This is a genomic window from Edaphobacter sp. FHG110511_03, assembly GCF_059115365.1.
The window spans coordinates 1,496,460-1,607,072 of the sequence record NZ_JBZYWL010000001.1 but is presented as its reverse complement, the minus strand read 5'-3'; the positions used below and the strand labels follow the sequence as shown (position 1 = coordinate 1,607,072).

Annotated in this window: 120 protein-coding genes and 2 tRNA genes (2 of these 122 running past the window's edge); 59 read left to right on the top strand and 63 right to left on the bottom strand. The window is 57.6% G+C overall.

The window, feature by feature from the left end; translation table 11 throughout:
• Positions 1 to 627, bottom strand: partial view of a hypothetical protein gene (locus tag AC5S26_RS06600; protein ID WP_494184056.1) — the 5' portion only. The gene continues 1,038 nt to the left of window position 1, outside the view; 627 of the gene's 1,665 nt are visible here — the first part of the coding sequence; its start codon is at positions 625 to 627; its stop codon lies off the left edge, out of view.
• Between the two features lie 158 nt (positions 628 to 785).
• Positions 786 to 1,316, bottom strand: a complete 531-nt coding sequence (locus AC5S26_RS06595; RefSeq protein WP_494184055.1) for a hypothetical protein — start codon at positions 1,314 to 1,316, stop codon at positions 786 to 788.
• A 316-nt stretch (positions 1,317 to 1,632) separates the two neighbouring features.
• Here AC5S26_RS06595 and AC5S26_RS06590 point away from each other — a divergent pair, with 316 nt between their 5' ends.
• Positions 1,633 to 1,986 (top strand): STAS domain-containing protein, encoded by a 354-nt coding sequence (locus tag AC5S26_RS06590; RefSeq protein WP_494184054.1) that lies wholly within the window; start codon positions 1,633 to 1,635, stop codon positions 1,984 to 1,986.
• A gap of 202 nt (positions 1,987 to 2,188) precedes the next feature.
• Here the strand turns inward: AC5S26_RS06590 and AC5S26_RS06585 are convergent, their stop codons facing one another.
• From AC5S26_RS06585 to AC5S26_RS06575, 3 genes are all read right to left on the bottom strand, one after another.
• Positions 2,189 to 3,208: a proline iminopeptidase-family hydrolase gene (locus AC5S26_RS06585; RefSeq protein WP_494184053.1), complete on the bottom strand. Its 1,020-nt coding sequence runs from the start codon at positions 3,206 to 3,208 to the stop codon at positions 2,189 to 2,191.
• Between the two features lie 214 nt (positions 3,209 to 3,422).
• On the bottom strand, positions 3,423 to 3,932 hold the full coding sequence (locus tag AC5S26_RS06580) for a lipocalin-like domain-containing protein (protein ID WP_494184052.1): 510 nt from the start codon (positions 3,930 to 3,932) through the stop codon (positions 3,423 to 3,425).
• Between the two features lie 68 nt (positions 3,933 to 4,000).
• Positions 4,001 to 4,903 carry a LysR substrate-binding domain-containing protein gene (locus tag AC5S26_RS06575; protein ID WP_494184051.1) on the bottom strand — a complete coding sequence of 301 codons (903 nt, stop codon included), beginning with the start codon at positions 4,901 to 4,903 and terminating at the stop codon, positions 4,001 to 4,003.
• Between the two features lie 565 nt (positions 4,904 to 5,468).
• On the opposite strand from AC5S26_RS06575, the gene AC5S26_RS06570 reads away from it, so the two are divergent.
• Positions 5,469 to 5,810, top strand: coding sequence for a hypothetical protein (locus tag AC5S26_RS06570; protein ID WP_494184050.1), 342 nt, complete (start codon positions 5,469 to 5,471; stop codon positions 5,808 to 5,810).
• A gap of 189 nt (positions 5,811 to 5,999) precedes the next feature.
• On the opposite strand, the gene AC5S26_RS06565 is transcribed toward AC5S26_RS06570, so the two are convergent.
• Entirely contained in the window at positions 6,000 to 6,209 is a 210-nt protein-coding gene (locus tag AC5S26_RS06565) for a DUF1059 domain-containing protein (RefSeq protein ID WP_494184049.1), read from the bottom strand.
• A gap of 188 nt (positions 6,210 to 6,397) precedes the next feature.
• On the opposite strand from AC5S26_RS06565, the gene AC5S26_RS06560 reads away from it, so the two are divergent.
• Complete coding sequence (locus AC5S26_RS06560; protein WP_494184048.1) at positions 6,398 to 7,009, top strand: HD domain-containing protein; 612 nt, start codon at positions 6,398 to 6,400, stop codon at positions 7,007 to 7,009.
• A gap of 113 nt (positions 7,010 to 7,122) precedes the next feature.
• The gene (locus AC5S26_RS06555; RefSeq protein WP_494184047.1) at positions 7,123 to 7,536 is read left to right on the top strand and encodes a CRISPR-associated protein Cas5; all 414 of its coding nucleotides are present in this window, start codon (positions 7,123 to 7,125) and stop codon (positions 7,534 to 7,536) included.
• 170 nt (positions 7,537 to 7,706) lie between these two features.
• On the opposite strand, the gene AC5S26_RS06550 is transcribed toward AC5S26_RS06555, so the two are convergent.
• The 6 genes from AC5S26_RS06550 to AC5S26_RS06525 form a co-directional block, all read right to left on the bottom strand.
• On the bottom strand, positions 7,707 to 8,144 hold the full coding sequence (locus AC5S26_RS06550; RefSeq protein ID WP_494184046.1) for a hypothetical protein: 438 nt from the start codon (positions 8,142 to 8,144) through the stop codon (positions 7,707 to 7,709).
• A 214-nt stretch (positions 8,145 to 8,358) separates the two neighbouring features.
• Complete coding sequence (locus tag AC5S26_RS06545) at positions 8,359 to 8,745, bottom strand: VOC family protein (protein WP_494184045.1); 387 nt, start codon at positions 8,743 to 8,745, stop codon at positions 8,359 to 8,361.
• Positions 8,746 to 8,827: 82 nt separating this feature from the next.
• Positions 8,828 to 9,133 carry a panthothenate synthetase gene (locus AC5S26_RS06540; protein ID WP_494184044.1) on the bottom strand — a complete coding sequence of 102 codons (306 nt, stop codon included), beginning with the start codon at positions 9,131 to 9,133 and terminating at the stop codon, positions 8,828 to 8,830.
• Between the two features lie 130 nt (positions 9,134 to 9,263).
• Complete coding sequence (locus tag AC5S26_RS06535; RefSeq protein ID WP_494184043.1) at positions 9,264 to 9,497, bottom strand: hypothetical protein; 234 nt, start codon at positions 9,495 to 9,497, stop codon at positions 9,264 to 9,266.
• A gap of 409 nt (positions 9,498 to 9,906) precedes the next feature.
• Positions 9,907 to 10,491 (bottom strand): YceI family protein, encoded by a 585-nt coding sequence (locus tag AC5S26_RS06530; protein ID WP_494184042.1) that lies wholly within the window; start codon positions 10,489 to 10,491, stop codon positions 9,907 to 9,909.
• Between the two features lie 262 nt (positions 10,492 to 10,753).
• On the bottom strand, positions 10,754 to 11,089 hold the full coding sequence (locus AC5S26_RS06525) for a nuclear transport factor 2 family protein (protein ID WP_494184041.1): 336 nt from the start codon (positions 11,087 to 11,089) through the stop codon (positions 10,754 to 10,756).
• A 136-nt stretch (positions 11,090 to 11,225) separates the two neighbouring features.
• Between AC5S26_RS06525 and AC5S26_RS06520 the strand changes: the two genes are divergently transcribed.
• From AC5S26_RS06520 to AC5S26_RS06490, 7 genes are all read left to right on the top strand, one after another.
• On the top strand, positions 11,226 to 12,383 hold the full coding sequence (locus AC5S26_RS06520) for an acyltransferase family protein (protein ID WP_494184040.1): 1,158 nt from the start codon (positions 11,226 to 11,228) through the stop codon (positions 12,381 to 12,383).
• A 283-nt stretch (positions 12,384 to 12,666) separates the two neighbouring features.
• Entirely contained in the window at positions 12,667 to 12,846 is a 180-nt protein-coding gene (locus tag AC5S26_RS06515) for a hypothetical protein (RefSeq protein WP_494184039.1), read from the top strand.
• A gap of 391 nt (positions 12,847 to 13,237) precedes the next feature.
• Positions 13,238 to 13,972, top strand: a complete 735-nt coding sequence (locus AC5S26_RS06510; protein ID WP_494184038.1) for a hypothetical protein — start codon at positions 13,238 to 13,240, stop codon at positions 13,970 to 13,972.
• Between the two features lie 84 nt (positions 13,973 to 14,056).
• Positions 14,057 to 14,404 (top strand): hypothetical protein, encoded by a 348-nt coding sequence (locus tag AC5S26_RS06505; protein WP_494184037.1) that lies wholly within the window; start codon positions 14,057 to 14,059, stop codon positions 14,402 to 14,404.
• A 107-nt stretch (positions 14,405 to 14,511) separates the two neighbouring features.
• A complete protein-coding gene (locus AC5S26_RS06500) occupies positions 14,512 to 16,062 on the top strand; it encodes a GMC oxidoreductase (protein ID WP_494184036.1) in 1,551 nt (516 codons plus the stop codon).
• A gap of 32 nt (positions 16,063 to 16,094) precedes the next feature.
• Positions 16,095 to 17,084: an aldo/keto reductase gene (locus AC5S26_RS06495; RefSeq protein ID WP_494184035.1), complete on the top strand. Its 990-nt coding sequence runs from the start codon at positions 16,095 to 16,097 to the stop codon at positions 17,082 to 17,084.
• A 240-nt stretch (positions 17,085 to 17,324) separates the two neighbouring features.
• Positions 17,325 to 18,566 (top strand): acyltransferase family protein, encoded by a 1,242-nt coding sequence (locus AC5S26_RS06490; RefSeq protein WP_494184034.1) that lies wholly within the window; start codon positions 17,325 to 17,327, stop codon positions 18,564 to 18,566.
• Positions 18,567 to 18,619: 53 nt separating this feature from the next.
• Here the strand turns inward: AC5S26_RS06490 and AC5S26_RS06485 are convergent, their stop codons facing one another.
• Positions 18,620 to 18,985, bottom strand: a complete 366-nt coding sequence (locus AC5S26_RS06485; protein WP_494184033.1) for an MliC family protein — start codon at positions 18,983 to 18,985, stop codon at positions 18,620 to 18,622.
• A 110-nt stretch (positions 18,986 to 19,095) separates the two neighbouring features.
• Here AC5S26_RS06485 and AC5S26_RS06480 point away from each other — a divergent pair, with 110 nt between their 5' ends.
• Entirely contained in the window at positions 19,096 to 19,653 is a 558-nt protein-coding gene (locus tag AC5S26_RS06480) for a DinB family protein (protein WP_494184032.1), read from the top strand.
• Positions 19,654 to 19,917: 264 nt separating this feature from the next.
• A complete protein-coding gene (gene rpmB, locus AC5S26_RS06475; protein ID WP_494184031.1) occupies positions 19,918 to 20,109 on the top strand; it encodes a 50S ribosomal protein L28 in 192 nt (63 codons plus the stop codon).
• 114 nt (positions 20,110 to 20,223) lie between these two features.
• On the opposite strand, the gene msrB is transcribed toward rpmB, so the two are convergent.
• Together msrB and AC5S26_RS06465 are read right to left on the bottom strand one after the other, a co-directional pair.
• Complete coding sequence (gene msrB / locus AC5S26_RS06470; RefSeq protein ID WP_494184030.1) at positions 20,224 to 20,634, bottom strand: peptide-methionine (R)-S-oxide reductase MsrB; 411 nt, start codon at positions 20,632 to 20,634, stop codon at positions 20,224 to 20,226.
• 61 nt (positions 20,635 to 20,695) lie between these two features.
• Positions 20,696 to 21,094 carry a RidA family protein gene (locus tag AC5S26_RS06465; RefSeq protein ID WP_494184029.1) on the bottom strand — a complete coding sequence of 133 codons (399 nt, stop codon included), beginning with the start codon at positions 21,092 to 21,094 and terminating at the stop codon, positions 20,696 to 20,698.
• A 194-nt stretch (positions 21,095 to 21,288) separates the two neighbouring features.
• On the opposite strand from AC5S26_RS06465, the gene AC5S26_RS06460 reads away from it, so the two are divergent.
• The 3 genes from AC5S26_RS06460 (at position 21,289) to AC5S26_RS06450 (ending at position 22,781) form a co-directional block, all read left to right on the top strand.
• A complete protein-coding gene (locus AC5S26_RS06460) occupies positions 21,289 to 21,696 on the top strand; it encodes a YidB family protein (RefSeq protein ID WP_494184028.1) in 408 nt (135 codons plus the stop codon).
• A gap of 90 nt (positions 21,697 to 21,786) precedes the next feature.
• Positions 21,787 to 22,179: a LysM peptidoglycan-binding domain-containing protein gene (locus AC5S26_RS06455; RefSeq protein WP_494184027.1), complete on the top strand. Its 393-nt coding sequence runs from the start codon at positions 21,787 to 21,789 to the stop codon at positions 22,177 to 22,179.
• Between the two features lie 257 nt (positions 22,180 to 22,436).
• Complete coding sequence (locus AC5S26_RS06450; RefSeq protein WP_494184026.1) at positions 22,437 to 22,781, top strand: YXWGXW repeat-containing protein; 345 nt, start codon at positions 22,437 to 22,439, stop codon at positions 22,779 to 22,781.
• 65 nt (positions 22,782 to 22,846) lie between these two features.
• Here AC5S26_RS06450 and AC5S26_RS06445 read toward each other — a convergent pair whose 3' ends face one another.
• On the bottom strand, positions 22,847 to 23,869 hold the full coding sequence (locus AC5S26_RS06445; RefSeq protein ID WP_494184025.1) for a VWA domain-containing protein: 1,023 nt from the start codon (positions 23,867 to 23,869) through the stop codon (positions 22,847 to 22,849).
• Between the two features lie 270 nt (positions 23,870 to 24,139).
• Here AC5S26_RS06445 and AC5S26_RS06440 point away from each other — a divergent pair, with 270 nt between their 5' ends.
• Complete coding sequence (locus tag AC5S26_RS06440; RefSeq protein WP_494184024.1) at positions 24,140 to 26,248, top strand: prolyl oligopeptidase family serine peptidase; 2,109 nt, start codon at positions 24,140 to 24,142, stop codon at positions 26,246 to 26,248.
• A 323-nt stretch (positions 26,249 to 26,571) separates the two neighbouring features.
• On the opposite strand, the gene AC5S26_RS06435 is transcribed toward AC5S26_RS06440, so the two are convergent.
• From AC5S26_RS06435 to AC5S26_RS06425, 3 genes are all read right to left on the bottom strand, one after another.
• On the bottom strand, positions 26,572 to 27,240 hold the full coding sequence (locus AC5S26_RS06435; protein ID WP_494184023.1) for a phosphoribosylanthranilate isomerase: 669 nt from the start codon (positions 27,238 to 27,240) through the stop codon (positions 26,572 to 26,574).
• Positions 27,237 to 28,046 carry an indole-3-glycerol phosphate synthase TrpC gene (gene trpC, locus AC5S26_RS06430; protein WP_494184022.1) on the bottom strand — a complete coding sequence of 270 codons (810 nt, stop codon included), beginning with the start codon at positions 28,044 to 28,046 and terminating at the stop codon, positions 27,237 to 27,239. Before trpC ends, AC5S26_RS06435 begins: the two co-directional genes overlap by 4 nt.
• A gap of 105 nt (positions 28,047 to 28,151) precedes the next feature.
• A tRNA-Leu gene (locus AC5S26_RS06425) sits at positions 28,152 to 28,238 on the bottom strand.
• A 141-nt stretch (positions 28,239 to 28,379) separates the two neighbouring features.
• Between AC5S26_RS06425 and AC5S26_RS06420 the strand changes: the two genes are divergently transcribed.
• Complete coding sequence (locus tag AC5S26_RS06420) at positions 28,380 to 28,649, top strand: hypothetical protein (RefSeq protein ID WP_494184021.1); 270 nt, start codon at positions 28,380 to 28,382, stop codon at positions 28,647 to 28,649.
• A gap of 47 nt (positions 28,650 to 28,696) precedes the next feature.
• On the opposite strand, the gene AC5S26_RS06415 is transcribed toward AC5S26_RS06420, so the two are convergent.
• Positions 28,697 to 29,257: a response regulator gene (locus AC5S26_RS06415; protein ID WP_494184020.1), complete on the bottom strand. Its 561-nt coding sequence runs from the start codon at positions 29,255 to 29,257 to the stop codon at positions 28,697 to 28,699.
• A gap of 274 nt (positions 29,258 to 29,531) precedes the next feature.
• Here AC5S26_RS06415 and infC point away from each other — a divergent pair, with 274 nt between their 5' ends.
• The 6 genes from infC (at position 29,532) to AC5S26_RS06385 (ending at position 32,513) form a co-directional block, all read left to right on the top strand.
• Positions 29,532 to 30,185 (top strand): translation initiation factor IF-3, encoded by a 654-nt coding sequence (gene infC / locus AC5S26_RS06410; RefSeq protein ID WP_494184019.1) that lies wholly within the window; start codon positions 29,532 to 29,534, stop codon positions 30,183 to 30,185.
• Positions 30,186 to 30,622: 437 nt separating this feature from the next.
• A complete protein-coding gene (locus AC5S26_RS06405) occupies positions 30,623 to 30,799 on the top strand; it encodes a hypothetical protein (protein WP_494184018.1) in 177 nt (58 codons plus the stop codon).
• A 51-nt stretch (positions 30,800 to 30,850) separates the two neighbouring features.
• Positions 30,851 to 31,033, top strand: a complete 183-nt coding sequence (locus tag AC5S26_RS06400; protein ID WP_494184017.1) for a hypothetical protein — start codon at positions 30,851 to 30,853, stop codon at positions 31,031 to 31,033.
• 48 nt (positions 31,034 to 31,081) lie between these two features.
• Positions 31,082 to 31,264 (top strand): hypothetical protein, encoded by a 183-nt coding sequence (locus tag AC5S26_RS06395; RefSeq protein WP_494184017.1) that lies wholly within the window; start codon positions 31,082 to 31,084, stop codon positions 31,262 to 31,264.
• A gap of 51 nt (positions 31,265 to 31,315) precedes the next feature.
• Positions 31,316 to 31,498 (top strand): hypothetical protein, encoded by a 183-nt coding sequence (locus AC5S26_RS06390; protein ID WP_494184016.1) that lies wholly within the window; start codon positions 31,316 to 31,318, stop codon positions 31,496 to 31,498.
• Positions 31,499 to 31,589: 91 nt separating this feature from the next.
• Positions 31,590 to 32,513, top strand: coding sequence for a hypothetical protein (locus AC5S26_RS06385; protein WP_494184015.1), 924 nt, complete (start codon positions 31,590 to 31,592; stop codon positions 32,511 to 32,513).
• A 99-nt stretch (positions 32,514 to 32,612) separates the two neighbouring features.
• On the opposite strand, the gene AC5S26_RS06380 is transcribed toward AC5S26_RS06385, so the two are convergent.
• Complete coding sequence (locus AC5S26_RS06380) at positions 32,613 to 34,544, bottom strand: 30S ribosomal protein S1 (RefSeq protein ID WP_494184014.1); 1,932 nt, start codon at positions 34,542 to 34,544, stop codon at positions 32,613 to 32,615.
• Between the two features lie 276 nt (positions 34,545 to 34,820).
• On the opposite strand from AC5S26_RS06380, the gene AC5S26_RS06375 reads away from it, so the two are divergent.
• A complete protein-coding gene (locus AC5S26_RS06375) occupies positions 34,821 to 35,480 on the top strand; it encodes an HIT family protein (protein ID WP_494184013.1) in 660 nt (219 codons plus the stop codon).
• 33 nt (positions 35,481 to 35,513) lie between these two features.
• On the top strand, positions 35,514 to 35,807 hold the full coding sequence (locus AC5S26_RS06370) for a hypothetical protein (protein ID WP_494184012.1): 294 nt from the start codon (positions 35,514 to 35,516) through the stop codon (positions 35,805 to 35,807).
• Positions 35,808 to 35,890: 83 nt separating this feature from the next.
• Here AC5S26_RS06370 and AC5S26_RS06365 read toward each other — a convergent pair whose 3' ends face one another.
• From AC5S26_RS06365 to AC5S26_RS06350, 4 genes are all read right to left on the bottom strand, one after another.
• A complete protein-coding gene (locus AC5S26_RS06365) occupies positions 35,891 to 36,463 on the bottom strand; it encodes a nuclear transport factor 2 family protein (protein WP_494184011.1) in 573 nt (190 codons plus the stop codon).
• 100 nt (positions 36,464 to 36,563) lie between these two features.
• Positions 36,564 to 36,851 carry a putative quinol monooxygenase gene (locus AC5S26_RS06360; protein WP_494184010.1) on the bottom strand — a complete coding sequence of 96 codons (288 nt, stop codon included), beginning with the start codon at positions 36,849 to 36,851 and terminating at the stop codon, positions 36,564 to 36,566.
• A 10-nt stretch (positions 36,852 to 36,861) separates the two neighbouring features.
• Positions 36,862 to 38,172 carry an adenylosuccinate synthase gene (locus tag AC5S26_RS06355; RefSeq protein WP_494184009.1) on the bottom strand — a complete coding sequence of 437 codons (1,311 nt, stop codon included), beginning with the start codon at positions 38,170 to 38,172 and terminating at the stop codon, positions 36,862 to 36,864.
• A gap of 237 nt (positions 38,173 to 38,409) precedes the next feature.
• Positions 38,410 to 38,970, bottom strand: coding sequence for a dihydrofolate reductase family protein (locus AC5S26_RS06350; RefSeq protein WP_494184008.1), 561 nt, complete (start codon positions 38,968 to 38,970; stop codon positions 38,410 to 38,412).
• A 186-nt stretch (positions 38,971 to 39,156) separates the two neighbouring features.
• Between AC5S26_RS06350 and AC5S26_RS06345 the strand changes: the two genes are divergently transcribed.
• On the top strand, positions 39,157 to 41,238 hold the full coding sequence (locus tag AC5S26_RS06345) for a spermidine synthase (protein WP_494184007.1): 2,082 nt from the start codon (positions 39,157 to 39,159) through the stop codon (positions 41,236 to 41,238).
• A gap of 192 nt (positions 41,239 to 41,430) precedes the next feature.
• Here the strand turns inward: AC5S26_RS06345 and AC5S26_RS06340 are convergent, their stop codons facing one another.
• Complete coding sequence (locus AC5S26_RS06340; RefSeq protein WP_494184006.1) at positions 41,431 to 42,426, bottom strand: YVTN family beta-propeller repeat protein; 996 nt, start codon at positions 42,424 to 42,426, stop codon at positions 41,431 to 41,433.
• A 346-nt stretch (positions 42,427 to 42,772) separates the two neighbouring features.
• On the opposite strand from AC5S26_RS06340, the gene mutM reads away from it, so the two are divergent.
• The gene (gene mutM, locus AC5S26_RS06335) at positions 42,773 to 43,600 is read left to right on the top strand and encodes a bifunctional DNA-formamidopyrimidine glycosylase/DNA-(apurinic or apyrimidinic site) lyase (protein WP_494184005.1); all 828 of its coding nucleotides are present in this window, start codon (positions 42,773 to 42,775) and stop codon (positions 43,598 to 43,600) included.
• A 58-nt stretch (positions 43,601 to 43,658) separates the two neighbouring features.
• On the opposite strand, the gene AC5S26_RS06330 is transcribed toward mutM, so the two are convergent.
• The 7 genes from AC5S26_RS06330 to sthA all read right to left on the bottom strand — a co-directional run bounded on the left by AC5S26_RS06330 (position 43,659) and on the right by sthA (position 52,005).
• A complete protein-coding gene (locus AC5S26_RS06330; RefSeq protein ID WP_494184004.1) occupies positions 43,659 to 45,686 on the bottom strand; it encodes a DUF11 domain-containing protein in 2,028 nt (675 codons plus the stop codon).
• A complete protein-coding gene (locus AC5S26_RS06325) occupies positions 45,650 to 47,365 on the bottom strand; it encodes a YncE family protein (protein WP_494184003.1) in 1,716 nt (571 codons plus the stop codon). The genes AC5S26_RS06330 and AC5S26_RS06325 overlap by 37 nt, the downstream gene beginning before the upstream one ends.
• Complete coding sequence (locus AC5S26_RS06320; protein ID WP_494184002.1) at positions 47,362 to 47,751, bottom strand: choice-of-anchor Z repeating domain-containing protein; 390 nt, start codon at positions 47,749 to 47,751, stop codon at positions 47,362 to 47,364. The genes AC5S26_RS06325 and AC5S26_RS06320 overlap by 4 nt, the downstream gene beginning before the upstream one ends.
• Positions 47,752 to 47,959: 208 nt before the next feature.
• Complete coding sequence (locus AC5S26_RS06315; protein ID WP_494184001.1) at positions 47,960 to 48,841, bottom strand: Nif3-like dinuclear metal center hexameric protein; 882 nt, start codon at positions 48,839 to 48,841, stop codon at positions 47,960 to 47,962.
• A gap of 22 nt (positions 48,842 to 48,863) precedes the next feature.
• Complete coding sequence (locus AC5S26_RS06310) at positions 48,864 to 49,661, bottom strand: carbohydrate-binding family 9-like protein (RefSeq protein ID WP_494184000.1); 798 nt, start codon at positions 49,659 to 49,661, stop codon at positions 48,864 to 48,866.
• Positions 49,662 to 49,678: 17 nt separating this feature from the next.
• Positions 49,679 to 50,575, bottom strand: a complete 897-nt coding sequence (locus AC5S26_RS06305; protein ID WP_494183999.1) for an ROK family protein — start codon at positions 50,573 to 50,575, stop codon at positions 49,679 to 49,681.
• 32 nt (positions 50,576 to 50,607) lie between these two features.
• Entirely contained in the window at positions 50,608 to 52,005 is a 1,398-nt protein-coding gene (gene sthA / locus AC5S26_RS06300) for a Si-specific NAD(P)(+) transhydrogenase (protein ID WP_494183998.1), read from the bottom strand.
• 277 nt (positions 52,006 to 52,282) lie between these two features.
• On the opposite strand from sthA, the gene AC5S26_RS06295 reads away from it, so the two are divergent.
• Entirely contained in the window at positions 52,283 to 52,885 is a 603-nt protein-coding gene (locus AC5S26_RS06295) for a thiamine phosphate synthase (RefSeq protein WP_494183997.1), read from the top strand.
• A 23-nt stretch (positions 52,886 to 52,908) separates the two neighbouring features.
• Here the strand turns inward: AC5S26_RS06295 and AC5S26_RS06290 are convergent, their stop codons facing one another.
• Positions 52,909 to 53,130: a hypothetical protein gene (locus AC5S26_RS06290; protein ID WP_494183996.1), complete on the bottom strand. Its 222-nt coding sequence runs from the start codon at positions 53,128 to 53,130 to the stop codon at positions 52,909 to 52,911.
• Entirely contained in the window at positions 53,085 to 53,681 is a 597-nt protein-coding gene (locus AC5S26_RS06285) for a hypothetical protein (RefSeq protein WP_494183995.1), read from the bottom strand. Before AC5S26_RS06285 ends, AC5S26_RS06290 begins: the two co-directional genes overlap by 46 nt.
• Before the next feature lie 56 nt (positions 53,682 to 53,737).
• Here AC5S26_RS06285 and AC5S26_RS06280 point away from each other — a divergent pair, with 56 nt between their 5' ends.
• Positions 53,738 to 55,735: a tetratricopeptide repeat protein gene (locus AC5S26_RS06280; RefSeq protein WP_494183994.1), complete on the top strand. Its 1,998-nt coding sequence runs from the start codon at positions 53,738 to 53,740 to the stop codon at positions 55,733 to 55,735.
• Positions 55,736 to 55,821: 86 nt separating this feature from the next.
• On the opposite strand, the gene AC5S26_RS06275 is transcribed toward AC5S26_RS06280, so the two are convergent.
• The 6 genes from AC5S26_RS06275 to AC5S26_RS06250 all read right to left on the bottom strand — a co-directional run bounded on the left by AC5S26_RS06275 (position 55,822) and on the right by AC5S26_RS06250 (position 60,527).
• Entirely contained in the window at positions 55,822 to 56,340 is a 519-nt protein-coding gene (locus AC5S26_RS06275) for a DinB family protein (RefSeq protein WP_494183993.1), read from the bottom strand.
• A 65-nt stretch (positions 56,341 to 56,405) separates the two neighbouring features.
• Complete coding sequence (locus tag AC5S26_RS06270; RefSeq protein ID WP_494183992.1) at positions 56,406 to 56,588, bottom strand: hypothetical protein; 183 nt, start codon at positions 56,586 to 56,588, stop codon at positions 56,406 to 56,408.
• A complete protein-coding gene (locus AC5S26_RS06265; RefSeq protein ID WP_494183991.1) occupies positions 56,578 to 56,907 on the bottom strand; it encodes a hypothetical protein in 330 nt (109 codons plus the stop codon). Before AC5S26_RS06265 ends, AC5S26_RS06270 begins: the two co-directional genes overlap by 11 nt.
• A 91-nt stretch (positions 56,908 to 56,998) precedes the next feature.
• Positions 56,999 to 57,346, bottom strand: coding sequence for an L-rhamnose mutarotase (locus AC5S26_RS06260; protein WP_494183990.1), 348 nt, complete (start codon positions 57,344 to 57,346; stop codon positions 56,999 to 57,001).
• Positions 57,347 to 57,362: 16 nt separating this feature from the next.
• Positions 57,363 to 58,757, bottom strand: a complete 1,395-nt coding sequence (locus tag AC5S26_RS06255; protein ID WP_494183989.1) for an oligogalacturonate lyase family protein — start codon at positions 58,755 to 58,757, stop codon at positions 57,363 to 57,365.
• A 117-nt stretch (positions 58,758 to 58,874) separates the two neighbouring features.
• Positions 58,875 to 60,527, bottom strand: a complete 1,653-nt coding sequence (locus AC5S26_RS06250; RefSeq protein ID WP_494183988.1) for a DUF5597 domain-containing protein — start codon at positions 60,525 to 60,527, stop codon at positions 58,875 to 58,877.
• Between the two features lie 62 nt (positions 60,528 to 60,589).
• Here AC5S26_RS06250 and AC5S26_RS06245 point away from each other — a divergent pair, with 62 nt between their 5' ends.
• The 4 genes from AC5S26_RS06245 (at position 60,590) to AC5S26_RS06230 (ending at position 64,849) form a co-directional block, all read left to right on the top strand.
• On the top strand, positions 60,590 to 61,339 hold the full coding sequence (locus AC5S26_RS06245; protein WP_494183987.1) for a YceD family protein: 750 nt from the start codon (positions 60,590 to 60,592) through the stop codon (positions 61,337 to 61,339).
• A 62-nt stretch (positions 61,340 to 61,401) separates the two neighbouring features.
• A complete protein-coding gene (gene rpmF / locus AC5S26_RS06240) occupies positions 61,402 to 61,587 on the top strand; it encodes a 50S ribosomal protein L32 (protein WP_494183986.1) in 186 nt (61 codons plus the stop codon).
• Between the two features lie 39 nt (positions 61,588 to 61,626).
• Positions 61,627 to 62,700 (top strand): phosphate acyltransferase PlsX, encoded by a 1,074-nt coding sequence (plsX, locus tag AC5S26_RS06235; protein ID WP_494183985.1) that lies wholly within the window; start codon positions 61,627 to 61,629, stop codon positions 62,698 to 62,700.
• Positions 62,701 to 62,977: 277 nt separating this feature from the next.
• Positions 62,978 to 64,849 (top strand): COG1470 family protein, encoded by a 1,872-nt coding sequence (locus tag AC5S26_RS06230; RefSeq protein WP_494183984.1) that lies wholly within the window; start codon positions 62,978 to 62,980, stop codon positions 64,847 to 64,849.
• A 106-nt stretch (positions 64,850 to 64,955) separates the two neighbouring features.
• On the opposite strand, the gene pdxR is transcribed toward AC5S26_RS06230, so the two are convergent.
• Positions 64,956 to 66,476, bottom strand: a complete 1,521-nt coding sequence (gene pdxR, locus AC5S26_RS06225) for a MocR-like pyridoxine biosynthesis transcription factor PdxR (RefSeq protein WP_494183983.1) — start codon at positions 66,474 to 66,476, stop codon at positions 64,956 to 64,958.
• Positions 66,477 to 66,575: 99 nt separating this feature from the next.
• Here pdxR and AC5S26_RS06220 point away from each other — a divergent pair, with 99 nt between their 5' ends.
• The 7 genes from AC5S26_RS06220 to AC5S26_RS06190 all read left to right on the top strand — a co-directional run bounded on the left by AC5S26_RS06220 (position 66,576) and on the right by AC5S26_RS06190 (position 72,445).
• Entirely contained in the window at positions 66,576 to 67,037 is a 462-nt protein-coding gene (locus tag AC5S26_RS06220; protein ID WP_494183982.1) for a cupin domain-containing protein, read from the top strand.
• The gene (locus AC5S26_RS06215) at positions 67,034 to 67,522 is read left to right on the top strand and encodes a DoxX protein (protein WP_494183981.1); all 489 of its coding nucleotides are present in this window, start codon (positions 67,034 to 67,036) and stop codon (positions 67,520 to 67,522) included. The genes AC5S26_RS06220 and AC5S26_RS06215 overlap by 4 nt, the downstream gene beginning before the upstream one ends.
• Positions 67,523 to 67,543: 21 nt before the next feature.
• Positions 67,544 to 68,020 carry a carboxymuconolactone decarboxylase family protein gene (locus tag AC5S26_RS06210; protein WP_494183980.1) on the top strand — a complete coding sequence of 159 codons (477 nt, stop codon included), beginning with the start codon at positions 67,544 to 67,546 and terminating at the stop codon, positions 68,018 to 68,020.
• A gap of 341 nt (positions 68,021 to 68,361) precedes the next feature.
• Positions 68,362 to 69,216, top strand: a complete 855-nt coding sequence (locus tag AC5S26_RS06205) for a hypothetical protein (RefSeq protein WP_494183979.1) — start codon at positions 68,362 to 68,364, stop codon at positions 69,214 to 69,216.
• 41 nt (positions 69,217 to 69,257) lie between these two features.
• The gene (locus AC5S26_RS06200) at positions 69,258 to 71,945 is read left to right on the top strand and encodes a ribonuclease R family protein (protein WP_494183978.1); all 2,688 of its coding nucleotides are present in this window, start codon (positions 69,258 to 69,260) and stop codon (positions 71,943 to 71,945) included.
• 87 nt (positions 71,946 to 72,032) lie between these two features.
• The gene (locus tag AC5S26_RS06195) at positions 72,033 to 72,305 is read left to right on the top strand and encodes an oxidative damage protection protein (protein ID WP_494183977.1); all 273 of its coding nucleotides are present in this window, start codon (positions 72,033 to 72,035) and stop codon (positions 72,303 to 72,305) included.
• A 63-nt stretch (positions 72,306 to 72,368) separates the two neighbouring features.
• Positions 72,369 to 72,445 (top strand) — tRNA-Pro (locus tag AC5S26_RS06190).
• A gap of 270 nt (positions 72,446 to 72,715) precedes the next feature.
• Here the strand turns inward: AC5S26_RS06190 and AC5S26_RS06185 are convergent.
• The 4 genes from AC5S26_RS06185 to AC5S26_RS06170 all read right to left on the bottom strand — a co-directional run bounded on the left by AC5S26_RS06185 (position 72,716) and on the right by AC5S26_RS06170 (position 74,374).
• A complete protein-coding gene (locus AC5S26_RS06185) occupies positions 72,716 to 73,279 on the bottom strand; it encodes a DNA polymerase ligase N-terminal domain-containing protein (RefSeq protein ID WP_494183976.1) in 564 nt (187 codons plus the stop codon).
• A 257-nt stretch (positions 73,280 to 73,536) separates the two neighbouring features.
• Positions 73,537 to 73,782, bottom strand: a complete 246-nt coding sequence (locus AC5S26_RS06180) for an SDR family oxidoreductase (RefSeq protein WP_494183975.1) — start codon at positions 73,780 to 73,782, stop codon at positions 73,537 to 73,539.
• Positions 73,783 to 73,814: 32 nt separating this feature from the next.
• On the bottom strand, positions 73,815 to 74,021 hold the full coding sequence (locus AC5S26_RS06175; RefSeq protein WP_494183974.1) for an SDR family NAD(P)-dependent oxidoreductase: 207 nt from the start codon (positions 74,019 to 74,021) through the stop codon (positions 73,815 to 73,817).
• Positions 74,018 to 74,374 (bottom strand): SDR family NAD(P)-dependent oxidoreductase, encoded by a 357-nt coding sequence (locus AC5S26_RS06170; protein ID WP_494183973.1) that lies wholly within the window; start codon positions 74,372 to 74,374, stop codon positions 74,018 to 74,020. Before AC5S26_RS06170 ends, AC5S26_RS06175 begins: the two co-directional genes overlap by 4 nt.
• A 394-nt stretch (positions 74,375 to 74,768) precedes the next feature.
• Between AC5S26_RS06170 and AC5S26_RS06165 the strand changes: the two genes are divergently transcribed.
• From AC5S26_RS06165 to AC5S26_RS06155, 3 genes are all read left to right on the top strand, one after another.
• Entirely contained in the window at positions 74,769 to 75,752 is a 984-nt protein-coding gene (locus AC5S26_RS06165; protein WP_494183972.1) for an MBL fold metallo-hydrolase, read from the top strand.
• 60 nt (positions 75,753 to 75,812) lie between these two features.
• A complete protein-coding gene (locus AC5S26_RS06160) occupies positions 75,813 to 76,169 on the top strand; it encodes a rhodanese-like domain-containing protein (RefSeq protein WP_494183971.1) in 357 nt (118 codons plus the stop codon).
• Between the two features lie 355 nt (positions 76,170 to 76,524).
• Positions 76,525 to 77,688: a hypothetical protein gene (locus AC5S26_RS06155; RefSeq protein WP_494183970.1), complete on the top strand. Its 1,164-nt coding sequence runs from the start codon at positions 76,525 to 76,527 to the stop codon at positions 77,686 to 77,688.
• A 237-nt stretch (positions 77,689 to 77,925) separates the two neighbouring features.
• On the opposite strand, the gene AC5S26_RS06150 is transcribed toward AC5S26_RS06155, so the two are convergent.
• The 5 genes from AC5S26_RS06150 to AC5S26_RS06130 all read right to left on the bottom strand — a co-directional run bounded on the left by AC5S26_RS06150 (position 77,926) and on the right by AC5S26_RS06130 (position 81,730).
• Entirely contained in the window at positions 77,926 to 78,723 is a 798-nt protein-coding gene (locus AC5S26_RS06150) for a pyrroline-5-carboxylate reductase (protein ID WP_494183969.1), read from the bottom strand.
• A gap of 179 nt (positions 78,724 to 78,902) precedes the next feature.
• Positions 78,903 to 79,568: a PspA/IM30 family protein gene (locus AC5S26_RS06145; protein ID WP_494183968.1), complete on the bottom strand. Its 666-nt coding sequence runs from the start codon at positions 79,566 to 79,568 to the stop codon at positions 78,903 to 78,905.
• Between the two features lie 63 nt (positions 79,569 to 79,631).
• Positions 79,632 to 80,522 (bottom strand): flotillin domain-containing protein, encoded by an 891-nt coding sequence (locus AC5S26_RS06140; protein WP_494183967.1) that lies wholly within the window; start codon positions 80,520 to 80,522, stop codon positions 79,632 to 79,634.
• Positions 80,523 to 80,538: 16 nt separating this feature from the next.
• A complete protein-coding gene (locus AC5S26_RS06135; protein WP_494183966.1) occupies positions 80,539 to 81,126 on the bottom strand; it encodes an NfeD family membrane protein in 588 nt (195 codons plus the stop codon).
• Between the two features lies 1 nt (position 81,127).
• A complete protein-coding gene (locus tag AC5S26_RS06130; RefSeq protein ID WP_494183965.1) occupies positions 81,128 to 81,730 on the bottom strand; it encodes a helix-turn-helix domain-containing protein in 603 nt (200 codons plus the stop codon).
• 230 nt (positions 81,731 to 81,960) lie between these two features.
• Here AC5S26_RS06130 and AC5S26_RS06125 point away from each other — a divergent pair, with 230 nt between their 5' ends.
• The 3 genes from AC5S26_RS06125 to AC5S26_RS06115 all read left to right on the top strand — a co-directional run bounded on the left by AC5S26_RS06125 (position 81,961) and on the right by AC5S26_RS06115 (position 86,335).
• A complete protein-coding gene (locus AC5S26_RS06125) occupies positions 81,961 to 83,214 on the top strand; it encodes an FG-GAP repeat domain-containing protein (RefSeq protein WP_494183964.1) in 1,254 nt (417 codons plus the stop codon).
• Between the two features lie 177 nt (positions 83,215 to 83,391).
• On the top strand, positions 83,392 to 84,525 hold the full coding sequence (locus tag AC5S26_RS06120; RefSeq protein ID WP_494183963.1) for a tetratricopeptide repeat protein: 1,134 nt from the start codon (positions 83,392 to 83,394) through the stop codon (positions 84,523 to 84,525).
• 121 nt (positions 84,526 to 84,646) lie between these two features.
• Positions 84,647 to 86,335 carry a CRTAC1 family protein gene (locus tag AC5S26_RS06115; RefSeq protein ID WP_494183962.1) on the top strand — a complete coding sequence of 563 codons (1,689 nt, stop codon included), beginning with the start codon at positions 84,647 to 84,649 and terminating at the stop codon, positions 86,333 to 86,335.
• Between the two features lie 43 nt (positions 86,336 to 86,378).
• On the opposite strand, the gene AC5S26_RS06110 is transcribed toward AC5S26_RS06115, so the two are convergent.
• Positions 86,379 to 89,780, bottom strand: coding sequence for a carboxypeptidase-like regulatory domain-containing protein (locus tag AC5S26_RS06110; protein WP_494183961.1), 3,402 nt, complete (start codon positions 89,778 to 89,780; stop codon positions 86,379 to 86,381).
• A gap of 544 nt (positions 89,781 to 90,324) precedes the next feature.
• Here AC5S26_RS06110 and AC5S26_RS06105 point away from each other — a divergent pair.
• Entirely contained in the window at positions 90,325 to 92,247 is a 1,923-nt protein-coding gene (locus AC5S26_RS06105; protein ID WP_494183960.1) for an alpha-L-arabinofuranosidase family protein, read from the top strand.
• 56 nt (positions 92,248 to 92,303) lie between these two features.
• Here the strand turns inward: AC5S26_RS06105 and hscB are convergent, their stop codons facing one another.
• From hscB to AC5S26_RS06085, 4 genes are read right to left on the bottom strand one after another with little or no spacing between them, the layout of a single operon-like run.
• Entirely contained in the window at positions 92,304 to 92,912 is a 609-nt protein-coding gene (hscB, locus tag AC5S26_RS06100; protein ID WP_494183959.1) for a Fe-S protein assembly co-chaperone HscB, read from the bottom strand.
• Positions 92,909 to 93,934 (bottom strand): tRNA (adenosine(37)-N6)-dimethylallyltransferase MiaA, encoded by a 1,026-nt coding sequence (gene miaA, locus AC5S26_RS06095; protein ID WP_494183958.1) that lies wholly within the window; start codon positions 93,932 to 93,934, stop codon positions 92,909 to 92,911. Before miaA ends, hscB begins: the two co-directional genes overlap by 4 nt.
• On the bottom strand, positions 93,931 to 94,080 hold the full coding sequence (locus tag AC5S26_RS06090) for a hypothetical protein (protein WP_494183957.1): 150 nt from the start codon (positions 94,078 to 94,080) through the stop codon (positions 93,931 to 93,933). The genes miaA and AC5S26_RS06090 overlap by 4 nt, the downstream gene beginning before the upstream one ends.
• 10 nt (positions 94,081 to 94,090) lie before the next feature.
• Positions 94,091 to 95,140, bottom strand: coding sequence for a TonB family protein (locus AC5S26_RS06085; RefSeq protein WP_494183956.1), 1,050 nt, complete (start codon positions 95,138 to 95,140; stop codon positions 94,091 to 94,093).
• Positions 95,141 to 95,328: 188 nt separating this feature from the next.
• On the opposite strand from AC5S26_RS06085, the gene AC5S26_RS06080 reads away from it, so the two are divergent.
• A complete protein-coding gene (locus tag AC5S26_RS06080) occupies positions 95,329 to 95,862 on the top strand; it encodes a MogA/MoaB family molybdenum cofactor biosynthesis protein (protein WP_494183955.1) in 534 nt (177 codons plus the stop codon).
• Between the two features lie 9 nt (positions 95,863 to 95,871).
• The gene (locus AC5S26_RS06075; protein ID WP_494183954.1) at positions 95,872 to 96,537 is read left to right on the top strand and encodes a YqaA family protein; all 666 of its coding nucleotides are present in this window, start codon (positions 95,872 to 95,874) and stop codon (positions 96,535 to 96,537) included.
• Positions 96,538 to 96,611: 74 nt separating this feature from the next.
• Here the strand turns inward: AC5S26_RS06075 and AC5S26_RS06070 are convergent, their stop codons facing one another.
• The 3 genes from AC5S26_RS06070 to AC5S26_RS06060 form a co-directional block, all read right to left on the bottom strand.
• Entirely contained in the window at positions 96,612 to 97,163 is a 552-nt protein-coding gene (locus AC5S26_RS06070; RefSeq protein ID WP_494183953.1) for a DUF6580 family putative transport protein, read from the bottom strand.
• A 108-nt stretch (positions 97,164 to 97,271) separates the two neighbouring features.
• Positions 97,272 to 98,336, bottom strand: a complete 1,065-nt coding sequence (locus tag AC5S26_RS06065) for a metal-dependent hydrolase (protein WP_494183952.1) — start codon at positions 98,334 to 98,336, stop codon at positions 97,272 to 97,274.
• Positions 98,337 to 98,387: 51 nt separating this feature from the next.
• Entirely contained in the window at positions 98,388 to 98,834 is a 447-nt protein-coding gene (locus tag AC5S26_RS06060) for an anthrone oxygenase family protein (protein WP_494183951.1), read from the bottom strand.
• 114 nt (positions 98,835 to 98,948) lie between these two features.
• Here AC5S26_RS06060 and AC5S26_RS06055 point away from each other — a divergent pair, with 114 nt between their 5' ends.
• From AC5S26_RS06055 to ligA, 3 genes are read left to right on the top strand one after another with little or no spacing between them, the layout of a single operon-like run.
• The gene (locus tag AC5S26_RS06055; protein ID WP_494183950.1) at positions 98,949 to 99,290 is read left to right on the top strand and encodes a winged helix-turn-helix transcriptional regulator; all 342 of its coding nucleotides are present in this window, start codon (positions 98,949 to 98,951) and stop codon (positions 99,288 to 99,290) included.
• A gap of 26 nt (positions 99,291 to 99,316) precedes the next feature.
• A complete protein-coding gene (locus AC5S26_RS06050) occupies positions 99,317 to 99,748 on the top strand; it encodes a hypothetical protein (RefSeq protein ID WP_494183949.1) in 432 nt (143 codons plus the stop codon).
• A gap of 51 nt (positions 99,749 to 99,799) precedes the next feature.
• On the top strand, positions 99,800 to 101,905 hold the full coding sequence (gene ligA, locus AC5S26_RS06045) for an NAD-dependent DNA ligase LigA (RefSeq protein WP_494183948.1): 2,106 nt from the start codon (positions 99,800 to 99,802) through the stop codon (positions 101,903 to 101,905).
• A 38-nt stretch (positions 101,906 to 101,943) separates the two neighbouring features.
• Here the strand turns inward: ligA and AC5S26_RS06040 are convergent, their stop codons facing one another.
• Together AC5S26_RS06040 and AC5S26_RS06035 are read right to left on the bottom strand one after the other, a co-directional pair.
• Entirely contained in the window at positions 101,944 to 102,822 is an 879-nt protein-coding gene (locus AC5S26_RS06040; RefSeq protein WP_494183947.1) for an aldo/keto reductase, read from the bottom strand.
• Positions 102,823 to 102,902: 80 nt separating this feature from the next.
• Positions 102,903 to 103,757, bottom strand: coding sequence for an MBL fold metallo-hydrolase (locus AC5S26_RS06035; protein ID WP_494184611.1), 855 nt, complete (start codon positions 103,755 to 103,757; stop codon positions 102,903 to 102,905).
• 180 nt (positions 103,758 to 103,937) lie between these two features.
• Between AC5S26_RS06035 and AC5S26_RS06030 the strand changes: the two genes are divergently transcribed.
• A complete protein-coding gene (locus AC5S26_RS06030) occupies positions 103,938 to 105,038 on the top strand; it encodes a YihY/virulence factor BrkB family protein (protein ID WP_494183946.1) in 1,101 nt (366 codons plus the stop codon).
• On the opposite strand, the gene AC5S26_RS06025 is transcribed toward AC5S26_RS06030, so the two are convergent.
• Positions 104,920 to 106,260 carry an alpha/beta hydrolase family protein gene (locus tag AC5S26_RS06025; protein WP_494183945.1) on the bottom strand — a complete coding sequence of 447 codons (1,341 nt, stop codon included), beginning with the start codon at positions 106,258 to 106,260 and terminating at the stop codon, positions 104,920 to 104,922. The two genes, AC5S26_RS06030 and AC5S26_RS06025, sit on opposite strands and share 119 nt — an antisense overlap.
• A gap of 67 nt (positions 106,261 to 106,327) precedes the next feature.
• Between AC5S26_RS06025 and AC5S26_RS06020 the strand changes: the two genes are divergently transcribed.
• The 3 genes from AC5S26_RS06020 to AC5S26_RS06010 all read left to right on the top strand — a co-directional run bounded on the left by AC5S26_RS06020 (position 106,328) and on the right by AC5S26_RS06010 (position 109,214).
• Entirely contained in the window at positions 106,328 to 107,773 is a 1,446-nt protein-coding gene (locus AC5S26_RS06020) for a sodium:solute symporter family protein (protein WP_494183944.1), read from the top strand.
• 154 nt (positions 107,774 to 107,927) lie between these two features.
• On the top strand, positions 107,928 to 108,599 hold the full coding sequence (locus AC5S26_RS06015) for a hypothetical protein (protein WP_494183943.1): 672 nt from the start codon (positions 107,928 to 107,930) through the stop codon (positions 108,597 to 108,599).
• Positions 108,600 to 108,653: 54 nt separating this feature from the next.
• Positions 108,654 to 109,214 carry a diguanylate cyclase domain-containing protein gene (locus AC5S26_RS06010; RefSeq protein ID WP_494183942.1) on the top strand — a complete coding sequence of 187 codons (561 nt, stop codon included), beginning with the start codon at positions 108,654 to 108,656 and terminating at the stop codon, positions 109,212 to 109,214.
• Here AC5S26_RS06010 and AC5S26_RS06005 read toward each other — a convergent pair.
• Positions 109,211 to 109,411, bottom strand: coding sequence for an allantoinase (locus AC5S26_RS06005; RefSeq protein WP_494183941.1), 201 nt, complete (start codon positions 109,409 to 109,411; stop codon positions 109,211 to 109,213). The two genes, AC5S26_RS06010 and AC5S26_RS06005, sit on opposite strands and share 4 nt — an antisense overlap.
• An 89-nt stretch (positions 109,412 to 109,500) precedes the next feature.
• Here AC5S26_RS06005 and trxB point away from each other — a divergent pair, with 89 nt between their 5' ends.
• Positions 109,501 to 110,454 (top strand): thioredoxin-disulfide reductase, encoded by a 954-nt coding sequence (gene trxB / locus AC5S26_RS06000; RefSeq protein WP_494183940.1) that lies wholly within the window; start codon positions 109,501 to 109,503, stop codon positions 110,452 to 110,454.
• Between the two features lie 11 nt (positions 110,455 to 110,465).
• Positions 110,466 to 110,613: the 5' portion of an AAA family ATPase gene (locus AC5S26_RS05995; protein ID WP_494183939.1), read on the top strand. 683 nt of this gene lie beyond the right edge of the window; the window shows 148 of its 831 coding nt (coding positions 1–148); it begins with the start codon at positions 110,466 to 110,468; its stop codon lies off the right edge, out of view.

The window sequence follows — 110,613 nt, the reverse complement described above, 5'->3', positions numbered from 1 at the left end:
TGCTGTCTGGATCATGTCCGATGGCACGGAATCGCTTCTGAGAGCTCCGGCAGACGGCAGCGCGATCGTATTGCCAGCTCGATCCAGAAACGCCAGCTTGTGGTTCGAGGTTATAACCGCCTTGCTCACCTCCACCAGGTTGCCTGCGCTATTGACGACAATCTGCTGTCCTGAGTGATCGACAGGTGGCTTCATCACTTCGAACAATTGGCCCGATCTGCCCTCGATGATCGGCAAATCATGGGGACCACCTTTGTCGGCCCGCAGCATCATCGAGTGAACAAACGAACCGTTGCCGTGCGGCAGAAACGTCCTTTTGCCGCTGCTATCGGGAGGAGAAACATCATAGAAAGTCGCCGAGTCAAAGATGCGTGAGCCGCCCGATTCCGATGTCACCCAGAGGAACATTTGTTTTGCCCACGCATAGAAGTAACACACGCTTCCCTCTGTAAAACCAACGCTATTCGCGGGATTCACGACCCCGTTCACGACAGGCTTCCCCGATTGGAACCATTGGTCGAACGTCGTCGAAGCCACTGGGCAATTGGGAGCCGCGTCCTGAGGAATAGTCTGCGCCGGAAGCAAGGTTCCGGTCACCATCAGCGCAATCATGCAAAGGTATTTCATACTTGGTCTCCTGTTCTAAGGCAGAAACACATCTCGCACCGTGTGGGAGACCGAATTTCTTCGCCATCCCGCACAGTGACAAATCGATTCCTTAACACACGCAGGGCCCGATGCACGCGGGCCCTGCGTAGGTTGTTTGGCGATTATTTAAGCTGGCGCTAGCTATTATTCAGGATGGTTTGCACCGTGAGTGTGGGGTAGGCCGAGTAGAGATTGCTCTTTTCATTGTGAGCGTTAACCCACGCTCCGAAGGCCGCGACATTGTCTTTCACGGGCGTGGGGGGGGGATTGTCCACAAAACCGAGCAGTCCGTCGAAGATATCGCCCATCTGATTGACGAAGTCTTGAATGTACTGGTCGAAAGTGCCGTCGTACTCGGTCAAAACCCACAGAGTCTGCGAGAGAAAGAGGGCGAACCCAGCCTCTGGAAGGAAACGGGCAAAATGTACTGTTCCCACAGCATTCAGTCCGTCATTGATTGCTTTGGAATTTTTCGGGTCGGCCAAATAGGCAAAAATTTCCCAGTTCTTTCCTTTGGTGATGGGCAACCTCAAATTGAGGGGGCTTTGAACTTGGCCGGCTGCATCCCGCATGCGAGGAAGTTCTTCGGCATTGCTTGTGTGCAAGGCGGCAGGGGTAGTAGTTTTTTCGTCGGTGTGCAGGGCTTGAGGAACCAAAGTTTTTTCCATGACGGATCTCCATTGTGCGTCAATTTTGAATTGGGCAACGGATGCAGGCGGGAGGAAGGCGGATCGGCAAAGGTATCCGGTTGTAGACATCCCGGAATTTCGTCTGGTTACACCGCTATTGTTTGTACCTATCCCGCCTTCAAAAGTCCAATGACAATTGGATTTGGGGGGAACCGTCAGGCGGGGTGGCCCACATCTAAAATCGGGGGCCCCATCTTCGCAACGATCTTATCGTCCCTAAGGTGGGCATTCGAGCGGCACTCGAACCATCTTTAAATCCCACCCTGTAAAATAGGTCTCCCCAAAGGAGCCCCGCATGGAAGCTTCCGCCACTCCGCCGCCCTTCTACATCGAGATCGAAGAACACAGCGCCACTGCCCTCGTCCGCTGCCACGGAAAACTCACCGCCAACTACGCCGATCAGCTCTACACTCCCGTCTCCACGCTCCTGCCCGACCACAAGCATGTCATCCTCGACCTCGCCCACCTCACCCATATGGACTCCATGGGACTCGGCGCCGTCGTCCGCCTTTACGTTCACGCGAAAAGTCGCGGTACCACGGTCGAGCTCCGCAGCCTCAACCAGAAGATCCGCGACCTCCTCATCCTCACCAACCTGCTCCCCGTCTTCGCCTTCACCGGCGAACACCACATCCGCATTGGACCGTAATCTTGGACGGGTGGCCATACATCCAAACCCACCCATGACTGTTGGAGACGAACAACAACATCCCGAACTGGACACCTGTCGTCTCGGGGTGTTTATCCATTCCAGGCATCCTCGACGGCGAGCTATAAGGTCTCGGCTAGGACCTCGGTGATGGCACACAGCACTCCTACCAAGGCCGCTCTGTGCCATCACCGATAGAAGTCTACACATTGCCCAGGAAGGCGAGAAGGTGCCGGAAATAGATGGCCTGATCGTCCCACAAAGCCATATGACTGCCGTTGGGGCAGATGGCAGAGGTCGCGTTCGGCATCAGCGTCGCCATTTTACGCATGTCGGCAGGGTCCATCTCATCATGATTCGAACCCATGGTGAGAGCCTTCACCTTAATTTCGTGCAGGCGATCCCAGCGCTCCCAGTCCTTGAAATTTCCCGTCACTTCGAACTCGCTCTTGCCCTGCATCTGGTTGTAAATCTTCTCGTTCCCGAGGCGGAATGCACGCGTCACGGGCTCGGGCCAAGGCTTCAAACGGCAGATCATCTGCGGATACAGTTCCTCCATGACGATTCGGGTGTATGCAGGGTTTTCGTAGTCTTTCGCAGCCTCCATCGCATTGAACTTTGCCAGCGACTCAGTCGAGAGCAGTTGCGTCTTCAAGGAAGCCGTTCGCTTGAGGTAAGACTGTATGCCTGCCGTCATATTCGAGATCACCAGGCCGCGCAGGTGCTGCTGGTAGTTCAGCGCGTACTCGATCGCAAGCATGCCGCCCCAGGAGTGGCCGTAAAGTACAAAATGATCCAGGCCTAGTCCACGACGAACCTCCTCGACCTCGCTGAGATATCTAGGCAGAGTCCAGAGCGTCGGATCGTCGGGAACATCGGAGTTCCCAACACCGAGCTGGTCGTAGTAGTACATCTCAATCCCCGCCTGCGGTAAGAAGGACTCCATTGCTTCCAGATAGTCGTGCGGAAAGCCAGGTCCGCCATGGAGCAGAAGCACCTTCACAGAACCGGAACCAATCTGTTTGGTCCAGACCTTGTACTTGCCTCCGGCGACTGGAATCATGCGAATGCCCGCAACACGAATTCCGCTAGGGTTCAAAGCGTCTGCGATCTGTGTTGGCTCAAGATGGGTTGCCGCTTGTGCAGATTGCGACAGAGCCGACGTGGAGGCGGTTGTAGCGAAAGCAGCAGCAGAGTATTTTAGGAAGCTTCGGCGTTTCATATTCCATAGGATAATCGTCGTATCGGATTGCTGGCCTTCGCCATGACTTCCGGGTGGTCGACCACCCGGAACCTAATCCGAAACGGCCTTCCGGGAAAAGACGGTTACACGGCAACTTGCCGAAGGCACCGATCGATCTGAAATGGGTCAAGGAACGCTGAGGCCTGTTCTTACCAACGGAGACTCGAGCTCGACTCCTTCCACGCTTAGACTTCTAATCGCGTTTTCCTTGAACAACGATGCGGCGCACCACGGTAATGGGGATCGAGCCGTCGGGTCGAGGGCTGACGCGCCAACTCAAAGTGTCGCCCTTCAGTTCGTAGTCGCGGATCTGTGTCGTGTCGTCGTTGTTCGGAAACGTGCTGCGGTCGATATGGAGGGTGACTTTGCCGGTGGCGGAGTCGAAGCTATAGGTGCCGAAGCTGCAACTCGAGGTCAGTTGTGCATCTTTGTACTCCTCGAACGTGCCCTTCTCGCGGTCTTTTCCGGAGAATTTTGTGCGCACATCGCGAAATACATCAATCATGAAATGACCGTCGGCGGTAAAGATGGCCAGGCCGTGCGGCACTGCGCCATAATCGGCGACGCGCTTACCGTCGGGCAGGATCTTGTCCGCTGCAATGAGCTTCCATGTGCCGACATACGGGTTTTGGGCTGGCGTCTGGGCATCCGCGGAGGAGATAGCGAGTGCCACGGTAGCAACAACGGAAACGATGGCGATCATGGGTACACCGTACTAACCGCACGAACGCTGCACAATTTGATTCTTTTTACCGAACGATTGAATTTCGCTTACGTTTTCCGCAATACCCGGGAGCCTTGCGGCTGCGCAAGTTCGGCCAGAGCGGCTCGTGTTGCCGTGCCAAGCAAAGAATAAAAAGTATCAAGGGCAGGGTTCGTGGCATTCGGATCACGGTGCAGCGCCACGGGAAGAGATGGAAGAGCAGGCAGGCGATGCAACGACCTGCTTGCCACCAGATGAGCCGGCAGTTGCATGGCTGTGCGCGCGGTGATCCCAAGCCCTCCTTGAAGCGCGGCCCATAGGCCGTTCAGGCTTGGGCTGGTGGCCGCGATACGATGCGGGATACCGGCGGTTTCGAGCTGTTGCACGGCGGACTTGCGGAAGGCGCATTGCGGGCCGAGTACAGCGAGGGGGAGAGAAGTATCCTGTGTGCGGAACGCTCGGCTCGCAATCCAGAGCACAGGCAGTTCGCCCAGCATCAGAGCGTCCTTCCGGTCCGCGAATCCAACGGTCAGCGCGAGATCAAGCTGGCTCTTGTCGATGGCTTCAATGAGAGCGCCATTACCCTCAATACGCAGCTCTATTTGAGTTCGTGTATAAAGCGCCGTGAACTGCCGCAAAACATCAGGGAGCAGCGCGGCGAAATCCTGTGGAGCACCGATGCGAATGGTGCCGGCCAACGTCACGCCCTGCATGGTCTGCAGCAGATCGTCGTTGAGTGCAAGCATGCGCCGGGCATATCCGAGCGCTGTGTCTCCGGCTTCTGTCAGCTTCAGGCCCCGGCCGTGCTTACGAAAGAGCGGTGTTCCTAATTCCTCTTGCAGGCGCTTCATCTGCAGACTGATCGCCGACGGCGTCCGCCCCAGGCGGTCTGCCGCCTGCGCAAAGCCGCCCACATCATGGGCCGTGATGAGTGTCCGCAGGGTGTCGAGATCGAGATTATGCAGTGGCATTCTGCGTTTGAGATTACATGAGTTGCGGAGTACGGAGCAGGAACGCTGGCGTCATCAACCCATCTGCCTGCCGCGGGAAAGCATAATCCTGCTCAACAATGCGTTGAGAAAGATCAGCTTGTGAGGTGGCTTCCATAAGTCCGTGTACCGGCGGACGCGATATGGAAGCATTGTATTTACGGTGGCCACAATTTGTTTCAAGTGGCCAGATTATCGCTCAACGGATACTTACAACAACACGATGGGATAACGGTGGCACAGGTAGTTCCAACTTAGTTTGGAACTACCTGTCGGTAGAGTCGAGAGCGCCGTGCGGCCCATCTTTTCGAAGAAATTAGGCTTCGCATAAAAAAGCATTAATGCACTGAATTGTTCGTGCATACACGCCGAAGCATTTATCTCCTGACGAAGGTATAAGGTTGCGTTTCTCGGGAATAAACGCCAACCCCCTGCGTTCTTCTTACAACAACATCTGACGAGCGATCGAACGAAAGTCAGGTTATCGCTTTATGGAAATAAGTGTTCTTGAATTTACTCCACTCTGTTGTTGCAAGAAGAAAGGCATATGAAATACATCACATCAATCTCCCCAATATTGATTGCTCTCACACTGATGGCACCTCAAGCCGCACATGCCAAAGTAGGGCATCTTGATCTTCCCGTAAACGCTGCAATCGGTAGATCGAAGGTAGTTAAGCTTTCTCTGATCAATGAATCAGGTGCTCCAATGGTGCTTAAAGATGGAGACGAGATCATCAAGCTGGAACCTGGTAAGTCCATCGATGTTAAAGAACCGATAGGAAGCCGTATAGTCGTCGTCGACAGTCCCGTGCACTCACGGAAGCCGGGAGATGTGATTGTAGAAGTGTCAGGGACGCTGAGTGGTGCGATCGTGCACGTCAAATAGCTCCATCTTCCGATCAACTCCATAGACCGTCATACCATCGCCGGCGGGTGGCCCATATAGAAACCCACCATGACGGGGGTCCCATTCATGCAGCATCAGCGCATGAATGGGGCATTCGAGCGAAGCTCGAACCCTCATCTGGCATCGAAGGAAACCACTTCCGCCCGGCAACGCCGCCGTTGTACACGATCAGACCTCGGAAGCGGCATCCCATTTCGGCTTCGTCTCTCTGCCCCATCTCTTGGGGTCCTCGCTGTGCATCTTCTCCATCTGCTTGTACACATCCGGATGTTTCTCCGTGACGTGTTTCACCATGACGCTCACCATCTCGTCCCACGACGAAGCAGACAGCTTCTCGTCACAATTCCCTCCGAGTTCTTTACATGTCATTGTCTTCATCGAAAGATCACCTCACACGGCTTCGCTTGACTTCGACGGTCAGTCCTTCGCGATCGTTGGCTGGGTGGCCAATCAATTTATGCGCCTTCAGCGCATGAATGCTCATTCGCACGGAAGCGCGAACCGCTCTTCTCTATCCACCGATAGCGGTGGATGGCCCTCAATCATTATGAAAAGATTGAGGGAGTATGTCTAAGCTGACAGATTCCGTAAGAAGTGAAGTCGTCCGACGCGTAAGTAATTCCGGCCAATCCGTGGCACACCGCTTTGACCACATCGAGCGTGTCATGCAGAACGCACTTGCCATCGCCGCCACCATCGAGGAAGTCGATTACGAAATTTTGCAACTCGCAGTACTCCTGCACGATGTCGAGCAACCCGCTGGGAAAAAGGCCGAGCATGTGGAATTGAGTCTGCGAGCTGCAGAGGAAATTCTGAAGCAGGCGGCTTGCCCGGACGAGAAGGCCAGTAAGGTTCTCAGAGTGATTGGCGAACATTCCTCAGAACACGTCAGGACCATCCAACCATCCACCGACGAAGCAAAGATCCTGTTTGACGCAGACAAACTCGACGGTCTCTCGGCAGTGGGCATCGCTCGCGTCTTTGCACTCTTCGGACAAATGGACCTGCCCCCTCTTCAAGCGATCGAATGGTATAAGCAGAAAATTGATATCGCTTTGCAGTACATTCAGACCGCAGAGGGGCGCAGACTCTGCGACTCACGATTGCCCTACGTCCAACAATTTCTTTCTCAACTAGAATCAGAAGCCCGGATAAGCAAGGACATCTGGACCTCGTGACTTCAAGTCCTGAATCGTATGGGCGGGTGGCCCATACGCGATCGTAGACTCCTCTTTACGAATTACTTATGCCTTTCTCGATAACATCGATTCATGAAAGGGAGGCATATCCAATGCCGAATGTACATGGTCTCGAGTTCAACGCCAATCAGTCCGAACTGGTCAAGGATCTGATTCGCGAACTCTTGAAGGACGGCGACTGCGCCGTCTACGCATTACGCAACATGAAGCCGAACGGCGAACTGCGAATGGCTTCGACCCCGCCAATTCCCGGGCCCCGCAGAGCCCGCGGCGTCTTCCTGCGAGTCCGTCCCGGAGTCAAGGAAGCCATCATCGTGCGTCCGATGAACGCAAAGGCCGGTCAGCAAAACATGAAGGTGACAAAGCTTACTCAGGCCGAGAATCTCGAAATCATCCGAATCTGGCGTAAGCAAACGAAGCCTCGCGGAGTTCCCTCCGGAAAGACGGAACCTGGCAGCGAAATGACGCCTGCTGCTGAGATGGAGCTGGTTGGGGCCACTCTCTAACCGCGCTCCGCATACGCCTGAGTTTCGGTCGAGCTATTACATCTAAAGCCCATACGCACAAATCCGGCAACTCGTATCCATCCCCACCTGTGCCGCACACCTGAAATGAGGCGCCCATCCATGCGGTCTCACCCCATGGATGGGCCCGGGGAAATCCTACAGATGAATCGCTAGCTTTTCGACTTTCCAGAAACCTTATGCACCTCAGCTTTTTGACCGCCGACTGCCTCTAGCTCTGCTTTCGTCGGCTCAATCTTCATCCCGTATTTCTGTCCCCCGACCAAAACTGTGTCCAGATACTCAGCCTTCCCATATCGGCGAAAGGTCACATCTGAGGTGGCATGGGTCGTCTCCGCCTGCATCGGTGTGAACGACACCATCGCACTATGGTTTCCAGACGCAGCCGTAATCTTCATAATGCCCTGCATATCTTCAGATTGGGTGATAGTGTAAGCTCCGGCAGGCATCTTGGTAGAGCCCGCCGTGAAGGCAAAGTCCGTTGAAAAATCCAGACCGTCGGCAATCTGCGCAGCGCCAGGCACTGCAAGTAACAGGCACAAGAATCCACTCGCGCCCAGCATCTTCAGGATATTTAGGAGGTTCTTCATTGTTGTGTCCTCGCTCAAATTAGATTTTGCGGGGCCCGGAAAGACGATACTCGCAATCCACAGCGTCAGACAAACGAACATTCTCTCGATGAAGAGGCTCTCCCACTCATGCAACCTCATCGCATAAGCCAATCAGCCTTGAATCGCGTACACCAACGGGCCAGCGTAACCTCATCCCCTTCAATCGTTGGCTCCGACTCCTCCAAACTCGCCTTCAACGAGGACGCCCGAAAAACAACACATATCCATCCGCGTCTTCAAGCTCGAAGCCACGCAGACCGTCTTCGGTATCCCGCAGAGGTTTGGAAAAGGTAACTCCGCGCGTCGCAAATTCGGCAGCCAGTGCATCGGGGTCGGGCACTGACACATAAGCGTCCCATCGAGCCTCCCGTTCACGCTTGCAGTTGGGGAGCGGTTCCGCGCCGACATCCTTGACGAAGATCATCGCCCCTCCCCGCTTCACAATAGCGAAAAAGGGCTCGCCATTCGGCTCCTGGAAGACAACGTCAAACCCGAGTTTTTCTTGATAGAACGAAAGTGCCGTCGGGACGTTTCGCACAATAAAGAACGGGGAGACGCTGCCTATAGCTGTCTCTGTCACGCATGACCTCTCATCATCCACAGCTCTATCTCGATTCTGAAGATGTAAGTCAACTGGCATAACTACCTCCTGTCTCCGGAGGCTATGCCCACTGTTTACCCAGCCCTTCCAACCCCGCCGCAGCAAGATCCTGAGGCAGCATCACCGGATGCACCTCCACCCCCGCATTGAACAAAAGAAAGAACGGTTCTGCAAGCGTTGGGATCTTCGACGGATCCGCAAGATCCACAATCAGAACCCCGCTCCGCTGACCATTTCGGGCCGTAAAGTATGTTGCCTCGGGTTTCAACTGGTCAAGGATTCGCTTCATCTTGGTTCCGGCAGAACCATCTCGGACTGCAGCATTGAAAGTCTCAACAGGAAAAGTGACGTACATGATCATGCGCATGGAAACACTCCGGCCGCCATCGGCGAATATCTGAGGGCCCGTCAGGAGGAGGCTAAGCTACGCCTGCGATCGAAACCAAGTCAATAGAAGATTCCCCGGAATGGAACCTCACCATCTGAATTCGAAACCTTTACGCCGGATAACCCGCATCCATCCACGACTTGAAAAAGGCAATCCGATCCGCTGGCCATGCTTCGTCCGGAGGCATCGAGCCGTCCGCAACTCTTTCATACACACTCTGCGCATTGGCTGGAACACACATCCACGCAGAGTCACCAAGATCGACCCCCATCCCCTGCATGCACTCAACATCCTCATCCCGGAAGAGTGGTCGAATATCCGTCGCAAAACTGAGAGCCATCATGACCTCCTTTTTTCATGCTCCACAGAGCCCAGAGTAGACCTAAATTTCCCCATTGCCCACCCTCTACGAATGGCTATGCGGAGCAGCACCCGACCAGAGGAGGATTCAACACCGTCATACCTCTCCTCACTTGATGGACAGTCGACTCCTCAAGACCGTACAAGTCCGCCTTTATACATTACTTACGGCTTGCTCTGTAGTATCGATTTTATGAAGGGAGGCCTTTTCCGATGCCGAATGTACATGGCATCGAGTTCAGTGCAAATCAGTCTGAACTCGTTAAAGACTTGATTCGCGAACGATTGAAGGTAGCGGTCAACCTATACATCCAAGCCACCCGCCGAATGCCCATGCATGCAGTTCACCGCGTGGTGGGCATTCGGCGGGTGGCCCATACATCATCCAAGGTTCATTGCTTATAAACCAGAGAAGGCCCACTCACCTGCTTCACCTTCAGATCGACCTCAACCTCTACGCGATCGGCGATCTTCACGAACGGAATACCACTCGTCATTCCGTAGTCCTTTCGGTCAAACGCCATCTTCCCCTTAATCTCCCCGGCGCGGGTCCCCTTGCCTGAAATCGTCAGCTTCAACGTCTCGGGTTTAGACACTCCCCGGATCGTAAACGTGCCCGGGATATCGAACGTCACCGGACCGGTCTGGGTCACCCCCGTGGACCGAAACGTGATCGACGGATTCTCCTTCACGTCGAAGAAGTCTTTGCTCCGCAGCTTTCCGTCCTTCATGTCGCTCCCAGTATTCACTGTGGCCGCATCAATCTTGATGTTCAGGACTCCCGATGTGACATCCGCGGAAGTAAACTTCAGCGAAGCATCCCATCGCTCGAACTTCCCGGTCAGGGCAACCGAAGCCTTCACATAAAAATTGACGTTGCTCTCCTCCGGAGTCGTCGCGAATACCGGAGCCTGCGCCCGGACCGCCAACGGAAACAGCGCAAACGCCAGAAGACTGGCAAGTCCTGATCGCATCATCGCTGGTCGCATCGTAAAAGTGTCAGTCCCTCGTGCCGCCAAGTCAACATGACCCGCGCCAGAATCCTCCATGGCCTCGAAGTCCACCCTCCCGAAGATTAACTTGGAATGGCCTCGGCATCAGTTCGTTGCGACAGGTGCCAAAGCTCGACACGATTTCCGTCAAGCCGGCTCCCATGCCCTCCTGGAACTGGGGAGTCCCCGGCGGTCCTTATCTGCCCGATCAAAACACCTGGACCTTCCCCGGATAGATTCCAACGCCTCACACCGAGCCAAAGTAAACCTGAACCTCGCGCAACAACCCGTCCTCCACCCGAAACCACTCCACGTTCCGGAAGGTCTTCCCATCCATCGGAACCAGCTCGTAGCGCACAAACGCCTCGTTCCCATGTACGAAGATTCGCTCCAGACGGAACTCCTTAATTCGATCGCTGTTGGGCCAGCACCGCTCGAAGTAGGTCTTCCGGTCGATATGGTCGTCCCACGGAGAAGTAAAGGTGAAATCCTCCGCAACTAGGTTCTCCAGCAGCCCACGATCCTTGTCTACATACGCCCGGAAGCACTCCCGCACCACTCCTTCGACCGCTCGCTCCGCCATCGCTCACCTCACATCCATTGGATGCGTAAACTGCCTTTCCTCAACCCTTCCCACACCTGATAGCCTTTCCCACAGAAATCTCAGGTGCCCTATCGAGCCCTCTATCTCTACCCCGGTCCTCAAGCCCCAGCGCAACATGGCGGTCGACGCCTACCGCGGTCTCGTCATGTTCCTCATGATGGCCGAGGTCCTTCGCCTCTCCCATGTCTCCCGCGCCTGGCCCGGCAGCACTTTTTGGCGCATCCTCGCCTTCAACCAGACCCACGTCGAATGGACCTGGTTCAGTCTCCACGACCTCATCCAACCCTCCTTCACCTTTCTCGTCGGAGTCGCTCTCCCTTACTCCCTCCGTAGCCGTCAGCGTAAGGGCGAAGCTTTCTCCCGTAGCCTCGCCCACACCGTCCAGCGCAGCTTCATCCTCGTCGCCCTCGGAATCCTGCTTCGCTGCATTCACCGGCCCCCCATCTACGTCACCCTGGAAGACACCCTCACTCAGATCGGCCTCGGCTACACCTTCGCCTTCCTTCTCGCCTGCGTCCGGCCACGCTGGCAATGGACTGCGCTCGCCGTTATCCTCTTCGGCTACTGGCTCGCATGGGCGCTCTATCCCCTTCCGCCCACCGGCTTCAACTACGCGGCGGTCGGCGTCCCACTCAACTGGCACAGCCATCTCCTTCACGGATTCGCAGCGCACTGGAACAAGAACGCCAACCTCGGCCAGGCCTTCGACCTCTGGTTCCTCAACCTCTTTCCCCGCACCTCTCCCTTCCTCTACAACGGTGGCGGATACCTGACCCTCAGCTTCATCCCCACCCTCGGCACCATGATCCTCGGCCTCATCGCCGGTCGATGGCTCCTCACCGCAGCGCCCAGCCTTCCCATCCGCCGTCTCCTCCTCGCCGGTACCGCGCTGGTGGCCGCCGGAGTCGTCCTTCATCTCCTCGGCATCAACCCCATCGTCAAGCGCATCTGGACCCCGGCCTGGACCCTCTTCAGCGGCGGCCTCTGCTTCTATCTCCTGTCTGCCTTCCTCTGGATCGTCGAGCAGCGAGGCCACCGCACCCTCGCCTTCCCGCTCATCGTCATCGGCATGAACTCCATCGCCGCCTACCTCATCGCCAACCTGTGGGAGCACCTCATCGACTCCTCCTCCCTCTACTCCTCAATGGCCGATCGGCTCCGCAGCCATCTCGGCGAAGGCATCGAACTGCTTCTCCTCGGAAGCATCTCCCTGCTCCTCTACTGGTCCCTGCTCTACGCCCTGCACCGCAAAAAACTCTTCCTCCGCATCTGATGGAGTTCAAAGCGCGCAGCATCGCACACCACATAACTCAACCAACACGTCATCTCAACTCAGACACTCAACTTCATCGCACTACAGATCACTCAACCACCAACGTCATCTCGACCGGAGACGCGCAGTTTCATCGCGCGGCGCAGCGGAGAGATCCCTGTATTTCGCCTTTGTTCTTGCTGTTGCCTGTTTTCCAAAGCCTCCCATAAAGCTCTTGGAGCCTGAAACCTAACCCTCCGACCGACCGCGCCAGCCTCACCCCTAAAGTGATAGCCTTTTCTCCATGAGCGGTCCCACCCTCCAGCAAAAGCTCGACCACCTCCTCGACAATCTCGCCGAAGCCGAACGAGAGTACGCCGCCGGAATTCCCTATCCGGATCACACCGGAGGTTCCTGGCCCGAGAAGATCGAGGGCATTAAAAAGCGCATCGCCTCCGTTCGCGAGATGATCGCAGCCGAGTGACCCACAGAAGAACCGAAGCGAACCCACCGCTTTACTCTGTCAAGCCTGAAACCTCCTCATCTTACTGATTTCAGACATCATCCCAACTGCCGATGAGTTCAACCCGTTTCGGTAAGATTAAAGAAGAGCGGCAAAAAGAGCAGGGGGAGACCAGCACTAAACGCCTTCCCACATCTCCTTTTCTTGCAATACTTTGAAGGCAAGCCATTCCTTATCAAGACTTTGCCAGGCAAGCCCGGTCTTATCTGATGAAGAATGAAGACTTTGCAGAAAATACCCGGGGGACCGACCGCAACTGAAATCCCTCTGAAAATAGAATATGTCGCCAACAACTGCTGGTGATAGTCTTCTCCGGACGGGCCCCTCTCACTTTCTAAGAACGAGGCTTCCCATGTCCTATTCGTCCTCTCTGCCCCTCCGATCTGCAGGCGTCTTCTTCGCCTTCGCCCTCACCGCCTCATCTTCCCTGGCCTTCCAGGCGCCCGAAAAGGCAGCCCTCCAGGAGCGCGTCTCCGCCCTCAAGGAATCCGTAGCCGCCAACCACGCCAAGCTGGAAAAATACCAGTGGACCGAAACCACCACCATCATCCTCAAGGGCCAGACCCGAAAGACCGAGCAGAACACCTGCCGCTACGGCCCCGACGGCAAGGTCCAGAAGACTCCCATCGGCGCCCCTGCCGCCCAGCCTCAGGAGCAGCAGCGGGGAGGCCGCTTCAAAGCCCGCATCGTCGAAAAGAAGGTCGATGAGATGAAGGACTACGGAGCTCGCCTCAAGAGTCTCGTCGGAGAGTACGTCCCGCCGAATCGCGACAAGATCCAGGATGCCTTCCAGGCCGGGAACGCCAGCATGACCCCGTCCGGCGGAACGGTCTCCCTCGCCCTCAGCAACTACTACAAGCCCGGCGACAAGATGATCTTCGCCTTCGACACAGCTGCGAAGAAGATTCGCAACCTGACCGTCGATAGCTACCTCGACGATCCCAAAACCGACATCGTCACCCTCTCGGTGAACTTCGCCAGCCTTCCCGACGGAGCCAACTATGCGGCCAACACCGACCTCAAAGCTGCGAGCAAGGAAATGGAGATCAAGACTGTAAACTCCGATTACCAGAAGATCGCCCAGTAAGTCTGCGCCGCAGATTCGCTGGCTATCAGATTCGCTGGCTATCTTCGACACGGCCTTACAATATTTACCGAGGTGGGAAAATCCATGCGTAAAGTCATCATTACCGCGATCCTCGTCCCCGCTCTCGCGCTCCCGTCCCTGGCAGCCAAGTTCAAAGGCACGGCCACTCTCAAGGACACCCAGACCTCGGGCGTAAAGGACAAAGAGCACAAGCACCAGGCCTACGACCTCTTCTTCGACGCCGAGGGCAAGAACTACACCTGCCGCACCGACTCCAACAAATCCATGAACGCCACCGACTTCGTCGTCGGAACCCAGATGCGTTACGAGATCGACGGCGACAAGGCCAAAATCTGGTCCTCTGAAAACAAGAAGGTCGAGTGCAAGATCGTCCGCGTCGAGGCCACATCCAGTACGCTCAACGCAAAATAAGGCAACCTCGTCGCATGAATGGGCATTAACGTCGACTCGATATAATCCAGCAAGCCTCCTTTGGCCTTACTTATGACCAACGTTCTTACCCTGCTGGAGACTACGAATTGATCCGGGATCTGATTCAGGCACAGCCTGAGCCCTCTGCACAACCTGCCGATATCTGCATCGTCGGCGCTGGCGCCGCCGGCATCCTCCTCGCTCTTGAGCTCGCCCGTCAAGGCAAGCACGTCCTCGTTCTCGAAGGCGGCGGCCCCTCCGTCGAAGAAGACTCGCAGGAGCCGTACCGGAGCGAGATCGCAGGCCTTCCCCACAACGGCATCCACATCGGACGATTCCGAGCCAAGGGCGGCACGACCACCCGCTGGGGAGGCCAGATTCTCGAGCTCGACGACGCCGACTTCACGGTGCGCGACTGGGTTCCCGGCAGCGGCTGGCCCTTCCCCAAACAGGAGCTCGCTCCCTTCTACCAGCGCGCCCTCACTCTCGAAGGGCTCGGCAACGCTACTCTCTCCGACCCTGCCGTCTGGAGCGAAATCAAGCTGTCGCCTCCCAGCTTCCCCGACATGGAGACCTTCTTCTCACGCTGGTGCCCGGAACCGGACTTCAGCCGCCTGCACCGGGACGCTCTCCAGAATTCGCGGGACATCGATCTCTGGCTCCACGCCAACGTCGTCGCCCTGTTGCGCGAGGGCCCCAAAATCCTCGGCGTGCGCGCGCGAACGCTCTCAGGCAAAGAAGCCATCTTCCGCGCCAATCAATTCATCTTCGCTCTCGGCGGAATCGAATCCTGCCGTTTCTTTCTTCAGCCCGAGGAGGCGGAAAAGCCCTGGAATCGCTCCGGCCTGCTGGGTCGCCATTTTCAGGACCACATCATCGCGCCTGCCGCTACGCTCGAGCCGCACAACCCGGCTCAGTTCCACGCCGTCTTCGACAACGTCTTCAACCGCGGATTTAAATATCAGCCGAAACTTCGTCTCTCTCCCCAACGTCAGGCGGAGCAACGCACCCTCAACGTCGCTGCCATGATCCTCTACAGGAGCGATACCGAGGCGATCGCGGGACAGCTGAAGATCACCGCCCGCAAGCTCCTCGGAGGCAAATGGAGCCAGGCCAGCTCCTCCGAAATCTTCAATCTCCTGCGCTACTCGCCGTTGCTGGCCAGGCAGATCTATCGCTACAGCGTTCAGCATCGCGCCTACGTCGCTCCCGGCAGCCGCATCGAGCTTGGTGTTCACACCGAGCAGGACCCGCTCTCCCTGAGCAAGATCACCCTTGCCGACACCCGCGATTCTCTCGGGCTCCTGCGCACACGTCTTGACTGGCACGTCTCCGACAACGAAATCGACACCATACGCGCCTACGTCCGATTCGCACAATCGTCCCTTTCGTCCATTGCGCGCGTCACCCCCGATCCCGATCTCGAGTCCTACGATCGATTCCGCCTCAAATGTGGCGACAACTACCATCACATGGGGGGGATGCGCATCTCGGCTTCTCCCTCCGACGGAGTCGTCGACCTAAACCTGCGCCTTCATGGCATGGATAACGGTTATGTCTGCAGCGCTGCCGTCTATCCCAACTCCGGTTTCTCCAACCCGACCCACACGCTGCTGGCTCTTGCGATCCGGCTGGCGGACCATCTGGCAGCCCACTAAACACGCAACTGCCTTCTTCATTGGAGACGCGAATGCAAACCATTCCACTCGGATCTACCGGACGCACGACATCCCGGCTGGGCTTCGGCTGCTCCACCCTTATGGGTTCCATCGGCCGGCGCGCCTCACTGGCCGTGCTTGAAGCCGCTTACGACAACGGCATCCGTCATTTCGATGTCGCCCCCATGTATGGCTACGGAGAGGCAGAGAGCTGCCTCGGCGAATTTCTCGCCAGGCATTCTGCCGACGTCACCGTAACTACCAAGTACGGTATTGCGCCACCTAAGAATCGTTCGTTCTTCCGTGTGGCGCGAACGATCGCCGGACCAATCATTCGTCAGTTCCCCGCGGCAAAAAAAAGTCTTGCAGCTGCCGCAAAGGTATCGGTGCAGGCTTCGGCTCAACCTCCGCAGCGAAAGATCTTTACTGCCGACAGAGCCAGGACCTCGCTCGATTCCAGTCTCACTGCCCTGAAAACCGATCACATCGACATCTGGCTCCTCCACGAGGCCGCTGCCGAGGATCTCAGCGACACGGCCCTGCTCGGCTTTCTTCAGGACTGCGTTGCCCAAGGCAAGATAGGCGCCTTCGGTGTCGGCAGCGATAACTCGCGCATTCCCGCACTCCTTGCACAACGCCCGGAGTACTGTTCCACCCTTCAGTATGAGTGGTCCGTCTTCGATCCTGTTATTCCCACCGGCTCGCCCTTCCGCATCCATCATCGAGCCCTCAGTGCCCGCCTTCACTCTCTGCACGAAGACCTTCTCGCTCATCCGGATCAACTTCGCAGCTGGTCTAAGGCCACGGACTCGGACCTCGCCGACACAACCGTGCTTTCAAAGCTGATGCTGAAAGCAGCCCTGCTCATGAATCCGCAGAGCGTGATCCTGTTTTCTTCCAAGCAGGCGAAGAGGATTCAGGCCAACGCCTTCGTCAGCGAAGACCACGCTCTCGAGGGGCCTGCAAAGATTCTTTATGAACTTGTGCAGACTGACAAACATGAAACGACGCCCCGCTCGTAACTTCTCATGCGGTGAATACTTCTCTGCGGAACGTCGCATGAAAGCGCTCAGCTCTCTAACCCACCGCCAGGCGCGGATGTCATGACAAGACCGCGAAAATCGGGCAAAAAGATAACTGCTTTCCATCGAAAGACCTATGGGAACGTTTATCTAAATTAGCCAGAAATACTTCAAAGAATGTTACTGTCGAGTAGCAGAACTCCCCCTGCGATCCCCAAATGGCCTCAAATCAAGGATGACGTGTCCAGACCATCGGTTCAGCTTTCCTCCAGTACCATCGTCACACCAGAAGATTCTCCCTCCGGACTTCCATCCGCTTCACACGCCTCCGACAAGGAAAATCCTGGTGGCTTTGTCCACATCCCCGCTCTTGACGGCATTCGTGGACTCGCCATCCTTCTGGTTCTCGTTGACCATCTCTTTTGGGCGAATAACCGCACTGGTTCCCGTCTCTTCGATCTCCTGACGGAGGTCCGCGGATCCACTTACTGCGGAGTGAATCTCTTCTTCGCGCTCTCCGGCTTTCTTATTACCGGCATCCTCATCAAGACACTCAATATTCCCCATTACTTCAAGATCTTCTATTCCCGCCGCGCCTTGCGGATCTTTCCGCTCTATTACGGCTTTCTGTTCGTTCTGTTACTCCTCACACATCCGCTTCACATCGTCTGGTCGGGATGGCAGTATTACTACCTTACCTACACCGCCAACTTGGCCCTCTGGCGGACCCACATTCCCCTCGTTCTGCCCTACTTCAACATCAATCACTTCTGGTCTCTTCAAGTTGAAGAGCAGTTTTACCTGTTGTGGCCCTTTGTCGTGTACCGCGTACGACGCCCTGAAATCCTCGTCCGCATCTCGCTCATCGGCTGTGCCGTCATCTTCTGCCTCCGGGTCTTTCTGGTTGCCATGGAGAAGAATCCGCACTTCAGCTACATCTATCTCCCTTACTCTCCAACCTTCTCCTGTGCCGACAACCTCCTCTTCGGCTGCGGCCTCGCCGCTCTTATGCTCACCCGCTGGCGAGAAACCGTATTGCGTCTTGCACCACGCGTCTTCGCGGTCTGCGCTGCGATCCTGGTTCTGGTCTTCTTCGTAAATCATGGCCTGGAGTGGCAGGCAGGAGCTGGCCATCCGCTGCATCCCTTCATCCCCACCATCGGCTTCAGCCTCTTCGGCATAGGCTCCACGGCTCTCATCGCTACCGCCCTTCAGCCAGGACTGACACAGTCAATGTTCAGAAACGGCATCCTGCGCTTCTTCGGAAGATATAGCTATGGAATCTACGTCTTTCACTACTCCATCACGGGAGTTCTGCAGGGACCGCTACGCTTCTTCTTCAATACCCACTTTCACTCGAAGGCGCTGAGTGTGCTCCTCCAGGCAGGTGTTGCAGGGATCGCCTCGGTCCTGGTCGCAGTGCTGAGCTACCACCTGTATGAAAAGCACTTCCTGAGCCTCAAACGCTACTTCTCCTATTGATCGAAGCTTTACTGAAATAGGCTCGGCTGTCTCGATCGCTTAGACAGGACTCGTCACTTCACCTCGTGACATGTTGAGGATGCCTTCGGTCCGGGAAAATCGGACGAGAATGTCGTTCCGCGCCCGCCTGCCTCCCACCACGTAAACTCCGCCGCCGCATACTTCGCACCTGACCCTGAAGGGACGGTAACGAAAATCAACGAGTTCCCTTTCACCGGAACCACCGCCAGATGATTGCCTGCCCCATTCAGGTAGTCCACCGAGAAGACTCCCGCCGGAAGCCCCATCGTCTTCCCCTGCGCATCGCACTGGTACTTCACCGTATTCCGCTTGATCGCATCGGTGCCGTTCAGATGAATCGTCAGATCGCTCGCAGCCGCAAACCCGCTGAGCAGCAGCGTTCCCGACGCAACAGTCATTCGCATCCACATTGATTTCATAGCGCTTCGCCCCCTGCACGCCATTTATACTCCGACTTTCAGCGACCAAGGGAAGAAGCTGGCATCTGTCTTTCCGAGGACACATTGAAATGATCCACGATCTCCAACAGACCATCTCCCTCCTCACCCGCACGCCTGGCACACTGGACGCCCTGCTCCGCGATCTCCCCGAAGCGTGGACACAACGCAACGAAGGCGAGGGCACCTGGACCGCATACGACGTCATCGGCCATCTCGCATATGGCGAGCGCGCCGACTGGCCGGCCCGTGCGCGGCTGATCCTATCGAGTCGCGATGCTCCTGCCTCTGAGATTCCCGCCTTCCAGCCTTTCGATCGGTTAGGCCAGCAACGCGAGAGCCAGGGGAAGTCCCTCCCTCAGCTTCTCGACGATTTCTCCGGCCTGCGCTCCCGGAATCTTATCGAGCTCCGGCAATTCAACCTCACCGCGGCTGATCTTGAGCTCCGCGGACTTCATCCGGCGTTTGGCCCGGTCACCCTTTCGCAGCTGCTCGCCACCTGGGTAGCTCATGACCTTACCCATCTCCACCAGATCTCCCGGATCCTCGCAGGGCAGTATCGTGAGAAGGTGGGCCCTTGGAGCGCCTATCTTGGGGTGCTCCATTGCAACGGCCACAGCTCTTCCTGACAAAACCGCATCGAATCTCACGTTCTTTTGCTATAATGTATAGCAGCGTCTTCAGAGGCGGTCCGCTTCCTGCAAGCGCTTGAGCTACATAGATATACGCAGATTTAGATGGTCGCGGCCAACGGTTTTAAACCCGCCTGAGCGCGCCACTTCCGCAGCCGGAAGCGAAGAACTCCCGGATTCTCAGGAAAGATTCGACCCCTGACCGGGGAGATGAACGCCCTGCTCGCGGAAGAATTTGCGACTTAGAGATTGGAGTAAGTCATGGCACAAAAATGTGATCTTTGCGGCAAGGGCCCGCAGTTCGGCAATAACATCTCTCACGCTCACAACACGACCCGCCGTCGCTGGAACGTGAACCTGCAGTCGGTCAAAGCCGTCGTCGAGGGAGCCAGCAAGCGCGTCCGCGTCTGCACCAGCTGCATCAAGACCGGCAAGATCGTAAAGGCAGCGTAACTGTCCGGATCTTCCGGGCTGTATCAAAAAATTCGCCCCAGCCGCATGATTGCGGGCTGGGGCTTTTCCTGTTTTTCCCTGCATCCAGCTTCTTCTTGTTTTTCGAGTTCTTCCTTACTGCTTCTCGAAATTCAAGGACGCGCTGTTGATGCAGTACCGCATTCCGGTCGGCTTCGGACCATCCGGGAAGAGATGTCCGAGGTGAGCTCCGCAATTCGCGCAGGTCACCTCGATCCGCCGCATTCCGTGGGAGTCGTCCTCGTGCGCTTCGATAGCGTCAGGGGATACCGGAAGCCAGAAGCTCGGCCATCCGCTTCCCGACTCGAACTTCTTGTCCGACAGGAACAGGGGCGCATTGCAGGCACCGCACTGATAGACTCCCGTCTCGTGATTATTCAGGAGGGCGCCGGTGAAGGGACGCTCCGTTCCCTTCTCGCGCATGACATGAAACTGCTCCGGGGTCAGCAGCTCGCGCCACTCGGCCTCGGTTTTACGAACTTTTTCCGGCTTCACAGACTCTGGCATCGCGATCTTCCTTTCTTACTGATTGGATGCTTTCGCAAGGCGCAGGTCACAGTCTGCGGGCTTAGACGCCTCTCGCGACGATTTCGATCTCAACCAGGGCATCTTTAGGGAGCGCTGCAACTGCCACCGTCGAGCGCGCCGGCGGAACAACGCCCTCCGGCGCCAGGTATCTCTCGTAGATTGCATTCATTGCGGCGAAGTCGCCCATACTCTTCAAAAAGACGGTGGTCTTGACTACATCGGCAAAGCCAAGGCCGGCTGCCGCAAGGACTGCCTTGATGTTTTCGAGAACCCGAACCGTCTGCTCTGCCACTCCACCTTCCACAAGCTGGCCGGTCGCGGGATCGAGGGCTACCTGGCCGGAGGCGTAGAGGGTATCACCCACTCGAACTGCCTGCGAATAGGGGCCTATGGCTGCGGGGGCGGCTTGGGTCGTCACTGCGATCTTCTTTTCGCTCATAGAAGGCAGTCTAGCAGCCCTGCGGCAGGGATCGGAACTCCCGCCTATGCAAGTATTTGCGGCCAACCTATACCGCTCCGGACCTCTCTCATGGAGAGGATGAAAGTCCCGCGGAAATTCCTTTGCCGCTAACCCAAGGCCCCCTCGGACGGGACTATTATTCCCGCAAAGCATGATTTCGGAACGGAGATACTATGGGAATTCTTGACACGATTCAGCAGCTGGCAGGGCAGGCAGGAGCGGCTGCTCAGGGCGATCAGGCAAAGATCGCAGGCGGTTTCATCGAGGCTCTGACAGCGCACCCGGAAGGAATTGCGGGCGTTCTGAACAGTCTGAAAGCCAATGGCATGGCCGATCACGTTGGAGCATGGGCCACCGGGCAGGCGCAGACCGCCACGCCTGACCAGATCGAGCAGGGTCTTGGGCCAACGGGTCTGATTGAGAAGACCGCTCAGAGCGCGGGTGTCTCTTCATCGGTCGTCACATCGGCGCTGGCCATCGTTCTTCCTATGGTGATCCAGCACTTCGCGCCCAATGGCCAGCCGGCCGAGTCCAGCTCCATGAGTGGTCTCGCGCAGCAGGTATTGGGCAAGCTTCTCTAGCACCTCTGGAAATTTCGAAACGTGGAACCAAAACATCACTGCGCGTCCGCAAGCGAGTCGCGGTGAGAACAGCGAAAAGGAGAAAACAGCATGGCTGATCTTGAGCAGTTGAAGCAGAAGTACAATCCCGTCATCTCCACCATCAACAGCTTCTCCGAATTTGGCGCCAAGGTAGAGGCGGTTGACCTGGCTGGCGAGCAGCTTCATATCAAGGCGAGCGTTCCGTCCAAGGTCGTAGCGAACCGCGTTTGGGACTCGATCAAACAGGTCGATCCCAACTATGCCGATCTGAAGCACGAGATCGCCACCGCAGGCGGAGACACCCAGCCTTACACCATCAAGTCCGGCGACAGCTTGTCAAAGATAAGCAAGCTCTTCTACGGAAATGCGAACAAGTACAACGAGATTGCCAGCGCCAACGGAATCGATAATCCCGATCGCATCCAGGCTGGCCAGCAAATCAATGTTCCTGTCCTGAGCTAAATCCGACAAAGTAAATCGAAAAGCCGCGGCCTTCGGGTTCGCGGCTTTTTGTGTTCCTGAAGGGTAACCTGTGTTTGGCCAATGGCTTGCAGCTAAACAGGGTGCAGACGTGAATTTGGCGCCTTGCGAAGTGGAACAAGGAAAGTTTGGGTGTTTTTCCCGGAACTTCTTTCCCTCCTCGCCAAGGTCCAAAAATAACGTCCCTGGAGGCACATGCGTCTGCGCCAACGCCCGGGACCGAACAGGTAAGGAGCATCATGAAAGTGAAATGGTATCTCGGTGGCATCCTGGCCGCCTCAGTTCTGGCAGCACCTGCATTTGGACAGATCTCCATAATGATTGGAACTCCTCCACCACCAGTCCGCTACGAGGTTGCTCCTCCGATGCCACAACCCAATTACGTGTGGATGCCGGGATACTGGGCTCCAGCGCACGGACGCTACGTATGGTATTCCGGCCGATGGGCCCGCCCACCCTACCATGGAGCAGCATGGCGCGGCCCACGCTGGCAACATGAAGGCAATGGCTGGCGCTACCACGAAGGCGGCTGGAACCGACATGATCACCATGGCCATGGACACGCGTACGGACATTACAAATAGACACGCAGGTGCGTGATCACACGTAAAGGGCCCGGCCATTGGCAGGGCCCTTTTACTGACCGCGACTACTGAAGGTCAGCGGGAATACTGTCGAGCGATCCGCTAAAGTAGCTCTCCCGCGATCCGATCTTCGCATCCGGATAATCGGGCACCTTGACCCGAATGCTGTGAAGACCGTCCGCGGGCGCGCCGTTCGCACCCGCCTGCGGCTGGAAGCTCAGCAGGTAGTAGTTGTGAATGCGATTAGTGAGCTGGTGCAGTCCGTTATCGAAGCCCTTCTGAGTCGTGAAGTTGACGTATTCCCCACCGGATAGCTGCGCCAGCGTGCGCGGAGCGTTCTTCTTCGCTGCATTGACCGCCATCAGCAACAGACCGATGGGCCCAGACCCTCCACCGAATTTGAGGTCGCTGAGGATCTCCGTCTTGCCCGGAGAAAACGAAACCGAGTCAACCACAGTATTGGTTCGACCCAGCGAGGCAATCACATCGGCCGGCTTCTTCCGGCTGCCATGATCGCGGGTTTCACTGATCAGCAGGATCGCATGACGATTATGATCCTTGTGCTCGTCGAGCAGGCTGCTGGCCCATGCCACGGCGTCGAGGGTCGCGGCTTCGGAATCGTCGCAGGGCTGCACCTGTCCAAGAGCACTCACGGTGGCGCCGGGATCCGCAGAGAAGTCTCCCAGCAGTGTGGCTTCCTTACCGTAGGAGGCGATCGCGATCTGCCTCGGCGCCCCTCCTGCTATATCGTCGAGCATCGTGGGCAGCCCGGTGAGCTTCGCATACTCCATCACCGCGGCCCGGCTGCACTGCACCAGCACCACGAGCGTCAGGCCCAGCGAATCTGTATCGTCATCCAGGCGGATCGTCTGAGGCACGCCGTTGTCTTCCACCACAAACTGATCGGCGCGAAGCGTATAGATCACCTCACCCTGTTTGGTCCGCACCGTTGTAGGTACAAGGACGACATTCGCCTGAGTCTTGAGCGTATATCCGTTATCCTGCGGCTGCGCCGGCGCACTCTGCTGTGCCGCAGCCGCTGAGAGAAGAACAACCCAGGAGAAGATGATGCATACGAAAGATCGCATGAAGATTTGATCCATAGAATTACAACAGGTTGAGCTGCCACGAGACGCCATAACGATCGAGAGACACGTAGAAGCGCATCGCCGCTTCGGCCCCGCCTTCGAACATCAGAAACGATTGAACCTTCGTCACGCTCGCCATAGCCGCTTCCTTTCCAAATAGAATTGTCTTCAGAACCGAGGATCTCGGTACCCACCGATCCAAATACGATACCGGTTCCAGACTAACCTGCGCGCCTCTTCCAGTTCGAGGTCTCGCAAGAATGAGCCCCGATGAAGCTTGCCGATCCCACCCTCGCCGCCAACTCTGTCTCTCAATCGCTCGCCTATCCGAAGGCCCACAAAGTCGACCAGGTGGATGACTACTTCGGCACCATGGTCAGCGATCCCTATCGCTGGATGGAGGATGTTGACTCACCCGAGGTGCAGGAGTGGATCGAGCAGGAGAATCGTCTCACGCGCGGCATTCTCGACAACGTACCGGGTCGCGAAGCCATGCAACAGCGCCTGATGGACCTGATCAACTTCGAGCGCTTCACCGCGCCCGTAAGAAAAGGAACGCGCTACTTCTACTCGCACAACACCGGGCTGCAGAACCAGAACGTGATCTATTGGACCGAAGGCCTGGGCGGCGAGCCCAATGTCCTGCTCGATCCGAATACCATGTCGACCGATGGAACGGTTGCCATCAATGGCCTCAGCATCTCCGACGATGGCCGCCTCGCCGCCTATTCCATCGCCGACGCCGGATCGGACTGGGTTAAGTGGCACGTCCGAGAGGTAGCCACGGGAGAAGACCTTCCCGACATCGTCGCCTGGTCAAAGTTCAGCTCCGCCTCATGGCTCAAAGACGGCACCGGCTTCTTTTATGAGGGCTACGATCCGCCGCAGGAAGATGCGCTGAAGGCAACAAATTACTTCCACAAAATTTTCTTTCATAAGCTGGGAACGCCGCAGAGCGAAGACCGGCTCATCTTCGATCGACCCGACGACAAAGAGATGAACGTCGGAGCAGCTGTAACTGACGACGGGCGCTACCTGATCATCTATGAGACCAAAGGCTCCAGCCCCAACAATCAGCTCTCCATCAAAGATCTCGAACGGCCTGACGCCCCCGCAGTGAAGATCGCCGATACATCGGACGCGGTCTACTCTCCCATCGACAACGACGGTACCCGTTTCTGGGTTCACACGACCTTCCAGGCCCCAAATGGCCGTGTCGTCGAGATTGATCTCGAACAGCCAGGACGCGCTTATTGGAAGACCATCATTCCCGAGAGTGAAAGCCATCTCGACAGCGTCAGCATGGTCGACGACACGCTGATTGCGAACTATCTCACCGACGCTCAAAGCGTAGTCGAGCTGCACGCGCGTGAAGGCGCGCTGATCGAACGGCTCGCTCTCCCCGCCATCGGCACTGCTGCGGGCTTTGCTGGCAAGCGCACCGAGAACGAGACCTTCTACCAGTTCAGCAATTTCACCACGCCGGCAACGATCTATCGGCTCGACATGAAGACGCGCCGCTCCACCATCTACAGGGAGCCCAGACTGAAGTTCGACCCCGCCCAATATGAGACGAAGCAGATCTTCTACACCAGCAAGGACGGTACTCGCGTGCCTATGTTTCTAAGCCACAAAAAAGGTCTGAAGCTCGATGGCGAGAATCCAACCCTGCTCTATGGGTATGGCGGCTTCAACATCTCTCTGCGTCCCGAGTTTTCCTCGGGAAATCTGCTCTGGATGGAGATGGGAGGCGTCTACGCGCAACCCAGCCTTCGCGGCGGCGGCGAATACGGAGAGGCGTGGCACCAGGCCGGAACCAAGCTCGCCAAGCAAAACGTCTTCGACGACTTCATCGCCGCAGCGGAGTGGCTGATCGAGAACAAGTACACCTCCGCGCCGAAGCTCGCCATCTCCGGCGGAAGCAATGGAGGCCTGCTGGTCGCCGCCTGCGAGATTCAGCGCCCCGATCTGTTTGGCGCGGTGCTTCCGTCGGTCGGCGTAATGGACATGCTGCGTTTCGACAAGTTCACCATCGGCTGGGCATGGAAGACCGACTATGGCGCGCCCAGTGAGGACGAGGCGGAATTCCATGCCATCTATCGGTACTCTCCGCTTCACAATCTCCGGGAAGGAGTAGCCTATCCGCCTACGCTGATCACCACGGCTGACCATGACGATCGCGTCTTTCCCGCACACAGCTTCAAATTCGCAGCCGCCATGCAGGCTGTGCAGTCAGGTACTAATCCAATTCTGATTCGCGTGGAGACCCGCGCCGGCCATGGCGGAGGCATGCCTCTGGCCAAACGGGTTGAACTGGTTGTCGATCAGTTCACGTTTCTGCGGCAGCAGCTTTCCATGCAGGCGCTTACGACTTCCTAGCTGCGCCACAAAGCTGGAAAAACGCCAGTAAATTACCCTAATTCGAGAGTAAATCTTGCATCGCCGCTTCCCTCACAACCGTCAAATTGAGAGAAGAAAGGCGACTTATGAAGCTGAAAGCTTTTTTGTTGCTATCGTCGACACTCTTTCCCGTCCTTGCTGTTGCTTATCCGAAACCTGCCGCAGTCCGCACACGTACCCAGGAGGCTCGCGATAGGGCGCCGAGGGTACGTCCGCATACGCCGCGGCCACATCAGCGCTAAAGCACCACATGGTTTTCTCTGGTTGTTGCATCGAAGGCTCCCTCTACCGGGAGCCTTCGTTTATTTCGTCGCCTTGGCGATGCGCAGGAATACCGCCAGTTTCTCCGGATCCTTGCGGCCTGGCGAGGCTTCCACCCCACTGACAACATCCACTCCCCACGGCTCAAGCTCCTGGATCGCCTCGGCTACATTTTCTGGTCGCAGTCCGCCCGCAACGATGATCTTGAGACCTCCGCCTGCTTGCTGCAGCACCGAACGGGCGGCCTTCCAGTCGAACGAAACCCCGGTGCCTCCACCCGCATTGCCCACGCGTGAATCCACCAGAACGCGATCGATCGTCTTCGCCGCCGCGATCTCCCGTAGCTCCGCACCCGTGCGCTCGCTGCTATCCGTTCCCACAACCCAGTGCAAGGTCTGGATGATGCCAATCTCGTCTCCGACACGGTTGCGTAGCTTGTCCACGAGCGGCAGATCGACTCCCCCATGAAGCTGCACCGTCGTAAGGCCTGCCTCTTCCACAATCGCGGCAATCTCTGCTGCGTCGCGGCTATAGACAACTCCAACGCGCTCCACGTGTCCGGGAAGACGCGGCGTTATCGCGGCCACCTGCGCAGGGGTTACACGACGTTTACTCTCGGCAAAGACAAACCCAAGTGCATCCGCGCCTAGCTCGACCGCGAGGAGCGCATCCTCCGCGCTGGTATTGCCGCAGATCTTTGCCCATGTCATCGCAATACTCGCTCCGAATATTCGTAATCGAGCAGCGACGCCAGTGCCGCTCCTGGATCCGGTTGGCGCATCAGCGTCTCCCCCATCAGGAAAGCGTCATAGCCCGCCTCTCGTAGCCTTGCGATCTCTTCGGAGTTGCGCAGTCCGCTTTCAGCCACCTTTACCGTCTCGGCCGGAATGGACGCAACGAGATCGAAGAGCAACTGCGGATGCACCTCGAAGGTTCGAAGATCGCGGCTATTGACTCCGACTAAATCGAAGCCCAGGGCAATTGCACGCTTTAGCTCCTCCGAAGAGTGAACTTCGCACAGTACATCCAGCTCCAGACTCCGTGCCTCGTCCCGCAGCCGATTCAATGCCTCATCCGTGTGGACTGCCACAATCAACAGAATGGCATCCGCGCCCGAAGCGCGAGCCTCGAGGATCTGAAATGGATCCACGATGAAGTCCTTGCGCAGACATGGAATCTTTACCGCCTGAGAAGCCGTCTCGAGGAAATGCAGCGATCCCTGAAAGAACTTCTCGTCAGTAAGAATCGAAAGTGCCGCCGCACCTCCCTCTTCGAATCCCTTCGCAAGAGTGACGGGATCGAAATCAGGGCGAATAAGTCCTTTTGACGGCGAAGCCTTCTTGATCTCGGAGATGATCGCCGGGCGATCTCTCCCCACCTCGCACAATCTCGCGGTGAATCCCCGCGGAACATGCGCCAGAGCTTTCTTCTCGAGAGAATCGTAATCGGCAGCCGCTTTGCGGACCTTGACCTCGAGTGACGTGTTGGCAACGATCTCATCGAGTCGCGTGGGCATATCTTCCATTCTAAGGGTTGAGCGCGAATGGAACCTCATGCCGCAAAAAACGAAAAGAGAGGCGCATTACGCACCTCTCTTGATTTGCATTAACTCTGAACTCTTTGGTGCCGAAGGGGGGACTCGAACCCCCACACCCTTGCGAGTACATGGACCTGAACCATGCGCGTCTGCCAATTCCGCCACTTCGGCAACGGTCGTACACGCTCTGCCTGAAGGGGCTGAACACCGTAACCGCGAGCTTTTAGTTTCGCAAAGCCCAGCTTTCGTGTCAATTCATGTCACCGACTGCACTGCTAGACTGATGGATGATAAGGAAGCATCCATACCACCATGGAACAATCGCCCAACAAAACCTCTCATCCGCTTGATCCCGTTACCACAGAAAAGATTCCAGCCGACCTCGCGGTCGAGATCCGCAAACTCGCCCACGAGTTGAGCAATGCGCTCGAGATCATCGTTCAGACAAGTTATCTATTGGGAACCGTCGGCCTAAAGGAACCAGGATCGGAGTGGCTTCGAATGATGGACAACGGAGTCCACAAGGCCATGGACATCAATCTCTCGTTGCGGAACTACATCAAGTCCAATACGCAGCAGTAATCGCCGCTCTCCTCAATTCACCGCTCCTCAAAGAAGAGAGCTGACGATCATGCTCGGCGTCCGCCTTTCGCTGCGGTCTTCTTTGCAGTGGTCTTTACAGCTGTTTTTTTCGTCGGAGCCTTTACCGCTTTCTTCACTTGCGATTTCTTGGCAATCGCCTTCTTCAATTTTGTCTTCTTGGCTGCAGGGGTATCGGTAGCCTTCTTTGCCTTAGACGAAACAGCCGTGGTGCCAGATTGTCGGGTAGCGTGGGCATTCATCAGCCGGTTGATTTGTTCCAACAGAAGCCGGGTATGCATGGGCTTCACCAGCATGCGATCCGCCCCCATCTCCTGCCAGTCTTCATCGGCCATCGGATAAGCCGTAAGAAGCGCCACCGCAGGCTGGTAAGACGCGGATCTCGCCGCCGCGATCACCGCCGCGCCAGCCTGATCGCTTTCCATACGCATATCGCTGATCACCATGTGATATTCGTTGGCGCGCAGCTTTAGCTTTCCTTCACGTCCCGACGCCGCCGTGTCCACATCAAATCCATTGATCTCCAATACAGCCTTCAGCGTCAGCAGGACAGCAACCTCATCATCCACCAGCAAAATGCGCTTCTTCATCTTCTTTTCTCTTCTCTCCTCGTTGCGGAACCCTTATCGACTCAAACTCTGCCTCGCCCGCATCCCGTCTCTACCATACACAAAACCAACCCCAATATAGGACAGGGTCGCAGTCGTAGAAATCGGAGGCGGGCCTTGCGTTCGATGCCTCCGGCAAGGTCCACGTTGGCTGCCGTCCACGCATCATCTTGCCGCCATTCCGCATCATAAGGAGTGCTATACTTCAACGTGCGGCGCTTTAATTTACCGCCCGCGAACCCAATAACAGATACGCATGGCAAGCCTTCGTGGCCTGCTGTGGAGGCGACCTATTCCACCGATCGATAAACGCTCCGCCAAGTCTTTCATCCGCACCAACGAACGTATTCGCGCCCGCGAAGTCCGCGTCATCGACGAGAACGGCGAGCAGCTCGGCGTTATGGTCCCCTTCGAAGCTCTTAAAATGGCCCGCGAGCGGTCGCTCGACCTGGTAGAGATCTCACCCAATGCTGTCCCCCCCGTCTGCAAGATCCAGGATTACGGCAAGTTCCTCTACGAGAAGGACAAGAGCGATCGCGCTGCCCGCAAAAAGCAGAAAGTCATCATCATCAAAGAGGTCAAGTTCTCTGTGACCGTCGACGAGCATGACTATCAGACAAAGAAAAACCAGGCTGTGCGCTTCCTGACGGAAGGCGACAAGGTGAAAGCTTCTCTGCGGTTCAAAGGCCGCCAGATGGCGCATCGGGACCTTGGTTATAAGATCATTAACCGTCTCATCACGGATATCGGGGAAGCAGGCATCGTCGAATTCATGCCCCGTATGGAGGGCACGACGCTCCACGCAATCCTCGCTCCCTCCAAGAAGAGCGAACCGGCTCCCAAAAAGGTTGCGCCAGCGCCAGCTAAGGCTGAAACATCCCCCATTGCACCTACCGCCGCACAGGCTTGATTTTCACGGTGTAATCCGTATTTGCAGGGTTACACCGCGTTCTCTTCACCGGCGGCCCCCTTCTTTCGCTCAAAAATCCCCTACCTCGTAGAAACAGCATCTCTCGTTTGTCGAGAATATGCAGTTGCGCCCAGAATCCACTCATTCTGGTGGCCTTTCCGATCGTTGGGACTTTAATTAAGTAATTAGAAACAAAATGGTTATCTGTTACTAAACAGATTCGGCCGGGCACATCTGCAAGAATTGCCGAAAAGTTGCACACCCTTCCCCTTGCCATCTTGAGAAGAATCTGTTACGTCAGTAACTCAAGTCAATAGATATCCGTATATATACCTCATTCTATTGGACTTATATACGAGCCCATCATATGTTTACTTCAGCTGATCTGTCCAGCGAAATCTTCTGTAAAGCTAGTCAAATTTTCTGAGGTACTTCACATGAAGCTTCTTATTCGTACTGCCGTAGCCGCCCTCGTTATCACCGGTGCTTTCGCCTCCACCCAGATCTCCTCCGCCTCCACCGCCCAGGTCACCGTCGCTCGCAACAGCGCTCTCCCCACTCCGATGTGCCCTCCCGACGATCCGAACGCCTGCGGAATCACCAGAGGCCGGTAAACACACCGTTCGATAAACATCTAAACCATTTATTTGCAAAGGGATAAATCCATGAAACTCATCGTTCGTACTGCCGTAGCCGCCCTCGTCATCACCGGTGCTTTCGCTTCCACCCAGATCTCCTCCGCCTCCACTACCAGCGCCAAGGCCACCGTCGCTCGCAACAGCGCTCTCCCCACCCCAATGTGCGCTCCCGACGATCCGAATGCCTGCGGAATTACCAGAGGTCGCTAAAACGCCACTCGATACATCTAACTCACTTATTTGAAAAGGGATAAATCCATGAAACTCATCGTTCGTACCGCCGTAGCCGCCCTCGTCATCACCGGTGCTTTCGCCTCGACTCAGATCTCCTCCGCCTCCACTACCAGCGCCAAGGCCACCGTCGCTCGCAACAGCGCTCTCCCTACTCCGATGTGCGCTCCCGACGATCCGAATGCCTGCGGAATTACCAGAGGTCGCTAAAAACGCCGCTCGATAGACATCTAACTCACTTATTTGAAAAGGGATAAATCCATGAAACTCATCGTTCGTACCGCCGTAGCCGCCCTCGCCATCACCGGTGCTTTCGCTTCCACCCAGGTCTCCTCCGCCTCCACCACCAGCGCCAAGGTCACCGTCGCTCGCAACAGCGCTCTCCCCACCCCGATGTGCGCTCCCGACGATCCGAACGCCTGCGGAATCACCAGAGGCCGGTAATATCGCAAAAAATTGCACTTTAGTCAATTAAGCTTGTTGTATCGCGCTTTGAGATGAGCTACGCTGATAGAGTCTTTTCGGGGACGTAACGATGACTCAAGACGCGTTTGTTAGCCTGCTTTCTTATCTCGAGCCTATCCTCTGCGCGATGGTGCTCATACTGCTGCTGCGAAGCAGGGAAGCTAAAAATTTTATCTTCCTCGCCGCCTTGCTCAGCGTGAAGATTATCTCTTCCGCAATCTGCTTGCCCGTTCTCTACTTTGCGCCGCAGCACGCTATTGAAAAGCATCTGGCATATCAGCTTTATTTTTATACTTACTGGCTAAGTTATGCTCTAGAGGCAATTCTGTCGCTCCTCGTTATCTACAGTATCTTCAAGCTTGCAATGACGCCTTTAAAAGGCCTGCAAACCTTGGGCATGCTTGTCTTCCGGTGGGTTGCAGCGATCTCCATTGCCGTATCAATCGGTGTTGCGTTTACCCCTCATCTTAACGGCCTGAAGTTTATGGTTGCGATGGTAACGCAACTCCAGCAGACCTCCAGCATTCTGACTCTGTGCCTTTTACTTTTCGTCTGCTTCGCCATCGTCCCGATGGGTTTGTCTTATCGCAGCAGAATCTTCGGTGTCAGCTTCGGACTAGGCTTTCTCGCGACCACAGAACTTGTACGTTCTGCATGGCTATCACATAGCTCACTGATGTACTCAACGGTGAATACCATCAGCGGGCTCACGATCTGCCTGACACTCGTTGTATGGTCGACCTACTTTGCCTTCCCAGAGCCGAAGCGTCGTCTCATCGTTCTTCCGACCACCTCGCCGTTCCTTCGCTGGAATCAGATCTCGATGGCGCTCGGCGACGAGCCAGGCTTTGTGGCAGTCGGTGGCATTCCGCCCGAACTCTTCGCTCCTGCGGAGCTGGAAGTCATGCGACGTGCCTCTTCCAAGATGCTTCCAGAACTGGTGGAATCGGCTCCTTCTTCCGCTCCTGCAATCATGCACTCAATCCCAGCGTAAATTTCTGTGTTCCTCTGGAAGGAACACAGGCTACTGAGTGAGAGACAACAGAAAGGCCGCCCAACGGGCGGCCTTTCTCATTGCTGTTCTGCGTGAAACCTACTCGCCAAACTCCGAACGCTTCCAGTTGATCAGGTCACCCAGAGTCGTTCCGCTTGATGAGGAGGACGAAGAGGAGGAACCCTTATGATCGCGCTCCTTGTAGCTCTCCACCTCAGCGCGGCTCGCCTCTTCCCCAACTGCGCGGATGCTCAGGCCGACCTTCTTCTCGTCCTGATTCATCTTCACAATTCGGAACTCATGCTCGTCGCCTACCTCAAGCTTGACGGGAACATTATGCTCATCCACAGCCTCGGAGACGTGGCATAGCCCCTCGACACCCTCGGCAATCTCAACGAAGGCGCCGAACTGCGCGGTGCGCAGAACCTTACCCTTGATGACATCGCCAACGCGGTGCTGAGCAAAGAACGTATCCCAGACATCGGGCTGAAGCTGCTTGACGCCGAGTGACAGCCGACGATTCTCAGGCTCTACACCGAGAACGACAGCCTTCACCTTCTCACCCTTCTTCAAAACCTCCGAAGGATGCTTGATGCGCTTCGTCCAGCTCAGGTTCGAGACATGGACCAGACCATCGATGCCGTCTTCGATCTCGATGAAGGCGCCAAAGTCGGTCAGGTTGCGAACGCGGCCCTCGATCACAGCACCCGTCGGGTACTTGTCCTCGAGCTGCTCCCACGGATTCTCCTGGAGCTGCTTCATGCCCAGCGAGATGCGGCGGTCGTTCGGGTTGACGCTCAGGATGATCGTGTCCACCTCATCGCCCGGCTTCACCAGCTTCGAGGGGTGCTTCATGCGCTTGGACCAGGTCATCTCCGAGACATGGACCAGGCCTTCGATGCCCTGCTCCAACTCGACGAACGCGCCGTAGTCGGTGACCGAAAGAACGCGGCCGCGGACCTGCGCCCCGATCGGGTAGCGCTCCGTCGCGTCCAGCCATGGATCGGGCGTCAGTTGCTTGAAGCCAAGCGAAACGCGCTGCTTGTCCTTGTCGAACTTCAGCACCTTCACCTGGATCTCGTCACCGACGTTGACCAGGTCCCGGGGATGAGTCAAACGGCCCCAGCTCATATCGGTGATATGAAGCAGGCCGTCCAGGCCGCCCAGGTCGACGAACGCACCATAGTCGGTCAGGTTCTTCACGGTTCCGGTGAGAATGGTGCCCTCTTCGAGCGTGGCCAGCGTTACCGACTTCTTCTCGTTCTGCTCCTCTTCGAGCAGCTCTTTGCGGCTGATGACCACATTTCCGCGCTTTTTGTTCAGCTTGATGACGCGGACTTCGATCTCCGTGCCGATATAGCCATCAAGATTGCGCACCGGGCGAATCTCGACCTGCGATCCGGGCAGAAAGGCCTTGATGCCGATATCGACGGTCAGGCCGCCCTTTACGCGGCTCAGCACCATTCCCTTGACAGGGACCTTATCGTTGGCGGCAGCCTCGAGCTTGTCCCACACCTTGTGGCGCAGGGCCTTCTCGTAGCTCACCAGATAACCGCCCTCGGTCTCTTCGCGTTCTACGACTACTTCTACCTGGTCGCCAGGCTGGAACTTGGGAGCGCCGTTGATATCCAGCACCTGGTCCAGCGGAATGAGACCTTCAGACTTGAGCCCGATATCGACAACAACATGCTTGTCCGTAATTTTCACGACTGTGCCGGTGACAATCACCTCTTCGGCGGTCAGGCTCTGCGCGGCAGCAGACTCGGCCGCTTGTTCGCGGTCGAAGTTTGCCAACGCCTCAGCAAAGTCGGCGGAGTCGTAGTCGGGCTCATGCTCCTCGGCCGTCTCGATCTCTGTAGCGACTGCTACTGGATGCTCGACAGGCTCGCTTTGAGCGGTCTCATGCTGCTGGTTAGGGGTGGATTCAGAAGACAGCTCGTTGTTCCCGGCTGTCGCTTCAGGCGCTAGGACTTCCAGTTCGGTGGTCAGGGGTTTGCTCTCGGTTGGATCGGAATGATGGTTATCTACCATGATGATTGCGGACTCCGGGACCCAAGCGTCCGTTCCATCGCGGGCGACTTTCTCTCGGGAATGTTCAGCCAACCTTTGGGGACTGAACTTCCATTCCTGATCGAGCGCGCAGGCAGGAACGAATTTTGCATCTTGCTAGAAGGAGCGGCTGCACTTGGGTCCCACACGCAGAGGCTCGTATTTAAGGATAGAACCTCGTCCTGCATACGTCAACCGAGCACGGCTGTAGTTACGAGCCTTTTACAACAATGTCAAATTGGCGGGACATCCCGCGCGTTGGTCGATTTCTTTCCTGCTGCCGCTATACTCGGCACACATATGGATCATCTCTGGACTCCCTGGCGTTATGCGTACATCACCCGCAGTGATCCCCAGGCCCGTACAGGAGTTGCGCCCGAGCTCTCCGCTTGGCCCGCTGCCGAGGACAAACACTGTGTCTTCTGCAACATGGTCGCTGCCACGGATTACGCTATCGCTCATGGCATGCCGGAGGAGACTGCCGAGCGCGCCTCACATCTCGTGCATCGAGGCACGCACTGCTTCGTTTGCCTCAATGCCTATCCGTACGCCACGGGCCATGTGCTTATCCTGCCTTACCTCCACATCGACTCCCTCGCCGCTGCTCCGCCCGATGCTGCCCGCGAGATCATCGATCTCGCGCAGACCTCCGAACGCGCCCTACGAACAACCTACAGGCCAGACGGCATCAATCTCGGGATGAACCTCGGGGAGGCCGCAGGGGCCGGTATCGCCGGACACATCCACATGCACGTGCTCCCACGCTGGATTGGCGATACCAATTTCATGACAGTCACGGCTGAGACTCGCGTCCTTCCCGAGGCTCTTGACATCACCTGGAAGAGATTGCGTGAAGCCTTCGGAAACGATGCAACGCCGCGTCCCGTGCGGACATCGAAAAAAGAAGATTCCCTGTAGAATCGGGAATTTTCTGCCGTCCCCGAGGCTCTTATGAACATTCTGCCAAAAATCCCCCCCTCATCCGTCCGGCCCGCGGCTTCACCGCCACCGCTGAACGCAACACGTTCCCCCGAATCGCGCCTCTATTTTGTAGGAAATGGCATCAGGCAAGCTGCACCGGGCGCGAAACGCACTCTTCCTCTCTTTCCCCACGAATCCGAAGATGCCCGCCTTACCGGCGAGACGCGCTCCCTCTTCCGCAGACTCCTCGCTTTGAACCTTCCAGTTGTCACAGAATCTGTCACCGCGTCTACGATCAAAACCGGCATCGACAAGATTGCTTAGAACTTTCCCCGCGCCATTCGCGATTTACATCTTTCAAAAAAACCCTGCCAACGGCAGGGTTTTTTGTATCGGATCCAACTCTTTTAGCCGAATCGCGGCTCCAAAGTCATCGCCTGCGCGGCCGGCCCCGGCCCCTCATGCTTTTCCCCGGCTGACTTCGTCGGCCGGATCCGGGTCGCCTCAAAACTCGTGATCTTCCACTCCCCCGAAGACAGCTGCCGATAAATGCGGGTGTAACGATAGGTCCCTTTCACTGACATTCCTTCGCTCGTACCCTCGACCTCGGCCTGACAGGTCACAATCGCCACAGAATCCACCAGCTTCACCTTCATATCGTTCAGCTCAATCCGGGTGATAACCAGCTTATGACTCCGCATCCGGTCCAGCTGCTGGGCCTTCGTATTCACCTGTCCCGACATCGAAATCCCGATGAAGTCATCGGAGAGCATGTGGTCCATCGTTACAATATCGCCTGACAGCTGTGCCGTCCGCCACTTCTCTTCGAGTGCCTCGACCTGCTTTCGGGTATCGTGCTTTTTCTGATGCTTCTGTTCCTGCTGCGCATGGGCACATGCGATAAAACAGGTCAGCAGAACCACTGCCATCACGACCGTGGAAGAGGTTGAACCATTCCGAATTTGTTCCAAGCGAACCATGAGCGTACCGGATAGTAGACCGATACGCTCTTCGGAGTCAAAAGAACTTTTCGCCGCAGCCTCTGGAGCCCAGGCGTTCGATCACGCCGTTCCCACTCCCTCAGCAAACTGCTGTCAGGTTCTCCAACTGGCGCTCCAGCATCTTCTGGTACAGGCCACCCACCGCATATTGCTGAAAGTGTGGCGCATTGCGGTGATAGTCCAGGGCAGCATCATCGGCATACTGCTCATAGATCACCACTGTCGCCGGATCTCCCTCCACAAAATGCGGAACATAACTCACGCATCCCGACTCCTGTCGCGACGCCTCCGTCAACTTACGAAGAATTCCGGCGATCTCATCATGGTCGCCCGGCTCAAATCGCATCCGCACTGTGAAACTGATCATCGTTCGCCCCTTAGCCTTTCAGTGCCGCGTCAAAATCGGGCAGAGTAATCGTCTGATCACGATCCGGCCCCGTTGAAACCATTCCAATCTTGGCCTTCGACTCTTTTTCGAGAAAGCGGAGATACTCCTTGGCCAGCGTCGGCAGCTTCTCCCATTCCGTGATCCCCTCGGTCGACTCCTTCCAGCCCTTCAAAGTCGTGTAAACCGGCTCAATGGAGTCGAAACCGCGCATATCCGCAGGAATGACATCCGTCACCTTTCCATCGACCTTGTAATGGGTGCACACAGGAATCTCCTCGCAGGCGTCCATCACGTCCATCTTGGTCACTACCAGCCACTCGGTTCCGTTGATCATGTTGCTGTACCGCAGCAGTGGCAGGTCGAGCCAGCCGCAGCGCCGCGGGCGTCCCGTTACTGCGCCGTACTCCTGGCCACGCGCCCGCAGCAGCTCGCCCGAAGCATCGTGAATCTCCGTCGGGAATGGGCCTTCGCCCACACGAGTCACATAAGCCTTGGTCACGCCGATCACCGTATCGATCCTCGTCGGAGCAACCCCCGTTCCAGTCACGGCTCCCCCCGCGGTCGAAGAGGACGAGGTCACAAAGGGGTAGGTTCCGTGATCGATGTCCAGCAGCGCTCCCTGCGCTCCTTCAAACATCACATTCCCGCCTCGATCCAGCTCTTCGTTGAGCAGAACCGCAGTATCTGTAACGAACGGGGCGACCTGCTCAGCCATCCGCGCATAATCCTCGTACATCTCCTTCGGGTCCAGCGGCTCAGTCCCAAAGAGCGCATGCGCAATTGTATTTTTCTCATCGCAGGCATTCTTTATATGGGTCCGCAGCAGCGCCGGATTCAGCAGATCGACGATCCGCAGGCCGTTGCGATGAACCTTGTCCTCATACGCCGGACCGATGCCACGTCGTGTGGTCCCGATCTTCGTGCGTCCTGGAGCAGTCTCAGCCGCCAGTTCGATCATGCGGTGATAGGGCAGAATCACCTGCGCGCGATTGGAGACAAAGAGCTGCCTCTCCACCGGCAGACCGGCTTCCTTCAGCTTCTTGACCTCGCCCAGAAACGCCGCCGGATCGAAGACCACGCCGTTGCCGATCACGCCCTTGCACTCCGGTCGGAGCACGCCGCAAGGAATCAGCTGCAGCACGAACTTCCTGCCTCCGATGATGACCGTGTGTCCGGCGTTATGGCCACCCGCATAGCGCGCCACCACGGAGAACCTCTCCGACAGCACGTCCACAATCTTTCCCTTGCCCTCATCGCCCCACTGGGCGCCCAAAATGACCGCAGATCTCGGTTGACTCACGACGGATATCTTCTCCAAAAGAATGGTTCTTTGTTGGCTGGCCCCAAGGGGGATGGTTGTCCGAACGGCGCACAAGACCAGATGGCTCCGAACGAAGACGCGCCTCTCCCATCATACCGTGTCCGCTCCCAATCCCCTCCAACGAACCGCCATTCCGAGCGCAGCCGCGGAATCCCTGTATTCGCCTGCGCCGCAGACGCTCCAGGCAAACCTTCAACAACCTCCTTCAACCTTCACCTAAAGAGCAGGCGCTGTCTCTTCAGAATCGGACTGCACAAGGCAAACCTCGTATTCGCTCTGTACCAAACCTCCGTCATAGCAGATGGTCGCGACATGACGAAGCCTGATATCGCGCGGGATCTGGCCAAACAACGGAATGCCCTCACCAATCAGCACTGGCACGCGTGTGATCACCATCCGGTCGATGAGCCCAGCCACCAGGAATCGTTGAATGGTGATGCCGCCGTCAATATAAGCATGTTTGAAGCCGCGTGCCTTGAGCAGTCTGGCAATCTCCGCCGGTTCGCCCGACATCTGCTCGATCACCGCACCTTGAACCGCCGAAAAATCGAGCGGACGGCTGCTGAGCACGATGACCTGCTTCTTGCCATAAAACCAACCGCCAAGGCTGAGCACCACTTCAAAGGTTTTGCGGCCGATCACAACGACGTCTATGCCGTCATAGAATTCTTTAAACCCATGCGGTTCCTGCTCGCCAGCACCCAGGAAATCCAGTGCATCGTTCGATCGGGCGAGAAAGCCATCGACACTCACTCCGCAAAAAACCGAGAGCTTCACAACGCACCTCCAGCTTGAAGACGGCTTAAGTCTAACAACTCGCTTTCAGATATCTTTTGCCGGAATACCCATCTTCGGCGCAGCCTTTTTGCTCCTACATTGGCTATCGAGTGAAGCTCGAACGCCCTTCTCTCCCGTAACCAGCACAACTCTCCATCACTCGCGTATCCTTTCTCCACTTCACACATGCCCTCCACGCGACTTCTCTACGGAACCACTGCCTTCCTCTCGGCCTTCCTCCTCTTTCTCATCGAGCCGCTCGCGGCCAAACAAATTCTCCCGGTCCTCGGAGGATCCTCGGCCGTCTGGCTCACCTGCCTTGTCTTCTTCCAGACGACTCTCCTGTTCGGCTATTTTTATGCTCACTGGCTTACCAGCCAGAGCGGGAAAGGCAGCCGCTACCAACGACGCGGTCACCTGGCGATGCTTGCTTTCGCCTCTCTCGCTCTTGTGTTGGGTATCGTCTTCGGCCCCGGTCTCAGCAGCTCAGCTCATCCGGTCGCCACTATTTTCTGGAGCCTCACCCGCACCATCGGTCTGCCGTTCCTGCTGCTTGCCTCTACCAGCCCTCTTCTGCAGTTCTGGCTCTCCCGCCAGGAAGCCGATGCCTCAGGCCAGCCCGCCCCGATCTGGTTCCGCCTCTTCGCCCTCTCGAACATCGGCTCTCTGCTCGCGCTGCTGGCCTATCCGACCCTGGTCGAGCCTTACCTAACGCTCAGACTCCAGCGCGCACTCTGGGCTACGGGCTTCGTTCTCTTTGTAGTTCTTTCCGTGGCCGTCCTCCATAGACAGACCCCGTCCGGGCCCGTTGCCGCTGCACCGCCCGATGACGCTCCCGCCTCTCCTCGTGTTCATCGCTGGCTGTGGTTCCTTCTTCCTATGGCCGCAGCCATGCAGCTCAGCGCGGTCACCGCGCACCTCACCAGCAACATCGCGGCCATCCCCCTGCTCTGGGTACTGCCTCTCGCGGTCTACCTGATGACCTTTATCCTCGCCTTCGACCGTCCCGCCCTCTATCGCCGCGCCCTCGTGGTGCGTGTTTTGGTTGTCATGCTGGCCAGCCTCGGCTATGCGCTCTCAAAGACCGACTTCACCCTTCCCATCACCCTCACCATCCTCTTCTTCCTGTTCGAGTGCCTCGTCGCCTGTCTCTTCTGTCATGGAGAGACCTACGCCCTGCGCCCGCAACGCGCCTCTGAGGCCACACTCTTCTATCTCCTGATCGCTGCCGGGGGAGCCACCGGAACCTTCCTCGTCGGAATCGCCTTCCCTCTGCTCTTCTCCGCCAACTACGATCTGGCCCTCGCCTTCTTCGCTACCGCCCTGCTCGCACTCGCCGCGACCTGGCGCGATGGATGGGCCCAGCGCCTGCTCTGGACCACGGCGAGCGTTCTGCTCTTCGCGCTCTCTCTCGCTCTACACCGCACCTATGCGCAGCAGTCTCTGGTTCTGGTGCGTAATTTCTATGGCACTCTCCGAGTCACGCAAACCGACGCACCCGTCGTACACGTCCCCATGCGGACCCTGCTCCACGGAGTCATTCAGCATGGCATGCAGATCTTCGACCCCGGATTCAGCCATATCCCCACCACGTACTACGCCACCGACTCTGGCATCGGATTGGCGCTCCGCTTCTGCTGTAACCGCGGCGCAGACATTCACCCCAGAAACATAGGCGTCGTAGGCCTGGGAGCTGGAACCATCGCCGCCTATGGCGGACACGGCGACCGCATCCGCTTCTACGAGATCAACCCGAAGGTCGAGCCCATCGCTCGCAATCTGTTCACCTACATCCGGGACTCATCCGCAACCATCACTGTCGTGCCCGGTGACGCCCGCACCTCGCTCAGCACCGAGCTGGCGGAAGGCTCGCCCCAACGCTTCGACGTGCTCGCCATTGACGCTTTCTCCGGCGACGCCATCCCGCTGCACCTGCTCACCATCGAGGCGCTCCAGCTCTACCTCCGCCACATGGCTCCCAACGGCATCCTGGCCTTTCACGTCTCCAACCAGTACCTCGACCTCGCCCCGGAGCTCGGCCTCCTCGCGAACGCCGCGCACCTTCAGGCCCGGCACGTCATCACCGGCTCCAGTGATGCCCGCGGCGAGTTCCGCGCCGAGTGGGTCCTCATGACCGCCGATCCCACCTTCTTTACCCAGGAGGAGATCGTCTCACTCTCCGACCGCATTCCTCTAAAACCCGGGCTTCGGCTCTGGACCGATGATTACTCGAGCCTCCTGCCCATCCTTCAGACTCAGGAGCGCTAGGGCATTCCTACAGAACAATCGTCATTCTGAGCGAAGCCGAGAGCCTGCCCTGAGCGTAGCCGAACGGGAATCCCTGTATTTCGTCTTTGCTGATACGAGCTCCTCAGGCAAATACGGGAATCCTTCGCTTTGCTCCAGGTCTGAACGAGGGATGGCGTGGCGCGGGAATCTGAGCCACGCCATCCCTGTCCTTCACCTCGTCATCGCCAGGCCGTCCGCAAACTTTCCGGCATCGATGTTCTTCTCAACCTTCCAGTCCGCAAGATCGATCACCGAGACCTGGTTGGAGAAGTTGCAAGCCACATAAGCCTTCTTTCCATCCGGACTGACCAGGATCTCCGACGGACCATCGGCCACGTCAATCGTCTTCTCCGCCTTCAGCGTCTTGAGGTTGACCACGGATACCTGCTTCGAGCCCCGCAGCGCTACCAGCAGCCACCGCCCATCCGGAGTGGTCGCCGTCCCATATCCCGCCGACGGCAGCGGAACCCAGGACTTCACCTTATTCGTCGAGGTATCGATCACAGCAAGCTGCGGCTTCTTCTGGTCCGCCGTGAACACCATGCTGCCATCGCGCGAGATCGAGATCCGCTGCGTGTTCCCCGAGATCGGGATCACCGCAATCGTCTTCTTCCCCGCCATGTCCAGCACAGAGACAGTGCCCGGCCCGACATTCGCCGTATACCCTCGCTTGCCATCTTTTGACAACACCAGCATGTGCGACTGCTCCTGCCCCGTTGGAACCGAGCCCACGATCTTCAGCGTCTTCGGATCGATGATGCTGACGCTCTTGTCGAGCTCCGTCGTGACATACAGCATGCCGCTGTTTTTGTCATAGATCGCGCAGTGCGGCCTCACCCCGTGTCCGAAGTCGACCTTACCCACAATCTTGCGGCTGCCGAGATCAATCACCGACATCTCGCTGCCATCCGTTCCCGCACGCCCCACACCCGCATTCCCATAGATCGGAACATAGGCCGTCTTCCCATCCGGCGAGACCGCAAGCTCATGGCCGGTAACGCCTCCCACAGGAATCGTCGCCACCAGTTTGGCCGAAGCCGTATCGATCAACGACAGGCTGGAGTCCTTCTGATTCGCGACCAGCAGCGTCTCCGACTTCGCCACCACAGTCGACGCGCAAATCGCCGCGCCGCACACTACAACACCCCAGATATTTCGTCTTTTCATAGCGAACGCAAGTATAGAGAGAACCTCGCTCAACCGTCAGCCTAAAACTCAGACAATAGGAAAAATGTGGAACAAAAGGGCAAGGTAGCAGGAGGAGGAGCAAGGAATGCTGGTACGGAAACACCCCCTTGAGCCGATCTCTTTTATAAGTCGCCATTCCGAGCGAAGCGAATGTGAGCCGTATTCCGACCGAAGCGAACATAAGTCGTCATTCTGAGCCAAGCCGAGGAAACCCTGTATTTCTTCCGCACCGCCACAGATCTTCAGCGCGCCGAAACCGTTCCTTTATGACGAGTCACCCGAATCTCCGGCTGCCGCCCACCACCCCTATACTTAAAGCCACGCCATGCCCGAGCTTCCTGAAGTCGAAACCGTCGCCAACGGCGTCCACCAGCGCGTCCACGGACAAACCGTTCTCTCGGTCTGGACCAGCAACAAACCCCAGACATTCAAGTCTTCCCCCGCCGAGATCGCGGACATCCTCACCGGCTCCCGCATCGAACGCGTTCACCGCGTCGGGAAGACCATCGTGGCCGACATAGCCCGCTCCTCTCGAAAAAAGCCAGCGGCAGACATTCCCGCGCAATTTCTGATCCACCTGGGAATGACCGGCCGCCTCCTCGTCTCCTCCCCTGAAACTGAGGTGCCGCCCCATACCCATGCCATCCTCTCGTTGAGCGGAGGCAAAGAGCTTCGCTTCGTCGATCCGCGCCGCTTCGGCCGTCTCTCCGTATCCACTGACGCCTACACCGGCCCAGGGCGTGAGCCTCTGACCATTTCGCTCGAAGACTTCATCACGCTCTTCCGTAACCGCAAGACACCCATCAAGGCCGCGCTCCTTAACCAGTCTCTCCTCCATGGTGTGGGCAACATCTACGCCGACGAGGCTCTCTTCCACGCCGGCGTACGTCCGCGCCGCCAGGCCGGACGCCTCACCCGCGACGAGCTCACCCGCCTCCGCGCCGCCCTCATCAAAGTGTTGAAGCACGCCATCAAACTCGGCGGCTCCTCCGTCTCTGATTACGTAGACGCCGAAGGTGTCGCAGGCTTCTTCCAGCTCCACCACCGCGTCTATTCGCGCACCGGCCAGCCCTGCCGCACTTGCTCAACGCCAATCGAGCGCATCGTCGTGGGAGGCCGAAGCACCCACTTCTGCCCCGCCTGCCAAAAGTGACAGCAAAAGGGCGGCCCGCATCGGGCCGCCCTTCAGTGGATCTCCGATCTTTGCGTTTTTATTGCACCTGCACGGAGAGAGCGTTGGAATCACCAGAACCAGGGTTCTGGACCGTAACGCTGTTGCTCTTTGCTGTCGCTAGATCGGCCGCAGAAATTGCCACCTGCAGGTGGGTGTTGTCGGTATAGGTTGTCGTTCTCTCCGCCCCATTCCAGTGAGCAGCCGCACCGGGAAGGAAGCCCGTTCCTGTGACAGTGAGATAAACATTCCCACTTCCAGCAGAGATCGTGGTCTGGCTGAGGCTGTTCAGCACCGGAGCCGAGTTTGCGACAGCCTCCCCAGGAAGAACGAAGGGTCCCTTGAACAGGAGGATCTGGCCTCCCTGGCTCGTAGTAATTGGGCTATTCGTAGGAGCGGGAATAATGTACGCAAGGCCATCCTGTCCGAAGCGAACCCCCATCATCGCAGACGCTGCGGATGCCGGCAGCTGAATTCTGTCATCGAGCGTAAAGAGCTTCGTATCGAAGCGTTGGAGATAGCTGCTATTCGTGCTGCTTCCGTTCGCTCCATAGACAAACGCCTTCAATTGCGTCTGGTACGGGATGACGCCACTATATGTCGTAAATGGAGAAATGCTGATCGGCAGAACCGCTACTTGGGAAGGCGGCGTGGTGGTGGGGTTCACGATGCCACCTGCCGCTCCGAAGACGAGGCCGCCGTCGATGGTCATTCTGCCGATGTTTCCGCCGAGGCCGTTGAGCGTCGTGGCATCTACAAAATTAGTTCCGCTGGCATCGATGGTATAGCGATTGAACTGGGCTGCAGTCGACCCGGAATCGTAGGTGTAAAGGTGGGTGGCATCCGCAAAGACAGCGTTGGTGTAATTGGCCAGCTTGCTCCGGAAGGTTCCCGTGTTGCCGCTGATGTCGAAGATCCCCACACCACCGATATTGACCGCGAGAGTCGAATCGGATCCTGGAAGCGTAGCAAGTCCACTTGCCGCCGTGTTGGCCGGCGTCGTGCTGGATGAGGAAGTGTAGGTAATGGGCACCGTTAGATCGAGCGGCTGATTCTGAAGATTGAATCGGCCGATGCTCTTTGCCCCACTCAGCCCGACGTAGAGATATTTGCCATCGCTGGTCTCCGAGAGCAGATTCGGCTCACTACCCACCTGGATCGGAGATCCCATGCTTCCCGTGAAGGGATCGATGGGAAGGATGGAATTTCCGGAGATCACCGAGGATGTGCTTGGCAGTGCAGCATAGATCTTCCGCGTGAAAGGATCGAAGCCGATAACGTTCGCTGGAACGTCCAGCAGCTTGTAGATGTACACCGGCAGGCCGGCAGCGAGGCCGCCTCCGGGAGCAGGTGTCTGAACCGAGATCTGTGCCCAGCCAAGCTGCTGCACCAGGGATGAATCGATGCTCGCCGTCATCTGACCGGAGCTGACGAAAGTGGACGGGATAGCCTGACCATTCCAGACAATAGAGGAACCGGGTACAAATCCCGCCCCGTCAACCGTCAGCACCGTCGCTGAGCTTCCCGTCGGAATCATTTGCGGCACAATTTGTGTCACCACGGGAGAAGCATTGAAGTCGCTTCCGGTAACTGTGATCGAGGCGCTTGCCTGATCGTTGGATGACATTGGATCAAAGGTCACAGAACTGGTGTAGCTCGTCAGGGAAAGCGTTCCCGCTGTGGTCGGAGTCATCGAGAAGGTCAGGGTCGCCGAGCTGCCGTTGGCCAGATCACCGAAGTCGCAGTAGAGCACGCCAGAGCCGCTGCAGCTTCCCTGCGATGCTGTGAAAGTTCCGCCAATCACGTTGGATGGAAGAACGGTGGTCAGAACGACACCCGAGGCAGCGTTCTGTCCCTGATTCGCCACGCGAATAGTGTAGGTCGATGCGGTTCCCGTCGTTGCTGTAGTCGAGCCCGAAAGGCTGACCGCGAGATTTGCCGGCGAAGAGGAGAGATCCTTCACAAGCGAGCTCTTCACGACAAAGAGCTGGTTGGCGGTGTGGAAGGCTAGTCCATTCTGACCCCACCGGATCATGTCAGACGGATATGGATAGGTTGATGAAGACACTCCTGTGATTGGGATGCTCCCGATCGGATTGAAAGTCGTCTCATCAAAGGCGATGATTTGGCTCGTGTGTTGTTACTTGGGTAGGCGTTGGAAGGAAGCACCCACGCCTTTCCTAACGCAGAATCGGAAACAATAGGTCCGGCCGCAGGCGTAACGCCTGTATTCGTGTAAGAAGAAGCAATGGAAAATTGGCCAAGCTGGTTTCCTGTAGCCGGATCCAGCACTACTCCATTCGCCGCATAGATCCTGTTGTTGTCGTACTGAATCGCCTGAAGACTATTTGCGTTTGCATTTGTGCCTAGATTCTTGAATGCCGTCACTCCCGAGGAGTCGATGGTAAGCCCATACAGGGTTGAACTCGGCGATTGCGCGTTCAGATAAAGAGTGGATGCCGAACTACCGAAAGCAAGACTTCCGACGTTTGAGTTGAAATAGGTATTCAGACCAGAGCTAGGGTTGGGACGCGCGACACCGGAGTCATAGATCGTTACAACGCCAATGTTGCTGTAAACAGCGACCGCATTGGGCTGGCCAGGAATAACTGCGAGATCCGACGCGGTATAGGGAGCATTGAAAAATCCGGATCCTCCTCCGAGGCTGAACTGTATGCCTGCAGTTCCGGTTGTGAGGTTAACCTGACGCACTGCGCCCTCACCGTTAAGGCCGACAAAGAGTTGTGTGCCGTCGCTCGACAACGCGATTTTTGTCGGTTCGCTGCCGACAGGAATGGTCTTTATGATGGCGCCCGAGTTGGGATCAATCGCAGCGATGGTATTACCGAGGTTTTCTCCAGCCGAGCCCGGGACTGAAGCGTAAATCAGTCCATCCGCCTTGTTGTAGGCAATATCATTCGTCGGTAAGGGCAGATAGGTCGTGAACGGCTGCGCAGGTAAAGGTGTCGTTACTCCAGGGGTCGAAACCTGAATGCTGGCCTGCGTGAATCCAGAGATCAGGGATGCCGGAATCACAGCTGTTATCTGGTATGAGTATGCGAACGTCGTCGCAAGAGAGATATCGTTCCACTTCACAACCGAATCTTTTGTGAAGCCGCTGCCGTAGAGCGTAATCGTCGTGTCAGGACTTCCTGCCGGAGCAGAATTAGGTGAGAGCGAAAACGCAGCGGTAGGAGCCACAACGGTAATCGTCGCCACATTCGACTGCACCACCGGTGCGCCAGGATTGCTCACCACAAGCTGAATCGTGCCGGCTGCAGCAAAGAAGGAAGGCGCTAGCGACGCTGTAATGTTGGTTCCGCTCTGAGAACTGACAGGAAGCAGAGTCCCGTTTGCCTGCACGGTTGCATTCGGCGCAAATCCGCTTCCGTAGATGTAAATCATGACGGGTACGTTCGTGTTGGGATTAGGAGCGAAGGAAGTAGGATTGACGTTCAGGATCGTAGGCGTCGACGCCGCAATCGCTAGTTCCGTCGGGGTGGAAGTACTTCCGCCTGGCCCCGGGTTGTAGACCGAGATCTCACCCGTGCCGAAGCCCTTCACATCATTCGCCGTCAAAGCCACCTGCAGGGTCGTGCTGTTCACAAACGTCGTCGGGCGAGCTGAACCGTTGTAGAGCACCACCGAGTTGGCCTCGAATCCGCTGCCACTGACGGTGATCATGGCGTCTGCACCCTGCGGAACGTTGCGCGGCGATACGCCACTCACAACAGGAGTGGGGCTCATGATCGAAAAAACTTTGCCGCTGCCGAGGAACCGCCACCCGGAGCTGGATTGGAGAGAACAAAATCCGCAACCTGTCCGGCGGCAAGCGCAGCCGCGGGAACCGTGGCCTGCAGGCTCGTCGCGCTGACATAGTTCGCCTGTACTGCAACTCCATTCACCGTAGCGGTTGTGGCCTTGATATAGCCCGCTCCCGTAAACGTCACCGTCAGCGCAGGCGATCCTGCAGGCACGTTATCGGGAGAGATGGCATTGACGGTTGGAACAGGATTGTTTGCTGGAGAGACTGGGGGAGGAGTGGTGGTTTTAGATCCGCCGCTGCTGCCAGCACAACCAATAAGCACAAGACTAAACGACGTGAAGACCAGGGACAGAAAGCTGCAACGCACAGTGCCTCCGCAAAAATGAAACAAAACTCCGCAAAGCGCACAACAAGGCAAAGCCTCCCGCAGGTAGACTTAGCATCGGCTTGGTTGTCGGAGCGTTTTCATCCTAACGGCGATCGCTGGTTCAACCTAGTTAAAATTAAATTCTTTGGTAACCAGCCGAAAGCGAAGGGTTCTCGGGGGGAGAGACATCGATTGCAAAGCTCTCAGATCATTTTGCCGGTGGGTGATCCGGGCTCCACATCGATTGGTTCGCAAGAATATGGTCGACCTTGAGTGTAGGAAAGAGTGCGCGGATATCCTTTGCCGCCTGCTCCATGCCGGGCTCTTCCGAGGGTTCATGGCCGATCAGCACAAGGGCTTTTCGCCGCCCCTGCGCGGCAGCATCTCGTGTGTACTCGACCGTCTCCCACTCCGAGGCCTCCCCTGCAATCAGAACATCAACGTTGTCCTGACGAAGCGCGCTTACCTGGCGCTGCAGCCCCGAAGCTCCAGGACGAATGGCAACGTGTTGCACACGCATCCCAGGATCTCCAACGATTCGCATCGTCTGCGCGCCAAGCCGCACCTGAAGCTCATGCACCAGTTCACGAAGCGTGACCGGTGGAATGGTGGCCCGGCTGGGATCGCCGGGATCGTCGAGATCCTTCTTCATCCCCAGAGCTTCAACGAGCGCCATGCCAATCGGGTCCGGCCTGGCCATATGAATCTCATCGTGAAGCCGGAAGACGACCATGTGGTGCTGCTCGATAAACTCCAGCTTCTCCTTGTAAACCGGGTCGTCCTTGAAGAAGGAAGTGTCGTCGAGATGGTTGTAGAAGGTCGGCTCGTGCGTGATGATCAGATTCTCATTGCGTCGTGCGGCCTCTCGAAGAACGTCCATCGTATCGAGAAAGGTCGTGGCAATCCCTGTCACAAGGGTGCCGGCATCGCCGGCTTTGACCGTGTCCACTGTATGGGGAGGAGGCGCGGGAGCATAACGCTTTTGAATCTTCTGAATGGCATCCGCCGCCGTTATTCCTGTCTGCGCACGAGCAAGCGGCAAAGCAACGAAAAAAGCCGCCATCAAAACAGGTGTACTCAGCCTTCGCATGCTCCATCCTCCATGGATGCGCTTACTTCTTGAACTGTAAATAGCCCCAGCGCTCTGGCACGTGCATGTTAATCACTCCCTGGGGCGACCAGACCCAGTTATCTTCCTTCGGCTGGCCAGCCTTCCACTCCACACGGCTGAAATTGATTCGCCACTCTGTACCCACTTCGGGCTTCGGCACCGGCTGGCGCGACCCGAATGCTTTCCATGGGATCGCAATCTCGAGCGTCCATCCGGCGTCCTTATCCTCCGGATGGTTCAGGGTCCCCTGAACCGCCACGGCGGTCTTCAGTCCTGGCATATCCCAGCTGTTGTCCGCCTTGCCACCCATCCGATAAGGCTTGTTCAGGTAGAGGTCCCATCCGGTGTTGAGTGCGTTCATCTCAAACTCGAAGTAGCCTTCCTGATTTGCAAGCGGCTTCAAAAAAACCTCAAAGTCATTGTCGTGAAAGATCACGGAGTCGTGCTGGGTGAGGGTGGCCTTCACGTCCGGCTCCTCCAGCTCCGCTGCAATGTAGAGATACTGGTCGTCCCACAGCATCTTCGCTCGCGTGCGAAAGCGCGGCTTCGGTTTGATCGCTCCTTCAATGTCGACAAAATCATCAGTCCAGGCGGCCTGCTTCCATGCACCCTCATCCGGTCTGCCATCCACGTCGATCGGACTTGTCGTGCGATGAACCTCGTAGACCTTGGGTTCACCCGCTGGAGGAGGAAGGGGGTCCGGTTGTTTGGACTGCGCGAGAGTCACGGTGTTGCTTAGCCACGCAAAGCAGACTACGCAGACCATTCGCAAAAGGGAGGATATGAAGACGTTTCGCACTACTCTCCTGAAGCTTTCTAAATCCCCGCGGCCTGCTCCGCGCTCACCGCCGACCCGATCACCCTTGTCTCCAGGCGGTCCTCGACGATCTCCAGAGAGTAGCTCTGCAGCGGGCTCATCTTCACCATCTGCTGCATGTAGTCCGTCAGCATCGGCATATCGATAAACCGCACATTGAAACCCGTCAGGAAGAACTTTCCCGGTCCTGCCATGTGGATCGACGTTGTGGTTGCTGCCGCCAGCGCCTTGTGCCACAGCCGCTTGAAGTCAAGGCAACGCTGATCCCCTGCCTTCGCCGCTTCGAATACCTCTTCCGGCTCTAAATCGAGAAACCGCAGCCGCATGGCGCGGTGCCCCATGATGCCCTCCATATGACCGCGACCTCCACACCCGCAGAAGCGCTCTTTGTCATCGAGCGACACAACCGAGTGGCCGCCTTCCCACACTCCCTTGGTGAAGGGGTAGCGCCCATGTCCGATCCCAACCCCCAGCGTCCAGACCCGAATCATCGTGTCCAGCTTCCCATGTACCGAAGCCAGTCCCGCAGCCATCCCGTCCGCATCGTTCATGACCAGAACCGGGGCGTTGATATTGTGGCTCCTCAACTGCGCCGCCACCAAATCACGCAGCCTGGCGCCCTTCAGCTGGGGCAGATTCGGGGCCTCCTCGACTACACCGCTCCGGATCAACCCCGGCACCGCAATTCCGACCGCATCAAGATCCGTGGTTCCGTTCGCCGCCAATACGACCTCTTTGCAGATCGTCTCCACCAAGGCGTCCGTATGCAGTTCCACCAGCGCATCCTTCTCTTCAATGTCCTCTGGAAAGCGGCGCAAGTCCCCTACCAGCTGATGGTCCACCACCAGCCCCGCTACGATCCCATCTGACAATGTCACGCCAATCGTCTTCGACATGCTGTTTTCCGCCTCGGCTCTATCTCGCGTTTTTAGTCAAACTTACTTACGCGATTCAATCCATTGAAAGCCGCCACTTTATAACATTCCGCCAGAGTTGGATAGTTGAACACTGTATCCACAAAATATTCAATGGTTCCACCCAGCGCCATCACGGCCTGACCGATGTGCAAAAGCTCACTGGCTCCCTCGCCGATCACGTGAACTCCCAGAATCGAGTGGTTCTCCCGGTGGAAGATCAGCTTCAGTCTTCCCGTCGTATCGCCGCGGATCTGACCCCGTGCGATCTCGCGATAGTACGCCACCCCTACCTCGTACGGCACATCTTCTTCCGTAAGCTGCTCCTCGGTCTTGCCGATAAAGCTGATCTCCGGAATCGTATAGATGCCATACGGATAAAAACTCGGGTTCGAGACGATCGACTCGTCCCCGAACGCCCGCGCCGCGCTGATTCGTCCCTGCTCCATCGAAACCGAAGCCAGCGACGGGAACCCGATCACGTCGCCCGCGGCGAAGATATTCGGGCATTTCGTGCGGAAATCCTTGTCCACGGGGATCCGGCCTCGCTTGTCCGCTTCAATCCCTACCGCTGCCAGGTTCAGCTCGTCCACGTTGCCCTGGCGCCCTACGGCGTACAGCAGCGCATCGCCCTGCAACTTCTTCTTGCTCTCCAGATTAGCGACTACGCCGCCATCCGGCATCTCTTCCACCGACTCCACCTCTTCGTTCAGCCGCATCGTAACGCGGGCATCCCGAAGGTGATAGCTCAGAGCCTCGACAATCTCCTGGTCAGCGAACTCCAGCAGCCTCGGCCGCCGCTCGATCAGCGTCACCCGAACCCCGAGCGCGGCAAACATACAGGTGTACTCCACCCCGATCACGCCGCCCCCAACCACGATCATCGTCTTCGGCAGGTTCACCAGGTCCAGCACCTGGTCGCTGTTGACGATCGTCTTTCCGTTGATCGGAACCAGCTCCGAGCTTGCCGGCTTGGTTCCCGTCGCAATCAGCGTGCTCAGGGTCTCGTACGAGGTCGGACCCCGCGAGTTCGTCACCTTCACATGCGTCGGATCTTCAAAGCTTGCCACTCCCGAGAGCATCTCCACGTTATTGCGGGAGAGCTGAGCCTCGGTCACGTCGATCTCGGTCTTGATGACGTGCTGGACCCGGAAGGCCAGATCCGCCATCGTGATCCGCTCCTTCACCCGGTAGTTCATCCCATAGATCGACTTGTAGTTATAGCCCGACAGATGCAGTACCGCCTCGCGCATCGTCTTCGATGGAATCGTCCCCGTGTTGATCGAGACGCCACCCACTACCTCGCGGCTCTCCACCAGGGCAACCTTCTTCCCCAGCTTGGCGGCATAAATCGCCGCACGCTGCCCGGCCGGACCGGACCCGATAACGATCAGATCGTACACACTACCCATAAACTCCAGACTCTTTGCGACATCCGTCGCGGTCGGTTCCAGTTCGCGAACAACCCTCTTTGTCCGTCTCCGGTAGCAGCCATTACGCTCCGCCTCCCGAGGGCCCGTCCCTTGCCTTGTGGCTTTTTCTGCTCGGAGTTACCGGCTATCCCGGCCATTCTCCCGAACACACTCGCTGCCTAAAAACTACCACAGAGATCCCTCTCGTCTCATAAACGCGCCCTTCGCCCCTGCGAAGCCCCAAACATCCTCCGGCGCGGCTACTACACTTATCGACATGCTCCGCTGCGCCATCACCGACCGAACCCTCTTTCCCGGCGACGAGTCCCAACGACAGACCGCCCTTTGCCGGCAGGCCGCTCTCTGGGCACATCGCGGCTTCGACCTGATCCAGCTTCGCGAAAAGGACCTTAATTCCGAGGAGCTCGCTCAACTCGCCAGCCGCATCCTGGCCATCATCACGGCGGCCTCTTCTCCTACCCGCCTGCTCGTCAATGGCAGTCTTCAGGCCGCGCTGCAAAGCCAGGCCCATGGACTTCACATCCCTTCTCTGTCGCCCCTCCTGCCCGATGACGTGCGCCGCCGTTACGCTGCCCTCGACCTCCCTGCCCCCATCGTCACCGTCTCCTGCCACAACCTCGCCGAGATCCAGATCGCTCGCCGCAATCGCGCCGACGCTGTCCTGTTCTCCCCCGTCTTTGGCAAGACGGTCTCGGGCCAGATCGTCACTCCAGCCACTGGTATCGATGCCCTGCGCGAAGCCTGTGCCGCCGCCGCGCCGATTCCGGTCTATGCGCTCGGTGGAGTCACCCACGAAAATGCTGCGGCCTGCCTCAAAGCCGGAGCGAAGGGCGTCGCCGGAATTCGGTTATTTGTTTAACGCTTGCTCCGAAGCCGATCCCTTCAGACGTAAGGGGCCACATACCGCGCCAGGAACCCGGCAAAGGAATGCCACGCCGATGTCATCCCAATCGGCACAGCGCCAGCCCCGGATAGAAAGACCAGGGGCGCCGCCCACAACGTCGACCGGTGGATACGGTGCAGCGAGAAGAGGTCGTACGCGATCACCAGAAGAATCGTCAGGCCCAGCCCCAGAACTGCGCCCGAGGCCGGAGGCACTCCCATCTGGTCCACGGGAACCGGCCAAACGCCGCCTCGACCATGCCGATCGTCGCCAGCAGAATCAAACGCTTGTGCGCGTCCGGACGGCGCCGCGCACGCCACGCGCAATAGAACAGCAATGCAAGCGGGGCGATACCCACCAGTGGGATCGCCATGGAAACTGCAGGATCGAGCGGGCCAATCCTCACGCCGCGCCGCAGCCCATCCAGCGCAGCAACCGTACCCAAAACAACCATCACGGGCGTCAGGCAAAACGCAACGATGCCCAGCGAACGATGCCACGCCACACGCCGGGCCGAGATCAGTGCAGACTGCACGGCAAAGAGAATCATCCAGGTCGTGAAGACTGCACCATGAATATGAAGCAATCGGTTAGGCAGCGGAGCCCGCATCATGCCCGCACGAAAGTACGTCGGCGAAAAACCAATGAAGACGACTACGCACAGCAGAACCGCCATGCCTCCGAAGAAGATGCGTTCCGCCCGGCGATTGACCGGCCGGTAGATCGTAGTGCCCGGAAAAGACTTCGCCGCACTCAGCGCGTCAGCTTCCATACCGTTTCTCCTCTCTGAAAAAGAGATGAAAAGTCTGCAGGCTTTTAGGAAATAAGTTGGGACCAGGAACTCAGGAAAGGTACCACGCGCTCTTCCGGCGAGCCATTCAAATCGGCACCGACGTCCTGTCCTGCCCTGCCGCATCGGGCATTCGCGTAGAAACGCATGGCCTGTCGCACTATCATCAACAGATGGCCCAGCATAGAGCCCGGCGACCCACACCGCACTGGACCGAAAACCTACCCACCTGGCTCTGGATCCTCGTCATCGTTGCATGGACCATCCTTCTCTGGAGCCGCATTCTGCAGAACCCTTTCGTCTACGACGACCTAGACCAGATTGTCCGCAACCCTAATCTCGCGGATTGGCACAACGTCTTCACCCGCTTCCTCGCCGCGCCTGTTACTTTCACCTCCGAGCTTCGCACCGCCTCCAACAGCGGCTCCTTCTACCGCCCCCTCTACTGGCTCTCCCTCTCCCTCGACCGCCATCTCTGGGGACTCTACCCCGCGGGCTTTCACCTCACCAACCTCCTTCTTCATGCGCTGAATGGAATTCTCCTCTTCCATCTCCTGCGCCGCCTCCGTATCGCAACCCTCGCTGCGGCGGCCACTACCCTCCTCTGGCTCAGCCTCCCCATCAACTCCGAGGCCGTGGCCTGGATCACCTCCCGCGCCTACCCTCTCTGCCTGTTCTTCCTGCTGCTGAGCCTCATCGCCACACTTCGCTTCCTCGAGTACCGCAAGCCGTTTGCCCTGGTCGCCGCATTCGCCACAGCAATAGCAGCTCTGCTCTCACACGAATCCGGCATACTCATCCTCCCCTTCGCTGCCCTCGCGGTCTTCCTTGGCATCCGCAACGCTGATACATCTCTCCCCTCGAAGCCCGCGTTCGCAATCCTCGGCGCAGACCTCGTCGCTATCGCTCTCTGGATCGCGGTTCGCTTCAGCATCGGAACCCACAGCGGGACCGGCCCATCTGCTCCATGGGCCTTCGCCGCCACGCTGTGGAAGTACATCGGATGGACCCTGCTCCCCATCCACATGAGCGTCGAGCGATCCACCTCCGTCCCGACCAACGCACTCTCGCCTCTTTCAGTACTTGCATGGGCCGGGTTCCTCGCCCTCACCGCCGTCACCATCTACCTCTGGAAGCGAAGCCCCACAACCGCCATCGGACTCGGCTGGCTTCTCATCGCGCTCGCCCCCTTCTGCGGCCTGGTCTTCCTCTATCAGGGGATGGCCGAGCGCTTTCTCTACATCGCCTCCATCGGAGCAGCCATTGCCATCGTCTCTCTCATCGCGGCATCCCACCCGCCGCTCCGAATCATCGTTCTAATCGTGGCCGCGCTCTGGGCAGCCTGGGGCATCGTCCGGCTTGAGACCCGCCTCTCCGACTGGAGCTCACCCGCCCAGCTCTACCGCAGCTCGCTCAAAGCCACCCCAAACAGCGCTACCCTCAACTTCAATCTGGGCTTCACCTTCCGCGAACAAGGCACTCTCCCCGAAGCTGCAACTGCCTATCAGAACGCCATCCGGCTCAACCCCCGCTACCAGCGCGCCTACTCAAGCCTGGGCGAGACCTACGCCCTTATGGGCCGGCTCGACGACGCTCGCGAAGCCTATCAACAGGCTCTCTCGCTCGACGCCAATGACGTCGGAACCACCCTCAACCTGGCGGTTGTCTTCAACCAGTCCGGCCACAATCAGGAAGCCGAGCACGAGTTCCGCCGAGCCATCGCGCTCGCCCCTAACAACTCCGCTGCCTACACCGACCTCGGCGTACTCCTCTACCAGCAGGGGCAGACTGACGAAGCGGAACTCATGTTCCTCCAGGCTATCGAGCGCAACGCCACCGACCCGAATCCCTACTCCAACCTGGCAATCCTCTACCAGCAGTCAGGACACCCTGCCCTCGCCCTCACGCTCTACCAGAAGCTCGTCGTGCTTCGGCCCGGCGATCCGGAGATCCTGGCTAATATCCGGAAACTGCAGAATCGCACTGACCCCACTTCGAATCGCGACTCCTCCAGCCGCCGTCATTCTAAGCGCTGAGCGCCGTCGAAGGACGAAGAATCCCTGTATTTCTACAGAGATTCGCGCCTGCCCATAACTCCCGTTGAATCACGCCCGCAAATCAATCAAAAGCCAAACGTCTCGTCCGCCGAAGGTCCATACAGCGCCGGCACCGCCGCATCCCTCAGCCGCAGATACACGGACAACTGCCCGCGATGATGCGTCCAGTGAGTCAGCATTCCATGCTGGATGTTGATGTACCGAGGCTCCTCGGTAATCAGATGTCCGGCCGCCTTCAGCTTCCAGGTCGTCAGCAGATGCTCATCGCTCGTCGACTCCAGCGCAGCGCGAGCCTTCTTCATGCTGTCCTCGAACATCGCGATCAACTCCGCGGTCTTCTTCCACTCGATCGGCTTGTTCTTGTTCTCCCCCACGGGAGCAAAGTCCAGTTCGTCCTGGTTGATCATCAGGTCGATCCAACTCGGCATCGTGGCTACCAGCGCAGCCAGATACCCCAGCTTCATCGACTTCTCGTGAGGGGCCCAGTCATTCTGCCCCTCAGGAACCCGTTCCAACGCCTTCCTGGTTCCGGCTTCCTCACGATTCAGCGTCTGCAGAAACAGATCCTTCAGTGTCACACTCATCTCGAAGTTCCTCCTGTCGAGACACTACAGACACCCTGCTGACACCCTCCTGTCAGCAACAAAAATCATTCTCGATCGTAGACCGTCGTCGTATCCAGCGTTCCGCCCGGCATCGCGACATGCGTCGTCTTCTTCAGCTTCTTTCCTCCTGAAGCCAGCTGATACCTCGCCTCGAGCGTCCCCGCGGTCCCCTGAAACTCGACCCGCTCCGTCACCACCAACGCCGCGCCCTTCCACTCACCCTTCACGCTCAAGATCCGGAAGGGAGTACCGGGCAGGAAACAGCCGTTCCATCCCGGTCTCACCGCCGCCGACCTGAAGCCGCAGCGTATAGTTCTGCTTCGTCTCCGGTCGCTCGATCGAAACCGCGATCGCCATCTCCTCGCCCGCCTGCGTGATCTCCTCGCTCTGCTTGAGCGGCGGCGGAACCTGGCCGAAGTCGCTCTCCGCAACATTCAGCCGCCAGATTCCGTTCAGATCCGGCCTGGGCAGGGCCTTCCCACCTTGCGCCATCGCCCCCACCGCCAGCACGATCGTCATAATCACACCGGCGAAAAGCTGTCTCATGGATACCTCCGGACCTTCAGATTATCCATCGACCGATAACGCAACGCTACAAATCCGGAGTCGATGTACGACAAACCCGAAGCGACCTGCGCTATCGATCGGACATAACCGGAGCTCCATCGAAGTGAAAGACCTCGGGAATCTCCAGCCAGCGTCTTCCCTCAGGAGCATTGGCTACCGGCTCCTGCATCGGGTCCATCATCGACCACCACCGCTGAGTCTCAGGATCCGCGGCCATGCGCCTCATATCGGCGTCGAGATCGTCGCCGTGATATTCGAAGTAGGCGATCAGCAGAGATTCGTGCAGAAAGATCGAGTAGTTGCGAATGTTGCACGCCTCGATCGTGGCCAGCACGGTCGGCCATACTTTGGCGTGGTAACGAATATATTCGTCTCGGAATTGTGGCAATAACTGGATAACCTGTGCGTATCGGCGCATAGCTCTCTCTTGTTTTTTATTTATCTGCTGGTGTTGGTGTCGGATCGGGAGAAAACTTTCTGCCCAGCTCCGGCGTTGATTGAACATCACTTGCGCCGGGAGCAGCCTTGGCTATCTCCACGGCAAATACATAACTCGGCCCAAACAGGTTCGAGGTGAAGAAGATCAGTTTACTGTCTGGCGAGAAACGCACATTCGGCTCCAGCCGGTAGTTGTGGTGCGACATGTTCACCAGCTTCTCCCGGTGAAAGATTCCCGGCTTCCAGAACGTCGGATCATTAAGTCCGTTCTCATCCTTTCTCCACTCCGGATGAAAGAGATTGATCCACTCTCCGGCATTCGAACGAGCCACCTGTCCCGAGTCGCCGCCATCGCCCGTGAACACAGTCGCGCCCTTGTTCACGTTAAAGTGAATCGACCACTCGTCGCGCTGCATGTGGTACGCCATCCGCTTATTGCTCGCCACGTCAAACGCGCCCAGCCAGAAATCTTCGCCCTTGGGAAGCTGCCAGTCGTACCAGACCGTCTCTCCATCCTGTCCCCAGAACTCATGCCCGGCAATCTCCATCAACATCGTCCGCTTGTGCCGCAACTCGTTCTGCGTTCCGTCCGTACGAATCGTCCAGACGCGGTCGACCTTGTGCCACGGTCCCTCATGGCAGTACATCAGCAGCGTCGGGTCGATCGGCGAGAACAGAAGATGCCCGATCCAGTCCGTCGAATGCAACAGCTCCTTCACCTTCCCCGTCTTCAGGTCCACCGTAAACAGCACCACCGGAATCCGCGCCGCAAGACGACGCTCCATCATCGCGCTCTTGTCCTCCGCCTGCACCAGCGGCCCCGTCCTGGCCGCGTGCCTGCCGAACTCCTGCGTGGCTCCTGCTTCGGTCTCGACATAGACACCCGCTCCCAGCGTCTCGTCGGCGTTCACGGTCGAGATCGTTGCACGTTCCGGCAGCATCGTGAGCTTCGTCACCTCACCCGAGGTCAGGTCCGCCTTGTAGATCACCTGCCTCTTCGTCGCCGCGTCCATACGCGAGAAGAAAACGCTGTTCGTCTTGTGACCGACGACAATCGCATGATTCCCCACGCGGTTTCGTTCCTCCGGCGAAGCTCCTTCCGCAATCGCAGGATTCGGAACCAGCAGCCGCGTCTTCCGTGTCGCCAGCTCCATCGTGTGGATTCCATCCGGAGCCGTGTAGACCATGGTCCGGTCATCCTTCGAGTACGCATTCACGTTGAAATAGAAGCCCGACGATCCCGGCTCATCCGTCACGCGAAAGATGCGATGCCCCGTGTCACGATCCACCCACGTCTTTGGCGGAGCCGCCGTCTGCGCGGATGCCTTCACGCCCCCGCAGCATGCGGCCAGCAACAGCGCGGCTACGGCTGAACTCCATCGGATCTTCATCGCACTCTTTCCCCCAACTCTCGCTCGAATCAAAAAAAACTCCTGTTCCCTGTCACGCACGCGAATTCCTGCTCTCGCGCTCCCCCATAATCGGCGCCTTCACTCCAAACCATTCCCTCAATAAACTCCCCATCGCACCCGCACCACGCTGCCCGGAGCCTTGAAGTTCAGCCCTGCATCCGTCTCGTCACCGTTCCACAATCGCGAACGCTGCCAGTTTGTTCCCGTATAGGTTCCTTGTTCTACCGTCAGCATCTGCGCCTGCTGCCCGCTCGCCGGCGGTATCAGCCGGAAGTTCACCCGCGCATCGATCCCCGCCACCAGAAACTCGTCCGGCCCGAGCTGCGCCACCAGGACCCTTCCCATATGCAGCGCTGCCGTCGGGGAGAGTCGGCCCGTATCCGCGCTCTCCGTATAGGCAGGAGGAAAGCTCACCTGCGCGCTCCACCGGCCAAAGGGCAGCTCCACCTGTGCCAGCCCCGGCTCTTCCACCGCCGTCTGCACCTTGCCCGTAAACTGCAACGCCGCCAGTTCGTCCGCCATCGGAGACAGCAACTCGTAGTTCTGTGCCAGCCCCATCTGCTCGTAATCCGGCTTGCCATCTGCGCCTGCAGGCGAAAAGTTATCCAGCCCGAAGGGCGCAAATCCGATCGTCCCCGAGCCAATCGCCATAAACAGATTCCGCGCCGTTCCCTGGCTCCCTGGAAAATGCCCGAACCCATGCGTCTCGGGGATAAACAGTGGATTGTCCGGACGCTTGAACTGCTCCATCACATCCCGATACCGCTCCGTGTTCGGAACATAGATATCCGGCGCAAGAATATCGATCGCTGGCGCAGAGGCCTTCCACACCGCAAGCATGTTGCTCGTCGGACCTCCGCTCGGATAATCCACGCCAGGAATCGTCAGTACCGGATAGCCGCGCGGGCTCTTCAGCCAGTTGTTCGCATACATTGGCAATGCCAGCTCCTGCTTGCCCGCCGCCGCGATTGCGCCGATATAGCTGGCAACGCTCCACGCCTGAAACGTCTCGTCCGCATCTTCGCCGAAGACCTGCTTCCAGCTTCCCGCCTTCTTCCCCGTTGCGTGTACAAGCGTCTCCGGCACAGCTCCATCAAACTGTTTTTGCGCCTGCGGGGAGAAATCGCGCACGCTTCCCAGCGCTCCCGACTCGTTCTCCACCTGCACCAGGATCACCGTGTGCTGATCGCCGTCCATCTCCTTCACCTTGTGCATCAGGTGAACGAAGGCCTTTCTGTCCGCCTCCAGATTGGCAGGAGCATTCGCGCTGAGCACGTCGATGGGCTGGCCGCCCCGCGTCATCATCCGCGGAAACCGGTGCGTGTCCGACTTCACCCAATCCGGAACGTAGTGCATCTTTCCGTTCTTCCACGTCCCAAACCACAGCAGCACCAGCCGCACATGATGTGCGCGAGCCTGCCCGATCACATCCTCGACTACCGTGTCGTCGAAGACGCCCTCACGCGGCTCCATCTGCTCCCAGTACACCGGAACCTCGAGCGTGTTCAGGTGCAGCGCCTCAGCCTTCGGCCACAGCTCAGCCAGCTTCGCCGGCCACCCGCTCGAGTTTCCCACCTGCGCCCCCAGCGGAAAGAAGGGATGCCCATCGACCATCAGCGTGGTGCGTCCGTTCGCGTGCTCAAGCCGTGGAAGCTCCACCGCGCATGCACCCACTGCGAACACGCCCAATGCAAGGGCTAACCCCACCGTTCTTCCAAACAGGCACATTCCCATGCGTGTGGATTTCATTCGCACCACATTAAAGCAACCTCCCCATGCTTGTCTGTACCAAATGAGAAATATTTTCTCCATTGCTTTTTTCAAGTACTCCCCCAACCGTCATTCCGAGCGAGCGTAGTGAGTCGAGGAATCCCTATATTTCGCCCGTACCGCCCGAGATTCCAACCAAAGGGAACACCCTTGCCGCCGCCACCCAACCGCCTGCCAACCGCCAGTTGACCCCGCCCCGGCAAAGTCCTACGCTTAAATACGTGCTCATTACCCCGGTCCAACTCTTCGACGAACCCCTAGAAATCGACGAGACCATCGCTCCCGGTATCCTCGAATACGGCCCCGACATCCGCCAGGTCTCTCCGCTCCCGGTAACAGGCCAGGCCGACCTGCTCATTGAGCACCGCAGCGAAGAGCGCGGCGCTAACTCGCAGGTCAACGACATCCGCCTCCGCGCCTCCTACAAGGGAGACTTCGAGATCCTCTGTGCCCGCTGCGTCGAGCCCGTCCCTCAAACCCTCTCCGGCGACTTCGACCTCGTCTTCCGTCCCACCGAGGCCGATAGCGAGATGGGAGAACACGCAATTACCCCCGACGAGACCGAAATCGGGTATTATGAAGAGAGCGGTCTTTTGCTCGAGGATGTCGTGCGCGAGCAGGTGTTACTCTCCCTGCCCCCTCGAACCCTCTGCAAACCGGACTGCAAGGGCCTCTGCCCTCGTTGCGGTCAGAACCAGAACCTAGCAATCTGCTCCTGCGAACAGACACCGTCTGATCCGCGTTGGAATGCTCTGGCGGGTCTGGCTGACAAGATCGAGGTCAAGCACTAAACCAAGTTTGTGCCTCGTCTCCCGCACCTGTCGGGCACGGGCGATTTGAAAGGGATACTGCAATGCCTAATCCAAAACGGCGCCACTCCAAGCAGCGCACCGCCAAGCGCCGCAGCCATGACTTCCTCACCCCCGCCGGACTCTCCGAGTGCCCGAACTGCCACGAGCGCAAGCTGCCCCACCGCGCCTGCCGCAAGTGCGGAACCTACAAGGGCCGTGATGTCCTCTCGGTCAAGGAAGCCAGCTAAATACCCGTCTTTCAGTAAGAACCCTGTTATCGTTTCCTGATGCCAATCGACATCGTGGTTGACGCAATGGGCTCCGACAAGGCCCCCGATCCTGAGATCCGCGGGGCCGTCCTCGCTGCACGTCACTACGACGTCCGAGTCCACCTTGTCGGCCCTGAAGATATCCTGCGCCCCGTCCTGCGCCAGCACGTCCGCCATCAAAAGCATCTTCCTATCTACATCGTTCCGGCCTCCGAATGGATCACCATGGACGACAAGGCTGCGCAGGCCGTCCGCACCAAGCGTGACTCCACCATGCGCGTCGGCCTGAAGATGGTTCGCGAAGGCCTCGTCTCCCACAAAACGCAACCGGCTCATACCAACACCCCTTCCGGCCCCGGCAAGGCCGCCGGCTTCTTTACCGCCGGCAACACCGGAGCCGCCATGGCCACTGCCAAGATGGTTCTCGGCATGCTTTCGGGAGTCGACCGCCCTGCCCTCGCCACCATCGTCCCGACCTCTCGCGGCACCCCATCGCTTCTCCTCGACGTAGGCGCAAACGTAGACTCCGACCCCGACAACCTCGTTCAGTTCGCCGTCATGGGCCACATCTACGCCCAGAATGTGCTCAAGATCGCCAACCCGCGCGTCGGCCTGCTCTCCATCGGCGAAGAAGACTCCAAGGGCAACGCCCTCACCCGCGATACCCTTCCGCTCCTCCGCGCCCTGTCCGGAATCAACTTCATCGGCAACGTCGAGGGCCGCGACCTCTTCAACGGCAACTGCGATGTCACCGTCTGCGACGGCTTCGTCGGCAACGTAGCTCTGAAGACCTCCGAGGGAATCGTCAAACTCATGAGCAGCATGCTCCGCGAAGCTCTCAAGTCCACCGTCACCTCTCAGGTAGGCGCCCTGCTCTCCCGCCGCGCCTTCGACGACTTCAAAAAGCGTCTCGACTACTCTGAGTACGGCGGCGCTCCTCTACTCGGCGTCCGCGGCGTCTGCATCGTGGGCCACGGCTCTTCCAACGAAAAAGCCATCATGAACGGAATCCGCGTAGCCGCTGAATTCGCCCACGCGGAGGTCAACTCCGGCATCGAAACCGCCCTCCTCTCCTCTGCCGCCGAAGTATAGATCCACCAAACTCTTTCGTTCTCCGAAGCTGCTTGCGAATCAAACATCGTTTCAAGAGTGAATCCTGTATTTCATAAGCTGAAAATTCTCTTGACAGCCAGGCTTCCGGATTCATAAAGTTCTCCGCGTTCACAGATTCTCCTGAACCGATGAACCACCATGGAGATTGGCAGCAAGAAAGCCCTCCGGGATGCCGCGAAGTCGCCTCTTTTCCGAGAACCTCCCTTCCCCATCGAGTCCCTTCGTATCGCCATTCCCCGTTTCAGAAGGTGGTTCCATGCTGAGTAAGATCTCCGCCCTCCTCCCCGCCGTCCTCCTTGCCATCTCTCCGGCATTGTTTGCACAGAATCCCTCCACCTGGGTTTATTACGACTCCAACCACAAGCTGCAATACACTCCCGACAGCCTCGGCAACACCATCCTCGACTTCTCCTGGGCGGGCTACCAGGGTGGAGGCGTCGCTCTCCCCACCGTCCCTGTCAAAGTCAACGTCAGCCCTTCCGGCGCAGATGACACCGCCAACATTCAGGCGGCCATCAATCAGGTCGCCGCACTCCCAGCAGACTTCCGCGGCATCCGGGGCGCTGTACAACTCGCGGCCGGAAACTACACCATCTCCGCTCCACTCAACTTCAACGTCAGCGGAGTCACCCTACGCGGCGCAGGCTCAGCCGAGGACGCAACCGGAACCATCCTCACCATGACCGGCAATCCCTTCCTCGCCTTCAGCGTTGTGGGTACCGGAACCTGGGTCACCTCCGGCACGCCGCAACCCATCACCGACACCTTCGTTCCCTCCGGAGGCCACGCCGTCACCGTCGCCGATCCCTCCAGCTTCAAGGCGGGTCAGACCGTGCTCATCCAGCGCCCCGTCACTCCAGCATGGATCCACTCCATGGGCATGGATCTCCTCAAGGACGGCTCCGGAAATGCCCAGACCTGGATCGGCCCCGGCACCATCGTCAACACCGATCGAGTCATCACTTCCATCAACGGCAATCGCATCACCTTCGACGCTCCCCTCACCGATTCCTTTGACTCGCAATACGTCAACGGCTCCATCGTCGGCTACACCTTCCCCGGCCGCATCTCGCAGGTCGGCATCGAGCATCTCCGCGTAGTCGCACCGGCTCTCAACGCCGATATCAGCCTCCCGCAGTTCCTCGGTGTTCAGATGAAAGCGACCACCAACTCCTGGATGAAGGATGTCTACTTTCAGGACACTCAGAACACCGTCACCATCTCCAACGATGTGAAGGCTGTCACGCTAGATCAGGTCATCAACAACCACACCGTCACTCACACCGGCGATCGCATGGCCGACTTCGGAATCTCCGGCACCGAGATCTTTCTCAACCGCTGCCAGTCCATTGGAGCCGTAGGTGAATGGCCCATGGTCATGCAGAGCCGCGTCACCGGCCCCATCGTCCTGCTCAACTTCTACAGCACCCAGGCCGCGGGCATCGCTCCGCACCAGCGCTGGGGAACCGGTATGCTCGCCGACAACGCTGTCCTCCCCGCCGCTCCCAAAAATCCCAATGGCGGAGCCACCGGCATCGCCTATCAGGATCGCGGCAACCACGGCTCCGGCCAGGGCTGGGCTGCAGGCTGGTCCATCGCCTGGAACGCGACCACTCCCTACTTCGTCGTGCAGAGATTTCCCGGCGGCACCAACTGGTGCATCGGCTGCGTCGGCACGAAGGTGTCCACCGGCTCCTCCGAGGTCACCGGAAACGTCCCCGATGGTGACTACGACTCACTCGGCTCTCTCGTCACTCCCAACAGCCTCTACCTTGCCCAGCTCTCCGAACGGAAGGGCCCCGCTGCTCTGGCCGCCATCGGCTATGGCGACTTCAACATCGCAGCCACGCCAGTCTTGCAGGCTGTAGCTCGCGGTGCGACTGCCAACTACACCGTCAACGTCTCGCCGGCCAATGGCTTCAGCGACGATGTCGAACTCTCTGCTATCGGGCTGCCTCCTGGAGCCACCGCGCAGCTCGCGAACAACACCATCGCGGGAGGCTCCGGTTCAACCACCTTTTCGGTCGCAACCTCGCCTTCCACTCGCCCCGGGATCTACATCTTCGTCATCACAGCGAGGGATGGAAACCTCTACCACTTCACCGCCGTCTCGCTCGTAGTTCACTAGCCAGTCTGCGATTGCATGTACGGAACACTGCTCGATTGCTCCAAACGTAGCCGAACTTTAACCGCATAACTTAATTCCCGCACTCAGGCGTCACACAGTCACAGATTCATCCCCTGTGTGACGCCTCCTTCACGCTCCGATTCAATCTCATCCCTTCGATGACGTGTGCTAGCTCCTCGACTCCCCGCCGAATCTCTCTCGGCGTCACCGCGGCAAATCCCATCTGCAATCCATCTCGTTCCCTCTTTTCCAGCTCCTGCGCACTGCGATAGAACCCCTCCAGCGGAATCGTATCGACCCCTCTCGCGAAAGCTGCCTTCGCCACCGCCTTCGCATCGATTCCCTTGGTCAGCCATCCCATCGTCTGCAGTCCTGCCTCGATCTCCGAGATCTCCATCACACCCTTCAGCTGTCTTCGCCCCTCTTCCAGCAGAACTCCCAGCCGCTCCGAATACATCTCCCGCATCCGGCGTAGGTGTCTCCCAAAATGACCTGCCTCAATGAACTCGCACAGCACCGTCTGCTCCAGAAGCGGAGCATGCCGGTTCAGAATCGACTTCGCCGCCGCAAATCTCTCCACCAGGTCTTCCGGCACAATCACGTACCCCAGCCTCAGCGACGGAAACAGTATTTTGCTGAAGCTCCCTGCAAACAGTGCCACGCCGTTCCGGTCCAGTCCCTGCAACGCCGGAACCGACCTTCCCGAGTAGCGGTACTCACCGTCATAGTCATCCTCAAAGATCAGCGCCCCAACCCTTCGCGCCCACTCCAGCATCTCCGGCCTTCGCGTCAGACTCATCGTCACGCCCACCGGAGCCTGGTGCGCAGGTGTCAGGTAGGCCAGCTTCGCTGTCTGCCGTGTTCCCGGCAGCTTTGTTCCTTCCTCATCCACCCCCAGCGAGAGAATCTTCGCCCCCACCGCCTCAAAGGTTCGCGTAGCGCCGACATATCCCGGATCTTCCATAAAGACCCGGTCTCCCCGATCCACAAACAGCCGCACCGATAGGTCCAGCGCCTCCTGCACTCCGGAGACCACGATCACCTGCGACGCCGCACAAACCACGCCGCGAGACTGAGAGATATACGCGGCAATCGCCTCGCGCAGCGGTCTATATCCCGCCGCCTCGCAGCCCGTCAGCATCGTCGTGGAGGCTCGCCTCATCCTTCGATTCGCAATCTGCGCCCATAGAGTCGTCGGAAACTCATCCACCGCGGGAAGATTCGAACGAAACGCGTGCATGGGCCGGGCTGGAAGACTGGGAAACATTCTGACGGAGGAGCCGTACTCCGAAAACCGTCTCTTCGGTCTTTGCAACTCGCTCTTCCCGGCGCCGTCACGGCGTACCTCCAACAGTTCCTCCGGCAGAACCTTGCTCACATACGTTCCCGACCCCGTGTTGCCCTCGATGTACCCTTCGGACTTCAGCTCTTCAAAAGCGGTCACGATCGTTCCACGCGAAAGCCCCTGCTCCCTGGCAAGGTCGCGCGTCGCCGGCAGCCTCGTTCCCGGCCGCAGTTTTCCCGCTAAAATCTCGCGTCGCAAGGCGCGATACAGCCACCGGTAAGCCGGTTCGTCCTCGCCGCGCTCACCTAGCAAAATCTCCGTCAGCCCCGATCGTCTCGTCATCGCATCTCTCGAAAGCGGTACAGCAAAACCAGCCTAAATGGACCTTCCGGCCCGGTCTACTCTGCTCTACTATTGCCATACGGCAAGGGAGAAAACAACATGACTGGTTTCGACAGTTGGGCCTATATCTTCGCTCTCATCATGTATGCCCCCATTCACATTGAGGCGGCTGTGATTCGGCGGCCTCATGAAGCCGTCCAGGCACAGGCGCCTGCTCCGCATGCCAGAAACGTAATCTCCCAACCCCTGCCGAAGCTCAACGGCGACCACCTTACCGCCCACCTCGTTGAGGTCCACTATGGTCCCGGGGAACAGTCGAAACCACACAGTCATCCCTGCCCTGTGATCGGCTATGTCCTCGAAGGTGCCGTCAGGATGCAGGTCAAAGGTGGAGAAGAAAAAATCTACCGCGTTGGAGAGAGCTTCTACGAGGCCCCGAATGGCGTACACCTCCTCTCTGCCAACGCAAGCCAGAGTCTGCCTGCGCGCTTCCTCGCGACCTTCGTCTGCGACAACCAGGCCCCACTCACCAGCCCCGTACCCACAGGACCGCAACCATGACCTCACCCGGCACGGAAGAGACGCAGATCTTCCGTAGTGCAAAGGGCGAGGCGTTTGCGATCTTCTACGCGCGCATCGCGATCGGTGCCGCCTTCCTCTCCGCGGTCGCCTCCCGCTTCGGGCTCTGGCGCGGAGAGCCGGGAATGAAGCTCTCCCCCGGTTTCCTCAGTCGCACAGCGGAACTCAACTTCTTCATGCCAGCCTCAACCATCCCGCTGCTCGCCTGGTCCGCGACCATCCTTGAGATCACCCTTGCCCTCGCTCTTATCGTCAGCGGCGTGCTCTGTCTCGTCTCAACCCGGCGCCCGCGGTGGCCCCGCTGGATCGCCATGGGGTCGGCGGTCCTGCTGGCCCTCTTCGGAACCACCATGGCAATCACCGCGGGAATCAAATCACCGCTCGACTACTCGGTGTTCTCCGCCTCCGCCTGCGCCCTCCTGCTCGCTGTCTATCCGGAACGCGGCAAACCAGCCCTTCAACCCTGACCATCGGAAAGGAAACTCACCATGCAGCCTCGCTTCAACTACTCCAAACTCTCCCCCGGCGCCTACCAGGCCATGCTCGCTCTTGGAAAATATCTCTCCCAGTCCAGCCTCGAAGAAGGCTTGTTGCACTTAGTCAAACTGCGCGTCTCCCAGATCAACGGTTGCGCCTACTGCCTCGACATGCACTGGAAGGATCTCCGCGCCATCGGCGAAGAAGAGCAACGCCTCTACTCGCTCGATGCCTGGCGCGAATGCCCCTACTATACCGACCGCGAGCGCTCCGCCCTCGCCTGGGCCGAAGCCCTCACCCTCATCACCCAAGGCCATGCCTCCGACGAGGCCTATGCCGAGGCGACCGCACACCTCAACGAAAGGGAGATCTCCGACCTCACCTTCGCAGTCGCCGCCATCAATGCCTGGAACCGGATCTCCATCGCGGGCCGCACGCCCCCCGGAACCTATCAGCCTGCCCAGACTCACGAGACCGTATCAGCCTGATCTTCCCCAGCTGGGATTCGGGCCTCCTGTCAAGCCGGAATCACGGATAAGTATAAGAAAATAAGCGATCTTTCGGGTGCCGATAAGATCTGCTCGAGACGGTATACTAGAAACAACTGGAAATTAGGAAACAAGGCTCAGCAAAGATGCTGGGCCTTGACTATTTAAATCAGGAACTTACACGTAAGTTATTTCCTATGAAGACTTGGAATGGGGGTCCGGACCTAACTCTTTTTAAATGAATATTTTGCACAAAAACGTATACCATGGGTCTCCCGATGCGCTAACGAGAGCCTTCTGGATAGCATCCTAGACATAAAGGAAGAAGGAACATAAAAGGAATGAAATCCTGCACGTTTGGCTGCACTGTGGTTGTCTCGGTTCTCTCGATAGGTCTTCTGCTGGCTTCGAGCTCTCCCGCTCAGACAAGCCAGGATCCGCACACGCAGCAACTCGTAAAGGCTGCTGTCCAGATCGAGTTGGCTGCCGACAAGGCCGACCATTCCCGCTGGCAGTATCGATCCACGGTCCGAAGGGCCGACGGCGAGTTTGTCTATCAGGTCGTCGAGACCGATCATGGCTCGGTCAAGAAGATGATCCGCCGGAATGGGCAGCAACTCAGCCCCGCCGATCTGGATAAGGAAAACCAGCGGATCGACTCTTTCGTCCACGATCCTTCACAGCAGGCCAAAAAAGAGAAAGACAGCCAGCAGGACGACAAGCGGGCCGAAGACATGCTCCGCATGCTTCCCGACGCGTTTCTCTGGACCATCAAGGGCGAAGCGCCGGAGGCGACAACCCTCTCCTTCGTTCCAAATCCTGACTTCAAACCACCCACCATGGAATCGCGCGTCTTCGCCGCCATGGCCGGGGAGATTCTCGTCTCCAAGCCTGAAAAGAGGATCCAGCGCATCTCCGGCAAGCTCATCCGCGACGTGAAGTTCGGCTACGGTATCTTCGGCAAGATGGAAGAGGGAGGAACATTCAACGTCGAACGCCGTGCTCTGGCTCCAAAAATCTGGCAGATCACCGAATCCCACGTCCATATCCAGGGCCACATCCTTCTCTTCAAGACCATCAGCGAGCAGGAAGACGAGGTCAAAAGCGACTTCCGGCCCACGCCGCCCTCCACCACCCTCGAGCAGGCAGCCACTCTCCTTCGCAGCGAACCCGGCCCGCAGACAGCGCGTCGCTGATCGCCAACCCGCAATCCTCCCCTCAAGGCTATCCTTGGTAAATGTCCGGGCATCCTTATAAGTACACCGACCGCGAACTGATTCAACGCATCGAACGCTCGGCCGGACAGCGCGCCGGCTACAAGCAACTCATCCGCGAGCTCGGCCTCGGAGGAGGACGCGAACGCCGCCTCCTCCTCGAACAACTCGCCCGCATCACCGCCCGCGGAGCCTTGATCAAGATCGACGAAGATCACTGGAGCCTCCCCTCCTCGGTTCCCGCCAGAACCGCGCGCCCCTCGCGGAACAACAATCCCGCGACCGAGCAGCACCCCACCCGCGACCGCCTCGTAGCCGGACGCATCGACCTGCACCGCGACGGCTACGCCTTCGTCCGCCCCAACGGAAGCTCGAATCGCGAAGACGACCTCTTCATCCCACCCAACGAACTCAACGGTGCGATGCAGGGCGACGAAGTCCTCGTCGACGAAGCGCCCCGAGATCGCGAAGGACGACGCTCCGGACGCGTGGCCCGCGTGCTCACGCGCCGCAACCCGACCGTCGTCGGAATCTTCCACTACGCGCGCTCCGGCCGCCGCAGTCCGTGGGAAGATCTGCCGATCGCAAAAGGCAACTACGTCACCCCCTTCGACGACCGAATGACACAACCGATTCTCATCCTCGAAGGAGATGAGATCGTCTCGGAAGCCGCTGTGGAACCTCATCGCGTCCTCGGCGAAGAGGCCCAGGAGCAGAAACGCCGCTGGACCGCCGCGGAGAACCCACTCACTCCGCTCGAGGGGCTCGCCGTCGATGTAGAGATCACTGGCTTCCCAACGCCGGGAAGGCCGGCGCGAGGACGAGTCATCGAGGTTCTCGGTCCGCCGGACGCCTTCGGCGTCGATGTCGAGATTGTCATCCGCAAGCACCATCTGCCGCATGTCTTCCCATCGAACGTCCTCGCCGAGGCGGCAGATTCGGCGAAGCAGACGGTCGACGCGCTGGCGCCCGAACAGCTCGCAGGACGACAGGACTTCCGTGGACTTCCCATTGTCACCATCGACGGCGAGACCGCGCGCGACTTCGACGACGCCGTCTACGTGAAGCCGCTGCCAAACGGAAACTGGCAGCTCCAGGTTCACATCGCCGACGTCAGTCACTACGTGACGCCAGGCACGGCGCTCGATCTTGAAGCTCGCCTGCGAGGAAATTCAGTCTATTTTCCTGACCGCGCCATTCCGATGCTCCCGAACGACCTCTCGAGCGGAATGTGCAGCCTTCGCCCCGACGAAGACCGCTTCGTCCAGAGCTGTCTCATGGAGATCGACACCAAAGGCGAGGTCGTCGGCTTTGAAGTCTGCGAAGGCATTATCCGCAGCGCACGTCGCATGACTTACACACAGGTGCAGGCGATCCTCGACGGCGACTCCGTCACCCGCCTCGAATTCACGGAGCTTGTTCCCGAGTTCGAGAAGATGCACGAGCTCGCGCTTCGCCTCAACGGCAAACGCAAGCGCCGCGGTTCCATCGACTTCGACCTGCCTGAACCGGTCGTGCAGTTCGATCCGCAGGGAAATATGCAGGCTATCGTGCGCTCCGAGCGCGGCTGGTCACATCGCCTGATCGAGGAGTTCATGCTCGCCGCCAACGAATGCGTCGCGCACTGGATCGAGGCCAATGGCATCCCCGGCATCTATCGCATCCACGAGACGCCTGACCCGAAGCGCATCGTGGAGTTCGAAGAGACCGCTTCACAGTTCGGTTACACGCTGGGCTTCAGCAATCTGCCGGTGAAGCGCGTGCAGACGCGAGGCGATCGTCGCGACGCGCGCAGCTCCGGACGAAGCCCGCAGACTCACGAGATTCCCGATGCGATTCCGGTCACGCCGCAGATGTACCAGCGTCTGACCGCGAAGATCCAGGGCAAGCCTGAAGAGCGGATCCTCTCGTACCTGATGCTGCGCTCGCTCAAGCAAGCCCGCTATAGCGAAAAGAATGCAGGCCACTTCGCACTCGCCTCGCCCAGCTACACGCACTTCACCTCGCCCATTCGTCGCTATCCTGACCTTATCGTGCACCGCCTGATCCGATACCTGCTTCAGAATGGAGCCGATCCGAACGGCTTCCCGATCCTGAGCAGCGAGCCCCAACCCTGGGGTGAAAAACAGACCGACAAAGGAAAGCCCGCGCAGAGGAAGCGGCAGCAGGAGGAAGGTCCGCTGCCGGAGGACGAGCTCGATGCAATCGCTGCTGAATCCAGCCAGGCCGAACGACGCGCCGACGATGCCGAGCGTGAGCTGATCGAGTGGAAGAAGATTCGCTTCATGCAGGACCGTGTCGGCGAGGACTTTACCGGCATCCTTCTTTCGTGCACGAAGTATGGGTTCTTCGTCGAGCTCGACGAGATCTTCATCGAAGGCATGGTTCCTATTGCCAGCCTTCAGGACGACCGCTACTTTTTCCGCGATACCGACCGGACTATCGTCGGAGGGCGCAACGGACGCGTCTTCAAGATTGGCCAGCATGTTCATGTGCTCCTTGACCGAATCGATCGCCAGCAACGGCGACTGCAGTTTGCACTGATGCCCTCCGAATACGAGGGCACGAACGCGCCGCGTTCACTACGACGACCGAAAGACCGTCAACAGGAGGAACATTCGAGCCCGAACCGTTCCGGGAAGCCCAAGGTCAAGACAAAGGCAGCGAAGAGACAGCGCAACCGAAAGACCAAGGGCAAACCGCGGCGCTAGGCCGGACTCTGATCGGCAGCGGCTGAACCCGGCGCAACTGGCCCGGACATCGTAGAATGGAAGACGCAAAGGAGTTCAGGAAACAGAATGGCTCACATGGTGTTTTGCACGAAGTACAAGGCAGAGATGGAAGGCTTGGACGAGCCACCGTTTGACTCCGACTTTGGCCAGAAGATCTATAAGAACGTGTCCAAGAAGGCGTGGGGAGAATGGGTTGAGCGGCAGAAGATGCTGCTGAACGAGTACCGCCTGCAGCCCTGGACCCGAGAGGCACAGGAGTTCCTGGTGGAGCAGATGAACGAGTTCTTCTTTGGCGGAGGCGGAGAGCTTCCCAAGGAATACGTCGCTCCCACCAAGTAATCCACTCGTGTACACTTAACTCAATAACCCCGCTGCCGTCCGCCTGGACAGCAGGCAATAAGTCGGGACGTGGCTCAGCCTGGTAGAGCGCACCCTTGGGGTGGGTGAGGTCGCTAGTTCGAATCTAGTCGTCCCGACCATTTAATTTTTCAATCACTCAGACATCACTCCGGATCCGATGAGCCAATGTAAAGGTCCAATAGGCGATTCGGCTTCAAGCATCTGTTCAGGGTTTATTTTGAAGAGTGCCACGATTGAAGATTGATTTGAGGGGAAGCGTCCGCTTAAAGTGGACACTGGGAAGTATGAGTTAGATCGCTCAAGGGAATGGCTTGTGCACAAAGCCGTCGCTCCTTGCGCCAGTCGGTAGCCGCTAGTTCGGTCCCATGAAGAGTTCTCATGCCCTATATCTAGTCGAAAAGCCTTGTTTGCCGCTGGTATCTGTCTTTAGGCTTTGTCCAATCTCGGACAATTTCTCTCATAGTCTTTCCTGTGTCGACACTGTTCGGCCGTTCTTCCAAGACACACTTGTCGGCGCGGCTTTCGGCAAACGAATCCGCTTGCTTGCAGAGTGTCCAAACAGGCCCTGTGGCATTTCTGGCGCTGGCGATCCTAGCGAGCGTCCAGCCGCCTTTGAGCTTTTCTCCAAGTAACGTAAACTGCAGGACGCCCCTATGCAGAGCGCTCTGGATATCGTCGGATTCCAATTGTGGCTCCCATGCTCCGCGATCCCAGAGCATGATGGGACCTGTCTCATGCACGCCCTCGAACAGAATGTTCGCTCTGCTATGGTCCTTCATCTCGATGGCTTTACGAATGGCTCCGGCACAGCAACTGGGACCGTCCGGAAGGGCCCAGCTCAGCAGCACTCCGTTCCACTCCAGTCTGAGGTCGTAATGGAGGCGCGTTGCATGATGTTTTTTCATAACATAGGAGCGCTCGCGAAGAGCACGACGATTGGCTTCGGCTTCCATCCCGCAGAGTCCTCCTTCCTATCGAGCTCTTCTCGGATACTCTAGGATACCGGAGCGACGATTCCTAAAAGAATGCAGTCCATGTCTCGTACCGTTTTGCGAGATGGCGGATCTGGGATGAAAATCTGACGCTGGAGTCTCGACTGGTGTGTACAGGGCTTAGCGCTCGTCGATGAGGCTGTAGCCGACTCATCGAGCATTTACCCGGAACACAATTGGAAATCAACATGGTGTCTTTCTAGGTTGTGACACAGCTTTTAGTCGATATATGCGGACCTCTCTTGTGTAGCAACTTGCTCGCTGGTGGGTTGCGTCACGTATGGACGCTGCGCAGTAAGACCGCCATCCAGGATTAAGGATTGTCCTGTGTAATAGGATGACCTTTCCGAGAATAGCCATGCAACAGCATCGGCGATCTCCTCAGGGCGTCCAATCCGGCCAATAGGATGCACCGCACGCATTTCGTCGAGCGCCTCTTGGGTGCCAAATACGTTGAGCAACATTTCTGTCCTGACTGCACCTGGACTCACAGCGTTTACCCGAATACATATCGCCCGCACTCGATCGCGGCAGATTTGGTCAAACCAAGCACAGCATGCTTGCTGGCCACGTAGGGGCCGGCGGTTGGAGACGCTAGCAGCCCGCCGACTGAGGCAGTATTGACGATCGAGCCCCCCTCTCCTTGCGCCATCATCTGCCTGACCTCATCCTGAAGCAGAAGAAACAGGGCCTTTACGTTCACAGCGAAGACGCGGTCAAAACTTTTTCGGTCTGATCTGTGAGCAGCCGCTTTTCACCGGAGATCCCAGCATTGTTAAATGCGTAGTCGAGCCGTCCAAAGGTTTCGAGAGCGAATGGTACGATCCGCTTCACCTGTTCGGGTTGACTGAGATCAGCCTGAATGAATGCCGCAGATCCACCGTTGCGTTTGATGTCATTGACTAGCTGTTGCCCTTTGCTCTGCTGCCTTGCTGTGATGACTACCCGAGCACCTAGCTCAGCGATGCGTCTCGCGGCCGCGGCGCCAATGCCACCGTTTCCACCGGTGACGAGTGCCACCTTTCCAGCAAATTCCAAGTTATTTCCCGTGCTCATGTCTAGCTCATACTCCTCTCGCTTTGTTTTTCCTCAGCGTCGGGTGACAGATAGGCGCGTCGGAAAGGATCATGGCTGTCGACCGAGGCCAGTCAGGTCGCACGGCAATGCCCTTTGGTACTGCTGCTTGCAATCCGTGGAGCAACGGCGGCAACGGATGAGACCGTCTATTTCTTGCTTCGCAGATTTCTTCTGCAGCAACACTTGGGACAACACGCATGAAGAAGATTTATTCCCACGTCCAGACACACACTAACCGAACTTCTCTTCTGGTTAGTTCAGCTCTACCAATACATTCGATGACCGATGAAGACGCGAGATGTAGCGGGCGTCTTCGTCGCCGACTTTCTCAGGAATGTGTACTCTATGCACTGCGGTGACAAAAGGGATTCTCATGATCCTGAAACAGTACTATCTAGGCTGCCTGGCCCATGCCTCTTACCTGATCGGCGACGAGACGAGTTCGACCGCGATTATCGTTGACCCACAGCGCGATATCGATCAGTACGTGGTCAACGCTGAGAAATTTGGCCTCGAAATCCGCCACGTCTTCCTGACCCACTTTCATGCTGACTTCGTGGCTGGGCATCTGGAGCTGCGCGACCGTTGCGGCGCTACCATCCATCTTGGTGCCCGCGCAAAGGCGGAATACGCATTTGTGTCGATGAACAACGGAGACACGCTCGAATTTCCGGGGCTGCGCTTACAAGTTCTCGAAACGCCGGGACATACCATCGAGTCCATCTCGATCCTAGTGTTCGATCTGGAGAAGAACCCGGCGAAACCTCACGCCGTCCTAACCGGTGATACCTTGTTCATCGGGGACGTTGGCCGTCCCGACTTGCGGGCTTCGCTGGGATGGACAGCTAACGATCTCGGCGCGCATCTTTACGACTCACTTCACGACAAATTGTTGACGCTTCCCGACGAGACCCTGGTTTACCCGGCCCATGGTGCGGGATCGCTTTGCGGCAAGCAGCTTTCCTCCGACACCGTTTCTTCGCTTGGAGATCAACGGCGCTTCAATTACGCGCTACAGCCGATGTCTAAGAAGGTGTTCGTTGGTCTCGTCACGGCTGACCAGCCCGACGCTCCGCCATACTTCACTTACGATGCCATCCTGAACACTCGTGAGCGTGCGACGCTGGACAAGAATCTGGAAGAGGTTCTTCACCCGGTTGAGCTCGACGAAGTGATCCGGCTCGGAGACTCCGGCGCCCAGATCCTCGACGTGCGGGATGCGACCGAATATGCCAAGGGGCACCTCGCCGGAAGCATCAACATTGGATTGGCTGGCCAATACGCGACCTGGGCTGGAACAGTGCTCGATCGCAACAAGCTAATCGTGATCATTGCCGAGCCCGGACGCGAACTGTAAGCGGCCCTACGCCTGGGCCGTATCGGATTTGATCACGTAAGAGGTTATCTACGAGGGGGCATGCAAGCGCTCGCAGAAAGAATGGACCTGGTGCGGTCGACAGAACGCGTCAGCGCCCAGATGGCAGCGGATGAGTTGGCGAGCACAGAGCCGCCCTTGGTGCTGGATATCAGGGATCCACGCGAGTGGGCAACCAGGCATATCACAAGAAGTATGAATATTCCGCTCAACCATTTGCAGGAGCGTATCGCTGAAGTTCCCCGCGACCGCCGCATTGTGGTTCATTGCGAGGGCGGATACCGATCCTCCATTGCCGCCAGCATCCTGCACCATTATGGGATTACGAATCTCATCGAGATGGCTGGCGGCCTGACGGCCTGGGAGGCCGCTAAACTGCCTGTGGTTTCGGAAACTTAGTGATATTCCTGGTCTAACTCTTTCGACCGCCAGAATGTGATCAATCATCAGCTACTCTTACGGCCGAGCGCGCCCTGGTTGTTCGTTTAGAGGTTCACGATCATGCCCCCTATGCGCCAACAAAAGCTCGTCTAATGGGTTAGCACGACTGTGCGGGCTTTTGCGAGGAGGCAAGCAGGTCCTCTGAGGGTTCCCGAGGCCCGCTACGAAGTTGGATTCAACCCGCTCCCAGGTTTGCGCGATAGAAGACTCGTAGTCGCTAAATTCGATTTCGAGACAAGGCCTGTTTCTGAGAGGATGGATGCCCGGACACTTATCATCCATTCAGTCAGCTGCGTGTTTGAGGAGTCTAAAGATGACGCCCACAACTAAGAAGATCGTCGGTTTGGCGGCGGTTGTTTTCGTCCTGCTTGGAATCATTGGCTTATGGCACATCTCCCATAAGCCGAAGAATCCGCTCATCGGCACAACAGACCAGGGAGATCCCAAGTCGGTTCAAAACGTTGGAGACTTTGACCAATTCCAGCAAGATCTGGCTACACGGGTACTCGACAAGTTTGGAGCAGGAACTTCAGGCAGCGACTTTAGTGTGATTGTTGCAACGACAGCGTACCCTCTTGGAACACTGTTACGGCCGACAGGATCTATACCGGCGAACTTCGATGACTGTGTTCCCTCACCCTTGCCCACGCCTCTTTCGGCGCAACGACTATTCCCGTCTTACTCGATGTCGAGCGACACCGCACTCGCAGCAAACCTTGGTTCCCGAGCGCTCCAGGGACTCGACAGCGCCGGCATAAGCCTGAAGCAGAGTTCGAGTGTTCAATATTCGATAGCCGAGACCCAGATCCAGATTATGGATGACAAATCGGTGGATACGGTTACGGCCAAAGGCGGCTGTGAGAAGTACATCTCCACCCACCCAGGTACTAGATTGATCCGTGGCGCTGTAATTGGAAAGATGACGTTCACCATTAAGGTGGACAATCCCGCTTCCGTAAAAGCGCAGTTGGCGAAGATTGGCGGTTTTACGGTCACCGACAATCCGCAGGCATCGACGCTGAACATCGCTGACGCACAGAGTGCGCCAATCGTAGAGCTACTTTCCCAATTCGGCGGCCGCGCGAGTGCGACATCTTCGCCGACCACTCCGAAACCGGTTGAAGCTGCACTTTCTCCTGTGCCATCCCCGGCTTCAGTCGATGTATCGACTCATATGTATGTTCAAGAAGACGTACGGGACACTCCTGCATCCGGTGCGAAAGTGGTTCAGCTCCTCCAAACTGGGTGGCCCTCCGCCAAGGTAGAAAACGAGGTTCAGCGAATACCGTCGCAGACAATGCCGGACGTTGCGCAGGTCAGATATTTCAATGAGGCTGACGTCGCAAAGGCGCAGCGATGTGTGGGGATATTGAAAAAGGTGTATCCAAATGCGCGTGTCGTGAGAATCGGTCTACCCTCGCCGAAAGGTCAACTCGAAGTTTGGCTACCAAAGGTAGCGTCTAACGGGACCGAGTGATTGGCCACCAGGAGTCTGAAATCCGAGCTAATGCGACTGTCGCGGCCCACATCCCGGTAACAATAACTCGTTACGCCGTCCAAAACAGCAGAGGGACTCGGGTCAAATTCAGCATGAATAAAGTCAGTCGAGCGGAAGCTAGTCAAGAAACGTCCCCTCTTTAAACACACAGAGAGACCAGGTTGAGCAACAAGGTGTTTCGAATCTCTGGATGTGTATGGGGTGGAGTTCGTTGCGTCAACTCGGTTCAGCAGTGTACTTGCCCGCATTGGCCCTGTACCGCTCTAACACCGCATCCAGCCCCTTGGTGACGGCCTCGAAGACGCCACAGTCTCTCAAGTGCCGTTCCATCTGCTCATTCAGCCCGCCACGAGTAGCATGATCCATTGCCAGTGCGCGAAATTCACGGTTCGGCTGCTCCACCGTAGTATGCGCCAGACCAAAGAACATCTCCCCCACAAGACCGCGAGCCTTCTCCGCGGAGACACCTTGTCGCAGCAACCACGATGCAATCGCCTCCTCAAACGCAAATTGGGATGCCATCGTCGCCGACACGGTGCATAATGCCTCGAACTCCGCTTCGGTCGCCGCGGCAAACTCCGTTCCCATTCTGCTGAACAGCTCCCTGGCTACGGAATCATCCGGATACACCACCGTGGGGCTGCGCCGCTTTGCAGCCGACGGAAGCGGTACTGCCCGGACCACGGTGCATGCCGGCATCACCTGCTGCCTGAGCTCCTCTAGCGACAGCAGTGAGACTACGCTGATGACATGATGTCGCGTCTCGAAGCGCAGCTCCGCCAATACCTCTCGAACAATCTGCGGCCGTACTGCGATCACCACCACATCCGAACCATCCAGCACATCCTGGTTCGACGCGGCAACCGAAACCGCCGGAAACGTCGTCGCTAGCGAAGCAGCAACATTCGCATTCCGCGGCGACAACACAATCGAGGGCGCGTCGGAGGCTGCACCACATAGGCCCGTGACCATCGCCTCCACAATCGTTCCAGTCCCGATAAATCCTAGCCTCATACCGCTCACCACCTATGCTGTTGCATCCGGCATGGCTCACACCACAACGTTAGACTCCGTTCAATATTCTCCTACACAAACGTACATCCTTATGGGTTATAGGACACTGCTTTCTAACAGTTTTAACGTCGGGCTTTCATCCACTTTTCGATCAGCGGACGCTCAAGAATGTCTGCGTTCTAAGTCAATCTCGGCTGTCGCTCCTTCAACTCCAATAGCAGACGCTCGATTCTTTCATCACGCTCCAGAGCACCGATACGGTCCTCCACGCTCTCCGTCTCAAGCAACATGTGGCTCGCCACGTTCGAAGCCTGCATCCGCTCCACACTCTCCTTCAACCTGGCTACTGCCGCGCTTTTCTGCCCCGATCCTGACCCGCGTGCCGCATTCGCCTTGACTGTCGCGCGAGCGCGGCGGCTCTGCGTAATCAGCATGTCGCACATGCTCCGCGTCTCGCTCAGCTTCCGCTCCAGCCGTTGGTAGGCATTGCGAAGCAGCTCTGTCTCCGCAGCTTGATCTTCTAGCTGTTGCGCAAACCCCGCCGCCAGCTGCTCACTCTGCATACTTCGCTCCAATGCCGCGCGAGCGAGATCGTCCTTCTGTTTCTCGACAGCGACCTGCGCCTTGCGACGCCAATCGTCCACTGCGTCCGTATGCTCCTTCTGTTTTCTGTTCAAAAGATGCTGATCCGCGAGTGCCATCGCCACCTGGGTCTTCACCTGCATCAACTGATTTTCCATATCCAGCACCAGCTGCTTGCAGAGCTTCTCTGGATCCTCTGCTCTCTCAATCAGGTCATTCAGATTCGACCGCAACAACATCCCTACGCGTTCCAGTAACGGCATAACATCCTCCTTCTTATCCTCGGAAAGTGCGGCGCAGAGAGCTACTCCGCGCCGCTCCAAAGATTACGCACTCAAACCATCTCCGCCTTCACGAGGCTTCATGGCCTTTACATTCGCCATCAAGTCCTGCAACTTCATACCAGACAACGCCTCGAACAGAGCCGGAACCTGTGCGGCGATCTTCGTCATCTCTCCAGTCATCTTGCTGGCTCCGGTCGAGCCATCCGAACCCGTCGAGACAATAGTGATCTTGTCCACCTTGCTCAGCGGCTCCGACATTGCACGTACAACCTCCGCCATATTCGAAATCAACTTATCGACCACTGCGGCTTGCGTCCACTCCTGATATGCCTCCGCCTTCACGTTCATCGCCTTCGCTTCCGCTTCGCCCTTCTGAAAGATGATGTTCGCCTCAGCCTCACCCTGCAATTTGGTTGCGGCGGCGCGACCCTCTGCCTCCATGGTGATGCGTGCGCGCTCGGCATTCGCGATGTTTTCAATTCTCTGACGCTCGATCTCCGAGCCTTTCAGCACTGTCGCGATCAACTCCTTCTCGTGACGCAGTATCTCGGCCTCCTGCACCTTCACCTGCTCCTGCTTCTCGATCTGCAGGACGCGGACCTGCTCGGCTACAACCTTCTGCTGCATCACATTCGTCTGCAGCTCATATGCCTTGTCAGCCTGCGCCTCCTGACGACGAGCAGCTTCTGTGTATTGCGCCTTCTGGATGTCGAGATCGCGCTGCGCCTCCGCCTGCTTGGCCAAAGAAGCCGTTTCAGCGATCACGCGCTCCTGATCGGCTGAAGCTTTCGCGACTGCGGCTTCGCGTAACGCGACCGCACGACGAATCGCCGTATCGCGTTCGGCCTCAGCGGCAGCAATCTCCGCGTCGCGTTTGATGCGAGCAACGTCAGGTCGTCCCATGTTCGTGATGTACTCGTTCTTATCACGCACCTAATCTCTCGGAAAATCAGGGTTGCGTATCTGTATGCGTCAGTTCATCCCATCTCCGCACATACGCGACACCGCGCTCGTAACGAATCACAATTACTTCTGTGCCGCGTTCGATTGCGCGGCCATCGTCACTCCTCGCTGCTGAAGCTCTTCGTGCTCCCGTCTGCGAGAAGATAATTTCGCCCATACCGTCGCCATCACGGATGCCGTTGCTCACGCGGGCCACTACGCCGGACATCTCCGTATCGGTCACATCCATGACGCGCTCGTGAGGCAGCAACACCTTGAACAGTGCTGCCCACAACAATCCCGCGCCTGCGGATCCACTGACGGCAGAAAGCACCAGCACCACAGCCGAAGGGAAGGTTGTCGAACGAGAAAGCAGGTAACCCGCGCCTCCAAACCAAGTAAGAAAGGCGAGCACCGTGAACGCATTCACCGCGGAGATACCACCGCTATGCCCTGCACTTTGCGGTCCATGCGTATGTCCAAGGTGGTGCCCCACATGAAAGTGGCCAATGTGGAAGTGTCCAAACCCTCCCACAACCGATAGAAAACTAAGTATTAGCCCTACCGCAAAACAGATGATGAAGAAGGTTTCCATGTTATTTATGTTTACTTCTCGCGGCTCCCTTCTGAGTCCGCTTTATTGATGTTGTGCTCGAATCTGTAACCTCTTTCGAAGATGAAACGCTTGCCACCACATTGCGCGACCCGCCGTTAGCCTGGGGCCGCAGTACATCGAACAGCCGGTCCAGCAGCGCCGGAGTCTCGACGATCGCTTCCATCAGCAGCAGGCATCGCCGTGAGTCGTGATGGTTCGCCACCGACAGCAGTGCCTGGCACAGTGCCGGATCACGGCGAAATCTCTCGGCCCCGTCCACCAACCACAGATCCAATTTGTCTTCGTTGTTGCGCACATCCGATAACAGCTCTGCCTGGTAGCCCTCAGGATCATCGACGAGATACCCCGGGTGGACCTTGAAGAACTTCGACAGCAACAGCCGTGTCGTATTCGTCAGGTGCGGACGCGCTCCGCTCTCGATCTGCGAAAGATAGGACTGACTGATACTTCCGGCACTCTTCTTGCCCGAAGCATTTTCGGACTGAATCGCACGCACCAGCTCCTGCTGTGTCATCGCCCGGCCCAGGCCACGAAGATTGCCCTCAACCTCACGCAGATAACGGATTTTATCGGCAAGCTTCACAGTTTTATAGCAGCGCTCTAATCTGCGATATCACAAATTGCGATAAATATATCGCAATTTGCAATACGAGTCAAATAAGAATCTCAGGAAATCTGCGCCGGTTGACCATGGAAATCTCGACGAGAAATTGCACTTGTGTTGAGCTGGTCTTTCGATACGCGGGGCACTGCGTTCGAAAGTACGAACTCGAAACTTCTCGTAACCAATTATGATGGCTGGCGCGGGGGTATATGCGAATTCGTCTTCTGGGTGGAATAGCTCTGGCATTGTGCACATCTACAACGTGGTCAGCAAGCAGGCCGGCAGATATTCCCTTTCGTACTACGATGATCGATCCGGGCTATGGAGAGACCGTCGCCGTGGCAGATTTGAACCGCGACGGAACTCTGGACATCATCGCAGGCGAGAGCTGGTACGAAGGACCGCGATGGATCAAGCATCCATTACGACAGATTGACTACAGCAATGGATATATAGACAACTTCAGCGATCTTCCGGTGGACGTGGACGGGGACGGATGGGTTGACGTCATACAGTTCAGCTATTTTGCTCACAATATTGTCTGGCTCAAGAATCCCGGGAAGAGCGGTGGCGCCTGGAAAGTAACAGAGATCGATGATAGCGGTCCGACAGAGTTTGCCTTTCTCGTGGATTTAAATAACGACGGGAAGGCTTTGGAGTTGTTACCGGAATTCGATCGCTCGAGCGTTCCGGCGGCCTGGTTCGAGTTGAAACAGGGAAGATGGATTAAGCACACGGTGGCACAACGAAGTTTTGGCCACGGTATTGGCGTGGGAGATGTCAATGGGGATGGGCGAAATGACATTCTGACCCCAAAGGGCTGGTTAGAGGCCCCGGAAGATCCGGGTGCGCCCGGGGATTGGAAGTTTCATCCAACCGACTGGGGAGCAAAGGCGATTCCTCCGGCCGGCACCCCCGCCGGGCAAACATCACCTTCCACCAAGCCTATACAGTTTGGCTACATGTACTGGCTCGACATCAACGGTGATGGCCGCAAAGATCTCCTAACCGGTATGGCTCACGACTATGGGCTGGCGTGGTATGAGCAGAAGGCGGATGGCGGATGGCTCCAACATGTCATCGATGCAAGCTGGTCGCAGGCGCATGCGTCGGTCCTAACAGACCTGAATGGCGACGGACAGGTGGATTTAGTGACCGGAAAACGCTATTTTGCACACAATGGCAACGATCCCGGCGAGCGCGAACCTGTAGGAATCTATTGGTACGAGTGGCGAAAAACGCCTCCCACCCAAGCGACCTCTTCCACTCCCGGCAATGGAGGAGTGGAATGGATTCGCCATATCGTGGACTACGGAGGGAGAATGGGCGCTGGCGTTCAAACCGTAGTAGTGGATATCGACGGAGATGGAGATCTTGACATCGTGAGTGCTGGAAAATCCGGCCTGTATCTCGCCGAAAACCTGACAAAATTGCCCCCCGTGGAAAAGTCAAAAAAACATTGATTTCAGCTCAAGATGGCTTGTTGAGTCGATTTCTATCTTTCGTGACATTTCCCCTGTCGGGCACGCCCTCTCTTATCCGATAATTGGCCCGGCATGCTTTTTCAATCCAAGACGTTTGCTGGCTATCGAATCGATTTCGGTGCAGGATGGCGCCAAATTACACTTCCGGAATTTTACGTGCTTGCGATCAAGACTGCCTTCTTGGTCGCGTTTCTTATCTCAAATTCGTCTTCTCTATTTGCTCAGGATAGCGTAGCCGTTCGCGCTTCGGAATTGATGCGTGCCGGGAACTTTCACGACGCTGAGCTTCTGTGGAGGCAACTCGAAAAGGCGCATCCAAACGATGCGATTATTCATGGAAATCTTGGTGTCTCCCTTGCCCAACAAGGAAAACTTGGGCCCGCGGCGGCTGAGTACCGCAGATCCCTTGAGATTAAGCCGAATCAACCTGACGTTGCTTCCAACCTTGGCATTGCCGAGTTTAAGCAGGGGCACTTCGCCAATGCCATCCCCATCTTTGAAAGACTAGTCCGGCAGAATCCCCGGGATCGTCGAAGCACGACACTGATCGGCATGAGCTACTTTGGGCTTCGACAATATAAAAAGGCGAGCCAGTCTCTCAAGATCGCGGTGCAGAACGACCCCTCGAATCTCGAACTCCATAATGTGCTGGCACAGAGCTGCCTTTGGAGTCATCAATACGACTGCGCTCTGACGGAGTTCAAGGATATTCTCGCCGTGAACCCTGAGGCCGTTCAGGCACACATGCTTCTAGCGCAGGCTCTGGATGGAATGGGAAAAACAGCAGAAGCGACGAAAGAGCTTGAGGAAACGGCTCGGACTGCACCTCATGAACCGGTCCTTCATTTCGAATTGGGCTATCTTTACTACAAACAAGGCGAGTACGAGAAAGCCTCTTCGGAACTGAAACTAGAGGTCGCAAATAATCCAGGCTATGCGCAGTCCTATCTTTATCTAGGCGATATCGCATTGCGTACAAATGACGATAAGTCGGCTCAACCATTTCTGCAGAAAACTCTTCAGCTGCAACCTGAGAATCGACTTGCACATTTCGACCTGGGTTGCATATACGCCAATCAGGGGAAAAACCAGGAGGCTGTCGCGGCTTTCCAGCACGCAATCCGGATAGATCCCACTCAACCGGATGCGCATTATCGTCTCGCCAGAGTCTATACGGCGCTTGGACAAAAAGAGAAGGCGGCGCAGGAGCTTGCGAAGACAAAGGAATTGCATAAGAAGACCGAAGACACCTTGATCGAGAAGATTTCGGGCGGAGAAGCAACGCCATAATGTAAATACGGTTGCCGAACAAAGATTGGTGCTGGCGAAGATGAGCGAAATCAGAAGTGTTCTCTCGCGTCGAGATTTCTTGTGGATGACTGCCGCTTCGACGATGAGCATGGCACAAGGAGTGTCTACTCGAAATGTGAAGCCGCTTCCCAGGGGCAAGCCTTCGGGTATTCCCTTCGACGTCCAATTCACCGACGTTGCCGCTCAAGCGGGCCTTACCTTCCCGACCGTCTACGGCGGACTAAACCATAAAAACTACATCATCGAAACAGTGGGCTGCGGAGTTGCCTTCCTTGATTTCGATCATGACGGCTGGCTGGACATCTTCGTTCTATGCGGCGCGCGCATGGAGGAATCAAACCCGGATGCCAGCAATCGACTTTACAAGAATAATCGCGATGGAACTTTCACTGATGTTACGGAAAAAGCGGGATTGATCCGTCAGGGATGGGCCAGCGGAGTTACGATTGGGGATTTCAATAACGACGGATTCGAAGACATCTTCATCACCTACTATGGCCAGAACGTTCTCTATCGGAACAACGGCAACGGCACATTCACTGACATCACGAAAGAGTCAGGACTGATCTACGAGGGACCCAACCGTTGGGGAGCAGGATGTACGTTCTTCGATTATGACCGAGACGGGCATCTCGATCTGTTCGTCACCCACTACGTGGACTTGCACATGGACAGGCTGCCGAAACCAGGGGCAAATCCCTACTGCAACTTCAAGGGAGTGCCGGTCAATTGTGGTCCGAGAGGCCTGCCGATGCCGCGGAATACTCTTTATCGCAATCAGGGTGACGGGACCTTCCGTGATATGTCCGTGGAAACCGGGATCGCGAAGCTCGAGCGAACCTATTCGATGACCAGCGTCGCTGCAGATTTCAACAACGATGACTGGACCGATCTCTACGTTGCCTCCGATTCAACGCCAAGCCTCTTGCTGATCAACAAACATAACTCCACCTTCGCGGAAGAGGGAGCGGAGAGAGGTGTGGCCTTTAGCGCAGACGGAGCTGAACAGGCTGGCATGGGTGTCGCCGTGGGAGATTACAACCTGGATGGAAATCTCGATATCTTCAAAACACACTTCTCCGACGATACCAACGTCTTGTACCGAAATGACGGAAAGGCAAATTTCACCGATGTAACGCTCACAAGCGGATTCGGCGTTGAAACTCGTTATACGTGCTGGGGGACAGGCTTCGCCGATTTCGATAACAATGGGTGGCCCGATCTTGCTGTGGTAACGGGGTCTGTCTATCCCGAGGTTGAAAGGGAGTTTCCCAGCTATCCGTTGAAGACCCCGAGGTTCATCTTCAGGAACCTTGGCAATGGGAAGTTTGAAGAGTTCATCGACGAAGCCGGCCCAGGTATTGCCGAACCGCACTGCAGCCGAGGATGCGCCTTCGGGGACTTCGATAACGATGGCGATGTCGATATGGTAGTCATCAACCTGAATGAGCCACCTTCTCTCCTCAGGAATGACGTGAAAAACAACCTGAAGTGGCTCAAGGTACTTCTGGTGGGAACGAAGTCGAACCGAAGCGCAATTGGGTCAAGAGTGCTCGCCAAATATGGCGGCAAAGTGCAAGCGCAGGCCGTGACGGGACAATCCAGCTTTTATTCAGTTAACGATCGCAGGCTTCATTTTGGATTGGGACAAAGCACTCAGGCCGATCTGGAGATTCATTGGACCAATGGATTGATCGAGCGATTTTCCGGGATTGAAGCCAATCAGTTAGTGACGATCAAGGAAGGGCAAGGCATCATTAAATCGCCTCTGCAGGGCATACAAAGATAAAGGGCATCCAATCATCCGGATGCCCTCTTTAGTTGGAGACAAATCAGAAGGAGAACTTGCCGCCCAGCTGCACGGTACGAGCATCACGGGCTGATGTGATCTGTCCGAAGTTTCCGTCGTTGGTGTTTGCGTTGATGTTGTTGAACTGGGTGTGGTTGAATGTGTTGAAACTCTCAACTCGCAACTGGAGGTTCATGGCTTCCTTGAAATTGAAGGTCTTGAATACGGCAAGGTTGAAGTTGAAGAGGCCGGGAAGCCGTACAACATCCTTACCTGCGTTGCCAAAGCCGGTGCCACCGTTCCACGGAGCCACTGGGTTGGCGAAAGCGCTCTTGTCGAACCATGCAAGGCGCGTCTTGGGATAGCGAACTTTCCCAACAAGGTTAGGACGGTTTGTGGTTCCTCCACCCAGGCCGAGAACATCTGGGCCGTTGTAAGTGATCGGCTGCGGGGCTCCGCTCTGCACGACCGTGATACCCGAGATGTCCCATCCTCCCAAAAGGGATTTCTGCAAAGTAGTTCCACTGTTGCGGAAGAAGGGGAGCTGATAGATGTAGTTCGCTGTAAAGATGTGCCTGCGGTCGAAGGCGCCTGCGCCGCGGTCGTAGCCGAGGTTGAAGGGATTGGAGACCATGCCAAGGTCGTTAGCGACGACGTCGACCTCGTGCGAGAAGGTGTAGGCGAGCTGGAACGTCAGGCCGTGTCGATTTTCCATGCGCATACCGGCCTGCAGCGAGTGGTAGCTGAAGTTCGACTGGTTCTCCTGCTGCGTAATGGAGCTAAAGCCAGGGAAGATGCGATAAAGGTTAGCGTTGAGCGAGCCGTCGGCCACTCCGCGACGGCGACCATAGGGATCGCTCGGGTTTGAAGTGTCTGTCAGCGGAAGAGTGTTGAGCGCGCGGTTGTTACTTTGGCTCCAGCCGAGCGAACCGACGTATTGGACAACGGCGATGGTGGAAGTTGCAACCTGCCTCTGAACGCCGAGCGAGAACTGTGCGGTTCCAGGTGGGGTGTAGGCGTATTGCAGCGTAGTCATCGCTGAGGGGAAGCGTTGCGAAGTAGTTGCGCCAGTCAGGGCACTTTGGTTCGGATTGGAGAAGTAGACGTTGGTTGCCGAGGGCTGGAACGCAAATGGCGGATTCAGTGCAGCGTTATAAACGTCGTTGCCCTGAACGCGCTCGTAGAAGAGTCCAAATCCGCCACGGATAACGGTGTTGCTCAAGCCGGGCGGGGTGTAGGCAAAGCCGACACGGGGCTGGAAGGTGAAGAAGCGATCCTGTACGTTGCCGCGGGGAAAGCCATTAACTCCAGCCTCGCGGATGCCGTTCAGGTAGAAGGGGCGACCACCAAAGTTGGTCAGAGATGCCGGATTGATTGTGCCGTCCGCGTTCAGAGGATAGGCGAGCGTACGGTCATAGAGATCAGGCACGAAGTTCGCGAACTGGTCGAAGCGCTCGAAGGCATGGGGCAGGCCGTCGTACCTCAGGCCAAAATTGAGCGTTAGACCGGGAGCGGCGCGCCAGTTGTCATTGAGGTAGAAACTGTAGTTGTTGTTAACCCAATGTTTACCGGCAAGATACTCGAGCTGAGTAAAGGTGGCGGCGGTACCAAGGATGAAGTTGATGTAGGGGTCGCGGGAGAACGAGCTGTTGTTGAAGACGGCCGTTCCCTGGGTATTGGACTGAAGTTGTTGGTTTTTGACGGCGTGTAGCCAGGAGAACCCAAACTTGAACTGATGCTTGCCTTTATTCCAGCTCAGATCGTCCCGCGTCTGGTAGCCCATGTAAGAGTTCTTCCACGGGAAGTAGCTGGAACTCCAATTGACGCTATATGGGCCACCGAGCTGAATCTCCGGCATGCGGCTCTCGAAGTTATTTTCGGCAGGGAAGAAGCTTGTGGCATTCCAGCCCGAAGGCTGCTGAAAGCTGCCTATAGGATCGAGGTTAATGGTATTGCCGCTGAAGAAGAAGCCGGTCTCGTTGAGTATGTTCGGCGACAGTGTTTGGGTCAGCTTGACAGTAGCGGACCATGACGGATTTTTCATTGCCGTACCGACGGTTGGGAACGAGCTGTTACCCCAGAGTGGGGGATAGTAGTTCTGATCCACGGCATCATGCAGATAGTGGCCCATCAACTGGAGCTTGGTGCTGAGAGCGTGGTCGATGCGGACAACATCTTCGCGGACGTTAGTGGGTTGGGGGACAGAGGAGATGTACTGGCTAGTACCGAAATTGGGCTTGGGGAAGGTGTTATTGTTTAGCTCGCGGACGGCGTTCTGGTCCATGAGTTCCCGGGGGATGATGTTGTTGGGGAACGGCTGTCCCGGTGTAAGTCCGCGCGCGGTGTAGATGGCCAGTCTTGCAGGATCGGTCGTGAGCGGAACGATTGGCACAGTTCCGTTCGAAGGAGGAGTATAGGCAAGATCCTGGTTAAGCGAAGCGAAGTTGTTCGCGGCGATGGTATTGACGGTCGCAGGATTGCTCCCTTGAACGAGCTTGCGCCATTCCTCATTGACGAAGAAAAAAGTGCGATTGCGCGCGTTGTTATAGAGGTGAGGTATAAAGAGCGGTCCGCCGATATTGCCGCCAAAGTTGTTGAGGCGGAACTTGGGACGGGGAAGTCCCGCAAGATTAGTGAAATAGTTGTTGGCGGAGTAAGCTTCGTTCCGGTTGAACTCCCAGAGGCCGCCGTGGAATTTGTTGGTTCCGGAACGCAAAACCATAAGAATGGTGCCGCCGGAGCCGATGCCATAATCAGGACCGTAGTTGCTATTCAGGGTCTGGAACTGCGCCAAGGCATCGACGGAAGGAAGCGAGCTGAAGCAACCGCCGCAACCGCGATCATTGAGCTCGCCGCCGTCAAGAAGGTAAACGTTGTGAGTGTTTCGCGTTCCATTGAAGCTGATCCCGTTGGCAGAGGTGAGAGCGTTAACACCGCCAAAAGCAGGAAGGTTATTGGAGACACCCATACCGAGCGCCGCGAGAGATACGACGTTGCGACCATTAGTGGCAAGCTCGGTGACCTGCGCACCACTAATCAGGTTGCTCACTTCACTCGTTTCCGACTGCAGCTGGAGCGCATCCGCCTCAACCGTGATGGTCTGCGACTCGCTTCCCACCGCCAGACGGAAGTCTTGGCGCTGAGTCTGAGCCGTGTCGACAACAATGTCAGTCTTGGTGAACTTCTGGAAGCCCTTCGCCGTTACCTCAAGGTTGAAGTGACCAATGCCGACGTTGGCAAAGAGATAAATTCCGTCGTTGTTGGTGACCGCTTTTCGCACCTGGCTCGTTGCAGGATTGGTGAGCGTGATTTCTGCGTTCGCGACCAACGCATCCGAGGCGTCGACCACGGTTCCAGTTATGGTCGCATTTTCCTGGCTCCAGGCGCGCGGAACAAGCAAAGCCATTCCTAACACGGCTATGAAAACACATAGAGATCGATGCATGGTATAGCCCTCCAAAATAGACAGCAGTCTTTATCCCGTTGCTTTGTTGATTTGATATCTAGATCCAGGTCCAGCAAAGAAAACGTTTACCGATAAATCCGAATGAACAATGAGAAAATTCGCAATCAGAGCACGGTCTACTGCCAAGCGGTTATAAGCTGCCAAGGGCTGGGAACTTATGAATTCAATGAAGGATGCGCTTGGCCTTTTGAAACTGCCGCAGATTACTCAAAGCCAACAAATAATGTCAAGCCATTTATTCGTTTTTGTATCACCCCTCTCCATAGGGATACGAAACCATAGATATGCCGAGGGGTCCATTGCTGTAAGTGATCCTTGTGATTAGTTTGAGGGGGCAAATTAAATTCTGTGCAGTCTGTCGGCCGTAGGCCAATACCACCTGGTGAATGTCAAAATGTTGTTGACGTCTTCAAAAGAAACCAGCTACCGTTACCCTCGAGCTCGCAAACGTTTACTCTCCCCGTCCCACAGCCCCAGATGGAGGATTACTGCATTGACACCGCGTCCGTCGGATACAGCCAGGATGTTTATTGGAAACAGGGGCTTTGAGTGCCTAGCCGTTGCGCTGGTACTCCTCATCACGACGTGGAGCCCTGCTCAGCCTCCCTCCACAGCCTCCATCTCCATCCAGGTTGATTCGCCTCTCCATAAAGTGAGCCCGACCCTGTACGGATTGATGACAGAAGAAATCAACTTTTCTTATGACGGTGGCCTCTACGCTGAGATGGTTAGGAATCGAACCTTCAGTGGCCGATGGCACGCGCAACCAGCTCACTGGTTCATTGTCGAGCAGGGAAACAGCAGCGGCAAGATGGAGATTGACGACAGCACAGGCCCTAGCGAAGCTCTCCCCAGCAGCCTGCTCCTGGACGTCGAAAAGGCAGATTCCCAGAATCCCCTCGGGGTCTATAACGACGGCTACTGGGGAATGGCCGTCCATCCCGACACTACCTACCGCGCCTCGTTTTACGCGAAGGCCGATCAGGGCGATATGGGACCTGTAACGGTCGCGCTGGTCAGCAACGACACGGGCAAAATTTTGGCTTCCTCAAAAAGCTCTGCGCTCTCTTCGGACTGGAAAGAATATGCCGTAACGCTCTCGACAGGGAAAGTACAGCCTGGCGCCAACAATCATCTGCTTCTTACCGTCGCGCATCCTGGAAAGGTATGGCTCAGCCTGGTCTCTCTTTTTCCACCTACCTATAAGGACCGGAAGAATGGGAACCGGACCGATCTCATGGAGATGATGCACGCCATGAATCCCACCTTCCTCCGTCTTCCCGGAGGAAATTATCTGGAAGGAGACGAGATTCAGGATCGTTTCGATTGGAAGAACACCATCGGGCCGCTCGTGGACCGTCCCACTCACCCAAGCCCGTGGCGATACCAATCATCCGACGGGATGGGGCTTTTGGAATTTCTGGAATGGACAGAAGACCTGGACATTGAACCCGTATTAGCCGTTTATGCTGGCTACTCGTTGAAGGGAGCTCACATTAATGCCGGGCCTTTTCTCCAGCCTTTTGTGCAGGACGCTCTGGACGAGATCGAATTTGCGACTGGCGACACCAACACGAAGTGGGGAGCCAAACGCGCTGCGCTCGGTCATCCGAAACCCTTTCCCCTGCACTACGTCGAGATCGGAAACGAGGATTGGTTCGACAAATCCGGAAGCTACGAAGCGCGTTTCGCGCAGTTCGACAAGGCCATCAAAGCGAAGTATCCGAACCTAAAGACGATCGCCACCATGCCATTGAAAAAGACGAAGCCCGACATGCAGGACGATCACTATTATCTGCGCGCAGTCGAGAGTTACAAACATGCGAGCCAATACGATTCTGCTGACCGGAATGGCCCGAAGATCTTTGTGGGCGAATGGGCCACACGCGAGGGATCGCCTACGCCAAATCTGAACTCGGCCCTGGGCGACGCCGCCTTGATGACGGGCTTCGAACGAAATAGCGACCTGATTCTGATGGCTGCCTACGCGCCATTGTTTGTGAATGTCAATCCCGGCGGCATGCAATGGGAGAGCGACCTCATCGGCTACGACGCCATGTCCAGTTACGGATCTCCCTCTTACTACGCTCAGGTTTTGTTCGCGAAGTATCTGGGTGACACGGTGCCTGCCTCAACTGCATCGAACCTGCCGGAACGGTTTTTCTACTCTGCGACGACCGACTCCGCGAAGGGAAAGATCTATTTGAAGCTGGTGAATGGGAACTCTCAACCTCAATCTGTCTCCATCCGCTTTGACGGTGGAAAGACCATCGGGGCCGAGGGAATCGTCGAGACACTGGGCGGTACAAATCCCGCCGAAACCAACACCATCTCAGAACCTAAAAAAATCGTACCGATAAAGTCCACTCTGCGAAATGTAAAGGCCAGCTTCGATCAGACGGTGCCGGCCTATTCGATTCAGGTGCTTGAGCTTTCCACCCATTGAACGGAATGTGCGAGCAAAAATCGCTACCGTCGAAACGAGGGCGTCAGTTCCCTCGCCTACTCCAGCGCGTCATTGACGTCGCGGACCAGGTTTCGCAGGTAGCTTCTCTTGTTGAGCAGGGCGACCATCGCATCGCGGGCAGAGGCCATACCTGCCTCGTCGCGAGGGTCCACCGCACCGTCCCATCGGCCCCACAGCCCCTCCAACTCGGCCTGAGTCTCGACCATCCTCGCATCGAACGTGTCCTTCGCTGTCATCAGGTCGCGTCGCAGCTCGGGCTCGTCCTCGCCCATCTGCTTGGCCATCCGCATTTCCTGTAGCTGCATGTTCAGCTCAAAGACCTCCTCAAGCAGCTCCGGGGGAACAATCTGTTTCTTCTCACCGCCAGTCTCGCGTGCCGCATCGGTCGCTGCCTTGGACTGCTCCTCCAGCTCCACCCCATGGAGCTTCAGGAGATATTGCGTCCGCAGAATGGGATCTTTCAAGCTGCGATAAGCATCGTTCAACAGCGAGGACTGCTTGAGAGCCTCCTCTTGCTCCGCTGCGGGACGCGAGGCGAAGCGATCCGGGTGGAGCTTTCGGCTGAGAGCGTAAAACTGCTTCTCCAGCGCGGCCGTATCGATCGCAAGTTTTTCAGGAAGACTGAATACTTCGAAGTAATTCATTGCTTTATTGTAGAAGCGATCTCCTCGCCCTTCAGAAAACCCTCGGCCTGGTGGAAAGCTTCGTCGATCACGTTCTGCTCGCTGCCCAACCCTGTGAGCCAGCGCATCTCCTCATCTCTCCTGAACCAGGTGAGCTGCCGCTTGGCATAGTTTCGATGACCCTGCTGCGCCAACGTCACCGCCTCTTCGCGACTCATCTCTCCTGCTAGAACCGCTATGGCCTGAGCATAGCCCAGCGATCCCAGTGCCCTGCATTCTCGGCCATAACGCTCCACAAGCCGAGAAGTCTCCTCGATCAGTCCTCGATCGAACATCGCGGCAGCACGCTGGTTGATGCGCTCATACAGCCTCGCTCGTGGAGGATTCAGACCGAGCCGGAGAATGCGATAGCCGCTCAGGAGGTCGCGGCCCTGCTTCCACTGTTCCGTCATCGAAGCCCGTACCCCGCCGTTCGTGGATGCCGACGCCAGCGAGACCTCGATCGCGCGGATCACTTTGGGAACATCATTGGGGTGGATCACCTTTGCCGCCGTGGCATCGAGCCGGGTAAGAATCCGATGAAGGTGCACGGGTCCCCGCTCCGGCCCCAGTGCCAACGCCCGCTGTCGCAGACGATCACGCAGTTCGGGCCGGGATGCAGGCGCTGGAAACAATCCGTCGATAAGCGCGCGCAGATAGAGCCCTGTCCCGCCTGCTACGATCGGAAGCGCTCCACGCTCTGAGATTGCACGGAGCGCTTCGCGCGCCAGCCTGCTATAGTCGCCCGCCGTCACTTGCTCGTCAGGCCACGCAATGTCGATCATGTGATGAGGAACCATCGCTCGCTCCTCACGACTCGGCTTGGCGGTTCCAATCTCCATCTCGCGATAGACCGCAACGGAATCGCAGGAGACGACCTCCCCTCCGAACCGCTCCGCCAGCCGGATTGCCAGCGTGGTCTTCCCACTCGCCGTCGGCCCGGCGACAACGATCATGGGCCGCTCCGCTTCAACTGAATTCATCTCTGGATGATTGGCGCTCACCACAATCTCCACCATCCCGCGGGGAAGACTCGGGCTGCCCCCATGCGAAGGATGCAGAACAACAGCACGGCAAATGCCAGCAACATCAGGCCACGAAGCTGACGACGGCGTTCCCGGCGAAGGCGTTCAGGAAGCGATGCAGCCATCAGTGAAAAGCTACTCCGGTCTCTTATTGACGAGATAGTGGATTCGCAGCTCGAGGTTCGGACCGTGGAACTCCTTCGGGAGCGGTGGGAACTGCCCGACCCCCGTAATAGAGCCCCAGGCAGCACGATCCAGAGCCTGGTCCTGTGTCGAGCCGTCCAGATGCATTCCCCCGATGCGTCCATCCGGAAGAATGGAGAATCGAATCAATGTCTCGCCCTGCTTATTCAGGGGTGGACGCGCCTCCTCGGGAATTAACGGGAGCCACGTGTTGTAAATCTCGCGCAGGATCTTGCGGAGATAAGGATTGAAATCAACCCCCATCGTGTCCGAGAGGATATCGACCCCAGTGTTCATGCCCTGATGCTCGACGGGAATATTCGCTCCGTAGTCGCCACCCTGGCCGCGGTTCTGCGCGGCCTGCTGCGCTGCCTGGCGAATCGCATCACCTGCTGAGAGACTCTGATTGCCGAAGTTGGGCTTTGTCGGAGCCGGGCGAGGCGCCTCCACCGTCGCCTGCTGAGGAGGATGTTGAGGCAACGGCTGCGGAGCCGGTGGCTGGGGCTGCTGCTGGACCTGCTGCTGCGGAGCCGGTGGCTGGGGCGTAGGAGGAGCAACCGGGCCACCAGGCGCGCCGGACTTGCGCATGGCCTGCAGCTGCTCCAGCGTCTTGCGATCAATCGTCGGCTTCTTCGTCTGCTGGACGCGATCCTTGTCGCTGATGACGTCGCTCCGCTTCTTCGGAAGCTCCTTGCCGATATCCTTCGGCATATCCAGATAGGTCAGCTGCTTGTCGCGCTCCTTCAGAACATCGGCAGGATTGATGAGCCGCGGTTGATGGAAGATTACCTGAGGCCCATAAAGCACAAACCATCCAATCGCCAGCCAGATGATGATCGAGATGTAAACTGCTTCGCGAAAGCGAGCGCGTGCCCGTTCATCATCGAGGGCATCGAGTAGATGGATCAGCTCGTGCTCTTCGAGATCGCCATATCGATTTGTCCGCACCCTGGTCGGAGGAGTCGGAGGCGCGGAGTTGGGAGGCGTTTCGAGAGAAGGCATCGGGTATCTTTGGTCAGACGACTGACGAGCACTAAAGTTGCTGTTACTAAAGAGATGCTTAACCCGTCTCGGACAGGTTTTTGATCTGGCGTCGTCCTTCTTTATTTTCTCATCATTTATTTACCGGAGATGATCTTCCTGAGCCCGAAGAGCGCCAAAGTTAGCCAAAAGGATCGTAGACTGGCGGAATGAGCACAGGATTTGCCCCTGGACTGCGCGCCCTGGTCCTGACCGTCAGCGATAGCTGTTTTGCGGGCAACAGGCAGGATCTTTCCGGGCCGGCCGTCGCCGATCTGCTAGAGGAGGCTGGACTTCCTGTTACCGTCCGACAAACGGTTCCGGATGAGGTCGAGGCAATCGCGCAAGCTCTTCAATCCGGCGCAAAAGTTGCGGATCTTATTGTTACCACTGGCGGAACGGGCCTGTCTCCACGCGATGTCACCCCCGAAGCAACGCGATCGGTCTGCGAGCGGCTGGTCGAGGGGCTGGCCGAACGGATGCGTTCCGAGGGAGCTCGGCAGACTCCGCTCGCCGCCCTCAGCCGTGCCGTATGTGGCACACTGGGCGCCACGCTCATCGTCAATCTCCCGGGAAGCACCCGCGGGGCCCAGACCTCGCTTGAGGCGGTGCTACCCCTGCTTCCGCACGCGCTCGAGCTGTTGCACGGACATACCGATCATGCCAACCACGCGGGTGCAGTGGCCGCCTCGAGGGTAAAATAGAGATATCCCGTGAAGATATCCCCTGTCTCTCTCTTTCATAAATGGAATACTGTCCTGCTTGCGGCCTTGAAGCCGTTCGGCGCCTGGGGCGTCTGTGGAATCGCGATCATGGATTCCGCGGCGATCCCGATGCCGATCGATGCACTGGTCATCGACTATGTGGTCCACGACCATGCCCGCTTCGTGCTCTATTGCTTCATGGCCGCACTCGGCTCTGCGATTGGAAGCCTCTTGCCGTTCCTCCTGGGACGGGCCGGCGGAGAGCTGTTTCTTCTGAAGCGCATCAACCGCGAACGTTACGAGAAACTTCGCGACCGCTTTGAGCGCCAGGAGTTCCTGGCCATCATGATCCCGGCGATGATGCCCCCGCCGATGCCGGTAAAGCTGTTCGAGTTCGCCGCCGGAGTCTTCGAGATGAAGACGGTCTGGTTCTTTTCTGCCATTATGCTGGGCAAATTTATCCGCTTCATGGCGTGGGCCATCATTACGATCCTCTATGGGCCGAAGATCGTCAGTACCCTCGAAGTCGCCCTGAAAAACCATCTTGGACTGGTGATGGCCTTCGCCGGAGCGCTCGTCGTGCTGCTCGCCATCTGGGTGACGCGTAAACTCTTCGACTGGCGTAAGGGAGTGAAGCTTCCAGTAGAAGACGAAGCAAACAACGTCCCCGAGTAGAACCTCACTGCCCGAGACATGAGGAAAGGGCTGCGAGAATCTCGCAGCCCTTCTGTTTTTAATCTGAAATCAAGCTATGCCGGACGCTGGCTGTGAACGCCCTCGCGAACACTGGCCGCAATGTTTCGCGCCAGGGCCGGAAGTCCGAAGAACGCGCCCGCGGTAATCGCCGTGGACATCACATCGTTTGCGTAAAACGGAATCGCCGCAACATAGCAGGCGCCAAGCCCGGCAGCCGTGTGAGGATACATCGCGCTTCCCGCCCAGACGACAAGGTTGCTCAGCACAAAGAACGAGGTCGAACTGGCCAGCACCGCGCCCGCAACCCGGAGCACCGACGGCTTGCCCGCGAGCATCTGGTGGCCGAGAAGGCAGATCGCCGCATACCACAGCCAGGTGACCGCATAGTCGCTGACATGGAAGGGATAGTTGTAAACGTAGGTGGTGAGGTAGAAGTCCGTCGCCATCAGCGCGAGCACCGCGGGAACAGCCTGCCAGCGGCTTCGACGCGCCCCAAAGAAGAGAAGGCTTCCGCCCACAGCGGTAAAGCCCACGCTGGTTGTCAGGAAGGCATGCGGGAGAACGCGACTCAGGATGGCGACAAGAAGTGCAAAATAGGCGGCCATAGAAACCTCAATCCTCTGATTCTAGCTGAATCCCGCATAAAAGGCTGACATATGGCCCTTGGGAATGTAAAGAATTTGTCATCCCGACCAGCCCAGAGCGAAGGGATATTAGCGCTGAACGCGGCCGTCCATCTCCATTTGGTCTACTCGGCGGTCGTCATTGACCACCACCACCCCGGAAAGAGGAGCCCGGTCCCGGCCGAAGAGATCCGTGCCATAAAGGAATCTCAAGTCGCGGAAAGTGACCGTCGTCAGCCCGTCAGGAGTCGCGCCCATGTCGTTCACGATCGGAAACTGCGACCAGTCCAGATAAACCTGGCCTAGCCAGCTCCGCTTGGCCACCAGCGTGGCGAGTGTTGTCGGCGGCTTGTGAAAGACGTTGGCCGGGGTGTTCGAGCTGACATTGCCGCTCAACGTGTTGACGCTCGCAATCTGGTAGACAAGCGGCGTCTCAATCACCGTCTGCCAGCGGAATGGGTTAATCGGGTAAGGATCAGCCGTAATCCGGAGAATCTGTTCCTGCCTCAATCCCGCCTCCCGAGTCAGAGCGACGGCCTTCTCGCGCTCGACAAACCTCCATCCCCAGAAGGAAACGATGCCAATAAGCGCGGCAACCGCCCAGCCCCGGCCGCGATACATCTCCCTCCGGGCGCCTACCTCGCTTCCCACCAGCCCGAAGAGAGCAGGGGCGATCAGCGCGGTGAGCAGCAATAAAAGGATGACCGGTTCGATGATGAAGACGAACGAGCCGGAGTACCAGCGTGGATTGAAGGGAAAGAACAGGCGAACACCATAGTTATTCGTCCAATCCAGCAAGATATGCGAGAGCAGCGCGAGAACAGAGAACAGATAGAGGCGCGGCCAGTGGAGGGGAGCCGCGCCCGACGCCTTCCACACATGCGTATTTTGCGATCGCCTCCATCGCTGCAGCAGCCTATGCCCCAGCCAGACGACTCCCGTGACGATGGCAGCCTCGAAAGGCACACCTAGCAGCGTGTGGGTCCATCCTCGATGATGCTCGAAGGCAGCAACTGGCCCCTTCAGCGACCATAGAACATCCAGGTCAGGAGCCTCAGCCGCGAGCGTCATCGCCAGCGTGGCATAGGCGGCTTTTCGATTGAATCCAGCGCGGGAGAGAACCGCGCCCGTCATGAAGTGCGTAACTGGGTCCATGCGGCTTCCAGCATATCGTGAGGTCGACGATTTCCTGACGAATTATCCCGATCACGACAGCAATGCATGCGTAACCAGCACCAGCGCCACAAGCAGAAGGAAAATCCGCACGCGATGCAGTCGTTCCCAGCGTCTGTGTTCAGAAAGCCATTTATCGAGGGGCACGTTCGCTGCGAGCGCGGCGATGCGATTGTTGATCGGAACCAGCATTGCAATCGTAAAAACGATAATGGCTGCCCACAGAATGGACGCCGCCAGCAGAAGATAAAACTGGGGTTCGCCACGATGAGCCACCGTCTCTACCAGGAAAAGCACAAGGCAGAACCCATACCAGACCGGCATCACGCGGCCAAGGAGACCGGCAAAAAGACTCAGCGCCTTTCCCTGGGCCTCAGCATCCAGTTTCCTCATGACCGGGTTGATAAAAAGAGAAACAGTAAGCTCGTTGCCGACCATGAGTCCGGCGATGACAATAGTAAAGATGTCGATGAGATGCATAGGTCTGCCCTCCGCTGAAAAGCTCTCTCTCTTGAGAGTTACAGGCGCCCCAGGCTGACTCACAAAGACGGGCTGACTAATTTGTCAGTTCGAAAAGTGGATTGGAGAAGACCGATGGCGGTATCGAAAAAAGAGATGTCGCCGTGCCCGATCGATGCGATGCTGTCGGTCATCGATGGCCGATGGAAGGGCACAATCCTGTGGCGGTTGCTGGAGAAACCCATGCGGACTGCCGATCTGGGGCGGAGCATCCCCCAAATGACCGAGCGCATGCTGATCCGGCACCTGCAGGAGCTGGTGAGAGACGGCATCGTCGTGCGAACAGAAGAGAAGAACCGCCGTGTGCTCTATTCCATCTCCGACTATGGCCTGACGCTGGTCCCGGTGCTTGAGAAGATATGCGCCTGGGGCCGGGTACACCTCGCCCGCGTGGAAAGCCATATGCCGCAAGCCTGAAGCTAGCCCTCCATTATGCTGGGAATATGCCCAACCTTCCCGTCACCGAAGCCGAGATCGACGACTTTCTCGCGGCGTTTGAGGGCTGCACGCTACCCAAAGCCGAGTGGACTCACTCCGCCCACCTGTTGACCGGCGCGTGCTACATCCATGGAATGCAGCGCGAGGCGGCCCTGGCGAAGATGCGTGAGTGCGTCCGTAGGTACAACGAGTCCGTTGGGGGCAAAAACACCGAGACCAGCGGCTATCACGAGACCGTTACCGTGATGTGGATTCGCCTGCTCGATGGACTTAAACGCGAGTCCATGGCGATGGACCGCGCGAGGTTTGCGGCCCTCGCAGTGGAGCAGTTTGCATCCCGCCGCGACATCTTCCGCGAGTATTACGATTTCGATCTTGTGAGCTCCACCGAGGCAAGGCTGCGATGGGTAGCACCCACTCTGAAGCCGCTCGACTAAAGCACATTGGAGGAGCGCATACACCCCTTCGCGCTCTCTATAATCTTCGCTATGGCGACTGCCCCTACAGCTGAAGAACAGATTCAGACGCTGCGCGAAGAGATTCGCCACCACGAACATCTCTACTACGTCCTGGACTCCCCCGAAATCACCGATGCCCAGTACGACACGCTGATGAATCGCCTCAAGAAGCTCGAGGAGGAGCATCCGAAGCTGGTCGTGGCGGATTCCCCGACCCAGCGCGTAGGAGGCAAGCCGCGCGAAGGATTCGCCAAGGTCGCCCACTCGCGGCCCATGTTGTCGCTCGACAATGCTTATAACGAGGAAGAGCTTCGCGCCTGGGAACAGCGCGTTCGAGCGGGCCTTCCCGCCTCGGAGACTATCCGGTACGTCTGCGAGCTGAAGCTCGACGGCCTCTCCATGGCGCTCCAGTACGTGCCTGGAGCCCACGGCGCGGCGCACCTCGAGCGCGGCCTGACGCGTGGCGACGGCACCACCGGCGAAGATGTCACCAGCAATGTAAGGACGATCCGCTCGGTACCGCTGAGCGTTACCGCGAAGAAGCTCGACAGTGCGCACCTGCCGCAGGCCTTTGAAGTGCGCGGCGAAGTCGTCCTTCCCCAGGCTGCATTCGTAAAGATGAACGAGGAGCGCGTGGCGCAGGGCATGTCTCCCGCCGCAAATCCACGCAACGCCGCCGCCGGAACCATCCGCACGCTCGAGCCCAACATTGTGGCGCAGCGCCGGCTCGACCTCTACGCTTACTTCCTGCTCCGCGATGGCGAGACGCTTCTTCCCTCCCACACCGAGACCCTGGAGGCACTCAGGACGGCAGGTTTCCGCGTAAATCCGCACACAAAGACCGTGAAGGATATCGACGCGGTCCTCGAGTTCATCGTAAAGGCGGAGCCCCTTCGCGAGACCCTTGGCTACGAGATCGATGGTGTCGTTATCAAGGTCGATGCGACAGCCCAGCAGCGCCGGCTCGGTTTCACAGGCAAGGCTCCGCGCTGGGCCATCGCCTACAAGTTTGCCGCGCGCGCCGGAATCACGAAGCTCGAAGACGTTCTCTTCCAGGTAGGCCGCACCGGAAAGGTCACTCCCGTCGCGGCCCTCACCCCCGTGCTCATCGGCGGAACCACCGTCACCCGCGCAACCCTGCACAACGCAGACGAGATCGCCCGCCTCGGGGTGAAGATCGGCGACTTCGTGCAGGTGGAGCGAGGCGGCGACGTCATCCCCAAAATCGTCGAGGTCGTCGACGACAAGCAGCACCCACGCGGCAAAAAGGAGATCACCTTCCCCTCCGTGTGTCCCGTCTGCGGGAGCGAGCTGATGCGCGTGGAAGGCGAAGTCGACTGGCGCTGCGTCAACAACTCCTGCCCGGCACGGGTACGCGAGGAACTGCTGCACTGGTCGGCTAGGGGCGTCATGAACATCGAGGGCCTCGGCGACGCTATGGTCGCACAGCTCCTGGGCCAGAATGTCTCCTTCAACGGCGAATCGGAGGCCGTGACCGAGGAAGGCGCGCCCATCACGACCCGCAAGCCCCTCATCCACACCATCGCAGACCTCTACCGTCTGAAGCGGGAGCAATTACTTGGTCTCGAACGCGTGGGGGAGAAGACGGCCGATGCCTTGCTGGCTCAGATCGATCGCTCGAAAAACGCCGGCCTTGCCCGTGTGCTGCTCGGCCTCGGAATCCGCTTCGTCGGCGAGCGCACCGGCCAATTGCTCGCGCAGCGCTTCGGCTCCATGAAGGCCCTGCGAGAGGCGACTGCCGAGGAGCTGGAGGCGGTCAACGAAGTAGGCCCCAAGGTAGCGCAGGCGATCGTGGAATTCTTCGCAGTCGACAAGAACCTCCAGCTCATCGATGACCTTGAGTCGCTGGGACTCAAGATGACAGCGGAGAAAAAGATCGTAGGAACCACATTCGAAGGTCTCACCTTCGTCCTGACCGGGACACTCCCGAACCTGACTCGCGATGAGGCGAAAGAGCGGATCGAAGCGGCAGGGGGAAAAGTCTCCGGCAGCGTCAGCAAAAAGACAAATTTTGTGGTCGCGGGTGAGGAAGCCGGCTCCAAGCTGGACAAAGCCCAGTCGCTCGGAGTGAAGGTCCTGGACGAGGACGGTCTCCTCGAACTTTTGAAGGGGTAACCGCCATAACCCGTAATAGCGGTTACCCAAACTCAGAGCTACTTTGCGGCTTCTTCGATCTCTTTCCACTCGTCTGCGCTCAGGTTAACGCTGGCCGCCCCAATGTTTTCCTCCAGGTGCTCCACCGATGAGGTTCCCGGAATCGGAAGCATGACCGGCGAACGGTGCAGCAGCCACGCCAGTGAAAGCTGGGAAACCGTTGCATTATGACGCTTTGCAGCCGCATCCAGCGCTCCACCCGGCTGGGCGAGTTTGCCTGAGGCCACTGGAAACCAGGGAATGAAGGCTAGCTTGTTCTCGTCGCAGTACTCGAGCACATCCTCGTGCCTGCGGTCGGAGATGTTGTACTGGTTCTGCACGCTGACAATATCGATCACCTTGCGCGCCTGATCGATCTCGTGCGGCTTCACCTCGCTCAACCCAACATGGCGGATCTTCCCCTGATCCTGGAGGTTTTTGATGACGCCGAGCGACTCTTCCACCGGAACCTTTGGGTCAATGCGATGGAGCTGCCACAGGTCGATGCGCTCCGTCTTCAGCCGCCGCAGGCTCATCTCAACCTGCTGCTGCAGGTACTCCGGCCTGGCGACGGGCAGCCATTTGTCCGGTCCCTGTCGCGTCAGTCCGGCCTTGGTCGCGACAACCACCCCTTTGGCATAGGGAGCCAGGGCCTCGCCGATCAGCCGCTCGCTCACGTCCGGGCCATAGGAGTCGGCGGTATCGATAAAGTTCACTCCCAGCTCGACTGCTCGCTGAAGAACCTTCTTCGCCTCTACAGGGTCCTTGGGCTCACCCCAGATTCCCTTGCCAGTAATGCGCATGGCGCCATACCCCAGCCGATGAACCGGTAGGTCTCCGCCGATTGAAAACGTTCCGCTTGCCTTTGCGTTTGCCGCAGCACTTCCTTGCTTAGTCATGCACCATTCGATGCGCGATCGCGGAAAGAGGATTGTGAAGAAACAGTAAGGCTGCCGAAGGAATTCAATCGTAAGGGTGGTCAGAGGCGAAGGGTCTCGCCCTCTCCGAGAACCCTGACCTTGCTGCCGATTCCCAGACGATCCGCCTCGGCGCGGAGGCGCCGCACAGGCTCGTCCATCGGCTCGCGACCCAGGCGGAAGGTACCGTAGTGCATGGGAACCATCCAGCGCGCTCCAACCTCCACGAAGCCGCGTACCGCCTCCTCCGGCGAGGTGTGGACGGCCCGATAGCTGTCAGGGAAATAGGCCCCAATGGGAAGGAGAGCAACGGTTGGCGAGAGCCGACGGCCAATCTCGGCGAAACCATTGAAGTATGCCGTATCGCCGGAATGATAGACCGACTCGTGGCCCGAACGAATGACATAGCCGCCGTAGCCGCGATGGGTATCCCTGAACATCCGCGCTCCCCAATGCTGACAGGGTGTCATTGTGACCTGAAGACCCGAGACTTCAATGCTTTGCCACCACTTCAGGGTGTAAACGCGCCGAAACCCCAGCCCGGAGACGAGATCGTCCACTCCCTGGGGCACGACGATCTCGGGCGAACGGCCCCGCGCCCGACGCGCCGCCCGAACGACACGACGCAGAGAGGCAATATTGAGGTGGTCCATATGCGCGTGGGTTACCAGGACAAGGTCGATCGCCGGCATCTGCTCGATCAGAACTCCGGGATGGCGCTGGCGTCGCAGCAGGATAAGCCGGGTAACAAAGACGGGATCCACTAGAACGTTCTGGCAACCGATCTGGAGGAAGAAAGAGGAGTGCCCGATGAAGGTAACGCCCAGTTCGCCCGGCTGTACCAGTTCGGCGGCCCTTGATTCACCCAGGATCGGCTGCTCATTACTTTCGCGCACTACGCGCAACAACTGCCCCATCTTGGTTACGGCAAATGGCCTTCGCCGCCACAATCTGCCAATCGGATCTTGCCTCGTGATCACCCTTAGGTAGATGCCCTTCCAAGCCCAGACGATGCGACGTGGGAGGCGCGTTTCGGCATCTATCCTTTTGAATCGGGTTTACTGACTCCGTGGGATAACGGGAAGGAGCGAGTTATCGTGCCTTTAGATTCCATCGTCGATCCTGCTCCCGACTCGGTCCCCCCGCGCATCTGGGACTACGTCTCCCGATCTCCTCTGTACTCGCTCTGGAATCTTAGGGGAGTTCCTCCAAAGACAATCGCAAAACGGACGTGGCGTGCGCTGATTGCCGATAACCTCCTGGGACGCGCGGCGGAGCTCGGCTTCTACTTCCTGTTTGCCCTGTTCCCAACCCTCTTCAGCGCCAGCTCCATCCTCGGCCTCGCAGCCCGCTCCGCTTCCTCCATCTACTACAAACTGCTTGAGTATCTTGCACTCGTAGTTCCCACTTCCGCGCTGGGAATGGTCCTTACCACCTACAACGAGACCACAGCAAGCGCAACCTCCGGGAAGCTTACCTTCGGCCTGATTGCGGCAATCTGGTCCGCTTCGGTCGGAGTCTCGGCAATTCAGGACGCGCTGAACACGGTCTATAACGTCCGCGATCACCGATCGTACTTTAAGGCACGGCTCTCCGCGATCGGGGTCACGATCGCTCTCTCAGGTCTCGCGACCCTGACCCTCGCGGCGATGCTCGGAGGCGATTTCTTCGCCGCAGTCGCGCATGCCCGTATTCCAAACCACTTTGCCGCGGCCTTGTTTGCACTAGTCTCGCGGCTCATCTTCTGGACTGCTGCTGCTGCGCTCCTCATGCTTTGTTTCGCGGTGATCTACTACTGGGCGCCGGGGGTCCAAAAGCGACGCTGGCGCTGGCTTACGCCCGGGGCAACCATTGGCATCCTGGCCTGGCTCCTGGTCTCTCTCGGCTTCCGACTCTACCTGCATTACTTCAACTTCTACTCCATCACGTATGGATCTCTTGGAGCGGTCATCATCCTGCTGATGTGGTTCTACATCACGGGCTTCATGCTGCTTTTAGGAGCAGAGATCAATAGCGAGATCGAGGCCGCGGCCATGGAGCGAAACCTGTCCTCCGCTACCCTCGACGGTCCTTCAGACGCTAATGCGCTGCCGCTGTCTGAGCAGCCATCGTCTTCACCGCCCACGATTCGTACGTCAGCCGGTCCTTCATCGCCTGCCAGTCACGGTCCGGCAGCACCATCAGGTCCTCGCGCTTGATCCCGGGCAAACCCGCTCCCACGGCATCGAGACCACCCTCGCGATCCTCACGCATGTAGCTGGCCGCAATATCGACATCATTTGCTCGCGCCCAGGTGCTGATATGCGTGACCGGAGCAGAAGCGATATCCGCCTCATTCCAGTTGCCAAAATGGATCTGCTTGCCTAGCCACGCCACGCCGTCGCGATTCACCCAGGAGGTACGGTGACTGATTCCCGGATATCGAATCGCCGTGAACATATCCTTATCTGTCCCACGCAGCGCAATCGCCCTCTGTCGAACCGACTCGAACCAGTCCGGGCCGTGATGCGCCATATCCATCACCGTATCCGCATCCCCGTTCATCACCAACATGGGTCCGCGTGCTGCGTTCAACGCGTACAGAACCGCGCCGCGGTCGCCCAGGACGGAAAGCACCTGGTATGGGGGAGACTGGCACGGCAGTGGGTTCGAATCGAAGTACCCGCCCGGCCCGTCGTAGTCTCCTCCGCCGCTCAGGATGACGGCGTGGATGCGTGGATCGATGGCACCCGCGATTCCCGAGATAAAAGAACCCATGGAGTAGCCAACCACTGCGATTCGCTTCGGGTCGACCTCAGGTCGTGAGAGAAGATAGCTCACACCCTGCATCAGATCCACCTGCATCAGGCCCGCCAGTCGCTGCCCCCAGTCAGTCTGGGATACGCCAGTCGGCGGCGGGACAACTTTGTCATGGGACCCGGCGCGCGACTTTCGATCGATATTCCGCTCGCCCTCGCCAATCGGATCGTAGGTGACCACCACAGCTCCGGCGCGGGCGAACATCATGCCGCTCCAGAAGGCGTACCAGCTGAACTTGTCGCCTCCATGGCCGTTGACCACCACAATACCGGGCAGCCTGCCCTTGCTATGCTCCGGCCTGTAGATGACTGCCGGAACCAGCATGTTTGCCGAGGTCTGATAGGTGACTCTCTCCGCCACGACCCCCGCGACCGGCGTAAAGCTGGACCATGTCTTCGCCTCGAGCGTCGGCAATTTGTCCGGAACGTAAAGCTGGTGGCGAATCTCGCTTCGCCACTTCTTTTCGCGTGCAATCTGTTGGGAGTGAGTGAGGGTGCTCGCTGCGGGAAGTTCAGGTACAGGAGCTCCAGCCCCGGCAGTCTCCCTGTTGCTTCCCGGCATCGCCTGGGCCCACACCATTCCTGCTGAAAGACACACGACCGCCACTCCAAACTTCAGCACTCTCACCTCCGGAAAACCATCCGAACTTCTCGACGCTATGAAAAGGCTACAATTTTCAACATACTCCATGAGCCTCTACGCCTCCGTCATCGCGGTCATCGTCCTCACGCTGCTTACCGTTTCGCTGGCTCGTCTGGGCAAAGTGAAGACCAGGGCAGACTATCTGGTAGCTGGGCGCTCGCTGCCAGCCTTCGTACTGATCTTCACGCTGCTCTCATCCTGGATCGGTTCGGGCTCGCTGCTGGGTGGCGCTGAAAACGCATACAAGCACGGCTTCGCGGCGCTGTGGCAGGCAGGCGGCGGATGGGCCGGGCTGTTGCTGATCTACTTCATCGCTCCACGCGCCCGCAAGTTCGCTCAATTCACCATCCCGGATCTGCTGGAGACTCGCTACAACCAGACGGCCCGCGTTTTGGGAGTGATCGCCATCCTGCTGACCTACACGGCGATCACGAGCTACCAGTTCATCGGCGGCGGAGACATCCTGCACCTCATCTTCCCCCAGGTCATCACGCCGATTCTCGGTCGCTATCTAGTGGCCTTCTTCGTCATCCTCTTCACCGCGATCGCGGGCATGTCTTCGGTCGCCTATATGGACCTTTTCATCGGACTGCTTGCGACCGTGACGATGTCTCTTGCCCTGCCGATCCTCATCCATCGCGCCGGCGGATGGTCCGCAGTGCATGCCGCGCTTCCTGACACCCACTTCCAGGTCTTCGGCGACCTCAGCTTCATCCAGTGCCTCGAGCTCTTCCTCCCGACTTGCCTTCTGCTGCTCGGCAATCAATCGATGTACCAGAAGTTCTTTTCCGCGAAGTCCGAAAAGGACGCTCGCCGCGCAGTCGTCGGCTGGATCATTGGCACGGTCATCCTCGAGACCATCATCGTTGCCATTGCTGTCACAGGCTCGGCTCTCTTTCCCACCGGAGAGGTCAGCAAAGCTCCACGGGAGATTCTTGCCTATTGCGGTCTGCACGGCTTTGGGGATGCATCCCCCGCGCTTCGTCTGCTCGGAGCGCTGCTGATGGGAGCCATCTTTGCGAAGATCATCTCCACGGCGAACAACTGGCTCTTCTCTCCAGCTACGAACCTGGTCAACGACATTTATGTACGCTATCTGTACCCTCGAGCTTCCAACAAAAAAATTCTGATTGTCGGCCGGCTCATGGTAGTTCTGCTGGGTATATGGTCGCTGTTTCAGTCGCTCGGCACAGAATCGGTCCTGAAAAGGGCCCTGTACGCCTATACGATCTACTCGGCGGCGCTCACGCCTGTGATCCTGGCGGCTTTCTTCTGGCGACGCGCAACTGCGACAGCGGCCGTGGCAAGCATCGCGATTGGGACCATCGTCACGGTCTCATGGGATTGGGTGGCTCCCCACCTGCCTGCGGCGATTGGCAACCGCGACGCGATCTTCCCCGCCTTGATCGCATCGCTGCTCTGCCTGATTGCCGTCAGCTTCGCGACGCCCCCACCTACATCGCTCCAATTGAAGTCGCTGGGCGAGGCATAGCCACGTTTGTGGGGATTGCATCGATTGCGAGAATGGCCGACAATCGTTCGCACTCTCGTAGTCTTGTTGCTGTATTTCATTAATATTCGATCAGAGTCCGGGGATCCGAGCGTTCTCAAATGACCACTGCGATACCGCGCCCGAAAGAGGGCCGATGAATATCAACCTCCTGCCCGATCTGGCCGCCATGGCCACCCTGCTTTCCATCCTGCACTTTCTGCGCCGCCGTCACCTTCAGGAAGGTGTTGGCCTCTGGATTGTCGGTCTCCTGTTCATCTTTCTGGAGGCCATCGCTCACGCTTTCTACGCTCCCTCCGGGCCATTGCACATCCCCATGCACGTGCTGGCGCTGGACTCCTACCTCGCGGCAGGAATCATCTTTCTCTGGGCGGCTTCGAAGCCCCTCTTTGCGCGGCTCCCCACACTGATCTATCTGGGAGCCAACACCCTGGCGCTGGCCGCAATCGAAACGATCTACGCCTTCGATGTGCGCGATGCCAAGCCGTACTACATCGCTGCGGCTCTGGGACTCGTGATCGGCCTTGCAACTCCATTCTTTCTTGCTCGAACCTTTCAATTGGGCAACGTCGGGCGGTTGATCGTTGTCCAGCTCTTCTTCTGGCTGCCGATCTGGTTCTTTGCCTCAGAACGTATGTTTCGCGATGCGGCTTATTTTCCGCTCTTCCTGCTCTATCTCTTCACTGCTGCGGTGTTCGCAATGAGCCTTCCCCGCAATAGCCTGGGGCGGATCGCCATCGTTGCCGGCTTCCTGGTCTGGGCTTTCGTCTTTCTTGCCCACTCCTGGGTCACGAATCGGCCGCAGTAGATCGACGTTGCCTCCGAGGTATGGAACTGGCAGAAGTTCCTGGTCACCATCGGCATGCTGCTGGTTCTGCTGGAGCGACAGGTCTCCAGCAACGAGTGGGTTGCGCTGCACGATCAGCTCACCGGGTTGCCAAACCGGCGTCTCTTCGAAGACAAAATGGAGGAGGCGATCCAACAGGCTCAGCGCACAGGTTCCCGCGTGGCAATCGTGATGATCGACCTGAATGGATTCAAGGCTGTCAACGATACCCGGGGCCATGACACCGGCGACCGCCTGCTCCAGTACATTGCTCAGAATCTCAGGCGATCCATCCGTTCCACAGACACCCTGGCACGGTTGGGCGGCGACGAATTCATCCTCATCACTTCCAATCTTCCTGGCAATCTGCCCCCGTCTCGAATCGTCGAGATCGCCACCACTCGCGTGGTCGAGACTCTCAAACAACCGTTTGTAGTGGACGATGAGAGCTTTGTCGTCGGCGGCAGTGTCGGCGTCGCCATCTATCCTGACGACACGACCGATGAGATCCTTCTTCGCCGCCTCGCGGACCAGCGGATGTACGAGCAGAAGCGACAGGTCTCCTCGACTGTGCCCGAAAGCGCCTCCGCGACCTAAATCTCGGGGTAAAAGTCGAAAAAGGCGTCCAGGCTCAGACGCAGTTGAGCCTCAATCTGCTCCCGGCTACCTTCCAGGACATGCATCGTCACCTGAGCCTGGTTTCCGTTCTTTAGGTCAACCGGAGCATCGCCTACCCGAACGATCTCGTCGGCTGGTAACAGCCTCATTCCATAAACCAGCGTTAAATTAGCCATGATTCCATTGTAGATGCGCAAAGGACTCCCCTGGACTTGCCGGGGTTTGCATCCTTTTGTCCCGCCGCGCATTTACACTAGGAGAGCTTATGAGCGAAAACACGACGCGCGATACTGTCATCCTTGGCTCCGGATGCTCGGGGCTGACTGCTGCTATTTACACGGCCAGGTCAAACTTCAAGCCACTGGTGCTGGAAGGCCACGAACCCGGAGGACAACTCTCGATTACCACGCTGGTGGAGAACTTTCCCGGCTGGCCTGAGGGGATTCAAGGCCCGGAGCTGATCGAGAATATGAAAAAGCAGGCCGTCCGCTTTGGGGCGGAACTGCGCATGGGGCATCTCAATTCGATCGATCTGACCAAGCGCCCGTTTGCGCTGAACCTCGGCAAGGAAACCATCCATGCCCGCACCCTTATCATCGCCTCGGGAGCCAGCGCTCGCTGGCTGAACCTTCCCAGCGAACAGGCGCTCATCGGCCATGGGGTCAGCTCCTGCGCAACCTGCGACGGCTTCTTCTTCTCCGGCAAGGAGATCGCGGTGATCGGCGGTGGGGACTCGGCCATGGAAGAGGCGCTCTTCCTCACCCGCTTCGCCACCAAGGTGACCCTCATCAATCGCAGCGAGAAATTCCGCGCCTCCAAGATCATGCTTGATCGCGCCGTGGCGCATTCCAAGATCGAGTTCGTGACCAACACCGTGGTCGAAGAGGTGCTTGGCGTCGAAGATAAGGACGTCAAGGGTCTGCGCCTGAAGAACAGGGCCAGCGGCGAAGAGTCGACCCTGCCGGTATCAGCGATGTTCCTCGGCATCGGTCACGAGCCCAATGCGAAGGCTTTCACCGGCATGATGGATCTCGACGAAGACGGCTATATCAAGACCACAAACAATGTCTACACAACCCTGAACGGCGAGATCATCCCCGGCGTCTTCGCCTGCGGAGACATTCAGGATCGCCGCTACCGCCAGGCGATCACCGCCGCGGGCTCAGGCTGCATGGCCGCTCTTGAGGTGGAGAAGTATCTCGAAGAACACGGGCGGTAATCCTCTTACGATTGATTTATCCTCGGGCCAGCCGCTTCCATCGGCTGGCCTTTTCCATGCTCAAGAAGATCACTCTGCTGCGAAACCGAGTGGAGGACTGGACTGTCTATCCGTTCTCGGTGCGGACGATTGCATCGCTGAACGAGATCGATATCACCT

What these genes read in the sequence shown, in the direction of transcription:
- AC5S26_RS06595 (WP_494184055.1), bottom strand. Translation starts at nt 1,316, where the DNA reads ATGGAAAAAACTTTGGTTCCTCAAGCCCTGCACACCGACGAAAAAACT.
- AC5S26_RS06590 (WP_494184054.1), top strand. Translation starts at nt 1,633, where the DNA reads ATGGAAGCTTCCGCCACTCCGCCGCCCTTCTACATCGAGATCGAAGAA.
- AC5S26_RS06585 (WP_494184053.1), bottom strand. Translation starts at nt 3,208, where the DNA reads ATGAAACGCCGAAGCTTCCTAAAATACTCTGCTGCTGCTTTCGCTACA.
- AC5S26_RS06580 (WP_494184052.1), bottom strand. Translation starts at nt 3,932, where the DNA reads ATGATCGCCATCGTTTCCGTTGTTGCTACCGTGGCACTCGCTATCTCC.
- AC5S26_RS06575 (WP_494184051.1), bottom strand. Translation starts at nt 4,903, where the DNA reads ATGCCACTGCATAATCTCGATCTCGACACCCTGCGGACACTCATCACG.
- AC5S26_RS06570 (WP_494184050.1), top strand. Translation starts at nt 5,469, where the DNA reads ATGAAATACATCACATCAATCTCCCCAATATTGATTGCTCTCACACTG.
- AC5S26_RS06565 (WP_494184049.1), bottom strand. Translation starts at nt 6,209, where the DNA reads ATGAAGACAATGACATGTAAAGAACTCGGAGGGAATTGTGACGAGAAG.
- AC5S26_RS06560 (WP_494184048.1), top strand. Translation starts at nt 6,398, where the DNA reads ATGTCTAAGCTGACAGATTCCGTAAGAAGTGAAGTCGTCCGACGCGTA.
- AC5S26_RS06555 (WP_494184047.1), top strand. Translation starts at nt 7,123, where the DNA reads ATGCCGAATGTACATGGTCTCGAGTTCAACGCCAATCAGTCCGAACTG.
- AC5S26_RS06550 (WP_494184046.1), bottom strand. Translation starts at nt 8,144, where the DNA reads ATGAAGAACCTCCTAAATATCCTGAAGATGCTGGGCGCGAGTGGATTC.
- AC5S26_RS06540 (WP_494184044.1), bottom strand. Translation starts at nt 9,133, where the DNA reads ATGCGCATGATCATGTACGTCACTTTTCCTGTTGAGACTTTCAATGCT.
- AC5S26_RS06535 (WP_494184043.1), bottom strand. Translation starts at nt 9,497, where the DNA reads ATGATGGCTCTCAGTTTTGCGACGGATATTCGACCACTCTTCCGGGAT.
- AC5S26_RS06530 (WP_494184042.1), bottom strand. Translation starts at nt 10,491, where the DNA reads ATGATGCGATCAGGACTTGCCAGTCTTCTGGCGTTTGCGCTGTTTCCG.
- AC5S26_RS06525 (WP_494184041.1), bottom strand. Translation starts at nt 11,089, where the DNA reads ATGGCGGAGCGAGCGGTCGAAGGAGTGGTGCGGGAGTGCTTCCGGGCG.
- AC5S26_RS06520 (WP_494184040.1), top strand. Translation starts at nt 11,226, where the DNA reads ATGGCGGTCGACGCCTACCGCGGTCTCGTCATGTTCCTCATGATGGCC.
- AC5S26_RS06515 (WP_494184039.1), top strand. Translation starts at nt 12,667, where the DNA reads ATGAGCGGTCCCACCCTCCAGCAAAAGCTCGACCACCTCCTCGACAAT.
- AC5S26_RS06510 (WP_494184038.1), top strand. Translation starts at nt 13,238, where the DNA reads ATGTCCTATTCGTCCTCTCTGCCCCTCCGATCTGCAGGCGTCTTCTTC.
- AC5S26_RS06505 (WP_494184037.1), top strand. Translation starts at nt 14,057, where the DNA reads ATGCGTAAAGTCATCATTACCGCGATCCTCGTCCCCGCTCTCGCGCTC.
- AC5S26_RS06495 (WP_494184035.1), top strand. Translation starts at nt 16,095, where the DNA reads ATGCAAACCATTCCACTCGGATCTACCGGACGCACGACATCCCGGCTG.
- AC5S26_RS06485 (WP_494184033.1), bottom strand. Translation starts at nt 18,985, where the DNA reads ATGACTGTTGCGTCGGGAACGCTGCTGCTCAGCGGGTTTGCGGCTGCG.
- AC5S26_RS06480 (WP_494184032.1), top strand. Translation starts at nt 19,096, where the DNA reads ATGATCCACGATCTCCAACAGACCATCTCCCTCCTCACCCGCACGCCT.
- rpmB (WP_494184031.1), top strand. Translation starts at nt 19,918, where the DNA reads ATGGCACAAAAATGTGATCTTTGCGGCAAGGGCCCGCAGTTCGGCAAT.
- msrB (WP_494184030.1), bottom strand. Translation starts at nt 20,634, where the DNA reads ATGCCAGAGTCTGTGAAGCCGGAAAAAGTTCGTAAAACCGAGGCCGAG.
- AC5S26_RS06465 (WP_494184029.1), bottom strand. Translation starts at nt 21,094, where the DNA reads ATGAGCGAAAAGAAGATCGCAGTGACGACCCAAGCCGCCCCCGCAGCC.
- AC5S26_RS06460 (WP_494184028.1), top strand. Translation starts at nt 21,289, where the DNA reads ATGGGAATTCTTGACACGATTCAGCAGCTGGCAGGGCAGGCAGGAGCG.
- AC5S26_RS06455 (WP_494184027.1), top strand. Translation starts at nt 21,787, where the DNA reads ATGGCTGATCTTGAGCAGTTGAAGCAGAAGTACAATCCCGTCATCTCC.
- AC5S26_RS06450 (WP_494184026.1), top strand. Translation starts at nt 22,437, where the DNA reads ATGAAAGTGAAATGGTATCTCGGTGGCATCCTGGCCGCCTCAGTTCTG.
- AC5S26_RS06445 (WP_494184025.1), bottom strand. Translation starts at nt 23,869, where the DNA reads ATGCGATCTTTCGTATGCATCATCTTCTCCTGGGTTGTTCTTCTCTCA.
- AC5S26_RS06440 (WP_494184024.1), top strand. Translation starts at nt 24,140, where the DNA reads ATGAAGCTTGCCGATCCCACCCTCGCCGCCAACTCTGTCTCTCAATCG.
- AC5S26_RS06435 (WP_494184023.1), bottom strand. Translation starts at nt 27,240, where the DNA reads ATGACATGGGCAAAGATCTGCGGCAATACCAGCGCGGAGGATGCGCTC.
- trpC (WP_494184022.1), bottom strand. Translation starts at nt 28,046, where the DNA reads ATGCCCACGCGACTCGATGAGATCGTTGCCAACACGTCACTCGAGGTC.
- AC5S26_RS06420 (WP_494184021.1), top strand. Translation starts at nt 28,380, where the DNA reads ATGGAACAATCGCCCAACAAAACCTCTCATCCGCTTGATCCCGTTACC.
- AC5S26_RS06415 (WP_494184020.1), bottom strand. Translation starts at nt 29,257, where the DNA reads ATGAAGAAGCGCATTTTGCTGGTGGATGATGAGGTTGCTGTCCTGCTG.
- infC (WP_494184019.1), top strand. Translation starts at nt 29,532, where the DNA reads ATGGCAAGCCTTCGTGGCCTGCTGTGGAGGCGACCTATTCCACCGATC.
- AC5S26_RS06405 (WP_494184018.1), top strand. Translation starts at nt 30,623, where the DNA reads ATGAAGCTTCTTATTCGTACTGCCGTAGCCGCCCTCGTTATCACCGGT.
- AC5S26_RS06400 (WP_494184017.1), top strand. Translation starts at nt 30,851, where the DNA reads ATGAAACTCATCGTTCGTACTGCCGTAGCCGCCCTCGTCATCACCGGT.
- AC5S26_RS06395 (WP_494184017.1), top strand. Translation starts at nt 31,082, where the DNA reads ATGAAACTCATCGTTCGTACCGCCGTAGCCGCCCTCGTCATCACCGGT.
- AC5S26_RS06390 (WP_494184016.1), top strand. Translation starts at nt 31,316, where the DNA reads ATGAAACTCATCGTTCGTACCGCCGTAGCCGCCCTCGCCATCACCGGT.
- AC5S26_RS06385 (WP_494184015.1), top strand. Translation starts at nt 31,590, where the DNA reads ATGACTCAAGACGCGTTTGTTAGCCTGCTTTCTTATCTCGAGCCTATC.
- AC5S26_RS06380 (WP_494184014.1), bottom strand. Translation starts at nt 34,544, where the DNA reads ATGGTAGATAACCATCATTCCGATCCAACCGAGAGCAAACCCCTGACC.
- AC5S26_RS06370 (WP_494184012.1), top strand. Translation starts at nt 35,514, where the DNA reads ATGAACATTCTGCCAAAAATCCCCCCCTCATCCGTCCGGCCCGCGGCT.
- AC5S26_RS06365 (WP_494184011.1), bottom strand. Translation starts at nt 36,463, where the DNA reads ATGGTTCGCTTGGAACAAATTCGGAATGGTTCAACCTCTTCCACGGTC.
- AC5S26_RS06360 (WP_494184010.1), bottom strand. Translation starts at nt 36,851, where the DNA reads ATGATCAGTTTCACAGTGCGGATGCGATTTGAGCCGGGCGACCATGAT.
- AC5S26_RS06345 (WP_494184007.1), top strand. Translation starts at nt 39,157, where the DNA reads ATGCCCTCCACGCGACTTCTCTACGGAACCACTGCCTTCCTCTCGGCC.
- AC5S26_RS06340 (WP_494184006.1), bottom strand. Translation starts at nt 42,426, where the DNA reads ATGAAAAGACGAAATATCTGGGGTGTTGTAGTGTGCGGCGCGGCGATT.
- mutM (WP_494184005.1), top strand. Translation starts at nt 42,773, where the DNA reads ATGCCCGAGCTTCCTGAAGTCGAAACCGTCGCCAACGGCGTCCACCAG.
- AC5S26_RS06325 (WP_494184003.1), bottom strand. Translation starts at nt 47,365, where the DNA reads ATGAGCCCCACTCCTGTTGTGAGTGGCGTATCGCCGCGCAACGTTCCG.
- AC5S26_RS06315 (WP_494184001.1), bottom strand. Translation starts at nt 48,841, where the DNA reads ATGCGAAGGCTGAGTACACCTGTTTTGATGGCGGCTTTTTTCGTTGCT.
- AC5S26_RS06305 (WP_494183999.1), bottom strand. Translation starts at nt 50,575, where the DNA reads ATGTCGAAGACGATTGGCGTGACATTGTCAGATGGGATCGTAGCGGGG.
- sthA (WP_494183998.1), bottom strand. Translation starts at nt 52,005, where the DNA reads ATGGGTAGTGTGTACGATCTGATCGTTATCGGGTCCGGTCCGGCCGGG.
- AC5S26_RS06295 (WP_494183997.1), top strand. Translation starts at nt 52,283, where the DNA reads ATGCTCCGCTGCGCCATCACCGACCGAACCCTCTTTCCCGGCGACGAG.
- AC5S26_RS06290 (WP_494183996.1), bottom strand. Translation starts at nt 53,130, where the DNA reads ATGGGAGTGCCTCCGGCCTCGGGCGCAGTTCTGGGGCTGGGCCTGACG.
- AC5S26_RS06285 (WP_494183995.1), bottom strand. Translation starts at nt 53,681, where the DNA reads ATGGAAGCTGACGCGCTGAGTGCGGCGAAGTCTTTTCCGGGCACTACG.
- AC5S26_RS06275 (WP_494183993.1), bottom strand. Translation starts at nt 56,340, where the DNA reads ATGAGTGTGACACTGAAGGATCTGTTTCTGCAGACGCTGAATCGTGAG.
- AC5S26_RS06265 (WP_494183991.1), bottom strand. Translation starts at nt 56,907, where the DNA reads ATGAGACAGCTTTTCGCCGGTGTGATTATGACGATCGTGCTGGCGGTG.
- AC5S26_RS06260 (WP_494183990.1), bottom strand. Translation starts at nt 57,346, where the DNA reads ATGCGCCGATACGCACAGGTTATCCAGTTATTGCCACAATTCCGAGAC.
- AC5S26_RS06255 (WP_494183989.1), bottom strand. Translation starts at nt 58,757, where the DNA reads ATGAAGATCCGATGGAGTTCAGCCGTAGCCGCGCTGTTGCTGGCCGCA.
- AC5S26_RS06250 (WP_494183988.1), bottom strand. Translation starts at nt 60,527, where the DNA reads ATGAAATCCACACGCATGGGAATGTGCCTGTTTGGAAGAACGGTGGGG.
- rpmF (WP_494183986.1), top strand. Translation starts at nt 61,402, where the DNA reads ATGCCTAATCCAAAACGGCGCCACTCCAAGCAGCGCACCGCCAAGCGC.
- plsX (WP_494183985.1), top strand. Translation starts at nt 61,627, where the DNA reads ATGCCAATCGACATCGTGGTTGACGCAATGGGCTCCGACAAGGCCCCC.
- AC5S26_RS06230 (WP_494183984.1), top strand. Translation starts at nt 62,978, where the DNA reads ATGCTGAGTAAGATCTCCGCCCTCCTCCCCGCCGTCCTCCTTGCCATC.
- pdxR (WP_494183983.1), bottom strand. Translation starts at nt 66,476, where the DNA reads ATGACGAGACGATCGGGGCTGACGGAGATTTTGCTAGGTGAGCGCGGC.
- AC5S26_RS06220 (WP_494183982.1), top strand. Translation starts at nt 66,576, where the DNA reads ATGACTGGTTTCGACAGTTGGGCCTATATCTTCGCTCTCATCATGTAT.
- AC5S26_RS06215 (WP_494183981.1), top strand. Translation starts at nt 67,034, where the DNA reads ATGACCTCACCCGGCACGGAAGAGACGCAGATCTTCCGTAGTGCAAAG.
- AC5S26_RS06210 (WP_494183980.1), top strand. Translation starts at nt 67,544, where the DNA reads ATGCAGCCTCGCTTCAACTACTCCAAACTCTCCCCCGGCGCCTACCAG.
- AC5S26_RS06205 (WP_494183979.1), top strand. Translation starts at nt 68,362, where the DNA reads ATGAAATCCTGCACGTTTGGCTGCACTGTGGTTGTCTCGGTTCTCTCG.
- AC5S26_RS06200 (WP_494183978.1), top strand. Translation starts at nt 69,258, where the DNA reads ATGTCCGGGCATCCTTATAAGTACACCGACCGCGAACTGATTCAACGC.
- AC5S26_RS06195 (WP_494183977.1), top strand. Translation starts at nt 72,033, where the DNA reads ATGGCTCACATGGTGTTTTGCACGAAGTACAAGGCAGAGATGGAAGGC.
- AC5S26_RS06185 (WP_494183976.1), bottom strand. Translation starts at nt 73,279, where the DNA reads ATGGAAGCCGAAGCCAATCGTCGTGCTCTTCGCGAGCGCTCCTATGTT.
- AC5S26_RS06180 (WP_494183975.1), bottom strand. Translation starts at nt 73,782, where the DNA reads ATGTTGCTCAACGTATTTGGCACCCAAGAGGCGCTCGACGAAATGCGT.
- AC5S26_RS06170 (WP_494183973.1), bottom strand. Translation starts at nt 74,374, where the DNA reads ATGAGCACGGGAAATAACTTGGAATTTGCTGGAAAGGTGGCACTCGTC.
- AC5S26_RS06165 (WP_494183972.1), top strand. Translation starts at nt 74,769, where the DNA reads ATGATCCTGAAACAGTACTATCTAGGCTGCCTGGCCCATGCCTCTTAC.
- AC5S26_RS06160 (WP_494183971.1), top strand. Translation starts at nt 75,813, where the DNA reads ATGCAAGCGCTCGCAGAAAGAATGGACCTGGTGCGGTCGACAGAACGC.
- AC5S26_RS06155 (WP_494183970.1), top strand. Translation starts at nt 76,525, where the DNA reads ATGACGCCCACAACTAAGAAGATCGTCGGTTTGGCGGCGGTTGTTTTC.
- AC5S26_RS06150 (WP_494183969.1), bottom strand. Translation starts at nt 78,723, where the DNA reads ATGAGGCTAGGATTTATCGGGACTGGAACGATTGTGGAGGCGATGGTC.
- AC5S26_RS06145 (WP_494183968.1), bottom strand. Translation starts at nt 79,568, where the DNA reads ATGCCGTTACTGGAACGCGTAGGGATGTTGTTGCGGTCGAATCTGAAT.
- AC5S26_RS06135 (WP_494183966.1), bottom strand. Translation starts at nt 81,126, where the DNA reads ATGGAAACCTTCTTCATCATCTGTTTTGCGGTAGGGCTAATACTTAGT.
- AC5S26_RS06125 (WP_494183964.1), top strand. Translation starts at nt 81,961, where the DNA reads ATGCGAATTCGTCTTCTGGGTGGAATAGCTCTGGCATTGTGCACATCT.
- AC5S26_RS06110 (WP_494183961.1), bottom strand. Translation starts at nt 89,780, where the DNA reads ATGCATCGATCTCTATGTGTTTTCATAGCCGTGTTAGGAATGGCTTTG.
- AC5S26_RS06105 (WP_494183960.1), top strand. Translation starts at nt 90,325, where the DNA reads ATGTTTATTGGAAACAGGGGCTTTGAGTGCCTAGCCGTTGCGCTGGTA.
- hscB (WP_494183959.1), bottom strand. Translation starts at nt 92,912, where the DNA reads ATGAATTACTTCGAAGTATTCAGTCTTCCTGAAAAACTTGCGATCGAT.
- AC5S26_RS06090 (WP_494183957.1), bottom strand. Translation starts at nt 94,080, where the DNA reads ATGGCTGCATCGCTTCCTGAACGCCTTCGCCGGGAACGCCGTCGTCAG.
- AC5S26_RS06085 (WP_494183956.1), bottom strand. Translation starts at nt 95,140, where the DNA reads ATGCCTTCTCTCGAAACGCCTCCCAACTCCGCGCCTCCGACTCCTCCG.
- AC5S26_RS06080 (WP_494183955.1), top strand. Translation starts at nt 95,329, where the DNA reads ATGAGCACAGGATTTGCCCCTGGACTGCGCGCCCTGGTCCTGACCGTC.
- AC5S26_RS06070 (WP_494183953.1), bottom strand. Translation starts at nt 97,163, where the DNA reads ATGGCCGCCTATTTTGCACTTCTTGTCGCCATCCTGAGTCGCGTTCTC.
- AC5S26_RS06065 (WP_494183952.1), bottom strand. Translation starts at nt 98,336, where the DNA reads ATGGACCCAGTTACGCACTTCATGACGGGCGCGGTTCTCTCCCGCGCT.
- AC5S26_RS06060 (WP_494183951.1), bottom strand. Translation starts at nt 98,834, where the DNA reads ATGCATCTCATCGACATCTTTACTATTGTCATCGCCGGACTCATGGTC.
- AC5S26_RS06055 (WP_494183950.1), top strand. Translation starts at nt 98,949, where the DNA reads ATGGCGGTATCGAAAAAAGAGATGTCGCCGTGCCCGATCGATGCGATG.
- AC5S26_RS06050 (WP_494183949.1), top strand. Translation starts at nt 99,317, where the DNA reads ATGCCCAACCTTCCCGTCACCGAAGCCGAGATCGACGACTTTCTCGCG.
- ligA (WP_494183948.1), top strand. Translation starts at nt 99,800, where the DNA reads ATGGCGACTGCCCCTACAGCTGAAGAACAGATTCAGACGCTGCGCGAA.
- AC5S26_RS06040 (WP_494183947.1), bottom strand. Translation starts at nt 102,822, where the DNA reads ATGACTAAGCAAGGAAGTGCTGCGGCAAACGCAAAGGCAAGCGGAACG.
- AC5S26_RS06035 (WP_494184611.1), bottom strand. Translation starts at nt 103,757, where the DNA reads ATGGGGCAGTTGTTGCGCGTAGTGCGCGAAAGTAATGAGCAGCCGATC.
- AC5S26_RS06020 (WP_494183944.1), top strand. Translation starts at nt 106,328, where the DNA reads ATGAGCCTCTACGCCTCCGTCATCGCGGTCATCGTCCTCACGCTGCTT.
- AC5S26_RS06015 (WP_494183943.1), top strand. Translation starts at nt 107,928, where the DNA reads ATGAATATCAACCTCCTGCCCGATCTGGCCGCCATGGCCACCCTGCTT.
- AC5S26_RS06010 (WP_494183942.1), top strand. Translation starts at nt 108,654, where the DNA reads ATGCTGCTGGTTCTGCTGGAGCGACAGGTCTCCAGCAACGAGTGGGTT.
- AC5S26_RS06005 (WP_494183941.1), bottom strand. Translation starts at nt 109,411, where the DNA reads ATGGCTAATTTAACGCTGGTTTATGGAATGAGGCTGTTACCAGCCGAC.
- trxB (WP_494183940.1), top strand. Translation starts at nt 109,501, where the DNA reads ATGAGCGAAAACACGACGCGCGATACTGTCATCCTTGGCTCCGGATGC.